Genomic DNA, 106687 nt, shown 5'->3' on the forward strand with positions numbered 1-106687 from the left:
CTTAAAAAAAATATTTTATAATAGTGTTGCGGAATTAAGGAGGACCTAATCCAAGAGAGAAATGATGGCGGTTTAATTTACCAAGAGGAATGTTCAGACTGAAAAGTAAAGGTACTTCAAGGGTAAATGGAATCTTTTTGTCCACCTTAAAATCATCACCCAAAAAAACAGTTATGTCCAATCCGGTTCTAAAGGTAAACCATCGTTTGATAAAACGTTCATAGTCTAATCCTACTCGAACGGGATTTCCACGAAGATTCTTGTCGCTCATTTCGATTTCTTTGTTGAAGTCATAAGCAAAACCTCCTCCGGCAAAAATAGTTGTACGTGAGCGCAACTTATTACTTACATCGTTGGCTTTCTCCATGGTCACCGATACAACGGAAGATTCTTCAGAGACATTGATTTCCTGAGTCCAGTCATCATATTGCTCGGAGATCAATCGCAAAGTATTCTTTCCGTAGGGTAGTTGTATTTCCTCTCCATTTTCAATAATACCATAAGAATCGTTGTTGGCAATAACCTCGAATTCTTGTACATTACAATTGAAAATGACAGTTCCCATTTTATGGTCCAGAGATATATTAATAGGATCGAGTGCACTTTCTTCAGCTTCAAACATAAAAGCATCCTCTACAGAGATATAGTCCGGAGCATCAACTTTATAGTTATACATGGTTTCCGGATCACAGATTACCTTTCCTATACCGTCTTCATTTAATGGGATTACCTGATCGTTTACGGTTAAAGTCGCATTGACCGGAAGAATATGGAAAACCATCTCGCGAATCTGTTCTACATTGAGAATTACCTGATAGGTATGCTTGGACTGTATTTCCAGATTGGCCTTCGTAAAATCAATCATACAGATTGGTTCCTCTTCTTTGAGAATACATAATGAAGTGGTTCCAGGTGATATATATACCACATATTCACCGGCCTTGTTGCTGACTTCGCCAACATGATTGCTGAAAGTGACTCCTTCAACAGAAGGTAATGCAATTTTTACAACCGCACAACTTTTGCCATTGTTGTCCTTTCTCTCAAATTTACTGGCAGTAAAGTCGGTACCTAATTCTTTTATTTCCTTAACCGTGATATTCTGTCCGAATATATTTAAACCAAATGCACAGAAAAGAAAAAATGTTAAAATGAATCTCATATTAATATGCCGTAATTTTTATTTGTTCAGATCATCAAAATCAAAAGCCATCATAATGTTGTCGTAACGGTCTTTCTGCCATACGCGTACATGAATCTTAGGATGCTCTTCATCGGTGAAATCCCAAAGCAGGAACAGATGTCCATCATCGTTGTATGAGCCAGAAGAATATTTCTGGTGCAAGGTAACACCGTACATTTTGTTATAATCGGGATTTGGATGACGCATTACTTTGATCTCGTCAAAAACAACCCGGATTAGGTTTTTCTTGTCATTGTTGAATACTTTCTTCAGAGCGGCAAGATATTGTGCCTTGCTTTGAGAGGTATATACAGTCTCGCTATAATGAATTCCTTCTGCTGTCTTGCGCTGCATCACACGTCCGGTAATAATCAGTGCATCGTCGCTAAATACAGCATCCAGGAAGTTGATGTTGTGCTCGTTGTATGCTGTACGGAACTGTTCGGTCCAGTCCAAAATCAATTCTCTATATCTACGATCCGTCAAATCCAGGCCTTGTTTGAGTACATCCATGTAAAGCTGACGACTGATTGTCAGGTTAAAGCTTAACATGTTGCCTTGCGCATCGAATGTAACTACAGCCTCCTGATAGTCTTCTCCTTCTGCAATACCGTTGTTCTCTGTTGAATGAAGCATCAAAGGTATATTTCTGATTTGAAGTTTTCCGCCGCTCGTGTTCAGACATTTCTCAACTATCTGATCGTCAATACAGAAAAATGGAGAATTATCCCATAAGGCACTGATGGTAGTTTCTACGTCGGTAGGCAGTTGAAGCATTCCGTAATTGGGATTTCTTTTCTGTTCGTGAGCTGCATTTATTTCTGTTAAGAGTTTAGATAAAGATTGTTCTATTTTTGTTTTGACAGCAATGTTACTCAATCCGTCAGAGATGGTAACTTCTACAGCCTGGCAGGGTACTGTCATAAACAGGGATATGAATCCGGCAATGAATAAAGTGAATATGCTTTTTGCATTCATAATAATGATGATTATTTAAATGTAAACCAAATAGAGTATTTTGTAGAGTATTCTTTTGATATGTTTGTTATATCAACAGAGGAACCGTTTTTCAGGTTTATGGCCTTACCGTCTGTGACACGAATATATTGTCTGACAATTCCGTGATAATCAGAAAGGAGCATGTAAATAGTGCCTTGTTTGGGGTAATCTGTTATTTCGCCATAACGGTCCAGACGTTTTGCCTGATTCTGACGACTCAGATATTTCTTTACTGCATTGGCACTAAGTAGTCCTGCTATGTTTATTTCCTCATCACGGCTTACAGCTACTGATGTGTTTGAAACTTTGGGTTGAACCTGAACCGGTAAGATATTCTTGGGTTGAGATACCTCCTTGATTTCTGAAGGACTTGGATTATTCTCAACGACGTTAACAGTTTCGGACTCTTTTTTCTTTGTTACATTTGCATCAGTTGTGGTTGATATTGGGGTAGGAGAAACTACTTTTTTTGTTGTGTCCGTTTGGGCAACTGTTTCTGGTGCTTTTGCGGGTGTCTTTTTTCTTAAAATTTTATCGATTATCTTTTTCTGACTAGTGGTATCTGCCTTTAACTTATTATTAATGCCATTTTTAGACCCTGATAAGATCTCTGTTTTTTTTATATAAGTAAAGGTGCGGAATAGCGGTCCGATTTTGGTCTTGATGATTCCTGCATTTTGTTTTGCTTTGGCTATATATTCTTTAGTGTCTCCTTTTACTTCCTTTTTAAGCCATTCTTCAATTTCTGCAGCCAGCATAATTTGAGCGTTATTATACGATTCTTCTTCGCTCTTCATAGAAGTACCTGTTACATACAGATAATTTGTATCTTTCTTAATTTGGTTGATTTGTTCTGTTTGTGACTTTTGTGCCCATACAGATATTCCCAGTGTCATGGCTATGCATAACAAAAAAAGTCTATGTATCATATTTTTATTTTTTATTTGAAATTGGTTGTAATCTTTCCTGATAAATACTCATAATATTATGAGTGGGGATGTAGGCATTAAGCTTTGCTTTTAGAACAGCGTCAGGCTTTTCTACTAATTTCCAAGGAAGAACAATGGACAGCATGTGGTGAAAACCTAAATCGTGACTGTGAACTAAAAGTAATACTTTGATTCCGTCTTCTCGTTCTTCTTCTACTCCTAAATAAACAGTCGCATGCATGGCTTTGCAATAATTGAGCCATTGGGAAAGAGTAATGGTATACTCTTCGTGCTGAAAATCATACAGATTCTGATATATGTTGAGCTTATATTTATTGCAGTTAGAGATAATTCCTTGCAATAGGTTTGCAGAGGAGTAAGCTAAATGCTTAGAGTCATATATCGGATATAATTTTGAGTCTTTGTTTTTTGAGAAATATGTATTTGTATTTAATTCTTTAATCTCAGAGTATGTGGTGTTTGTCGGAATGAAGATACCTGGTTGATATTCTTTTACTTCCAACTGAAAAACAGTATCAGCAACGAATGTTTTGGGCATTGCCAATAAATCTTGTTTCATCTTTCTTTCTACCTTATTTTTGGGCATTCCCAAAATCAATTCGAAACTTACTGGAAAGACCATATGAAGTATTTCCTTTTGAGTTGAATCACTCCAAACCGCTTCATAAAATTTATCATCGATAATACGAAGAGAAAATGGATGAGATGGAGTGATTTTACGAGCTGTTTTGGGACTTCCTTTTTTAAATATTACCTTGTCTTGTTTCAGATGATTCATTGCAAGGGGATTGGCTGTTTGTAAGCTGTCCAATTTATAAAGATAGTGCTCCAAAAAGTCATAGATAACAGAAGGGTAGGCTGTTTTCATCTCATCTGAAAATAGCCTAAAATGTTTTTCTTCAGCCTTTCCATAAAGAAAAGACTGAAGAAAAAACAATAGAAGGAAAATTCTCATTTTGTATATCATAAGGATTTTCTTTTTGAAGTGTAGTGAAGGTTAGTTCGCTACACCAAAGTTTAGACTTTGAATAAGATTACCGTAGGCATCGTAGTGTTTACCAATTGTAAACGTACCGTTGACAAACTGTCCTTGAACATACTCGCCGGCTTGTGCAGTACGCTGTTTGGAGTCACTTCTGTTGATAACCGCAGTTCTGGTAAATACTAATTTTCCCAAACCATGTGGTTTGCCATTCTTGATTGGACCGGTGTACTTACCGTTGGATACACTCATGTTGGTTACATTACCGTTTTGAGAAGGCAGAGATTTTTTCTTATTTTCTTTTGGTTTTGAAGATATGGTATCTTCTACTTCAGTAACAATAGAGTCTTCTATAATGATATCCGCCTTTGTGACTGTATAAGAACAGAAAGCCTTAAGTTCCTTGTTTTCCTGTACCTGAACTCCAATTTTAGCATTACCCTCACCTACAGCAGTTACAATTCCGTTTTCTACTTTCAATACGGTGGTATCGCTTGAAGCCCATTTCAGTGTTGAGGTAACTCCGATTGGGCTCACGAATGCTTTCAATGTATCGTTATTGCCAACGACCAGAGAGTCCTGTGATTTAGACAGGCTAACATTTTTTATTGTTCCCCCGTCAGGAGTATCTTTTCCAGATAAACCGAATATTGCTGCAATTCCTCCACCGATAACAGCAAGACCTGCTATACCGGCAATCAAGAACTTCTTTTTGGGATTAGGAGCTGTAGTCTTTTTGTTTCCACCTTCACATTCTGACAGTGGTCTTCCGCATTCTTCACAAACAAAGTCTGCACTGTCTACTTCTTGTATTTTACGTTCATCTGCAAGATCACATTCACCATAGTTTTTGCAGACACCTTTTTTTATTGCCATAATTTATTTATTTTTTGATTAAAGATCTTGTAATTCTTCAGAAATGATTTCGATTGCCAGATTGCGGAACTTCGCATAGTTCGGATTGAACTGATTGTTTTCGCACAAAGAGCTTGGCAGAATCTTATTCTGGACAACTCCGCCCAGAGCTTTTCTGATGACGGCTTTTTGGTCGTTACTGCGAGCTTTTGATTGTAATTCCTTTTGTACTTGCTCTTTTAATAATTGAGCCAATTTGAAGTCACCGCTTATGGCATCCCATGATTCCACAAAACCTTTACCTAAAGGCTGCCATGTATCACCGAAAGTTTCATCCGGAATGCGGAGAGCATCAAAGCGTGCCTGAGTGGTTGGGTCTTGTTGTTCGGCAATAATGCCTAAAGCATAAGCCAACATCAAGGATTTTACAATCTTCTGCTTAATAGTTTCTGCTGATTCTTCATAAAGGTCAGGTAACTCATTCTTGAAGCTTTCTGTATGCAGTACCATGGTATTTAATGCACATTTTGCATTTTGTTTGGATACCAAGGCATCATATTTTTCCTTAGCGGTCTTTACGTTAGCCAGGAAGCGGAGTGGGAATCCTGAGTTGGCGGAGATAACTACAATCTGATTTTCTTTGTAGTTTTCTGCAACATCCTGACTCGGATCAAATCCAGGAATCTCTTTCATGAAGGCATCAATGAGGCGCTGACGGAAATCATTGGTCCGTTCGTCAGATTTTGGAAGAGCAACCTGAACCATTTGCATCATGGCACCTACGTTACCGGCAATGACCATATTTCTTTCTGTCTGGTCAAACTGAACATAAGACTTGGATGTTTGAGCTACCATCTTCACGAATTGCTCAATCTTTTCATCGGTATTCAACTCGGTCTTGAGTTTTTCCATAATGTTTACACCGACCATTTTGCTGAGTGGATCATTCTTGGCTGCATCTTGCATGTTTCTCACGGCAGTGTCCTGACATTCTTCCAATACGATATTGATGGCAGACTCATAATCCGTCTTGTCGAACAGATTGGCAAATGTACGTTCGCCGTCTTCTCCGATATTGGCCACCATTCTGGAACGTATGGCTGCTGCTGTGCTGGTCATCTGTCCGCGGTCACTGATGAAGGTGCGGCAAATGCTATAAACCATTTCCGGATCGTATTTCTTGATATCCGTATCCGATTGCAATTCATTGGAGATACATTTGCTGGCGGCTTCCTGCAAAGCTTCTTCATTAATGGCATTCAGTTCATCGCGGAAGGCGAGAATACCCTGAAGCATTCTTTCCAGTTCTTCAATGACATCCTGCAACAGTTCTTTGGCATATCCGTAAGCGATGGCACGTGTTGCTGTTGAGTAATAATTACATTTGGCAACTTTGAACTCAGAGAATGCTTTGATATGTTTGTTAACAAGTTTCTGAAGCGGGCCAATGCAGTCTTTCCAGATTTTATTGATTTCTGTAATTTCAGCACCATATCTTCCTTGTTCTTCTTCCATCAAAGCTTTTTGATTTTCAAATGCGCTGATGCGAGAGTTGCAGTCATCAATGAGTAATTTGGTATATTTTTCAATTTCCAAAATACTCTTGCTCTTTTCAGCTCCGCTAACCCACTCGTCAAACAACTTCTTTTCAATATGGCGGCGAATGATGCGGGCATAACCTTTTCTTTCCTGTTGTTGGATTTTGTAGAATCCTACAACACCATGCTGACGGAACTGATTGCTGAAGAACTCTTCGCAACGCTTAGAGAAATCTGTCAGCCACAGCTTGGTTTCGACAGTACTCATGACATCATCTGCATCGGCTTGGGTGCGGTTTTCCCAAGTTTCTTCAAAAAGTCTCCATTTTTTTGTTGCAGGGCTCTCAACGATTGGTTTGGCTAAGGTCAGATAATTATTGCTCAGCATCAACGATTCCCGGTTCTTCTTATCTTTGATTTCATCGGCAAATCCTATTCCAACTTCTTCCATAGAACGTTCTCCAAATCCGATACCGTCTTGCCACATGTTGTAAGTCATCTGACGTGCAGCCTGAAGAGCATAGTTGTAAGTCATATACTCTCGGATCTCAGTTTCAGGGAATTCTACTCGGGTAATACCGAATGAAAGGAATTTGCGACTGTGTGCATTTTTACCTGACTGATCTTTTTCTGGAGCAGAACCCTCGTTTTCGCAGCCAACCAAGCGGTTTAACTGTCCGTTTGTTCCACCCATTTCGCTGGCAATAGTAGTCTGGAAGATGAAATCAGCTACGGCTGCTGGCAATCCTTTGTTCAAATCCAATACTTTTCCCTGTTCGTTGACATTCGTGTAGATATAGGCAGCCTCAAATGCTTCCTGATTCTCGAGCAGTCGACGGATTTCTCCAGTAAATATATCCTGTTCTCCTCTTACGTCTGTTGGGTGATATTGTCCGATGCTCAGTGCATTCAGTTCTAGCAGGGCAGCATAACCATTTGCCTGATAGAACCCGGCATCATGACGTGCGCTAACCAGCGTGCGTTCCGGAGTATAAAGGAACAGACGCATCTTGAAAGCTCTGGTATCTGCCTGATAAGGGAACCAGGTGCGAATCTGACTAATGGCATCTATGATAGAGCCTGAACCGGTACCTCCAGCCAATCCGGCGCAGATGTGGAAGGTTACATCCTGATTACCGCTGGCATTCTGCAGTCTGCCTACAGCTCCACGTACAATCTGCTCAAAATTTGAAGGATTGTTCCGATCGCTGATATTGTTTGCTATTAAGGTACGTCCCAGTCGGCGGCGCTGTCCACCGATTCCGGCACTGATTAAAGAGCCCATTTCCTCCTGCATGATCTGCAGGTCATTAGGGTTCAGGAAACCTTTTAAGCCAGGATACATATTGATGTTACTCAGTACACTAGTACTGATACCGTTGATGTTTACTTTTTGTGCGGCGCCAAGATGAACACTTTTGCCCAATACGTTCCATCCCGAACGGTCTTCCAGATCAGAAGGGGATGAATCAACATATACGTAATCGATAAAAACTCCGTTGCCCGGTTCGTTGCTACGGAATTCCTCGTAAATTCTTTTTCTTAACTCACGCAGCACTTTACCTCCAGTACCGCCAAGTCCGATTATAAGATGATTCGCCATAATATTTTATTTTAAATATGTTTTCATTAAAAGTCGTCTATATTTTTATATCTGGAAGTTGCGGCTTTCCGAACTCTTCTGTTTCCTTTACCTACATCCTCTTTTGTGAAATATAAAGCCACGAGGACTGCTGCAATAATGAAGCCGACAGACCATAGGGATTTATTCAGAATAATCTTATTCGCTTCTGAGTTTATAGTTTCGTAGAATGCTTGTGGTAAATCCTCCATTGTATTTCCACTCATATCGTACAAGTTGAAAAAGCACTCCAGCAAAGGGAAGTTTTCATTCAGTTCTTCGCCGACCAACTGGCTGCTTTGCAAATCTGCAAATCCCTCAACTCCATCCATCTGCTGTGTGAGCCATAAACGCATACTTTCTGTTTGGTTTTTTACGGATACAGCTCCAATGATTATCGTCATGTTCACTGTAAGCAGGATAGCCAGAATCACTCCTGTTATATAAAAGGATATAGAACGATATACTCCATTACTTAAATTCTTAAGTAAAAAGAATAGGGTTGCCATAATAAATGCTGTGCAGACAGCTCCATAGAAAAAACAGGAAAGACTTTCGAAGAATAATGAAAAAAATAGTCCCATATTTTCTCAATTTTATAGTTAGCGTTGAAAAATTGACTTTTTAGTCATTTTTATTATGGTAGAATAAATATTTTTGGCAAAGATATATATTTTTTTTAAATCCATCTATATAGTTCTGATAATTATATATGTCTTATATTTTGAAAGATAAGTTTTCTGATAGGTTTCTTGTTTTTAGCAGTAAAAAACTTGTTTCTATGTATTAAACAGTATTTTATGCCTAAATGATACTCTTTTATTATAAAATTCATGTTGTTTTTTTATCATTAAAAGTGCTATAAATTACTTGTTAACTAGTTAATAATCTTTTACTTTGTGTGCGATGGTTTGTTTTGTTATATTTAGAAAATAAGCATAAAAATAAAAAAGTGCTTATTTAACAGATAGTAATCATGAATAGAAATCTTGTGCAAGATTCTTGCTTTTTTATACTGTGGTTTTGATTCTGAACAATAATTACTTTTTTGTTTCGAGAGATAAAATGTTTCTCTCGGATTAAATGCGGATATTTTGAGTACAGGATTATGAAATAAAAGACAATATTTAATATATTATAAAAGGTTGTTGTGATTCTAATTTGAAAATTGTACCTTTGTCACGTTATTCTGTGTGATCAAGTTTTTTGAAATGCTTGTTTTTAGTCAGAATGAAAAATGATGATTGCTGATATATCTGATTCTAAAGCTTAAAATATTATTGCAAAAACATATAACCAATAAATAAAATGAAGAAACTCCCTCTGATTCTTGGCGCTACACTTTTCTGCGGCGCCCTGCATGCTCAGGAGGCACTCACTCAGGATGTCCTGAAGGAGTTGTCCGGAAGCTTTGAGAACAATACCGCCGACAAGGCTCTCAAGAATGCCATAAGCGGAAATCCGATTAAGAAACTGGTGGTCAATCAGGAAAATTTGAATACCCCTGATACCTATTTCAGCATTTCAGTAAACAGTAAGGGCATTACCGACCAGCAGAACAGCGGTCGCTGTTGGATGTTCACCGGCCTGAACGTGCTGCGTTCCAAGATGATCAGCAAATACAATCTGGACGAGATGCAGTTCTCACACGTTTATCTGTTCTTCTACGATCAGTTGGAGAAGAGCAATCTTTTCCTGCAGGGTGTTATCGACACACGCGACCGTGCGATGGATGACAAGACTGTGGAGTGGCTGTTCCGCAATCCGCTCAGTGACGGAGGACAGTTTACCGGTGTTTCTGACCTGATTGGCAAATATGGTGTGGTACCCAAAGAGGCAATGGCCGAGACCTATCACAGCAACAATACCAATGAGATTGCTTCTCTGATGAAGCGTAAACTCCGCGAGTATGGTTTGCAGTTGCGCGATATGGCAGTTCAGGGCAAGAGCAAAGAAGACTTGGAGAAGGAAAAGGTGCAGCAGATGAAGACCATCTACCGCATGCTCGTACTGGCGTACGGTGAGCCGGTTCAGTCTTTCACTTGGGCACCGAAGAAGAACGGCAAGTACACCGAAACTCCGAAGACCTATACTCCGCAGAGCTTCTATAAGGAAGTATGCGGCGGTGAGGACCTGAACAAGAATTATGTGATGTTGATGAACGATCCTTCCCGTCCGTTCAATAAAGTCTATGAAATTGAGTTCGACCGTCACGCGTACGACGGACACAACTGGCTGTATATCAATCTGCCTATTGAAGATATCAAGGAGATGGCTATTGCCAGTTTGAAGGACAGTACCATGCTTTACTTCAGCTGCGACGTGGGCAAGTATCTCGATGGTCGCGGACTGCTCGACCTGAAGAACTACGATTACGGTAGTCTGTTCAACACCACTTTCGGTATGGACAAGAAACAGCGCGTGCAGAGCTTTGATAGCGGCAGTAGCCATGCCATGACTCTGATGGCCGTAGATTTGGATAAGGACGGCAAGTCAACCAAATGGAAAGTGGAGAACAGCTGGGGTGCAGAGCACGGCTTTGCCGGTCATCTGATCATGACCGACGAATGGTTCAACGAATACATGTTCCGTCTTGTGGTGAACAAGAAATATTGTCCGAAGCGCATTCTGGACCTGCTCAAGCAGCAGCCTACCAAGTTGCCGGCTTGGGACCCGATGTTCAGCAATGAAATCTAATTCCCGAATGTGACCGGGGCCGAAAGGTTTTTAAATGAAGCGCAGAAGGAGAGGATTCTTTCCCGGTGCTTCATTTAAAAACCTTCTTTTTTGCACAGACGGATTATAATCCCTACTTTTGTCTGTTATAACCATTAAAAAGAAATCCGCAAGTTTATGATACAGTTACAAGAGATATTATGGAACCTGCGCATTGACGCTCTCAATGCCATGCAGGAGGAAACATGTGCCGCCTATCGTAAGGGCAAGGATCTGGTTTTGCTTTCACCTACCGGTTCGGGCAAGACACTGGCCTTTCTTATTCCATTGGTGCAGAGCCTCAAGGAAACCGAGGGTGGAGTGCAGACTGTCATCCTGGTACCTTCGCGCGAGCTGGCCTTGCAGATTGAGCAGGTATTCAAGGCCATGAAGACCCCGTTCCGCATTGTGAGCTGCTACGGTGGTCGTCCGGCTATGGAGGAACACCGCACGCTTAAGCAGGTCAATCCGCATGTGGTGGTGGCTACTCCGGGACGTATGAACGATCATCTCGGCAAGGAGAATATTGTGACCGACACGGTTCATACCCTTGTTATCGATGAGTTTGACAAGTGTCTGGAACTGGGATTCCAAGATGAGATGGCTCAGGTGCTGTCACGCTTGCAGCCTTTGCAGCGTCGCTTCCTGCTCTCGGCCACGGATGCCGAGCAGATTCCGGCTTTTGTGTCAGACCGTGACTTTACGAAACTCGATTTTCTGGATCGTACGGAATCGGTTTCCGACCGTGTGCAGGTGCGCCTCGTAAAATCTCCTCAGAAGGACAAGCTCGATACGTTGGCCAATCTGTTGGGCAGTTTGCGTGGCGGTTCGGCTATGGTGTTCGTAAACTACCGCGAGAGTGTGGAGCGCACGGCGGCTTACCTCAAGAGCAAAGGCTTCTTCTATTCGTCGTTCCACGGCGGTATGGAGCAGAAAGATCGTGAGCGTGCGTTGTATAAGTTCAGTAACGGTTCGTGCAATGTGCTGGTCACTACCGATCTGGCTGCGCGCGGACTCGATATTGCCGATGTGGACCACATCATCCACTATCACCTGCCGTTGAACGAAGAGGCGTATATCCACCGTAACGGACGTACGGCCCGCTGGGATGCCGAAGGCAATGCCTATGTCATTCTGGGGCCTGAGGAGCATCTGCCTGAATATATGCCGTCCGATATGCCGGTGATGAAGCTACGCGAGAATGCCGGTCGTCCACGTCCCCCGAAATGGATCACCTTATATATTGGCAAAGGCAAGAAGGACAAGATCAATAAGGTGGATATCGTAGGTTTTCTGTCCAAGGTGGGCGGCTTGCAGAAAGAGGAGATCGGCCGTATTGATGTGAAGGAGCATTATGCCTTTGTGGCCATAGCCCGTGCCTGTGAGCGCGAGGTGCTGGCACGCGTCAAGGGGCAGAAGATAAAAGGAATCAAGTGTATTATTGAGAAAGCCCTCTAAAGGAAGGGTTTCTGAAATGGAAAATGAGTGAACCGCTTTATAATTTCAATGCCGGCCCCTCTATGCTTCCGCGTGAGGTGGTGGAGGAAACGGCCCGTGCCTGTCTAGATTTCAATGGATCGGGGCTGTCTCTGATGGAGATACCGCACCGTTCGGCTGAGTTTAAGGCCGTGTTGCAGGAGGTGCGCGATTTGGTGCGCACACTGCTGGATGTACCGCAGGATTATGATATTCTGTTCCTGTCGGGAGGAGCCCGTATGGAGTTCTGCCGGGTGCCTTATAATTTTCTGCACCGCAAGGCAGCCTATCTGGACACCGGAACATGGGCGTATCAAGCCATGCAGGAGGCGTCACATTTTGGTGAGGTAGTTACGGTGGCTTCGTCGCGCGGAGACCATTATACCTATATTCCGCAGGATTATTCCGTACCGGAAGACGCGGATTATTTTCATTTCACCTCCAACAACACCATTTATGGCACCGAGTTACGCCGTGAGCCTGAGGTATCGGTGCCGCTCATATCAGACATGTCGTCCGACATTCTTTCCCGTCCGGTTGAGGTAAGCCGCTATGCCTGCATCTATGCCGGAGCGCAGAAAAATCTCTCCATGGCCGGTGTGAATCTGGTCATTGTGCGTCGTGATGCCTTACAGTCTACAGACCGTTACATTCCCATGATGCTCAATTATCAGGCACATGTAGAGGCGGATTCCATGCTCAATACACCGCCGGTGTTACCTATCTACGCCGCTTTGCTTAATTTGCGCTGGCTGCATCGTCAGGGTGGAGTAGAGGAAATGAACCGTCGGGCCCAAGCGCGTGCTGCCGTGCTCTATGAGGAGATCGGACGCAACCGCCTGTTCCATGCCGTGGCGCAGGAGGACAGCCGCTCGCTGATGAATATCTGTTTTGTGATGGAGGAAGAGTTTGCTGCCCGTGAACAGGATTTCCTGGATTTTGTAGAGCAGCGCGGCATCCGGAACATACGCGGTCACCGCAGTGTGGGCGGTTTCCGGGCTTCGTGTTATAATGCCATGCCGTTGGAGGGAGCGTTGGCCCTGCAGCAGAGTATGTGCGATTTCGAACAACAGGTGTTGGCCGGAAAATGATGAGGCGCACCGAAAGGTTTTACTCAAGAAAGAATTGTTTTTATGGAAGATAGATCGGATGTATATCGCACGGTAGACATTCCTGCCGAAGGAGAATATTACGAAAAGCGAAGCAAGTTTCTGGCCTTTCTCGAACCGGTGCATTCGCTCGAAGAGGTCAAGGAGCGGGTGGAATTTTATCAGAAGAAGTATTATGACGCGCGCCATTGCTGTTATGCCTATATGCTCGGTCCCGAACGGAAGGAATTCCGGGCCAATGATAATGGAGAACCGTCGGGCACAGCAGGTAAACCTATTCTCGGACAGATTAATTCCAATGAACTGACGGATGTGCTGATTGTGGTCATTCGTTATTTCGGGGGAATCAAGTTGGGTACCAGCGGACTGATTGTGGCTTATAAGATGGCTGCTGCCGATGCCATTGAGCATGCCGAGATTGTGGAGAAAACGGTGGACGAAGAGGTGACTTTCTATTTTGAATATCCGTTTATGAACTCTGTGATGCGCATTGTGAAGGAAGAGAATCCTGCCATCGTGTCTCAGGGATACGATAATGATTGCAGCATGACGCTCCGCATCCGCAAGAATATGATGCCCCGCCTAAAAGCGCGTCTGGATAAAGTGGATACTCTTCGGTTTGAAGAATAAGTAATCTGTGTCAGAATTACATTCTGAGGGCAGAGGAATATAGGGAAGCAAGTTTTTGAAAACAAGAATTTTATGTGTTTTCAAAAACTTGTTTCTCTTTTTGCATCTGTTTTCTTTTTTTATTTTTGCACTCTGTTAAAATGCTTTTATTTTTATATGATTATGTTGAAAAAGAATTATCAGAGTCCTAAACTCGAACTCGTTGAATTCGAGGAGAATCAGGTTTTTATGGTTGGTAGCGGTTCAGAAGATAGCGATGCTACCGGATCTGGAGAAGATTTTCCCTGGGAAAAATTTGAGAATGTGAATGTTTGGGAATAATAGTAATTCGTAAAAAGTATTCTTATGCAAAACAAAAAGAAAATGATGATCCTTTTAGGTTCCTTGCCGTTATTTTGCGGATGCAGCACCGAAATGGATCTTTGGGATTTGAATGAGGCGGAGCAGATCACCTTCACCGCCAGCGATTTTGAGTACTCTAAAACTCGTACTAATCTGGATATTACTGAGGCGGGTGCCGTTTTTACTTGGGGAGAAAAAGATACAGTGGGTATTTTCCCGGATGAAGGGGCACAAGCATATTTCCCGATGGTTTCCGGTGCAGGCACTAAAAAGGCAGCTTTTACCGGTGGGGGATGGGCTCTGAAACCTTCTTCAACCTATGCGGCATATTATCCTTTTAAGTCTGGGCCAACGCTAACACCGGATGCTGTTCCAGTTTCTTATTTGGGACAAAAGCAGACCGGCAATGCTTCTACGACTCATTTGGGAGCGTATGACTATATGGCTGCTGTGGCTACAACACCTACCGACGGTAAGGTGAATTTTGAGTTCAAGCATCTGGGTGCTTTGGTTCAGCTTAAAGTTAAGATGCCGGCGGCTGGTATGTTGCGCAAGTTGACCTTCGTCTGTGAAGATTCTGTGTTCGTATCCAAAGGCCTTTTGGATTTGAAGGCGGAAAATCCTGCTATTATTCCTACAGAAAAATCAGATATTTTTGAGGTAAGCCTGGATCAAGTAACAACAACAGAAAATGACCTGACGGCTACCATATACTTTATGTTGCCACCAACCAACCTTTCCGGAAAGACCGTAACTCTAAAGGCACTGGATACCTATGGAACTACGCATGTGCTGTCTTTGGAAGGGATGAATTTCCAAGCAGGAAAAGCCTATCAGTGGGGTGGTGAACTGGAGAAATATCCGGACCTGACTCGTATATATCATGTAGAAACTCCTGGCACATTACCTCAGTTGGTGGGCGAAGATAATAAATATACTATCACAGAAATGAAGGTTACTGGAAACCTGAATGGAACCGACCTGCGCCTGATTCGTGAGATGGCTGGTCGTAGTTTGAAAGGATCGGCTACCAATGGTATGCTGATGAAACTGGATCTTCAGGATGCCCGTATTGTGGAAGGTGGAGAGGCTTATTATAGTTATAATGGATACATATACCATTCAAAAAATGATGAAATAGGAAATCGTTTGTTTTATGAGAGTATTCTGACAGAAATCAAACTTCCTAGGAGTACAGTAGCTATTGGAGACTTTGCTTTTTGGAATAGCAAAGGTTTGAAGAGCATCGCTATGCCTAATGGAGTAAATTCGATTGGAGAATCAGCTTTTAGAGATTGTATTTATAACCATAGAACAACCAAAACTAATCAGAAATATCCGAGTGTAAATCTTTAATTACCAGCATATTCTAAAATTTAACACTTTTCGGTTGCCATTTGTCGCTTCCCAAATTTCCACATATTTTTGAGACGTATTTCTGACGTGGAGAATTTGCGGGGCTTGTTTTTTGTCACACCGTGCAGACTGTTGACAAGGGTTTACAACCGTTTACGACAAGCGACAATAACCGCCCCGATATGCGGAAACAGTCACACTGTGTAGAAAAGCGACAATGGTTGACTTCCGTTCACATCCGTTTACCATTTCAGAGATATAGGATTGAAGAAATGAACCATTAAACGATAAAACGGTATGAAAGCAACCAGAAAATGCAGTTTTTGCGGCAAGTCCTTTGTAACCCGAAGCGGTATGCAAAGATATTGCAGTGAGGCTTGTCAGGCAGAAGCCAAACGAGCCAGAGTGATGCAGAAGAACAACCTCTTCAAAGTCGCCCAACCCTTGATGGAGATACAGCATCAGGAGTATCTCACCTTTTCCAAAGCAGCCATCCTCATGGGCTGTTCCCGACAGTACATTTACAAACTTGTAGCCATCGGCAAGCTGAAAGCCTCACGCATCAGCAACCGCATGGCATTCATCCGCAGAGCCGACATCGAGCAGATGTTGGAGGGCAATCCCTATCACCGCATCCTGCCCGGCAACACCTCCACACCAAGGAAATCATCTTCATCTTCCTTACCTGCCAAAAGAGAAAAAAGGGAAAAGGAAAGCGAAGAAGTGTTGGACTTCTATTCGGGCGAGGAGGTGATGTCCCTTTTTAAGGTAAAGCAGTCATGGCTTTACACTTCCGCCAAGCGTAACCATATCCCCATCTGCCGTATCGCAGGAAAGAACTATTACAGCAAGAAGCATATTGACGAGTTTTTCGGTGTGGCAGTTGATATTAGCGAAATTACCGACTGGCTACTGACCGAGGAGGTGGAGGAACTGTTCGGCATGAAGCCGACCGCACTCCGTGCCTACACCTATCGCCATAAGATACCCACTAAAAGAGAGTACGGGCGTACCTATTACTCCAAATCACATTTGAACGAACTCCGCAGAACTGACCTTGTGAACGATGAACGCTACTATACCGTTGAGCAGGTGCAGCAAATCTATGGTCTTTCGTCAGCCAACATCTGCCATATCGTCAAGGTGAAGCACATCGAAAAGATAAAGGTGGGTGTGAAAAACCTGCTTTTGCGCTCAGATGTGGAGCGTGTCATGGCTGAAAGGAACAAATAACCGTGAAAAATCGGGATTATCGAAAATTATTTCAAAATGATGTATCGTGGAGGTATTCACGGATATTTCACGTTGTTCCTTTGCCATCGGAAACATGGATACAACTCCAAAATGTATACAACCAATTAAAACATAATTATTATGAGTAAATGCAAAACAGTTACCTTGCGTAAGCGCAAGATTAAGAACGGGACACAGTATTCACTATGCCTTGACTACTATCCCGGCTACCGTGACAATGTCACCATGAGAGTGATTACACGTGAAGCCTTAGGAATTTACATCTTCGCCAAACCTGCAAACCAGCAGGAACGGGACTTCAACGCACGCATGATGAAGAAAGCGGTCATCCTGCGCAACCAGCGCTACGAAGCCATTTTCAATGAAAACAACGGCTTTTTTGACAAGACCAAGATGAAGGGCGATTTCCTTGCCTATTTCAAAGGACTGGCTGACCGCAAGAATATCAAGTGGCAGCACGTATACAAGCATTTCCAGCGGTTCGTGAACGGCAAATGCACCTTTGAGGAGGTGGATGTGGATTTGTGCCGCAAGTTCATGGAATACCTGCTTGATGCACCCCAATCCATCCACACCAACCAAAAGCTGCACATCAACTCCGCAGCAGGCTATTGGTCAACTTTCCGTGCCGTGCTGCACACCGCTTACCGTGACAGGAAGATAAAGGAGAACCCAAACGGCTTCTTAGACCGCATCGAGTGCATTCCCACCATCAGGGAGCATTTGAGCCAAGAGGAACTGATACGGCTTGCCGAAACACCCTGTGAGGAGGAGGTCTTGAAAAAAGCTTTTCTTTTCGCCTGTCTTACGGGACTGAGAAAGAGCGACATCAGACAGCTCACGTGGCAGCAGATACAACCATACACCAACGGCAGGATGTTCGTTACCACCCGTATGCAGAAAACCAAAGAAATAGTGCATAACCCCATCAGTGATGAAGCCTATGGACTGCTGGGAGAACGGGGCGAGGGACTTATCTTTGAGGATTTCAAGGACAAGATGCTGCAAGGACCACTCCAACGGTGGCTCACGGCAGCAGGGATAACCAAGAAAATCACCTTTCACTGTACCCGCCACAGCTTCGGAAGCCTGCACGTGGAAATGGGAACGGACATGGCTGTCATCCAAGCCTATCTCGGACATAAGAACATTACCACCACACAAATCTATTCCAAGATAGCAGCGCAGCAGATGTGTCAGGTGGTGGACAAGATAACCTTGAAGCGCAAGGAGGCATAAATGTCTCACATTGACAGGTATTCAGAGGGGCGGTTATGGCTACAAGGCTATAATCGCCCCTCTATGTTTTTGGCTTGATGCCACCATTTATAAGCCCCTCAGAGTATGAAACAGAGTATGATATGATGACATTTCGTGAAATACATTGAAAAAGACCGTTCTAACCGCAAATAACGGGCAGTAATTGGGAAAAATAGCATTAACTTTGCACAAAATAATACAGGAACATTCAATCTCTCAACGAAATATGGAATCATCAATCAAGGACAAATACATCATCTTGGGCTTTGTCGGCTTCGCCATCGTCCTAATATCTTCCATTGCCACGCTGGTAATAGCGGACAGCTTCAACCAAGACAACTTTGTCAGGTGGATAGTATTCGTATGCTGTAACCTGTTGGGATGGTTGCTCTATCTCTCCTTTCAGACACTTATCTTTGATACATACGAAATCTACAAAATCAAGTTCGGCAAGAAAGAAACGATTGCCGAAGCCATAGAGGTGCAGGAAGAACTGTCACAAAATACACTTGAAGAAGCCACATCTGTGCCTGGACCTACATCAGTCCCTGAGCCTGTACCCGAATCATCCCCGACAAAAGAAGAGACACTTATCCAAACACAACCGATAGAGCTTACTATCGCCCCGGATCTTCACGAAAAGAACCGTGCCAATTACGCAAGCAGAGAGCAACGGGAAAAGGAAGAGCGCATCCGCATGGTCATGGAGTATTGCCATTATTACCTGCCTCGCATTGCCGACCAAGAAACCGTGAACCACATCTGTACTGAGGTGGACAAATGGATGAATCTTAACACTTATACCCCGAAGCCCATACAAAGACCGTTTACCAAAGACATCAACAACATTCCACTCCGTCACTTCGTATGGAATATCTCTGAGCGTTTCCTGTACAAGAGATACTACAATGGGGATAACCGTGCCAAGTTCATCAAAGCCCTTTTCCCGAAATCGTTTGCTGATACAGACTTATCAACCATCAAGAATTTCAAGGTAGAGCCGTTAAAGACGGAAATTCCCATTGATGAACCCGAAAACGGCAAACTTGATTTCCACTATCCCGAGGATTATGTGCGGAATTAGGATAATCACGACACCAACGACAACCATCCGGTAACTCATAACCGCCTGTTTTACATCGTTTCCCGAGTAATTTTACCCGTCATTTATGGCTGGGCTTAATTATTCGGGAATTATTTTGCAATGACGTGTCGTGGAGATATTCACGGATATATCATTTCAGTCCTTTGCGCCAAGTCTTACAAAAGAGACGAGTACGCGAATGGAAAAATCAATTCTTACCTTCAACGACCTCCCCGAGGTTGTCGCTCAGCTTCGAGACGAAGTGATGAGCCTGAAAAGCCTGCTCGCCGAGCAGCGCAGTGTGAACAATGCCAAAACGGTGGACACCCACGTGCCCATGTCTGTGGACGAGGCAGCAGAGTATTTAGGTATCCCTAAGGGTACGCTCTACATGAAACTGTCAGAAGGGACAATCCCTGCCACCAAGCCCGGCAAACGCTATTGCCTTTACCGTGACGAACTGGACAAGTGGCTGGAAACCGCCCGAAAGAATCCCATACCGTTGTCAGACGAGGAACTGAACAAGTCCTTATCCTCTTCCCACCGTCGCAAGCCCAACCCACGTAACTGGTGAATGATATGGAAGAGGATAAGAACTATATCAACCTGATACGTGGCGACCTCACAAAAGCATCCCAAGCGCATAACGGTATGCCCGACAGTGTAGGCATGATGAATATCAAGACGGCAAACCAAACCATTCTTGAAGCATCGTTATTGCCTACGCCCCGTGCGCTGTGGGACAGCTTTTGGTACGAGGGGGAACTCTCCTGCTTGTTTGCCGATTCCAACGTGGGCAAGTCCATCCTTGCCGTGCAGATAGCCGACCGCATCGCCCGAACCGACAATGTGCTGTATCTGGACTTTGAACTGTCCGAAAAGCAGTTCCAGCTCCGCTATACCAACGAGCATGGAGAGCTCTACACCTTTCCCGACAAACTCTATCGGGTGTCTATTGACTGCAACCAGCTTTTGGATGCCAACTTTGAGGAAGCTATCATAGGCGGCATTGAACAGATGGCTGTGCAGACCGACTGCAAGATTTTCATCATTGACAATCTTACCTACCTGTGTTGCGCCATGGAGAAAGGCGATGCCGCAGGACGGCTGATGATTCAGCTGAACAATCTCAAAAAGAGATATGCGCTCTCTATCCTTGTCCTAGCACATACGCCCAAACGCTCTTTGGATTGTCCCATCACATCCAACGACCTTGCCGGAAGCAAACGGCTCTACAATTTCTTTGACAGCGTGTTCACCATTGGAAAAAGTGCCCAAGACGGAGGGCTTCGCTATGTGAAGCAGCTTAAAGTGCGCTATGGCACGTTCTCTCATGATGCGGATAATGTAATCGTTTACGAGATTGACAAGGTGGATGCTTTCTTGCAGTTCGTGTTCAGGGGCTATTCCACGGAAAAGGAACACTTGAAAAAATTGGGCGACAATGAATCAAGCCAAAGGGATTGCCAAATTCTGCAACTCTCCCAATCGGGCAAGTCCGTCAGGGAGATAGCCTCACAGGTGAATTGTGGCAAGTCCACCGTAAACCGTATCATCCAGCGCAGCAAAGAGAGTAAAAACGCAGGTGTCCCAAGTGTCCCACTGTCCCAACCCTTAGAGTGTGGGACAATGGGACAGGATGGGACAGCCGACAATCAACCATCAAAAACGGACTAAGCTATGGGCAATTATTCATTACAGAAGTATAAAGGAACGGCAACACGGCATACCTGCCCCAAATGCGGAGACAGGCATTCTTTCGTCTATTACGTGGACGAAAATAATGTGCCGTTGCATCCATCGGTCGGCAGATGTAACCACGAAAGCGGTTGTGGGTATCACTACACTCCGAAAGAGTATTTTCAAGAGCATCCTGAACACAGAACTACCAATGATTTCTCTTTTGACAGGCAAAGAGCAGAGCAGAAGAAAGTGAAGCAGCAAAGTAAGCCGACAGCCATCGGCTATATTCCCCCTCACTATGTGGAGAAGTCGCAAAGCGAGCGTAGCAATTTCTTCCGTTTCCTCTTCACACTCCTTACTTCCTACTATGGCGACAAGGCGAAAGAGGTGTTGAAGCGGTTGTTGGAGGAATACCGTTTGGGGGCTACCCGTGACGGCTCTGTTATCTTTTGGCAGATAGACAGGACGGGCAAGGTACGCACGGGAAAGGTGATGCAGTACAATCCCGAAGACGGACACCGTATCAAGGGAGGACAGACATCGGCAGTGAACTGGATACACAGCATATTGAAAAAGCAGCGTGTGTTGGCAGAGGATTGGCAACTATCCCAATGCCTTTTCGGGGAACACTTGTTGAAAACGCATCCCGACAAGGTGGTGGTCTTGGTGGAATCCGAGAAGAGTGCCGTTATCGGTTCTGCTATCTTCCCCGATTATGTATGGCTGGCTACGGGTGGTAAGAGTCAGATGAGAGAAGAGAAACTCCGTGTACTGTCAGGGCGAACCGTGCTTCTCTTTCCCGATGCCGATGCTTATGCCGAGTGGAAACAGCGAGCCGAGAGCATGTACTTTTGTAAGGTGGTGGTTTCGGACATCATCGAAAGGAATGCCACCCCGAAACAAAAAGAAGCCCATATCGACATAGCCGATTGGATTATCTTTCAGATACGGGAGGGCAAGGTGATGAGTACAGCCAACCACTTGGTCGAGGCTGAGAGAATCCTCCAGCGGATGATAGAGAAGAATCCCGTCCTGCAAAAACTGATAGACGATTTAGACCTTGTGCTGGTCGGTGCATCTCCAATCGGCAACGATGATGAAAAACCTCCCTGACGGAGGAGAGCGGAAGCCGTAGGCTGGAGTTTGCAGACAATGGCTTGCCATTGATATAGCCCACTATAACTACACGCTCCGCTTACGTAGTTGTGGGCTCTCCCGAGGGGATTAGGGTTTTACCCTAATGACCCACTCAGGGCGTTTCTCCCCTGAGAACCCAGAGCAAAGAGTGACCCTCTCTTTGCAATCTCCGCTTATGGGTTGCACCCCTAAGAACCCCATGCGTTTACGGACAGCGGAAAAGCAAACAATAAAGTACAAACCAAAAAACAAGTATCTATGGCAACAAAATCAAGCATACATATCAAGCCCTGCAACATCGCATCGAGCGAGGCTCACAACAGGAGGACTGCCGAATACATGCGCCACATCGGAGAGTCCAGAATCTATGTCGTTCCTGAACTATCCACCGATAACGAACAGTGGATAAATCCCGACTTCGGCAGTCCGGATTTGCGGATGCATTATGACAATATCAGACAGATGGTAAAGGAAAAGACCGGACGTGCCATGCAGGAAAAGGAGCGTGAACGCAAAGGCAAGAACGGTAAAATAGTCAAGATTGCGGGATGCTCCCCCATACGTGAAGGAGTGCTGCTTGTCAGGTCGGACACCACACTGGCAGACGTGCGTAAATTCGGTGAGGAGTGTCAAAGACGCTGGGGAATCACACCGCTGCAAATCTTCCTGCACAAGGATGAAGGGCATTGGCTGAACGGTCAACCGGAAGCGGAAGACAGGGAAAGCTTCAAGGTCGGGAACAGATGGTTCAAGCCGAACTATCATGCCCATATCGTTTTCGACTGGATGAACCACGAAACAGGAAAGAGCCGAAAGCTCAATGACGATGACATGATGCAGATGCAGACCCTTGCATCCGACATCCTGCTGATGGAACGCGGGCAGTCAAAGGCTGTCACTGGTAAGGAGCATCTGGAACGGAACGACTTTATCATTGAGAAGCAGAAAGCTGAACTGCAACGCATGGATGCAGCCAAACGGCACAAAGAAGAACAGATAAATCTTGCCGAGCAGGAACTGAAACAGGTGAAATCAGAAATACGCACTGACAAGTTAAAGAAGACAGCCACCACGGCAGCGACAGCCATAACTAGTGGAGTTGCTTCTCTTTTCGGGAGTGGAAAACTGAAAGAACTGGAACGTGCCAACGAAAAACTGCAAGACGAGGTTTCAAAACGGAACACCAATATTGAAAAATTGCAGAGCCAAGTACAGCAGATGCAGAAACAGCATGATACGCAAATCCACAATCTCAGAGAAATGCACAGGCAGGAACTTGACATGAAAGAAAAAGAACTGTCACGGCTCGCCAGAATCATAGACAAGGCTTTCAGGTGGTTTCCGATGTTCAGGGAAATGCTGCGCATGGAAAAGTTTTGTGCCATGCTGGGATTCTCTAAAGAAATGACTGAAAGTCTTATAGTCAAAAAAGAAGCCCTGAAATGTAGCGGTAAAATCTATTCCGAGCAACACAGGCGGAACTTTGATATAAAGGATGATATTTTAAGGGTGGAAAATGACCCTGACGATGAAAGCAGGCTGAACCTGACAATAAACAGGAAGCCGATTGCCGACTGGTTCAGGGAGCAATGGCACAGGCTTAGATATGGAGCAAGAGTGCCGCAACAGGAAGAAAGAAAAAGTAGAGGATTCAAATTATAATAGAAGCAATTTGATTAGTAATCTAAAAGCACTCCGATAACGATTAGAGTGCTTTTAGATTGTTTATCATTAATTATCAAAGCAAGTGCAGTTTAAGATTTTACTGAAGTTTGCATTAATAAAGAATATACTACAGCTGATATATGCGCAACATATTGTGACGCTTGTGATTCATTTCCCTTGAAATCCTTAACAAATACCGCTAAGGTATAACTGATATTATTAGGCAGACATATATAGGCAACATCATTGTGAGCTGCAAGAACACCATTTTCATTAACATCACCTGAACCTGTCTTATGCGCTATAACAACCCCTTCTTTATCAAGAAGTGGAGCTGCTATCCTATCTACACCTGTTTTGCATTCTTTTAACGTATTCTTAATGAAACTTTGTTTCTCATCATCGATAAGACCTTCAGTAAACAAACGATTCATCAACATTGCAGCACCAAGAGGAGATGTATAGTTAGAGTAAGCCTTGTTATGGTCAGCCGACATTTCCTCTTCCGTATAAGCTATCTGAAAACTTGAACGAGGAATGAGTGTGGCTATAAAACTATCTGTTTGAGCGACATTAACCATATCCTTAAACATAAGGTTGCTTGCATTGTTGTCACTCTGAGTAAGAGTATAACGCAGCAAATCTCTCACTGTCAATGATATGACTGGCCCTGAATAATCTTTCAGCATAGGACTCCAAGTCTTTGGGTCAAGTTTATCCCTATTTATATTTACTAAGGTATCAAGTGAAATTCCTTTATTGTCAAAGTCATTACAAAGAGCTAATGCCTGATGAACCTTAAACACACTCATCATAGGATAAACACTCTTATTATTGACCTTAACCGTATCTCTGTTATTAACAATAACCGCCACACCAATTTCGCCAGGACAAGCTGAGACAATTTGAGAAATGCTATCAGTCAAAACATTTGTTAAAGGAGGATTTGCGCTATCTTTTGTCGCTGATTTATGGAACAATGAAAATACCAAGATGAAAATGCAAACTAAAGCTATACTCAAAACTACGATTTGTTTTTTTCTGTTTTTTTCCATGTTTATATTATTTATATTTGTTTGACGAGAATATCTGCTGAATTCAACTTGCAAATGCAACAGAATTCTGATTAATAATTTGTTTAAATTTTTCGTTTGGCGTGAGGTATCCAAGTCTTTTACGAGGTCGATTATTGAGTTTATTTTCAATCCACTTAATCTGTTTGTTGGTTACTTCACTAAAGTCCTTACCCTTTGGGATATACTGCCTGATAAGCCCGTTGGTGTTTTCATTGGCACCACGTTCCCATGAGTGGTATGGTTTGCAAAAATAGAATTTTATTTCCAATTTTTGCGCAATTTCCTCGTGCTTTGCAAACTCCTTTCCATTGTCAGCCGTAATTGTGTGTATTAAGTTTTTCACTTTCCGCAGTGCCCATACTGCAATCTTAGCTACCGGGATGGCTTCTTTTCCCGACAACTTGCGTATCCAGACCCTGCTTGTTGCTCTGTCGTTAATGGTAAGAATGGCACCTTTGTGGTTCTTACCAATAATTGTATCTATCTCTAAATCACCAAATCTCTCCTTCAGTTCCACTATCTCGGGACGCTCATCAATATCCACCCTGCCTGGGATAAATCCTCGCCCTGCATTTTTAGAACCACGTTTGGCATACCTGCGACCTTGTCTGCGAAGATATTTGTGCAGTTTGCCACCCCGCCGCTTATCCTCCCAAATCCAGCGATATATCGTTTCGTGAGATACCATCGCAATTCCCTCCAAGCGGCTCCTGCCGACAATCTGCTCCGGGCTGAATCCTTTCTTCAACAGCTTTATTATCCGTTTTCTCATTGCCGGTGTAAGCACTTCCTTGCGATGTTTTTGCTGCTTGCGCCTGTCTGCTTTTCGCTGGGCAAGCTCCATGCTATAGCTACCACTTCGGGCGTCGCAATTGCGCTTTATCTCCCTGTAAACAGTGCTTTTATCTACTCCGATAGCTTCCGCTATTGCTTTTTTGCTCATCGGTATTTGCAACATCATAGAAATTGCATACCTTTGTTCCTCGGTTATATGTTTGCTCATCTGCAACTTTTTTTTCTTTGGACGGACAATTAAAGCAAAGATAGCAAACTTTATCCATTCAGAGTGAGAGAAAGGGGGACATTGTCTCTCTTTCCTCTCTGAAAAATAAATGTTTTTATTGCTTATTATCCGCACCCAAAAAGTTGCATTTATAAGTTGAACTCAAGTCTTTATTTGCCGACAAAGGTACATAACTTTACGGAAAAATATGTTTCTAAAATATATAAATAGACAGCTGTGGGGAAAATGTGGGGAAAAATTAGATAATTAAAAAGGCTAAATGACTGGAAATAATCACTTAGCCTTTTAATCCGTACCCAGACCCGTACTTCGTAATTGCTGCGCCCATCATTCAAGACTGTCAAATCGGGTCTTTCCTGTCAAGCCAATGATGCCTATGCGTATGCCAAACACATGGATTACGGATTTCTCGTTCCGTGAACAAACACTTTATCCGCAACTCTGCTATGTGGTGTATTGGCTTAACTCCATTTCTATGGGCAACACTTTTGTTGCAGATTTCAAGCAGCTTTTATCGAAATACCCATCAGTAAGAACTCGTTTATTAGGCTTTCCTCATAATTGGGAACAAGAGCCTTTGTGGAGATAAAATAATTGCCCTGTTTCTTAAAAAGCACTGGGGCAAACCAGCTCCGTCTTTAATTGTTTCCAATAAATGGATTGTTTCAAGCCCCTATAGAAAGAGAACAAAAATTCCTGTGTGAAAATTAATCTACGACAAGGAGCAAGCAAGGAGCAATATCAAACAAAAATCAATACCTTTGCAGTACATATGAGATAGACCAAAACAAAAGTGGAATATCGGAAACGAATAGCAAGGAAAAGAGAAGAAACGACCCAAGTTGATGTCCTTTTTGAGTTAATAATCAATAAAAGCGTTAAATCTTCACCTTTTAGAATGTGCAATTAAAAATAACAACCATATTTCTGACTTATTATCTATAAAATATTGAGTAATAATCGGTTGTAAATACTGGCATTGTATTCTTTTAGAGAATATTCAATTATCTGAAAGCTTGGAGGTTATGGGTAATCATGCTTTTGACCAATGTTTGGCACTACGGGAGATTGTTTTGCCAGAAAAATTGGAAGTATTGAAATATAGTACATTTAGACGTTGTCTTTCGTTAGAGAGAGTCTTTTTCTCTGAAGGGTTAAAAACAATTGAATCGAATGCCTTTGTGAGTTGTACTTCTTTAAAAGAAGCAATTTTACCTGAAAGCCTCCAGAGTATAGAATCTGGTGCATTTGATGATTGTGAAGGTTTGAACAGATTACGTTTTCCTTCACAAATAGAAATAATCACAAAACAGTGTTTTAGAAATTGTAAAAGTTTGACGGAAGTGAAAATCCCTGAAACAGTTCGCTCTATGGAATCAGAGGCTTTTACAGGGTGTTCTGGTTTGAAAATGATAAACATTCCGAATAGCCTTACTAGTATTTCTTATAGTTGTTTTAGTGGTTGTTCCAGTTTAAGTGAAATAGAAATCCCCGAAAGTGTAACTTCTATCGAAGAGTCTGCTTTTAGATCCTGTAAAAGTTTGGTGCGTGTGGTAGTTCCTTTTGGGGTTAAAAAAATAGGAAAGTCAGCTTTTTATTCTTGTAGTCAATTACGGTATCTGACGATTCCTGGTAATTTAGTGGTTCCTACGGGGTTATATACGAATGTATTTAATTCACCAATTTCTCATACAACCATTTGGGAGGGAACAGCAGTTATTCAGCAAGCGGTATTGTCCTCACTTATAGGAGGGACACTGGTATTTCCAAAGACATTACAAGTCATTCGAGAGGACAATCTTCATAAATATTTCGACGTTATCTATTGCTATGCAACCACACCGCCTACAGTATTGTCAGATAATGCGCTTTCTCCTGAATGCAAGGTGTATGTTCCCGATGTTTCGGTGAATGCCTATAAGGCGGCTAATGTATGGAGTCAGGGACAGATTCTTCCATTGTCAGAAGCCAAGTAAAAGAGAATGATATAATGACTCTTTTAGAGTGTTAAAATGAAAACACCGCCTGTTTTTATGATGTTTTGTACCATAAAGCAGGCGGTGTTCTTATATCTGCATCCTTGGAAGTATTTTTGTCTTTGAGTGAATTATTGCAGCGAAGCGCACTCTTCCAGCCAGGATGCCGAAGATGCGTCGCTTGGCATGCGCCAGTCGCCGCGCGGACTCAATGAGCAACTGCCCACTTTCGGACCGTCAGGCAGGCAAGAGCGTTTGAATTGCTGGGCAAAGAAGCGGCGGAAGAAAGTGGTGAGCCATTTTTTGATGACCTCGTCCGTATAACTGCCTTTGAAGGCCTTCTGAGCAATCATATAGATTTTTGCCGGACGGAAGCCGAAGCGTAAGGTATAGTACAGGAAGAAATCATGCAACTCATACGGACCGACCAGATCTTCGGTCTTCTGTTGGATCTCACCGTTTTCGTCAGCCGGAATCAGCTCCGGACTGATAGGAGTGTCAATGATGTCGAGCAGTGTCTCGCGGCAGGCATCATCCATTTCCTGCAAGGCAACCCAGTGCACCAGATGACGTACCAGAGTTTTCGGAATAGAAGCGTTGACGCCGTACATGCTCATGTGGTCGCCGTTGTAAGTGGCCCAACCCAATGCCAGTTCCGAAAGGTCGCCGGTACCGATTACCAGACCGTTGGCCTGATTGGCCGCATCCATCAGAATCTGGGTGCGTTCGCGTGCCTGACTGTTTTCATAAGTCACGTCATGTACGTTTGGATCAATGTCCAGATCGCGGAAGTGTTGCAGACAGGCATCTTTGATGCTGATCTCGCGGATGGTGATTCCCAGTTCCTTCATCAGGTTCAGGGCATTGTTATAGGTACGTCCGGTAGTACCGAATCCAGGCATGGTGATACCGATGATGTTTTTGCGCGACAATCCGAGCAGGTCGAAGGTCTTCACGCAGACCAGAAGGGCCAGAGTGGAATCCAGACCGCCTGATATGCCGACTACCACATTCTGGGCATGTGTGTGTACGATGCGTTTGGCCAGTCCCTGAGTCTGTATGGCAAATATTTCTTCGCAACGTTCGTTCAGGGCTTCTCCCTTCGGAACAAATGGAGAAGGATCGAAATTTCTGCTCAGCTTGAACTCTTTCGGAACAATCAGCTCCGTGTCGATATAGCGTGCCTGTTTCCAGTCCTGCTGTGCCATGTTTGCCGCAAAAGTAGTGTTCACCTGACGCTCCATGCGCAGGCGCTCCACATCAATTTCTGTGCTGATAAGCTGTTCCTTCAGAGAGAAACGCTCACTTTCGGCGAGCAGGGTGCCGTTTTCGTAGATAAAGCCTTTGCCGGCAAAGACAAGATCCTGTGTGCTTTCTCCGAAACCGCAGCCGGAGAATACATAACCGGCCAGACAGCGGGCACTCTGTTGTGCCAGCAGCGATTTCAGATACTGGTGCTTTCCAATGCCCTCATTGTCGGCACTCAGGTTGAAAATGATTTCCGCTCCGCGCAGGGCAGCCATACTGCTTGGAGGAATCGGTGCCCAAACATCTTCGCAGATTTCTACCGCAAAGCTGAAGTGAGGCAGTTGGAATATAAGGTTGTTTCCCAAAGGAACCTGCTGACCGCAGATTTTTACAGAGGTTTCCGGGAAAGTGGTGCCACTGGTGAACCAGCGCTGCTCATAAAATTCTTTATAGTTAGGCAGATAGGTTTTGGGAACCAGACCCAAAATCTTGCCTTTCTGGATTACGGCGGCACAGTTCAGCAGAGTGCCGCGGTAGGGTAGAGGAAATCCTACAATGGAAATCACGTTCAGCGAACGGGTAAAATCCAACAGAGAAATCAGAGCCATTTCTGCTTCATCGAGCAACAGTTGCTGTGAAAACAGATCGCCGCAAGTGTAGGCGGTGATGCTCAATTCTGGAAAACAGATCACCTCGATGCCCTTGCCTTCCGCCTGGGCGATGAGGCTTTCTATTTGCAGGATGTTGTACCTGCAGTCGGCCACTTTGACACTGGGTATGGCCGAAGCTACTTTTACAAAACCGTAATTCATTTGAGTTGTAGATTATTATGATGACACAAAGATAAGCAATTTTGGTGAAATATATATATATTAATAAAGGATAGTTGTTTTGCCTTCTTTTTCTTACTTATATAATATGAGCAGGAGTCGTTTCCGATTTCCGGATTTACTCCATTCTCCTGATTCCCGGAAACCGTATGATAATCAAAAAACGTAAAGATTGACGGAAAATACACAACAAATCTAAAAAATGGAAGATTCTTAAAAAAAACTCCCATAATTATTTGTGGAGAAGCTAGTTTTATTCTACATTTGCACTTGTAATAATTACATGTTTATAATAAATTAATGACGATATGATGGATAATGCATTAAATACATTATTAGAGTACGGAATTCATCCGTCTGTTCAACGAATCGCCATCATGGATTATCTTCAGAAGCACCACACGCATCCCACTGTGGACGAAGTGTATGTGGCTTTGCATAAGGAGATTCCCACCTTGTCAAAGACAACGGTATACAACACCTTGAAGTTGTTTGCAGAGCAAGGTGCTGCACAGATGCTGACTATCGATGAGCGCAAGGTTTGTTTTGACGGAGTGGTTACGCCTCATGTTCATTTCTTGTGCAAGACTTGTGGCAAGGTATTTGACTTCCCGCTTACCGAAGAGCAGATGTATGTGGGATGTCCGGAAAAGGAGACCGGTTTTGAAATCACCGAGGCTCATGTATATTATAAAGGTTACTGCTCAGAATGTAAAAAGAAAAATTCTTGATCTGTTGAGGGGTCAGAATAAACATATAGTACTAAACTAAAAACTAAAAGAAAATGGCTAAGAAATTTGTATGTACCGTTTGCGGTTATGTTCACGAAGGAAATGAAGCTCCAGCACAGTGCCCACAGTGTAAAGCTCCAGCTGATAAGTTCAAGGAATTGGTTGATACTGAATTGACATTCGTTACCGAGCACGTTATCGGTATCGCAAAGGATGTTGATCCTGAAATCAAGAAGGGTTTGATCGCTAACTTCGAGGGTGAGTGCACTGAGGTTGGTATGTATCTGGCTATGAGCCGTCAGGCTGACCGTGAGGGCTATCCTGAAATTGCTGAGGCTTTCAAGCGCTATGCTTTTGAGGAGGCTGACCACGCTGCTCGTTTCTGCGAGTTGTTGGGTGACATGGTTTGGGATACCAAGACTAACCTGAAGAAGAGAATGGAAGCTGAGAGCGGTGCTTGCTCTGGTAAGATGGAGATCGCTAAGATGGCTAAGGCTCAGAACCTGGACGCTATCCACGATACAGTTCACGAAATGGCTAAGGACGAGGCTCGTCACGGTCGTGGCTTCCTGGGCTTGTACAACCGTTACTTCGGTGATAAATAATTCATGCTTTAAATAATTCTTTATGAAGAAGAGGGATATCCTATGCTGGATGTTCCTCTTTTTTTGTCCCTGTGTGAGCCGATTCCGGCCTTTTTTGTATTTCGGAAATTGTAATATATTTGTTACATCCTGCTTTAAAGTATATTAATTTTTGAAATATTGTTTCGTTTGTGTTTCATGATGTCATGTTTATTCTTTATCTTGAAAAAAATATTTTTGTTTCTAACATTTTATTAAACATAAAACAATCAGATGAAAACAAAACAGACCTATCAAGGCCTGACTTCTCAGGAAGTCGAAGAAAACAGGAAAAAGTTTGGTGAGAACGTATTGACTCCTCCCGAAAAGGTTTCTTTGTGGAAACAGTTTCTGGAGAAATTTGAAGATCCGATAATCCGTATCCTTCTGGTAGCATGGGTATTGTCCATGATTATTTCCGGAGTTCATTGCTGGGGGCCGGAGCAGGCGGGATTTGCCGCTTTCTTGGAGCCGCTGGGTATTTTCTTTGCTATTTTGCTGGCCAGCATGACTGGTTTTATTTTTGAGGTGAAAGCCAACCGGGCATTTGATGTGCTCAATACCGTGAATGATGATGTGCCCGTAACCGTAATCCGCGACGGAAAGATTCAGGAAATCACCCGTAAGGAAGTGGTTGTGGGAGATATTGTGGTGCTGAATACCGGAGAGGAAATCCCGGCAGACGGTACTTTGCTTGAGGCGGTTTCGCTACAGGTGAACGAATCTACCCTCACCGGTGAGCCGATGATCGGAAAAACTACCGTAGAAGCCGACTTTGATCATGAAGCTACTTATCCTTCGAATGTGGTGATGCGTGGCACTACCGTGGTAGACGGTCATGGAGTGATGAAGGTGGATTTGGTAGGTGATGCTACCGGTTACGGTAAGGTGTATGAAGGTTCGCAGATTGACAACAATATAGACACTCCGTTGCAGATTCAGCTCAAAGGGCTGGCCGGAGTCATCAGTAAGGCCGGTTATGCCATTGCAGCCATAACTTTTATTGTCCTGACTCTGAAGACATTCCTTGGCGGAGATACACCAACAGGATGGATGAACATTGTGTCCGAGCTGTTGAATCACTTTATGATTGCCGTTACCCTGATTGTGGTTTCTGTGCCCGAAGGCTTGCCGATGAGTGTGACACTCAGTCTCGCGCTGAGCATGAACCGTATGCTCAAGACCAACAACCTGGTGCGTAAGATGCACGCTTGTGAGACTATGGGAGCTACAACCGTGATCTGTACGGACAAGACCGGAACGCTCACCCAGAACCAGATGCAGGTGTACGAAACCCGTTTCTTCGGGCTGAAAGACCAACGGTTGGCGGACGATGAGATGAGTAAGGCCATTGCCGAGGGTATTGCCGTGAACTCTACGGCCAACCTGAATAAAGAGGACGGAAAGGTCAAGACTCTGGGTAACCCTACTGAAGCGGCTCTGTTGCTGTGGCTGGATGCACAGGGACGTGATTATCTGGAACTGCGTGAAAATGCTGCGGTAGTCAGTCAGCTGACTTTCTCTACCGAGCGGAAATATATGGCTACGGTGGTCGACTCTCCTTTGCTCGGCACCAAGGTGCTTTATGTGAAGGGAGCTCCGGAAATTGTGTTGGGACTCTCCAAAAAGGTAGCCCGCGACGGTGGTCTGGTCGATCCGGCTGCCTGCAAGGCGGATATCGAGGCCCAGTTGCTCAGCTATCAGAATCAGGCGATGCGTACGTTGGGATTCGCTTACCAGATTCTGAAACCGGGCGATTCGGAAGCACCTTATGAGAACGGTCGCCTGATGGCCGGTCTGGATTTGACCTATGTGGGTATTGTAGCCATTTCTGATCCGGTGCGTCAGGATGTGCCGGCAGCCGTGCAGAGCTGTCTGAATGCCGGCATCTCGGTGAAGATCGTTACCGGTGACACTCCGGGAACCGCACGCGAAATCGGTCGTCAGATTGGAATCTGGACCGAGAAGGACACTGACCGCAATATCATTACCGGTCCGGAATTCGAGGCCCTTACCGATGAAGAAGCCCTGAATCGGGTGCTCGACCTGAAGATCATGTGCCGTGCCCGTCCTACCGACAAGCAGCGTCTGGTGCAACTGTTGCAGCAGAAGGATGCCGTGGTGGCTGTTACGGGTGATGGAACCAACGATGCTCCAGCGCTGAAAGCCGCTCAGGTGGGTCTGTCTATGGGCGACGGTACTTCGGTGGCCAAGGAAGCCAGCGACATTACCATTATCGACAATTCCTTCGGAAGTATTACCCGTGCCGTGATGTGGGGCCGTTCGCTCTATCGCAACATCCAGCGTTTCCTGCTGTTCCAGCTCACCATCAATGTGGCTGCCTGTCTCATTGTGCTGGCCGGTTCGCTGCTCGGTACCGAGTCACCGCTCACCATCACTCAGATGCTTTGGGTGAACCTTATTATGGATACTTTTGCAGCCGGTGCTCTGGCTTCTCTGCCTCCTACCGAGCAGGTGATGAAAGACAAGCCGCGCCGCAGTGGTGCCAACGGTGATTTTATCATTTCGCGCTCCATGACCTGGCGTATTTTCGGGGTCGGTCTGGCCTTCGTGGTGGTGCTCATGGGCCTTTTGCTGCACTTCCATGCTTCAGAGGGACTTACACCGCACGACCTGTCCTGGTTCTTCAGCTTCTTTGTGATGTTGCAGTTCTGGAACATGTTCAACGCAAAAGCCTACCTTACCGGAGGTTCTGCTTTTGCAGGCCTGAGCCGTTGCACCAGTTTTCTGTGGGTGGCCCTGCTGATTCTGGGGGGTCAGTATCTGATTGTCACCTTCGGTGGAGCCATGTTCAGCGTGGTGCCGCTGCCGTGGGAAGACTGGCTGCTGATTATCGCCTCTTCTTCTCTGGTGCTTTGGATTGGCGAACTGGCCCGTTTGGTTATGTCATTCAGAAATAAATAAGGGGAAGAAAGAAATATGAGCGAAATATTTATTATTGTCGGTCTGATTCTCCTGAACGGTATATTTGCCATGTCGGAGATCGCCCTGATTTCTGCCCGAAAATCAAATCTCACAACAGATGCCAAGAAAGGAAACAAGTCGGCACAGACGGCCCTGAAGCTGGCCAATGAGCCGGACCGTTTCCTCTCGACGGTACAGATTGGCATCACGCTGATCGGTATCCTCACCGGAATCTATTCCGGAAATACCATAGCCGTGATCTTCGGCGAGTGGATGGCACAGGCCGGTGTCCCGGCATCCTATGCCTTTACGATTGCCCAGGCGCTGATTGTGGTCATCGTGACCTACCTGACACTTATCTTCGGCGAGCTGGTACCGAAGCGTATCGGCTTGAGTGTGGCCGAAAAGGTTTCCAAGATTGTGGCCCGTCCTATGTATGTGCTTTCACTGATCGCCTCGCCGTTTGTTTGGCTGCTTTCCAAGAGTACGTCGGTGATGTTCAACATGCTGGGGGTCAAATCCTCTGAGAGCAAGGTGACCGAGGAAGAAATCAAGTCCATCATTCAGGAAGGAACTGAGGGCGGAGAGGTGCAGCCTGTGGAGCAGGACATCGTGGAGCGTGTGTTCCTGATGGGCGACCTGAAGATTGACTCCATCATGACGCATAAGAAGGATCTGGTCTGGCTGGATGTGAACAACACGGCCGATGAGGTGCGTCAGGTGCTGAAGCAGGATCTTTACGAAGTATATCCGGTGGCCGACGGAGGTTTGGACCATGTGCTGGGTATCATCACTCTGAAAGATCTGGTGCTCACTCTGGAGCGCAAGGATTTCTCTCTGCGTGCCCTCATACGCCGACCCATGTATTTCTATGAGAATATGAGCGTCTACAAGGCACTGGAACTGATGAAGACCCAGAGCCTAAGCCGCGGCTTGGTTTGTGACGAGTTTGGTGCCTGCATGGGTATCATCACCCTGAAAGACATTCTGGAGGGACTGGTGGGCAGCGTGAACGATGATGTGGCCGACGAGCCATACATTGTGAAGAGAAAAGACAATGCTGGCTGGCTGGTCGACGGACAGTGCCCGATGTATGACTTTCTGGAGTATTTCGATGCGGAAGAACTGCATGAGAATGCCGAATACACCACGGTAGCCGGACTGGTAATCAGTCAGCTGGAGCATATTCCGCAGAGTGGAGAGACCGCAACCTGGAAAGATTTCACTTTCGAAGTGGTCGATATGGACGGTGCGCGCATAGACAAGCTGCTCGTTCAGCGGATTCCGCAAGAGCAGGGTGCGTGAGCGTGGAAGCCACGCTCTCGCTTTGACGAAAGAAAAAATTCATCCCCATGATTTTTCCGGAACATCACAATCTTTTTGACATTTCATGCTGATGTTTTTCCGGACACATAAAAAAGGCGTTCCCCGGCAATGCTTTCGTGCTAGCGAAGCATGCCGGGGAACGCCTTTTTCTTATTGTTCTGTTCGCGGTTTGCGAGAAGACCGGAACTTATTTTCCGTTGAGTTTCTTTTCCAGTTCCGGACTGGTCTTGTAACGCTTGTTCAGTCCCTTCACCACGTCGTTGGTGATGTCATATTTCGGGTTGGCATAAAGCAGATTGTCGCCTGCCTTGCTGATGATGATATCAAACTTCTTGCTCTTGTTGTATTCCTTCAGGAAAGCCTGAATGGAATCTCTCAGCTGGTTGTTGTACTTGTTCTGTTCATTGGCAAACTCAGCCATCAGCTGGTCGTTCAGTGCCTGAAGATCCTGCTGCTGCTTGGCCAGTGACATCTGTGCACGCTCCAGCTGGTCGCGTGTGGTGAATGCGTTTGACTCATATTTCTTCTGCAACTCGGCAGCCTGATTGTGCAGGGCACGCTCTTTATTGGCCAGTGTGTTGCGGATGTTTTCACCCTTCTGGTTCATCAGCAAGGTATAATCCTTGCAGAAATTATATTGAGACATCAAAGTGTCGATTTCTACATAACCGATCTTTTGTGCGTTTTCAGTGGACTCGGCAGTTGTTTTCTCTGCTTCCTGTTTGGGGCTTTGGTTACAGCTGTTCAGCGACAGGGCCATCAAGCCACAAAGGATTCCGGCATAGATAAATTGTTTCTTTCTCATTATTTCTTCATGTTTGAGTGTATAATCATGATTTATGCTCCGCAATGCGGTGCGGGTTCTCTTTTCTTTCCATACGGTCCATGCTCTGCACACAGTTGATACCGCGCTTGCGCATGGCAGCGCTGTGTCCGATATGGGTATTTGGAAATCTTCCGTTTTTCTTAAATAATATTTTAATTGCCAACAAAGCCATGCAGGCCGCAACAATTATCAGAGTAAATAGTAAAGTCTTCAACATTTTGATTATATTTGCAGTTACAAAGGTAATGTAAAATCAGTGTACGCAAAAATCTGATAGCTTAATTTTTCTAATAAGAAGGTTTTTCTTTCTGTTTTAGAGGATAAGAGTGGTCGGGTGCTGCGGCACACAATAATTAATGATCAAAAACTATGAGTCAGATTGAGTTGAAACCGAAGTGTGTGTTTGACTGCTTTGCCCAGGTAAATCAGGTGCCCCGTCCTTCAAAGAAGGAAGAGAAAATGATGGCTTTCCTGCAGGATTTTGCAGCACAGCACCAGTTGGCCTGCAAGCTGGATGCCTGCGGTAATGTGCTGATATCAAAACCCGCCACTCCGGGTATGGAGAATCGCAAGACGGTTGTTTTGCAGAGTCACATGGATATGGTTTGTGAAAAGAACCGCGATGTGGAGTTTGATTTTGAGAAAGATGCGATACAGACTTATGTAGATGGCGAATGGATGCGTGCCAAGGGTACGACTCTGGGTGCCGACGACGGTATCGGTGTGGCCATGCAGATGGCTGTCCTGGCATCTGATGATATTCAGCACGGACCGATTGAGTGTCTGTTTACCCGTGATGAGGAGACCGGTCTTTCGGGAGCCTTTGCGCTGGAAGCCGGATTCATGAGCGGCGACATCCTGATCAACCTCGACTCTGAGGATGAGGGTCAGCTGTATGTAAGCTGTGCCGGTGGTGCCGGAACTACTGCTGTTTTCTCTTATGACACGACTCCGGTGCCGGCCGGATACTTTGCTTTCGAGCTGAAGGTGAAGGGACTGACCGGTGGCCATTCCGGTGATGATATCAATAAGATGCGTGCCAATGCCAATAAGGTTCTGGGCCGCTTCCTGTATCAGTCCATGAAGAAATACGACCTGTATCTGTGCGACATTCAGGCCGGTGGTTTGCACAATGCCATCCCGCGTGAGGCGGCTGCCGTTTGCGCCATCCCGATGAAGGACAAGGAAAGCATCCGTGTGGACTGGAATATCTTTGCTGCCGATGTGGAGGAGGAATACAGTGTAACGGAAAAGAATATGGAATTCCTGCTCGAGAGCATGGAAACCCCGGCCGAGGCGGTAGACCGCGGTGTGGCTACCCGTTTGATTACAGCCATTCAGGCCGTGCACAACGGCATCTTGTCCATGTGTCAGGATATTGATCTGGTGGAGACCAGCTCTAATCTGGCCAGCATCCGCATGAATGCCGAGGAGAAGAAGATTGTGGTCATCACCAGTCAGCGAAGCAGCATCCTGAGCGCACGCAAGAATATGAGTGCAACCATCAAGGCTACCTTCGAGTTGGCCGGTGCCGAGGTTACTGTAGGCGACGGCTATCCGGGCTGGAAGATGAATCCGGATTCTGAGATTCTGAAACTGTCGGTAGAGACTTACAAGCGTCTGTTCGGCAAGGAGCCTAAGGTATTGGGTATCCATGCCGGTCTGGAGTGTGGTTTGTTCAGCGAGAAATATCCGCATCTGGATATGGTTTCTTTCGGACCGACCCTGCGCGGTGTGCATTCACCGGATGAGCGTCTGTTGATTCCTACCGTAGAAAAGGTTTGGGATCATCTGCTGGAGATTCTGAAGAATATTCCGGCACGTGCATAATATTTCAGTGAAGAAACAACAAGAGTCATGCCGGCATTCCGCTTCGGGATGACTCTTGTTTCTTTTCTGTTCTGACCGAATAATAAAGTAACTTTATGAACAGTTTTTTCTCTTTCTGGCGGTGCCTGTGGTGCACCCTGTGTATAGCGGCCTGTTGTGTTGCCTGTGACGATTCCGAACGGTTTACCACCGATCAGGGAGCCGTCTTGTCCTTTTCTTCCGATTCCATACAGTTTGACACGGTGATTACGACTGTGGGCAGCAGCACCCGTATGCTGAAGGTGTACAATCGTAATGACCGCGGCGTGCGTATCGCACGTGCCTGGCTGGAACAGGGAGCGGCCAGTCCTTTTCGGGTAAACATCGACGGGGTGTATCTGTCGCCTTCATCCGAGGCGTCGGTGTCGGGGCTGGAGTTGCGCGGTACGGACAGCCTGATGGCTTTTGCCGAAGTGACCGTGCCGGAACGCAATCAGAATGAGCCGTTTGTTCTGACCGACCGCTTGCTCTTTCAGCTGGAGAGTGGGGTGGTGCAGTCGGTTGTGTTGGAGGCCACCGGGCAGGATGCCTATATGTGGCGGGGCAAAGTGATCCGTCGGGATACGACCTTGCAGGCCGGTCGTCCGTATGTGATTTACGACAGTCTGGCCGTGGAACCTGGAGTACGCCTGACGCTGGCAGCCGGAGTGCAGCTCTATTTTCACGACAAGGCCAATCTGTTGGTGCGTGGTAGCCTGACAGCCGAAGGAACCCTTGAGGCACCGGTGGTGCTGCGCGGCGACCGCACGGACAATCTCTTTGATTATCTGCCCTACGACAACACGCCTTCACGCTGGGGCGGGGTGCGTCTTTTTGCCGAGAGTTTCGGCAACACATTGCGCTATACCGACATACATAGTGCCAGCTATGGCATTCTGTGTGACAGTTCTTCGGTGCAGGATTCCAAACTTGTGTTGGAAAACTCCATTCTGCACAACATCGGAGGGGACGGACTGAAAGCCGTAAACTGCCGGATTGCTGTGGGCAATACCCAAATCAGCAACACACTGGGCAATTGCGTGTATCTGATTGGGGGTAGCAGTGAGTTCGTGCATTGCACGCTGGCGCAATTCTATCCGTGGGAGGCGGTGCGCGGTCAGGCTCTTTATTTGTCTGACAACTATTTCAGTGCCAGTGTGCCTTTTCAGAAAGCACACTTCTATAACTGTCTGATTACCGGTTATGCCGAGGATGTGATTCTGGGCAGTTTGAATGAGAAGGAGCAGAAGTATGACTATCTTTTCAAGAACTCTTTGCTCAATACTCCGGCTGTGAAAGACGATGCGCGCTATGCCGGTTGTGTGTTCGAGGGAGATATGGAGGAGAAATATTGCATCCGGGAAAAGGGTTTTGTGCTTTTCGATACCAAAAACTATCGGTATGACTTTGCGCCCGATTCCTGTTCAGCTGCCTTGCAACTGGCCGATACAGTTTATTCCCGGCGCTATCCTTTCGACCGCAAGGGCGTGAGCCGTTTCGAGGGAGTGCGGCCGGCAGCAGGATGTTATGAGTATGTGCCGCGCAAAAAGTAAGCCATGATAAAAGGAATCTGCATAGGGGTGCTGGTGTTTTGGTCCGGAGTGTTCTGGGCTGAGGCTCAGCGCCCTTTTCGTATCCTGGAATATAATGTAGAGAATCTTTTTGATTTGCAGCACGACGAGGGGCATACGGACGGGGAGTTTCTTCCGGAGGGCGAAAAAAGATGGAACGCCTATAAATATTGGAAGAAACAGAATGCTCTGGCCAAAGTGGTGGCCGCTGTGGGCGAACGGCGTATTCCCGACTTGATGGTGCTTTGTGAGGTGGAGAACGACACGGTGGTGCGTGACTTCTGCCGGCGGTCGGCCTTGCGGGCATTGGGTTACCGTTCCGTGCAGACCGCTTCGGACGATACCCGTGGAATTGACGTGGCGGTGCTCTATCAGCCCGGCAGTTTCCGTCTGTTGCGGAGCGACACAATCCGCGTTCCTTCCACGGAAAACGGTTTTGAATCTACCCGCGATCTGCTTTATCTGCAAGGAAAACTGATTTCGGGCGATACGCTGCATCTGATAGCCTGCCATCTGCCCAGCAAATATTCCGGTACGCGTGCGGCCGACCGTCACCGCAGGCTGGCTGCCCGGACGCTTGCCGCTGTCTGCAATTCCGTATTGCGGAAGCATCCCAACGGCTGTCTGGTGGTGACCGGTGACTTCAATGCCACAGCTTCGGAGGACATTTTTCGGGAAGAGTTGCAGACGGTGCCGGGCTTGCATCTGCTTCCGACTTTGGCAATGCACGGGGATCGTTCGGTGCGTGGCACCTATCGCTATCGGGGCTATTGGAGCTGTCTGGATCACTTTCTGGTGTCTGCCACCCTGTGGAATTCCGGCGGGCGGGTAGGACTGAAAGATTCTGTGACCCGCATTGCCGATTTCCCTTTTCTGTTGCAACGCGACGAGAAGTACGGCGGATGGAAACCGTTCCGCACTTATCTCGGACCGCGCTATTTAGGTGGATACAGCGACCATCTGCCGCTGGTCCTCGATTTGATTATTCGTGATGATAAGGCTCGTTGTTCAGAATCGTCATCGCCCGGTAAATCTGTTCCGTGAAAATCATGCGGATCATCTGATGCGAGTACGTCATTTTCGAGAGCGAAATCTTTTCATTGGCCTTCTGGTAAACGGCTTGTGAGAAACCATACGGACCGCCGACGATGAACACCAGCCGCTTGGGTACGGTGTTCATTTTCTTTTGCATCCACTGGGCAAACTCTACGGAGCGGAACTCCTTTCCGTGCTCATCGAGCAGCACCACATGGTCGCCCGGAGCCAGAGCACGCAGAATCAGTTCACCTTCTTTTTCCTTCTGCTGTTCCTGACTCAGATTCTTGGTGTTCTTCAGTTCCGGAATCACTTCCATGTCAAACGAAAGATAGAAACGTGTACGCTGGATATATTCGTCAATCAGTACGCCGAAGCGTGGGTCGGCCGTCTTGCCGACAACAAGTAATGTAGCTTTCATAGGTGCAAAGATACATCAGCATCGGCACACAGATTGGGCCTGTTTGTGATATTTAACTAATGCAGCGCACATTCAACGGCTATTTTGCGTATCTTTGTAATAAATTTTATGTTAATCCAAAAGAAAAGAGAAAAAGATGCTTACTGTAGACGAATTGAATGATCGTTTGATCGATCTGGCTTTTGCTGAAGATATTGGTGACGGCGACCACACCACTTTGTGTTGTATTCCTGAAGACGCGATGGGTAAATCCAAGCTGCTCATCAAGGAGGAAGGTATTCTGGCCGGTATTGAAATCGCCAAGAAGGTATTTCATCGTTTTGACCCGACCTTGCAGGTTGAGGTGTTCATTCAGGACGGTGCACATGTGAAACCGGGTGACGTGGCCATGATTGTTTCCGGAAAGGTCCAGAGTTTGTTGCAGACAGAGCGTCTGATGCTGAACATCATGCAGCGCATGAGCGGTATCGCCACCATGACCGGCAAGTATGTGGCCCGTCTGGAAGGTACCAAGACCCGCATCCTCGACACCCGCAAGACCACTCCGGGCATGCGTATGCTGGAGAAGGAGGCCGTGAAGATCGGTGGCGGTGTGAACCATCGTATCGGTCTGTTCGACATGATCCTGCTGAAGGACAATCATGTGGACTTTGCCGGAGGCATTGCGGCAGCCATCACCCGTTGTCACGAGTATCTCAAGGCAAAGGGCAAGGATCTGAAGATTGAGATCGAGGTACGCAACTTTGACGAGTTGCAGCAGGTGCTCGACTTGGGCGGTGTAGACCGTATCATGCTCGACAACTTCACTCCGGAGAATACCCGCAAGGCGGTGGAGATGGTGAACGGACGCTTTGAAATCGAGTCCAGCGGCGGTATTACTTTCGATACCATCCGCGACTATGCAGAGTGTGGTGTGGACTATATCTCGGTAGGTGCCCTCACTCATTCCGTAAAAGGATTGGATATGAGCTTCAAGGCATGCTGATCGCTGTCTGAATGCTATCCTTATAATTTTGATTTTATCCGAGGCATGTTTTCATGCGGACAGAAGAAATTCGGTTTGCCGGATGTTCTTTCCCGGCATGAAAACATGCCTTTAACTTTATGCTTATGCGTATATTCTGTGTTTTGACTTTTTGGATGGGGTGCCTGATGCTTCAGGCGCAAAGCCGTTATGTGTCGCCCATAGATTTTGCGGTGTCTCTGGCCGGAAACTTCGGGGAACCGCGGCCCAATCACTTTCATTGCGGACTGGACTTCCGTACGCAGGGAGCTATCGGCAAGAAAATCTATAGCGTGGCCGACGGATATATCTCCCGGGCCACGGTAGGACTGGACGGTTTCGGCAATGCCTTGTATGTGAGTCATCCCGACGGAAATACTTCCGTGTACTGTCATCTGGACCGTTTTCTGCCCGATGTGGCTCGCGAAGTCTTTGCCCGTCAGTGTGAAAAGGAGTCCGAAACGGTTGATGTGCGCTTTACTCCGGGACAGTTTCCGGTGAAGGCCGGCCAGCATATTGCTTTCAGTGGCAATACGGGAGCCTCTGCCGGTCCGCATCTGCATCTGGAGTTGCACCGCACGTCAGACGGAGCCTTGCTGAACCCCCTGCCGTATTTCAAACATCTGGTGCGCGATAACATCGCTCCGCGGGTGCATGGCATTCGTATTTATCCCAAACCCGGCGAGGGAGTGGTCAGCGGTTCGCTGAGTCCGGTCTCTTTTGCTCCCGATGCGGCTCCGCGTACGTTCCAGGCTTGGGGAAAGATTGGTTTTGCCTATTGGGCGGACGATTATATGAGCGGCACCAACAACAAATTCGGAGTCTACAAGGTTAGTCTTCGGGTGGATGGTAAGGAAGTTTATGCTTCGCAACTGGATTCTCTGATGCCCACCGATCATCGGAAAATAAATTCCTGGGGCGACTATGAATGGTATATGAATCGTCGGACCTGGTACCTGAAAGGGTTTGCCGATCCGGGAAATGACTTGGCTTTGCTTCGGGTAGGCGAGGACCGTGGCTGGGTGACTATCGACAGTGTGCGGACCTATGAGGTGGAGTATCAGCTGACCGATGAATTCGGGAATACAACCACGACCCGTTTCCGCATTCAGGGCACTCCCTACGAAAGTTTGCTGGCTGAGGCGGCCCAAAAAGAGGCCGCCAAACGGGCCGAACCTTATTTTCTGGAGTGGAACCGGCCGAATGTAGTGCAGATGCCGGGCATGGAGCTGCGTATCCCTTCGGGTCTGCTTTTTCACGATGTGGTGCTGACTCCTTCCGTAAAATCAACTCCCGACAAACTGTCCCATAAGTATCATTTGAATGACGGTCCTCTGCCGTTGCGGGCTAATGTGACTCTGATGCTGGCCCTTTCACAGCCGGTGGCACATCCGGAGAAGTGTTATATCGAGAGCAGCAAGGGCTATGTGGGAGGAACCTGTCAGGACGGTTGGGTATCGGCTTCGGTGCGCAATCTGGATGAAGACTATGCCATCGCGCAGGATACAACGCCTCCGGTGGTCCGTTCATTAGGGTTGGTAGGCGGCAAACAGAACCGTCGCTACCGTTTGTCTTGCCGGGACAGTCAGTCGGGCATCCGCTCGCTGAAAGGATATGTCGACGGCAAGTTCGTACTCTTTACCGGGAAGGAGGTACGCACGTGCGACTTGCCGAAAAACGGACTTCGTGTGGAAAACCGCCAGCGCACACTGGTTGTGGTGGCCGAGGACCGTTGCGGTAATGTGACACGCGACACGCTTCGTTTTACATATTAATGAAGAAAATGTTTAATAACCAAAAAGTCACGGATTTAGTTTCCTATCTGTTAGGAATTCCAACAGATAATGACTAATTTTGCTTATTGAAAGGAATAAAAAACAATTCAGTAATACAAAAAAAATAGAAAATGGACAACGAATTGATCAAGTCATGCGAGGCTAAGGCACAAACTTGGCTCGCTTCATCGGTTTATGACGCTGAAACACAGGCTGAAGTTCAGAAAATGCTCGACAACGAGGACAAAACAGAACTGATCGAAGGATTCTACAAGAATCTTGAATTCGGAACCGGTGGTTTGCGCGGTATTATGGGAGTTGGTACCAACCGCATGAACATCTATACCGTAGGTGCTGCCACTCAGGGTTTGTCAAACTACCTGAACAAGGCCTTCAAGGATAAAGAGCAGATTTCTGTGGTTGTCGGTCACGACTGCCGTAACAACAGCCGTTTGTTTGCAGAGGTTTCTGCCAATATTTTTGCGGCTAACGGTATCAAGGTATATCTTTTCGATGATATGCGTCCTACTCCGGAGATGTCATTTGCCATCCGTCATCTGGGCTGCCAGAGCGGTATCATCCTGACAGCTTCACACAATCCGAAGGAATACAACGGTTACAAGGCTTACTGGGATGACGGTGCTCAGGTGTTGGCTCCGCATGACAAGGGTATTATCGACGAGGTAAATCAGGTAAGTGCTGAGGACATCAAGGGCTTGAGCAAGACATTGGATGCCAGCAACCCGCTGATTGAGATTATCGGTAAGGAAATCGACGATATCTATTTGCAGAAGATTCATACCATCTGCATTGATCCGGAAGTGATTGCCCGTCAGAAGGATCTGAAGATTGTGTACACTCCGATTCACGGAACTGGTATGATGCTGATTCCTCAGTCATTGAAACTGTGGGGCTTTGAGAACGTGCACACTGTACCCGAACAGATGATTAAGGACGGTAACTTCCCGACTGTCGTTTCTCCAAATCCTGAGAATGCAGAGGCACTGACTATGGCGATTAATCTGGCCAAGAGCATCGACGCAGATATCGTGATGGCTTCTGACCCGGATGCAGACCGCGTGGGAATGGCTTGCAAGAACAGCGACGGAGAATGGGTTCTGATCAACGGAAACCAGACTTGTATGATTTTCTTGTACTACATCATCAAGAACCGTATCGCTACCGGCAAGATGAAGGGCAATGAGTTTGTCGTAAAGACCATTGTGACTACCGAGCTGATTAAGGCTATTGCCGATAAGAATCATGTTGAAATGCTGGATTGCTACACCGGATTCAAGTGGATTGCCCGTGAAATCCGTTTGCGCGAAGGCGAAAAACAGTATATTGGTGGTGGTGAGGAGTCTTACGGCTTCCTGGCACAGGATTTCGTTCGCGATAAAGATGCGGTTTCTGCATGTTCTCTGTTGGCTGAGATCTGCGCTTGGGCTAAAGACCAGGGTAAGACTCTGTTCGACGTGTTGATGGATATCTATCTGGAGTATGGTTATACTCTGAACCACACCATCAATGTGGTAAAACCGGGTAAGAGCGGTGCCGATGAAATTAAGGCTATGATGCAGAACTTCCGTGAGAACGGTCCGAAGGAACTGGCCGGTTCTAAGGTGATTCTGACAAAGGACTACCAGACTTTGAAGGCTACAGATGCAGACGGTAATGTAACCGACATTAACCAGCCGGAACCATCTAACGTATTGCAGTGGTACACTGAAGATGGCAGCAAGGTGAGCGTGCGTCCTTCAGGTACAGAGCCTAAGATCAAGTTCTATATGGAGATTGCCGAAAAGATGGGTTGCGCTAAGTGCTATGAGAAAGCAACTGCTGCTGCCATGGAGAAGGTTGAGGCGATCAAGAGCGATCTGAATCTGTAATTTTTGAACAAGTTTTTATATATCGGAATATAAAACATGTGTCGCTTCCTCTCTGGCTCTGGCTGGAGCAGGAAGCGATTTTTTAATATATAAATAAGGTATGGACAAATCCTATTGGTTTGTTTTTTTTCGGGACAACCTGTTGCTGCTTCCTTCAACAGAGGGACATTATACGGTTCCTTGTCAGGAAGAACCGCCCGTACCGCTGACCGAATGGAACACGGTGCGTACTTACACGGAAATGAAAGGCCTGCCTTGCAAGGTGGTACAGGTAGATCATCCGCTTCCTGCAGATTCAAAATATGAGTTTATCGGTTTGCGGGCATCATACGCCTTGCTCGATGAAGAAGTTTATCTGAAAGCCGGTAAGGGAGCCGAGATTCTCTATTGGGACCGCAATACCAAATTCTGTGGAGTCTGTGGTGCTCCGATGAAATCGCATACGGTAATCAGTAAGCGGTGTACGGCATGCGGCAAGGAAGTATGGCCTCAGTTGGCTACAGCGATTATCGTATTGGTGCGACGCGATGATCAGATTCTTCTGGTACATGCCCACAATTTCAAAGGTTCTTTTTACGGTCTTGTTGCCGGTTTTGTTGAGACGGGTGAAACGCTGGAAGAGTGTGTGGCGCGCGAAGTGTTGGAAGAAACCGGGCTGCATATCCGCAATATCCGTTATTTTGCCAGTCAGCCCTGGCCTTATCCCTGCGGGTTGATGATTGGTTTTTATGCCGATTATGCTTCGGGCGAGATTACCTTGCAGCGTTCGGAGTTGGCAACGGGAGGGTGGTTCAGTCGTGATCATTTGCCAGAGATACCACCTCGTCTGTCTATGGCACGCATGCTGATTGATGCGTGGCTGGAACATCGTATTTAAAGGAAATTATCTGTAAAGCAGATTTGAAGAACTTTCGGCGGAGCATTTTCACCAAAGAGAATGCCCCGCTGAAAGTTTTTTCTTTTAGGAAGGATTAGGTTGGGACTCTTTAAAGGAATATGTCTGTTTGGGAAAGTGTTGAGATTTCCATGAGGAATCCTGAATCTGCTTTCCCGGATTGTCTTGTTGGTCGTCCGTTTTCTCACGAATTATTTTTCTTAGGGGGGTAGTCGGAAGTTTCTGGAAATCCTTGTAGAAACGTTGTTGTTTCTATTTCCGGACACAAAAGCGGACAGTGTGTCCATTTTCGGACACTTTGTTATTTTGTTATTTGCTGTATAATCAATGAGTTAACGTTTTGGCATGGATTTTGTATCTGTAAGGTCAGATTAAATTTTTAAACAGAATATTCATGAACCAGTCTGTGAGTCCGTGTTGACAAATGGAGTCGCAGATTATAAAAAGAAACATTATGAAAACAGTCTTGCGTTTGTTAGTTTTGCTTTTTCTGTTTCCAACTTTGATGGTTGCCCAGAAGCAAGTTCAGGAATCTTCGTTGATTCAGGTTTTTGAGAAACTCCGGAAAACCCGGGGATGTGTCTATGTGGATGTGAAATATACCGGTAGTGATATGCAGAAGTCCGGCGGCTTTGTCTGGCAACGGGGCGCCGGAAGCGGATGGACAGTGGGGCAGCGCCTGATGCTTGAATCGGTAAAGCCGTCGGAAGTAAAGCGCATCCGTAAGGTTTTTGAATCCTTCGAACCTTTTCAGTTTGTTAATCTTCAGAAGGAGACGGGGGCTGCCACCTATATGGAGGATTCCAAGACCGTATATATCTACGAGTATGAAGAGGATGCGCAGAAACTGTATTTCCTGAAAGCTACTACGGATGGTGAAATCAGTGTGCCTATGAGTTGGAAAGAAGTCGCTTATCTGGATGCCACCAGAAAGGCAACCGTTTCCTCCAATCCTTTTGCGGCAGCGAAGAGCAGTGAGTTGCGTTTGTTGGGCCTGTCGCGTCTGTGGGCCGGAGTGAAGCAGAATTTTGTCTTCATGGAGCGTTTCCGGAAAAATTGGGACAGCATATATGTTGCCACTATTCCGCAGGTGCTGGCTGCATCTGATGATGAAGAGTGTACCCGTATCTTTCAGAGAATGATTGCGCAGCTGGGTGACGGACATACCTACGTATGGGGCGTGACACATTATACGGGCCGTATTCCGTTGCAGACTAAATATATTGACGGACATGTCTATATTGATGCCGTTCTCTCAAAAGAGCTGGAAGATGAAGGGATTCGTCGAGGAATGGAATTGGTTTCCATCAACGAAGAGCCCGTTTTGGAGTACGGTGAGCATTATATCCGTCCCTATGTGGCTTCTTCTACCCCGCAATGGACTTTGCATCAGGTATATGAAGGTGATGGACTATTTGTCTGTAAGAAAGAAGATACCTTACGCTTGGCATTGAGAGATGGTGACCGCCAGTTGCAGGTAAAAGCATGGCCGCACCGGTCTGTCGCGCCCCGTTCTCCGGTTCTGGAACTGAAAAGCTTGAAGGGAAAGGTGGGATATTTGAAAATCCGCAATTTTATGGATCAGAATTTCAAAAAGAAGTTCGACAATCTGTATCCGGAGATTCTGAAAACCAAGGCGCTGATTATTGATATTCGGGATAATGGAGGAGGTAATTCCGGCAATGCCGATTATATTCTCCGTCATCTCACGCAGGATACCATCCAAACCAATCCGTGGCGCACACCGATGTATATGCCAGCCTTTGCTTCCTGGGGATATCCGTTGCAGTGGTATGCCGCATCCCCCAATCAGCTTACGCCGTTTCACGACCGCAAGGTGTATGACAAGCCTGTGATTATTCTGGCAAATGCCGGCACCTTCTCGGCGGCAGAGGATTTCTGTTCTGTATTCAAGGGAATGAAGCGCGGACTTGTTTTCGGAACACCTACCGGCGGCAGTACCGGAAACGGAGTGCGCATGGAGTTGATTCCCGGAAAAAGTTATGCCAATATCTGCTCCAAACACGATACCTGTGTCGACGGAACCGATTTTGTTGGAGTAGGAATCCAACCGGACAAAGAGATTCGGGAATCCTATGCTTCCTATTTCCAGGATAAATACGATGCTGTTCTTACCCGTGCTCTGGAGGAGATTACTCGCCAATAACCGGTCCGTCTGGCAATCTCTTTTCTGCCGTCCGGTGTAAAGATGGAAGAGATTCGTATCTGGCTTTATATGAAAAATGCCCCTCGAAAGTATGACTTCACTTTCGAGAGGCATTTTTTTATGGGTAATTTCCCAATACCTTTATTCCGGTATTGTTTATCTTTTTGGACTTATCCCAGTAAGATGCGGGCTTTCTGTCCGATTAAACGATAAACGCCGGCCACAAACAGCCAGGATATTGCGAAGGCCAGGGTCGCAGCAATCGGAATCTGAATGCAGATGGGGATGTGTAAGGCGCGGGTGAGCAGCACCATCGGTCCCGTCAGGAAATAGTGCACCATGTAGACACCGAAGCCGCACTTGGTCAGGTTGGCCAGCAATTTGCACACGGTTGCATTCTTGATGCGCACCCGTTTGAGGAGCATAAATACGGCGATGGTCATCAGCGCTACGTTCGGAGAACAGTAATAGAAGAACAGCTCCAGCTCTTCAGGAGTGAAAGATGCTCTGGTCGTAATCTCCCGGAATCCCAGATAAGTTACGATAAATCCGGCTGCGAAGAACAGGATGCCCAGAAGTACGGATTTGCTTGTGCTCCAGGTGACGTGATGACGCAGATAGTGTCCCAACAGCAAATATCCGTTGAAGCCGGCAAAATAGAACAGCATGTGGAATTCATTCCAGGAGCAGGCTCCCCAGATATAGGGGTTGACAAAGGTGCGCAGATACGGTACAAACAAGGTAACGCCCCACAGCAACAGGAAGAAACGCTTTTCTTTCACACTGGCCTTTTCCACCCAAGCCGAGAAGACGGGCAGATAAAGATACAACCCGATGAGCAGATATACATACCACATGTGTACTGCTACGGTAGAGAAATTCAGAGGAATCTGTGTGATGTAGGTCAGCGACACTTCAAAGGACTGTTTCATGACCTCCTCTCCGGAGTATGGGAAGAAGTCCAGGATGGTTTGCGGGCCGAAGCCGATGACTCCCATAAACCAGGGGAAAAGGGCATAGATGACCGACCAGATCAGGAAAGGCCAGAACACACGCGAGATTCTTTTCTTGTAGAACACGCTGCTGGTTTCCCGGATGGGGAGCAGCAATGCGCCTGTGATCATCACAAAGAGCGGCACGCAGGGGCGAAGCAATGAGCCATAGATGGCTCCCCAGTTCTTGATTTCCGCAACCATGCTCTGGTCGCTACCGGTGTAGAAGTTGAACGGGTCGGTTGCGTGGCAGCATACCACAGTGAACATGGCCACCAGGCGCACGCAGTCCAACCACACGACATGTTTTTTTTCGTTTGCAATCGTTGGATTCATGATTTTTTTGTTTTGTAGATTCTGTTTCAAAGGTAACCATAATCTTTGAAAGGCTCAAATCATGTTCCATTTAACCTGCCGCCTTCGGTCTTTTTTTAAAATAATAAAAAAACCTCTTCGGATAAAACCGAAGAGGCCGTTTTAAAATAAATACTTATGAAAAAGATTAAATCAGGCCAATATCGCATCAGCCATATTTTCAAGTGCTGGAATATCAGCTTGTTTCATCTTGCTCTTGATAGTGACTACCGGAGACACGATTTCCATGTTCTTCATGCCTTCGAGCATGCTCAGCATCACCTTACCGGCAGTAGGAGCCCATGAACCGTTTTCGATGACAGCCACCTTGCGTTTCTGGAATCCCTTGATCTGCAAGTGGTGCAGGAAGTCGTACATCGGTGGGAATACACCTGCATCATAAGATGGGGCAGCCAGAACCAGTTTGCTCAACTTGAACGCATTCTCCACAGCGGTAGCCATGTCGTCGCGCGACAAGTCTGTAATCATCACCTTTGCGGCACCTTTGTCCAGCAGAATCTGAGCCATCTTTTCGGCAGCCTCCGCTGTGCCTCCGTGGATGGATGCATAAGCTACCAGCACACCGTCTTCTTCCGGCTCGTATTTGCTCCATGTGTCATACAGTCCGATGTAATAGCCCAGATTGTCCTTCAGAACGGGACCGTGCAGCGGGCAGATCATCTGGATGTCCAGTGTAGCAGCCTTCTTCAGGAGAGTCTGTACCTGCATGCCGTATTTACCGCAGATGTTGAAGTAGTAGCGGCGTGCCTCGTCGGCCCAAGGCTCTTCGTGACAGAGGGCACCGAATTTTCCGAAACCGTCGGCCGAGAAAAGAACCTTTTCCTTCTGGTCATAGGTTACCATCACTTCAGGCCAGTGTACCATGGGAGCCATGAAGAACTGCAATACATGAGAACCCAATGAAAGGGTTTCGCCTTCCTTCACGATAATCAGACGGTCGGCAAAGTCCACACCTTCGAAGAATTGTGGCAGCATCTGTGCTGCTTTGGTGCTGAGCACAATCTTGATTTCCGGATATTTTGTAGCAATATTACCGATATTTGCTGCGTGGTCCGGTTCCATGTGCTGCACGATCAGATAGTCCGGAGTTCTGCCCTGAAGAGCTTCTTCCAGATTTTCCAGCCACTCATTGGTCTTACGGTTGTCCACCGTATCCATGATTGCGATTTTCTCATCTGTGATGACATAAGAGTTATATGAAATTCCGTTAGGAACCACATATTGACTTTCAAAAAGGTCAATGTCTGTGTCGTCTGCCCCGATGTATTTGATTTCGGGTGTAATCTCTGTAATCATATCTTTAATTTTGTTTTGAATGCGTTTTTACAAAGGTCGTACTTTTTATTGATTTATGCAAGCCGAGGCCCAAAAAATGCGCTCGTTTGTCATTCTGTTTACGAGCGGCGCATTTCTTCGAGAAGTTCTTTCTGTCGGGGAGTCAGATGCTGGGGCAGGTCCACCTGGTAGGTGAGGATCAGGTTACCCCGTTGTCCGTTCGGATACAGGTCACCTTTGCCCTTGATACGCACCTTGGTTCCCGGCTGTGTGCCCGGTTTCACTTTCAGCTTGATTTTTTCTACCGGAGTGGACACGATGATTTCTCCTCCCAGAATGGCAGTGTACATGTCAATATGTACCTGACACTGCTTGTCCTGTACCATCGGTTCCTCCTGCTGGAATCCGTTGAAGCCGCCGAATCCGCCGAAGTTCTGGAACCCGCTGCTCTGGGCGCTCTGCCGGTGGCGTGCTCCGCCAAACAGCTGCTCAAAGAAATCGGAGAAGCTGCCTCCGCCGCCGAACTGGCTGAAGTCGAAGCCTTCGAATCCGCCTTCACCTCCGCCTCCGCCCTGGAATCCGCCCATGCTCTTCCAGTGTTCGCCGTACTGATCGTATTTGGCCCGTTTTTCCGGGTCGCTCAGCACGTCGTACGCTTCGTTCAGTGCCTGGAACTTGGCTTTGGCTTTCGGATCATTCGGATGCAGGTCCGGATGAAACTGTTTGGCTCTTTTCCGGTATGCACTCTTGATGTCTTTTTGAGGGGTATCCTTTGGAATACCCATGATCTTATAATAATCTATAAATGCCATAATGTTCCTCCTTTTTTTGCTAAAATATTCAACAAATAAGATGCCAGTCAGTTGGTGACAGTCCGTTTTATTGTTATTTTTGCAGAAATTATGGCAGATTTTTTTAAGATGGCAGAAAAAGACCGCATAGAAAAGAAAATAAGAATCATGCACACCACAGACGTGCATGGTGCTTTGTTTTCGCATGACTTCATCGAAAACGGTCCGGCCCGTGGCGCCTTGTCACGGGTTTATGCGTTTGTCTGCCGGGAGCGGGAGCGTTATCCCGACGCTCTGGTGCTGCTTGACGGAGGAGACGTCCTTCAGGGCCAGCCCACTGCCTATTATTATAATTTTGTCGAAACCCAGAGTCCGCATCTGGTGGCCGATGTGATGAACCACATGCGTTATGACGCACTCTGTATCGGCAACCATGATCTGGAGATGGGGCATGCCGTGTACGACCGCTTCGTGTCGCAGTGCCGCTTTCCGGTGCTGGCGGCCAATCTGGTGGACGAACACACCGGCAAGCCCTATTTCAAGCCCTATACCGTGCTGGAGCGTCAGGGAGTGCGCATTGCGGTGCTCGGACTGATTACCAGCGCCATTCCGCACTGGGTGCCGAAAGACCAGTGGCGCGGCATGGCCGTGCAGGATATGGTGGATGCGGCGTCCCGCTGGGTGGCCTACATTCAGGAACACGAAAGGCCCGATGTGCTGGTGGGACTGTTTCATTCCGGTTGGGACGGAGGTATCGTTACCGAAGCGTTCAGCGAAAACGTGTCGTGCCGGATTGCGCACGAGGTGGACGGGCTGGATGTGATCTGCTATGGACACGACCATCAGAAGCATGTCGAGGTAGTGACCAATAAGGTCGGTCGCAAGGTCTATTGTGTGGGGCTGTGGAGCCTGGCCACCAGTGTCAGTGTGATTGATGTCACGCTGCATTATGCCGAAGGCCGGCTGACGGGCAAGAAAATCCGGGCCCGCATTCAGAATGTGATGTATGAAACCGACCCGGCCGTGTATGAGTTTGAGCGGAAATATGCCGATGCCTCCGCACTGATTGCCTCTTATGTGAACCAGCGCATCGGCTGTTTCGAACGGGCCATCCACAGCCAGGATGCCTATTTCGGCTCCTCGGCCTTCATTGATCTGATTCATGACATGCAGCTGAAAATCAGCGGGGCCGATGTGTCTTTTGCCGCTCCGCTCACCTTCGATACGGTGATTCACAAAGGCGATATCTACATCCGCGACATGTTTCACCTGTATAAGTACGAGAACATGATTTGTGTGCTGGCACTGCGCGGCAGTGAGATCAAGGGTATTCTGGAGATGAGCTACGGCTTGTGGACCGACCGGATGCAGACCCCCGAGGATCACATCATGAAGATGGCTCCTTTGCTCGACCACGGCCGCAGGCTGGGATTTGTCAATCTGGCATTTAATTTTGATTCGGCGGCCGGAATCCGTTATACGGTAGATGTGACGCGCCCCGAAGGAGAACGGATTCAGATCGAATCCATGAGCGACGGACGCCCGTTCCATCCCGACACGGTTTACCAGGTGGTGACCAATTCCTATCGTGCATACGGTGGGGGAGAGCTGTTCACCCGTGGGGCCGGGCTCGACCATGACGAACTGCAACGGCGCATCCTGCGCATTTCGGAGAAAGACATCCGTTATCACTTTATAGAATATATACGAAGAAGAGAGCATGTCCGTGCTGAGGCTATGGGCCACTGGCGTTTTGTGCCCGAAGAGTGGGCCGATGAGGCCTGCCGGCGCGACCGTGCCATCTTGTTCGGAAATTACGAAAGCAATGATGATGAAACGCACTGTGGAAAAGACTGCTGACGGCAGTTGCACGCTTTTTGTGCCCGAAATGGAGGAACATTACCATTCGGTGAACGGCGCCCTGCAAGAGTCGCGCCATGTGTTTTTTCAGGCCGGCTGGGAGCATCTGAACCGGAAGAGCTACCGCATTCTGGAGTTCGGCTTCGGTACCGGGCTGAATGCCTTGTTGGCACTGGCCCGTGCTGTGCGCGATGAGGTTGCGGTGACTTATTACAGTATCGAAAAGTTTCCGCTCCCGGAAGACCTTTGGCAGCAGCTTCATTATGAGAATCTGGAAATCGAAGGCGCGGCCCGCTGGTTTCCCCTGTTGCACCGGAGTCCCTGGAATGAAGACGTGCGTCTGGCACCATGCTTTCGGTTGCATAAGATGGAAGGCGACTTTAACGAAGTGGATTTCCCGGAGCAGATTGATCTGGTGTTTTTTGACGCCTTTGCTCCCGACAAGCAGCCCGAAGTGTGGCATCAGGCCCTGTTCGACCGCATATTTCGGGTGATGGCTCCCGGAGGGGTGCTGGTGACCTACTGTGCCAAAGGTGCGGTGCGCCGCATGCTGCAGCAGGCCGGCTTTCAGGTGGAGCGCATCCCCGGTCCTCCCGGAAAACGGGAGATGCTTCGTGCCTCGGTACCGCAATCCTGATAAGAAACAGAAAAGAGCATCGCCTCACATCAGCGGAAAGTTACCGTATGATGTGAGGCGATGCTCTTTTTGCGGGTGCTGCCTGTCGGAATGTCGGGTCTGCACCTTTTGATTTTTTCATCCTGATGACGGAAACATTTTATCGAAATGAAATGCTTCAGTCATCAGGATGATTTTTTTTATTTGCTTGAGCGCTCCTGGATATATCCCTGCTGATAGGCATACAGCAGCGCTTCGAGTTCTTCGATCTGTCCTTGCAGTTCTTCGCCCTTATCCGTGTCGCGCACCATCATGCGCTGGCTGCTCATTTCCACAATCTGGGTGGTGCTCACGATATCCGTGCCGTTCTTGATGGCTTCTTCGGCCGAGGTGAACGGTTCGTGCTGTACCAGTTGGAATCCGCGGCTGTGATATACCAGCGTATATCCTGCAATACCGGTCGTGTTGTGATAAGCCTTGGCAAAGCCGCCGTCAATCACCATCAGCTTGCCGTTGGCCTTGATCGGGTTCTCGCCTTTGGCAGCCCGTACCGGCACATGGCCGTTTATGATGTGGCGGTGTGGTCCGGTCACTTCGAAAGCATCCAGAATGCGGTCGCACACCTCTTCGTTGTCTCTCAGTTTATAATAGTAACCCTTTTCTTCGGTATGGGTAGACTTGTCTTTCAGGAAATAGCGTTCAAAAGTAGCCATTTTCGATTTGTCAAACAGCGGTGAATCCGGTCCGCACCAGATGTACCAGTAGTAATCCACGGCAAAGTCCTTGTCCTTCACCGTCTTGCTGTTGCTCAGCGCGGCCCGCATCATCTGTCCCAGTTTGTCCAGCAAGGCGCGTCCCTGATATTTCTTTCCCTGAATCTCCACATCCTTGAGGGTGCCGTCGGCATTGAGCGGAATAGAAGCATGGAAGAGCAGGTTTGAGTTAAAGATGCCGTAAAGACAACCGTGTGACAGCAGGCACTGGATGTGATGCTTCAGGCGGTCGCAGATGCGGAACGAGCGGTGCAGTTTCTCCACCAGTTCGGCCTCTTCGTGAGTCAGCTTGTACGGGTCTTTCGGATCTACGGTCGGGAACGAGCACTCGGTCATTTCGTAGGTCTTGCCTTCCCACACAAAGACTTTGTTTTCCATGTCGATGAACTCCAGTTGCTTGCGGTCCTGCATCTTCCATTCCGGATGCTTGTCGATGAGCGCTGCCTCCAGCTTGAACTGGATGACCGAAATGGCTTTGTGCATCTGGGCGATGAGGCGCAGGGTCTTGCCGTTATAGTCCGTTTCCTCTTCGCTGATTTTTGGTACGAACTCCTTGCACGGGTCGTTGGCGTATGTCTCCATGGCGAAGGTAGCCAGCGGTACCAGGTTGATGCCGTATCCGTCCTCCAGAGTGTTCAGGTTGGCATAGCGGAGCGAGATGCGCAGCACGTTGGCAATACAGCAGTCGTTACCCGCGGCGGCACCCATCCACAGAGCGTCGTGATTACCCCACTGGATGTCGAAGTGATGGTAGTTGCACAACTTGTCCATGATGATGTGGGCACCCGGTCCGCGGTCGTAGATGTCGCCCAGCACATGCAGCTGGTCGATGCTCAGACGCTGGATGAGGTTACAGATCTGGATGATGAAGTCGTCGGCTCTTCCGGTAGAGATGATGGTCTCGATAATCCGGTTGAAATATCCCTGCTTGTTGTTCTCCTGAGGAGATTCATGGAGCAGTTCCTCGATGATGTAGGAGAACTCCTTGGGGAGTGCCTTGCGGACTTTGGAGCGTGTATATTTGGAAGAAACCGTCTGGCAGATTTTAACCAGCTGATGAAGCGTGATGTTGTAGAAGTCATTCAGGTCCTCTTCGGTGGCCTTGATGTATTCCAGCTTCTTTTCTGGGTAATAGATCAGGGAGCACAGGTTGCGGATTTCGCTTTCGCGCATGGTGGTGCCATACAGTTCGGCCACCTTCCGCCGGATATTGCCCGAAGCATTTTTCAGAATGTGCAGGAAAGCCTCGTACTCACCGTGAATGTCGGCCACAAAGTGTTCCGTGCCTTTCGGCAGATTCATGATGGCTTCCAGATTGATGATCTCGGTACTGGCTGCCGCTATATTAGGAAAATTCTGAGAGAGCAGTTCCAGAACACGCTGGTTGCTGTCGCCATACAGATTGGCTATTCTTGTTCGTTTACTGTTCATAAGATCTTTTTCTGATTAATGGTTTTCAGCAAATGTATAAAATATAATTATATATTCGGGCCTTTTTGGAAAGATTTTAGTCTTGTAATCCGAAAAAATACCCGTTGTTCCCAAACGGAAGAAAAGTGGGCGATACGGTAGCTTTTCCGGTACGGAGCCGATAAATACCTCGGCGATGCACCATTATCTCATGATAATGTACTATCTTTGCAGGGTTAAAAACAGAAACAGATGATATTAAATAAAACAGGACTGTTCTTGTCTGCATGGTGTCTGGCGTTCGGTCTGTCTGTCCTGCCGGTCCGTGCTCAGGAAACTGCCGGAGTACGGTCAGCCGCAGACGAAGCCGCCATTCAGGATACCGTGGTGCTCAAGAAGGAACGGAAGAATCCTTTCAAGTGGATCGGCAATTATCTGAAGAACGCCAACAAGGAAAAAGACAAGCCGTTTGACTTCAGCCTGCTGTTGGGCCCCAGTTATACAGCCAGTACTTCCCTGGGGTTGGGAGTAGCTGCTTCGGGCCTTTATTCGCTCGACCGCAGCGATTCTACGCTTCAAAAGTCTAATGTATCCCTTTATGGCAATGCCTCCATTGCCGGTATGCTGTCGGTGGGAGTGCGCGGAAACAATTTCTTCCGCGGCGACCGTTTCCGCATCAATTACCAGACTTACGTATTTACTTTTCCCAGCTATATCTGGGGTATCGGATATGATGCGGGCTGTCAGGATGAAAACAAAAGCAAGTATAGCCGTGTGAAATTCCAGTTCAAGCCCGATTTCCAGTTCAAGATTTTCAAGCACACCTATCTGGGGGCTGTGTTCGATATCAGCTGGGTCAATGCCTACGGTTTTGAGCGTCCGGATCTGATTCAGGGGCAGGATCCCCATGTGCGGAATTACGGTCTGGGACTGAATCTGATATACGACAGCCGTGATTTCGTGTTGAATGCCTATCGCGGAAACTATTTCCGTCTGGAGCAGATGTCTTATCCCTCCTGGATGGGCAACAGCTATTCCTTCTCTTATACCGACGTGACCTATTCCGCTTACCGTCAGGTGTGGAAAGGAGGCGTGATGGCCATGGAGCTGCACGGGTTGCTGAACTATGGCGATGTGCCTTGGACCATGCTGGCCCAGGTGGGTACGATGAACCGTATGCGCGGATATTATGAAGGCCGTTACCGCGACCGCAATATTCTGGAGGGACAGGTGGAACTGCGCCAGCACATCAAGGGGCGCAACGGTATGGTGGCCTGGGTGGGCTTTGCCAACGTGTTCCATAACTTCAATAATATCTGGCTTCGCGAAACATTGCCCAATTACGGAGTGGGATACCGCTGGGAGTTCAAGAAACGCGTCAATGTGCGTCTGGATTTGGGATTCACCAAAGACAGTCCGAATGTGTCGTTCAACATTAACGAGGCATTTTAGCAGAAATTTTTTTAAAACAATAATATGAAAGGAAAAAGAGTATTGTTGACAGGAGCCATAGGTTTGCTTCCTGCCCTTTTCTTTGGTCAGGGAGAACTGATCAAGTATGGTAATTTTGACCAATGGATTGTGCGCAACATCAAGGAAAGCGCCATTATCGGCGGTAACACAAAGACTTTGTATGAAGTAGGTCCGAATGCGGTGTGGAACAATGCCAAGGCCTACACCAACCAGGGAGGCTCTCCGTGGGCCACTTCGAATGTGATGGCCAAGGTGGCCGGTATCACCAAGACCAACACCTCGGTATATCGTGAGAAGCGCGGCAACGGTTACTGTGCCTGTCTGAAAACCCATATTGAAAAATGTGTGGTGCTGGGTATGGTGAACATCAAAGTGCTGGCTGCCGGTTCTCTGTGGCTGGGTAGCGCTCTGGAGCCTGTGACCAGTACCTCAAACCCGATGAGCAAGTTATCGGCCGGTATGCCTTTGAACCGTCGTCCGAAAGCTGTTTGCTTCGACTATAAGGTACAGCTGTCCGGACAGCCGAACCGTATCCGCGAGACCGGTTTCAGCCGTGTGACCAAGGTGGCCGGTATGGATATGCCCGATGTGATCTGCATCTTGCAGAAGCGTTGGGAAGATTCAAATGGAAATATCTACGCCAAGCGCGTGGGAACGATGGTACACCGCTTCTCAAAAAACACCGGTTGGGTGAACAATGCCCAGTTCCCGATTGAATACGGTGACATCACCAAGAAGAGCGGTTATCACAGCTATATGGGACTGATTGATGGCGACGATACCAAATATTGCATCAACAGTAAGGGCAAGAATGTGCCGATCCACGAAGTGGGATGGGCCGATGCCGATGAGACTCCGACTCATATCATTCTGCAGTTCGACTCCAGCTACGGCGGTGCCTACGTAGGTTCTGTAGGTACTACATTGTGGGTCGACAATGTGAGACTGGTATATTAAGTATAATAAATAGGTATAAGGAATAGGAGAAAATGAAAATTGATCCGCAAACATTCGACGGTGTCAAGACCCCCTGCTATGTAATGGAGGAGCGTCTGTTGCGCCGTAATCTGAGCCTGATCCGTGATGTGGCCACCCGCAGCGGTGCCGAAATCATTCTGGCCTTTAAATCATTTGCCCTTTGGAAATCATTCCCGATTTTCAGGGAGTACATCACCCATACCACAGCCAGCTCGCTTTATGAGGCCCGTCTGGCTGCCGAGGAGTTCGGCAGTAAGGCCCATACTTATTCGCCGGCTTATACCGATGAAGATTTCGGGCAGTTGTTGGAGTGCAGCAGTCACATCACCTTCAATTCGCTGAGCCAGTATGCCCGTTTCTGGCCCCAGGTGAAGGCCTACAATCATCTGCACCCAGCCGAAGCCGTGTCTTGCGGACTGCGCGTCAATCCCGAATATTCGGAAATAGAGGTCGAGCTGTACGACCCCTGTGCGCCGGGTTCCCGTTTCGGTATTCTGTCGGATGCTCTTTCCGACGAGTTGCCCGAGGGCATAGAGGGCTTCCATTGCCATTGCCACTGCGAGAGTGATTCCTTTGCACTGGAACATACTCTGGAGCATCTGGAGGAGAAATTCGGCAAATGGCTGCCTCAGCTGAAATGGCTGAATCTGGGAGGAGGTCATCTGATGACCCGTAAGGGATATGATACGGAACATCTGATTGGGCTGTTGCGCGGATTGCAGGAGCGCTATCCGAATCTGAAGGTGATTCTGGAACCCGGTTCGGCTTTTGCCTGGCAGACCGGTCCGCTGGTATCGAAGGTTGTGGATGTGGTCGAGAATAAAGGTATCCGTACCGCTATTCTGAATGTGAGCTTCACTTGTCACATGCCCGACTGTCTGGAGATGCCTTACCAGCCGGCTGTGCGACATGCTGAGACTCTTCCGGCCGACTATATCAAGACCGCTTCTCCTGAGGAGCATGTCTACCGGTTGGGGGGCAACAGCTGCCTGAGCGGTGATTTTATGTCCTGCTGGAAGTTCGATCACGAACTGCAGGTGGGGGAGACTGTGATCTTTGAAGACATGATTCACTACACCACCGTAAAGACAAATATGTTTAACGGAATACACCATCCGTCGATTGCCCTGCTGCATGAAGATGGAAATCTGGAGTATTATCGTGAGTTCGGTTACGAGGACTATCGCGACCGAATGTGCTGATAAAATGAGGCAGAAAATCCTTTTTTCAAGGCTTTGAAATAAAAAAAGAAGGATTTTCTGCCTTTTTTTGAAGAAAATTGCCCGAAAAATTTGCAGATTCAAAAAAAAGGCGTACCTTTGCAACGCATTCGGGAAGGATGACATGATAAACGCGGGAATAGCTCAGTTGGTAGAGCACGACCTTGCCAAGGTCGGGGTCGCGAGTTCGAGCCTCGTTTTCTGCTCTTCTTCTGAAAGAATGCCCAGGTGGCGGAATGGTAGGCGCGCTCGTTTCTGGTGCGAGTGTTGAGAGACGTGCAGGTTCGAGTCCTGTTCTGGGCACACTTCAGATAATCTCGGAGAGATGGCGGAATTGGTAGACGCGCTACTTTGAGGGGGTAGTGACAGTTGTGTCGTGGGAGTTCGAGTCTCCTTCTCTTCACAAAAAATAAATGCGGAAATAGCTCAGTTGGTAGAGCACGACCTTGCCAAGGTCGGGGTCGCGAGTTCGAGCCTCGTTTTCCGCTCTTCTTCCGAAAGGAATGCCCAGGTGGCGGAATGGTAGACGCGCTCGTTTCAGGTGCGAGTGTTGAGAGACGTGCAGGTTCGAGTCCTGTTCTGGGCACCACCATTCACACAATGCAAGGCTGTATCTCATAAAAGATACAGCCTTATTTGTTTTCATACGGATGTCGTTTATGCGGCAGAAAATAATTACGCCCCAAAAGTCGCTTGTGGAACTTTTGGGGCGTAATTCCGTTTTTTAGCCTTCATGATCCGGCGAACCGGAAGATTATGATTCTTTTCTTTGTTTCTGCTGGATTTGCCATGTGTTGAACAGATTGTGCCAGACACTGTAGCAGCCTCCGGCGATGGCCGTAGCAGGATTCATGAAACTGCTGCCCAGCCAGATGGCGAATACCGTGTTCTTCTGGCCGAACGACTGTCCGGCAGAGATGCTGTCTCCAAATCGTTTTCCAATGGCTTTTCCGGCCCAGAACTGAAAGGCGCAGCAGACAAGAGAAACCAGGGCGATTCCCAGCAGAGTGCCCAAACCGACGGAAGTATGTGTCACGCTCTGCGCCGTGATGCCCATGGCGATGGATAAGGCTACTCCCCAAAGATAAAAGGCCAGATTGCGTACCTGATTGATTCTGTCGGTGATTTTTCGGAAGAAAGTCCGGAATATCCAGGCTGCTGCCATCGGGGCGATAAGCAGCGGGAAAGTGCGCGCCATAATGATGGTGGCCAGACTGCCGAAAGAATAATGCTGTGCGTCGCTGAGCAATGGGAGCAACACCGGTATGGTGCAGGCCGTGACTATGTTGATCAGGATGGTATAGGAGATGGTTCCCGAAATGTTTCCACCCAGTTTCTCGGTGACTACGGCTGCCGCTGTGGCTGTGGGGCAGATAAAACAGAGAATTGCCGCCTCGATCCAGATTTGCAGGTCCGGATTGACCCACGGAGTGACCAGTGCCAGCAGGAAGCTGATGCCCACCTGAAGCAGTGTGATGAGGATTTGCCACCGTGAAGGACGCAGTTTTTGCAGGTCGATCTTGCAGAAGGTGAGAAATAACATGGAAAAAATCAGGCAGGGCTGAATGATTCCCAGACTGCGGTTGATGAAAGGGCTGATGCGGTCGATATGCGGGATATACGAACCGATGACATACAGCAACACTCCCGTGACAATGGCTACCGGAAGTGTCCATTTTTTTAGAAAACTGATTATCTTCATTTTTTTAGTTGTATAAACGGGTGCAAAGGTAGCTTTTTCAAGGAATATCTGTTATAATTTGTTTTCTATGTTTGTGCAATTCGTGTATTTTTCCTAATTTTGCCCTTGGATTACCTATTGATATGGGAAATAGGTAGCCCTTACTTTTTTAGGTATTAAATTGTTTATTTTATATTAGGCAGATGAATTTATATATCCGCTATTTTGATGAAGAATGTGTTGTAAGCAGTGTGCAGGAAGCATTTGATTTCCTGGCTTCAATTCCGGGCATTGTTGTGGATGATTATTTTATGAACGATCTGAAGCAGTATATGGAAAGTCCGATGCCTTATCCGAAAAGATATAAGGTGCGCCCCAGAGTTTATTTCATTGTAATCAAGACAATGGCGCAGACTTTGGCCGAATTCAAGGAGAACGGTGCCCGTCAGACTATGGCCGTAGAAAACCCGAAAGATGCTGTGATTAACCGTCTTACCGAAGAGCAGATCGGATGGTATGAAGGCGAAGTGCTGTTTAAACGGGTGATTGCCATTCCCGGAACCAATAAGTTCCAGTATAAGGACACCACGTTCAAGGCCAGAGTCAAGGCACATTCACCCATGGAATGTTATACCCGGATTATCGATCATTTGCGTGCACGCCGGGATGTAGATCCCCGCAGTCAGTTTCCTTCTTCTAAGGGACGTAACTTCCGTTATCAGTTTTTGGGGATGTTGCCGGAGAGCGCTGAACAGCAGGCATAACCCCGATGTTTCTATGTGGCAAATACTAACTATTAAAAACTTAATGACAGAAACTTATGCATAATAAAAATTACGCGGTTGAGTCTGTGCTGGATCTGAATTCCAGCAATATTTGGGGGTTGGATGCTATGGAGTTGGCAGAATTGTGGAACAATGAAAAGAAGGATGAGGATTCTCCTGCTTCTGAAGACAAGATTCTGAATATTCTGCGACTGGCTTTTGAAGTGACCCAGTTTGATTCGGACAATGAACGCGAGGCAGCCAAATATAAAACCGGATCTTATGTAGTTCTTTCTCATTTCGATGAGAAGAAAAAGGGTGCAATCGCAATCCGCAAAAAGGAAATCAAGCGGATTACCGACCTCTCTTATGAGAATGTAAAATACATTTCTGCCGCAACTTTGCTTGAGTTGATTGAACGGAACTTCGGTGGCGGTTGGGATTCTATCTCACTGGCCATTAAGGACATTATCGAGTCTGCCTTCGATATCAGTACCACAACCTTGCCGGCATCACGCATTCATGCCAAGGGAGGTACTCTGGAGCGTAAGGTGGCCGACGGATACGAATATCTGGAAGTGCCGAAAGGAACCTGGGTGGAGGCAATCTTTGCCAAGAAGAAAGACTTGCAGGAGAAACTGCGCTTCATTCCGGAACCTGAGTATGATGAAGACGGAAACCGTCGTCACGTAGCCGATGAGAATGATGACGACAATAGCGATGACGAAAGCTTCTACGAGAGCTACACTCCCGAAGCTGATGTAAAAGATGTAGATGATATGTCGGATGATCTGTAAGGATTGCTGATATAAACAGGATATAACGAGTATTCTGCCGGAAGGGGTGCAGAATACTCGTTTTTGTGAAACTGGCCCTTCCCCGATAACGAATTTGATTGTTTTCTGCTGATGCCCGTATGTCGTCTGCTTGTTCTGCTCTTTATTCTTTCTGTTTTCGGACAGAAGGAAGCATTTGCCGTATCCGGGCAGTCCTTGTCCGACTCCACGGAAGTGGTACTCCCGTTGGACAGCATGGCTTTTCAAGAACTGGTAATCTCGGGTAAGAAAACACCGATGATGCTGAAAGGAGACACGTTGGTATTTGACGTGTCGTGTTTCTTTGTGCCCGAAGGGTCGAAACTCCGTACCCTGCTGGAGCGTATTCCCGGCATTGAAGTCACAACCGACGGCAGGATTATGGCGCAGGGAAAGGAAGTGGTTCGCATCAAGCTCAACGGACGGGATTTCTTTGAAGAAGGAAAGGAGATGGCCCTGAATACTCTTCCGGCAGATATCTTGTGCGAGGTCCGCTTGTATCAGGAATATTCCGATGAGGAGGAATATACCGGTGTGCATCGCAATGAAGGAGAGCAGGTGCTCGATGTATATACCTATGCCGACCGTTCGAGAGGCTGGTTTATTGATGCGGTAGCTGCCGGTGGAAGCAGAAAACGGTATCAGGCAAATGCTACCGTGAGTGGTTTTTCGTCCCGCATGCAGGGCATCCTGTCTTGTTCGGCCGACAATCAGCCTGCCGCCTTCGGTATCGGCGAGTCTTATCTGGACAAGTTGTCTGCCGAAACCAATGTGAATGAAGTGGTCCGGCAGAATTACAACGGAATTCTGAATTTTTTCAAAGGTCCCTGGGAAGTGAATGCCACAGCTTTTTTGAATCAGGGAGAAACCAGGTCGAAGGCGGAGAGCACCACAGAGTATTACTGGAAGCCTTCGCAGGTGTACGCTCAGGCGCAGGATGAAAAGGAAACAGACACGGAGACGGCTAATTTCTCGCTCGACTGGACCTATACCGGAAACGAGTTTGCCTGGCGTACCAAAACCTATCTGAACCGTTCGAAATACCGTTATAAGCAGTATTCCCTGTCGGAGACCCGTGAACGCTATCTGGAGACAGTGAATGGCGTGCCGATGGACCGTGAGCGCGCGCTGAACAGCAATATGTATATGAACGACGGGAATCTGGATGGAACAGGCGGAGGCATTACCACCTCGCTGAACAAGTCCTGGGGAGAGAAAGGAAGTAACTGGGATTTGTCGGCCGGCGCCTATTATACCCGTCATAATGAAGACAGCTATTCCCATGCAGATATTTATTACTCTCATGCTGACGCGATGAGCCGGCAGGTGCTTGAATCACACATGGTCAAGAAAAACCTGCGTGGCTTTGTCAAGGGAATCCTGACGTGGGTGCCGTGTGATCCGCTTAAACTGCAGCTGGCATACGGAGCGGACGGGCAGTATGACGATGTGGACAAGCAAGTGTCCGACCTGAGTTATGTTTTCCTGGATCTGATGATTCCGGACGGAAACTTGCCGGTCGACAGTCTGGACAAGCAGGCGCATCTGCTTACCTGGATTCATAATGTAAGAGCCTTGGTGCAGTATTCGGTGGGTAACTGGGTGCTGACCGGAGGGGTGACGCTTGAGCCGCAGCGGCTGCTGCTTCATTACGTGAAAGGAAATAAGGGAATAGACAGTGTGCAGGCCTCGTGTGCTGTTCTGCCGGAGCTGACTCTGGCATATAAGAAACAGGAGTCATGGGGCGTGAATCTTCGTTATCTGGGTCGCCGCAAACAGCCGGATCTTACGGGAATGCTGCCCATCTGGGACTGTACGGACCCTCTGCACCGCTATGTGGGAAATGCTTCTTTGCGTCCCGAAACGAATCATGTCCTGTCTGCTACGTTCTTCTGCTTCAACCCCGATGTGCAACGGCAGCTCAATGTGGCTGCCAATGTGGTCGCCAATCAGCAGACCATCAGCCAGCAGACCAGCTTTGATGCAGAGAAAGGAGCTTATACCGTGATGCCGGTCAATGTGGACGGAAACTGGAACGCCTCCTGTTTCCTGGATTTTACAACCTCGTTCCGCAATGCACGGCGATGGAATCTGGACTGGAAAAGTACGGTCAGCAGTGCCTCGGAACGTGCCTTGCAGGAGGCTTATGCCGGACAACGGGAATCGCTCGGTTAGGGTGAACTCACTGACAACGACCCATTATGGGGCTGTGCAGTACAAATACCGCTCGCTGTTGTTTAAACCTTATGGATATATGACGCTGGCCCGTTACCGGAATGATTACCAGGATGAACTGAATTCTGACTTATGGGTGTATGGCTGGGGAGGTCTGATGCGTCTGGACTTTGATTTCGGTCTGAGTTTCGGCATAGACTGCTATCGTAACTGTCGCTCGGGTTACTGGGAGAAGAGCATGAATGGCAAGGAGTGGATCTGTAATTTCGAGGTTTCGTATTCATTCCTGAAGAACCGTTCTATGGAAATCAAACTGCAGGGCTTCGATGTGTTGCAGGAACTTCATGCGGTGAATCAGGTCAATACGGTGGCCTATCGTCAGGAAACCATTAACCATAAAGGCGTGAACAGCTACTTCATGCTGAACCTGCGCTACCATTTTGACCGCTTTCCGGGAGGAGCATAGGCTGTATTAATATTCGTTATGAAGGTGTTTTTATTTCCATCTTGTGGGGGCTTCTCGTTTTTTTCTGCTACCTTTGTAAAATAAAGCATATCATTATGGGAAAAAAATCAAGAAGAAAATGGTTCGTTCCCGCAGGTGTGGAACCTACTGAATTGGAAAAGAAGGTGATGTCCTTTGAACAGCAGGGATGTCTGGTTCCCGACAGAAAGCTGATCAAGACACAAGAACAGATAGAAGGAATTCGCCGCAGTGGTGTGATCAATACCGGTGTCCTGGACTTGGTGGCTCAGGAAATCCGTCCGGGAATGACCACTCTGGAGATTGACAAACTGGTGTATGATTACACCGTGGGACATGGTGCGATACCGGCACCGCTGAATTACGAAGGATTTCCGAAGAGTGTGTGCACCTCAATCAATGAGGTGGTGTGCCACGGTATTCCAAGCGAGTTTGATGTACTGGAGGAAGGCGATATCGTGAATGTGGACGTCTCTACCATTCTGGACGGTTATTACAGCGATGCTTCGCGTATGTTCGTTGTGGGAGGTAAGACCACTCCCCAGAAGCAGAAGCTGGTGGATGTGGCCCGTGAATGTCTGGAAATCGGTATGCAGGCAGCCCAGCCTTATGGATTTGTGGGCGACATCGGTCATGCCATTGCCCAGCATGCTCATAAGAACGGTTTCTCGGTAGTGCGCGACTTGTGCGGTCATGGTGTGGGACTGGAGTTTCACGAAGAGCCCGAAGTGCTGCATTACGGAAAGAAACGTACCGGTATGCTGCTCGTGCCCGGTATGGTGTTTACCATTGAGCCGATGATTAATATGGGCGACTGGAGAGTGTTTGTAGACGAGGAAGATGGTTGGACGGTGGTGACCGAAGACGAACTGCCCAGTGCCCAGTGGGAACACACCTTTGTGATGACCGAACACGGACTGGAAATATTGACACACTAAGCTTTTGTATTTTATGGAAGAGAAAAAGGATATATATATATTAGGTATAGAGTCCAGCTGTGATGATACATCGGCGGCTGTGCTGCGAAACGGAGTGCTGCTGAGTAATGTTACAGCCAGTCAGGCCGTGCACGAGGCTTATGGCGGTGTGGTGCCGGAGCTGGCTTCACGTGCGCATCAGCAGAATATCGTTCCGGTGGTGGATCAGGCCATTAAGCGGGCCGGCATTACTAAGGAACAGCTTTCGGCAGTGGCATTCACCCGTGGGCCGGGTCTGATGGGCTCGTTGCTGGTGGGCGTGTCTTTTGCCAAGGGATTTGCCCGTGCTCTGGGTATTCCTCTGATTGATGTGAACCATCTTCAGGGACATGTGCTGGCCCATTTCATCAAGGAGAATGATGAGGACAATAACCAGCCGGAATATCCGTTCCTGTGCTTGCTTGTCAGTGGCGGTAACTCTCAGATCATTCTGGTAAAGGCCTATAACGACATGGAAGTGCTGGGCCAGACAATTGATGATGCAGCCGGTGAGGCTATTGACAAGTGTTCCAAGGTGATGGGACTGGGCTATCCCGGTGGTCCGATCATCGACAAGCTGGCGCGTCAGGGAAATCCTCAGGCGTATCATTTTGCCCGTCCGCAGATTGAGGGATATAATTACAGTTTCAGCGGTCTGAAGACCTCTTTCCTTTATTCGCTGAGAGACTGGTTGAAGGAAGACCCTGATTTCATTGAGCATCATAAGGAAGATCTGGCCGCTTCGCTGGAGTTTACCATTGTGGATATCCTCATGAAGAAACTTCGCAAGGCGGCAAAGGATACGGGCATCCGTCAGGTGGCCGTGGCCGGAGGTGTATCGGCAAACAACGGATTGCGCAATGCCTTCCAGGAGCATGCCCGTAAGTACGGATGGAAAATATTTATACCAAAATTCGGATATACAACGGATAATGCTGCCATGATTGGTATCACAGGATACTTTAAGTATCTGGACAAGGATTTCTGCGATATCGACCTTCCGGCATATTCGCGGGTCACTTTAAAATAATGAACGGATATGAACGTAGAATCAAAAATCTTAAGTAGAGAAATAAGTCCGATACTCTGGAAAGCCGGAGCAACGGTGTCTACCGCCGAGAGTTGCACCGCCGGACAGATTTCGGCCGCTCTGACTTGTGTGCCGGGTAGTTCTGCCTACTTCCAGGGTGGAGTGGTGTGCTACTCTAATGATGTGAAAGTGAAAGTTCTAGGTGTTCCTCAGGATATGATCAATGACTTCGGTGCCGTGAGTGAACCGGTGGTGCGCGCCATGCTCGAAGGAGCGCTCAAGGCTTTCGAAACAACCTATGCTGTAGCCGTGACCGGATTTGCCGGACCAGGTGCCGGACCGGAAGCTCCGGTGGGTACAATCTGGATTGCCGTGGGTAGCGAAAAAGAGGTCAATGTGATCAAATTGGAAGGAGACGACGGGCGCGATGTCAATTTGGCGCGGGCTACTCATGTGGCCTTGCAAATGCTGCTGGATTTGTTGAAAAAGGATTTTCCGGCAGAGGCAGAATGATTTTTTTCTCAAAATACTTGTATATTTGGAAATTAACCATTAATTTTGCAACCTGTTTGAAGGAAGCTATTAGAAAGTTAACAAAAAAGGAAGATAGAAATGTCGAAGATTTGTCAAATTACCGGAAAGAAGGCCATGATTGGCAACAATGTTTCTCACTCAAAGCGTCATACTAAGAGAAGCTTTGATGTAAACTTGTTTACTAAGAAGTTCTACTATGTAGAGCAGGATTGCTGGATCAGCTTGAACATCAGCGCTGCCGGCCTGCGTTACATTAATAAAGTAGGTCTTGATGCTGCGTTGAACAATGCGGTTTCAAAGGGATATTGTGATTGGAAAAGCATTAAAGTAATTGCTTAATTTTAAGGAGGTAGAAACTTATGGCAAAGAAGGCTAAAGGTAATAGAGTGCAGGTAATTTTAGAGTGCACTGAAATGAAGGAGAGTGGTCTTCCTGGAACATCACGCTATGTTACCATGAAGAATAGAAAGAACACTCCAGAGAGATTGGAATTGAAGAAGTACAATCCAATCCTGAAGAGAATGACTGTACATAAAGAAATTAAATAATAATTAGTAACTATGGCAAAGAAAACCGTTGCAACCCTCCAGACTGGTAAAACAGATGGACGTTCTTATACAAAGGTAATCAAGATGGTAAAGAGCCCGAAGACTGGTGCTTACATCTTTGATGAGCAGATGGTTCCAAACGAGCAAGTCAAGGACTTCTTCAAGAACTAAAATAATGACAAACCGCCCCTTCTAGTTATGCTAGAAGGGGCTTTTTGTTTATAAAAGGAAGATTTTCAACACTTCTTGTCGAAGGATTGAAAATCTTATATTATCTTTGTACTAATACTAAATTATATTATTATGGGATTATTCAGCTTTTTCTCTAAAGAAAAGAAAGAATCGCTTGACAAAGGACTTGAAAAAACCAAAGAAAGTTTCTTCGGGAAGATAACACGTGCCGTTGCCGGCAAGTCTAAAGTGGACGACGAAGTGCTTGATAATTTGGAGGAGGTGCTTGTGACTTCCGACGTGGGTGTGGACACTACCTTGAACATTATCAAACGCATCGAAGAGCGTGTGGCCCGCGACAAATATGTTACCACAAGCGAACTGAATGGTATTCTGAGAGACGAGATTGCTTCGTTGCTTACCGAAAATAATACAAACGATACCGATGGCTTTGATTTGCCGGCGGGTAAAACTCCGTATGTGATTATGGTGGTGGGCGTGAACGGTGTGGGCAAGACTACCACAATCGGTAAACTGGCCTATCAGTTCAAGAAAGCCGGCAAGAAAGTCTATTTGGGTGCCGCAGATACATTCCGTGCCGCAGCCGTAGAGCAGCTGGTTATCTGGAGTGAAAGAGTGGGAGTGCCCATTGTAAAGCAGCAGATGGGAAGTGATCCGGCATCCGTGGCTTTTGATACACTGAGCTCTGCCGTTGCCAATCAGGCGGATGTGGTGCTGATTGATACAGCCGGACGTCTGCACAATAAGAAGGGACTGATGGATGAGCTTTCCAAAATCAAGCGTGTGATGCAGAAGGTGGTACCGGATGCTCCTCATGATGTTATGCTGGTGCTCGACGGAAGTACCGGACAGAATGCCTTTGAACAGGCCAAGCAGTTTACTGCGGCTACAGAGGTGACTTCCATGGCAATTACCAAATTGGACGGTACGGCCAAGGGAGGCGTCGTGATTGGAATCTCCGACCAGTTCAAGATTCCGGTGCGCTATATCGGTCTGGGAGAAGGCATGGAAGACTTGCAGCCCTTTAACCGTAAGGAGTTTGTAAATTCCCTCTTTGGAGGAAATAAATAGCTGTTTATTGAATGAGTACATTGAAAAAGAATACAATTGATATTGTGACGTTGGGATGCTCCAAGAATCTGGTGGATTCGGAGCAGTTGATCACCCAGCTCCGCGCCAATGGTTATGAGGTGACTCATGATGCGGAAAAACTGGAAGGCGACATTGTGGTGATTAATACTTGCGGCTTCATTGGTGATGCCAAGGAAGAGAGTATTAATATGATTCTGGAATGCTGCCAGGCCAAGGAAGAAGGACAACTCAGCAAAGTGTTTGTGATGGGATGTCTTTCGGAAAGATATTTAAAGGAACTCGGTGAGGAAATACCGCAGGTGGACAAGTTCTACGGAAAGTTCAACTGGAAAGAACTGATTTCGGATCTGGGTAAGGTATATCATGAGGAACTGAAGCACGACCGGCAGATTACAACTCCGTCGCACTATGCTTACCTGAAGATTTCGGAGGGATGTAACCGTCATTGCTCTTATTGCGCTATTCCGATTATTACCGGAAAGCATCAGTCCCGCCCGATGGAAGATATTCTGGAGGAGGTGCGCACGCTGGTGGCCAAGGGAGTGAAAGAGTTTCAGGTGATAGCTCAGGAACTGACTTATTACGGTGTTGACCTGTATCAGAAGCAGATGCTTCCGGAGCTCATCGAGAAGATTTCGGATATTCCGGGTGTGGAATGGATTCGTCTGCACTATGCTTATCCGGCTCATTTCCCTGAAGATCTGTTGCGGGTGATGCGCGAGCGTGATAACGTCTGCAAATATTTGGATATTGCCTTGCAGCATATCAGTGACCCGGTTCTGGAAAAAATGCGCCGTCATGTGACCGCGGAACAGACTTACCGCCTGATCGAGAAAATGCGTGCAGAGGTTCCGGGTATTCACTTGCGGACAACGCTGATGGTCGGTCATCCGGGAGAAGGAGAAAAAGAATTTGCAGAATTGCTGGACTTTGTGCGTTGGGCCAAGTTTGACCGCATGGGAGCTTTTGCCTATTCGGAGGAAGAAGGTACCTATTCGGCCGAACACTACGAGGATGATATCCCGCAGGAAGTGAAAGAACGCCGATTGGATGAGCTGATGGCCTTGCAGCAGGAGATTTCCGAGGAACTGTCTCAAAAGAAAGTGGGACAGGAACTGAAAGTGATTCTGGACCGCATAGAGGGAGATTATTATATAGGTAGAACTGAGTTTGATTCTCCGGAAGTGGATCCGGAGGTGCTGATTCCATTGAGCGAAGGAGACCTTCAGATCGGAAACTTCTATCAGGTGAAGATTACAGACTCAGATGCCTTTGATTTATACGCAACCATCGTTTAAAAGAATATTATTTTGAATAACAAGGAATTTGTCGCAGAATTATCTCGCAGATTGGGCTATAGTCAGAAGGACAGCTCCGCTTTGCTGAGTGCGCTTGTCTCGGAAGTTTCCGGTCAGCTGGAAGAGGACCGTATTGTCTCTATTCAGGATTTCGGAAATTTTGAGGTGAGAAAGAAGCTGGAGCGCGTTGTGATCAGTCCTGCAACCCAACAGAGGATGCTGGTGCCTCCACGTCTGGTTGTTGCCTTCAAACCCAGCACACAATTGAAAGACAAGTTTAATGTAGAAGCTTAAAATTATGGGTGGTCGGGTTTTATTGCAAGATTTAATTCAGGGTGTAGCCAAAAGGGCGAATATTTCGGAACAAGAGGCCGAAACCTTTGTTCGTACGGTTTTTACCGTGATATCCGATACACTGGCTGATGAGAAAATCATCAAGATCAGGAATCTGGGTACCTTTAAACTCGTGGAGGTGAATGATCGTGAAACAGTAGACACGAATACAGGCGCCGTGACACGGATTAAAGGGTACCGGAAAGTTGTGTTTACACCCGACAATGCCTTGAAGGATTTGATCAACAAACCCTTTGCTCAGTTTGAACCTGTAGTTTTAAACGAGGCGACAGCTTTGTCGGATATGGAACGCGGGGTTGAAACCTTGGCTTCGGACGATGAGGAGGCTGAAGATGAAGAACCGGATATGACCGATGCGGAAGGACTTGGTGAAGGTGCTGAAGCTGACGGTGAGGATTCTGACTCTGTTGAGGCTTCCGAAGGTGAAACTGTAATTCCTGAGGAAGTTCCCGTTGCAGATGAAGAGGCTGAGGCTTTTCAGCCTGAAGTATCGGCAAATGACCCGGAAGCAACAGAAGCTAATGATGCAGCGGAAACAGTAACTGATGCTGCGGCTGCAGAGAATCAGGAGCAGGAGGCAGACGCTTCGGAGCAGACGAAGGAAACGGGGGATGCTGCGGCAGAGCCTGTGGAAGAGGCTGTAGATGGTGAACCGTTGGCTGATGATGCTGAACTTTATGAAGAAATGGCGGCAGCCAATATTGAATATCAGCATGCTGATTACCAGAAGGTGCAGGATCAGAAAGTTGAGGAACTCAATGTGACGACTCAGACCGTGGAGCATCAGACCATAGAGCACCAGAGTATTGTGCATCAGGGACAGGACGGAAATCAGCGTCAGGGGAGTTGCCTGCGTCTGTCGCAAGGCGGTATGATTGCCTTGTTCGTGTTTATTCTGGCCTTGATGGTAGGAAGCTATATGGCCGGATACTATCGGGTGCTTTGTCCTTGTACCTTTATACCGGAAGCGGACAACGATTCCGAGTATTTGCAGTTGCCTGCAAAAAAGGATTCTTTGGCTACAGTCCGCCAGTTTAAAGAGACGGTAAAACATTCTGTAGCCGATACTGCGGCAAAAGCGGATGCCGGAAAGGCAACTGGACAGACGGCGGCAAAAGATGTGAAGGATGAAAAGACAACTCCACAGCAGTCCGAGAAGAATCAGGCCGATTCACTGAAGCAGTTGCGTGAAAAGGCTGCGCAATATCCGCAAGTCAAGAATGGCACATACCTTATTGTAGGCGTGAAAGCCGTGCATAAGCTGAAAAGCGGTGAGAGTTTGTTGCGCTTGGCTCTAAACAACTATGGCTCAAAGGATTTTGCAAAATACATCATTGCGATGAATCATATAAAGAACCCGAATCTGGTACAGGTCGGTCAGGATATCAAACTGCCTGAACTGGTGAAAAAGTAGCGATAAATTATAATTGTAAACCGTGTAAAAAGTTTCTTAAATACAGAATTGGGCAACTTTTTTTAATAGAATAATATTGGGGGTACGTACTAAATGTACTAATTTTGAACCAAAATAAGAAACGTATAATTAAAAACAGAAACAAATGGCAGAAGCATTAGATATTCGTGAATTGAACGAACGTATTGAGCGTCAGAGTGCATTTGTAACGAACCTGATGACCGGATTGGATCAGGTTATTGTTGGCCAGAAACATTTGGCAGAATCTTTGTTGATCGGTTTGCTGAGCGACGGACACGTATTGTTGGAAGGTGTTCCGGGTTTGGCAAAGACTTTGGCTGTTAAAACTTTGTCATCATTGATTGATGCACAGTTCAGCCGTATTCAGTTTACACCGGACCTGTTGCCGGCCGACGTAATCGGTACCATGGTTTACAGTCAGAAGGATGAGGCTTTCGAAGTCAAGAAAGGACCTATCTTCGCGAACTTTATCCTGGCCGATGAAATCAACCGTGCCCCGGCTAAAGTGCAGAGTGCTTTGCTGGAGGCCATGCAGGAAAGACAGGTTACCATCAGCAAGAATACCTATAAACTCCCGGAACCGTTCCTGGTACTGGCTACCCAGAACCCGATTGAACAGGAAGGTACTTATCCGCTTCCCGAAGCTCAGGTGGACCGTTTCATGCTGAAGGTTATTATCGACTACCCTAAGTTGGAAGAGGAAAAGAAGATTATCCGCATGAACATTACGGGCGAGAAGAAGGTGGTGAAACCGATTCTGAGTACGCAGGACATTATCAACGCCCGTGAGGTGGTGAAGCAGGTTTATCTGGACGAAAAGATCGAACAGTATATCGTGGATATTGTTTTTGCGACCCGTTATCCGGAGAAGTATGGCTTGAAGGAACTGGAAAGTTACATTGAGTTCGGTGGCTCTCCACGTGCCTCTATCAATCTGGCGCTGGCAGCCCGTGCCTATGCCTTTATCAAGAGAAGAGGCTATGTGATTCCTGAAGATGTGCGTGCCGTGGCTTATGATGTCTTGCGTCACCGTATCGGCCTGTCATACGAAGCCGAAGCCAACAATATTCACAGCGAGGATATTATCAACAAAATATTGAATAGAGTAGAAGTGCCTTAATTGAGTAAATAATAAGGATATGGAGACGAACGAAATCTTAAAGCGTGTTCGCAAGATAGAAATCAAGACACGCGGATTGTCGAACAATATCTTTGCCGGAGAGTATCATTCAGCCTATAAAGGCCGTGGTATGGCTTTTGCAGAGGTGCGTGAATACCAGTATGGCGACGACATCCGTGATATTGATTGGAATGTGACAGCCCGCTTTAATAAACCATTTGTCAAGGTCTTTGAAGAAGAACGCGAACTGACAGTCATGTTGATGGTCGACGTCTCATCCAGTTTGAATTTCGGTACTTCTGTTCAGCAGAAAAAAGATATGGTTGCTGAGATTGCAGCAACCTTAGCTTTTTCTGCAATATTGAACAACGATAAGATCGGAGTGATTTTCTTCTCAGATCGCATAGAAAAGTTCATACCTCCCAAGAAAGGGCGGAAACATATATTGTATATTATTCGAGAACTGATTGATTTCAAGCCGCAGAGCAATCGTACGGATATCGGTCAGGCTGTGGCCTATCTGACCCGTGTGTTGAAGCGCCGCTGCACTGCTTTCATCTTGAGCGATTTCATCGATCCGAAAGATTATAGCGTGCCTTTGACTGTGGCTAACCAGAAGCATGATATTGCGGCCATTCAGGTTTACGACCGCCGAATGACCGATCTGCCGAATATCGGTTTGATGAAAGTGGTCGATGCCGAGACCGGCTTTGAACAATATATTGACACTTCAAGCCGGAAACTCCGTGCCATGCACCGTGAGTGGTGGCAGTCTCGTCAGAAAGCCATGCAATATCTTTTCTCGAAAAGCAATGTGGATTATGTATCAGTATGTACTGATGAGGATTATGTGATTGCTTTGAAAGCGTTGTTTGCCAAACGAAATTAGGATGATGAAAATGTTTCATAGTTTAAGAATGACCGCATGGCTTTTTCTGGTCTGTGTGGCGGGGCTGTGTGGCAAATTGCGGGCACAGGCAACCGTTGACATTAAGGTCGATTCGCTGGAACTGCTGGTCGGACAGCAGACCCAACTGACTTTGGATGTAAGTGCGGATGCAAAGGCAAAGGTTGTTTTTCCGGAGATTAAGAAAGGTAGTGAGCTGACACCGGGTGTAGAGGTTGTGGATGTGGCCAGAGCAGATACACAATTGCTGAATGATGGTGCCCGGATGTTGATATCTCAGAAATATATCATTACATCTTTTGATTCTTCTCTGTATTATCTCCCTCCAATGGAGGTGCAGGTGGATGGTAAGGTGTATAAATCCAAGAATCTGGCTCTGAATGTTCTGGCTATACCGGTGGATACGGTAAATATCAATAATTACGACGGTCCGCGTGATGTTATGAATTTGCCTTTCTCCTGGAAGGAGGATTGGGCTCCGATCTTCTGGTATTCCCTTTTATTGGTTGTTTTGGTCTTGTTGACTTTGTATCTGTTCATGCGATACAAGGATAACAAGCCGATTATTCGTATCATAAAGGTTGCTCCGAAATTGCCGCCTCATAAAGTGGCCATGCAGCAGATTGACCAGATTAAGGCCGAGAGAGGATGGGAAAAGGAAGATTCCAAAGAATATTACACCCGCCTTACAGCAACTCTTCGTACTTATATACAGGAACGCTATGGTTTCAATGCCATGGAGATGACATCCAGTGAAATTATTGACCGCCTTCTTTTGGTGCAGGATCAGGCAGCTCTGAATGAGTTGATTACGCTCTTTAGAACTGCGGACCTGGTTAAGTTTGCCAAATATAATACGCAGGTCAATGAAAATGATATGAACTTGGTCAATGCAATCGAGTTCATCAATCATACCAAACTGGAGCAGGACCCGAACCAGAAACCGGAGCCTCAGGTCATTTCTTCCGAAGAACGCCGAAGTATGCGCCGTGTGTGGGTATTGCGTATTGCTATTGGTTGCGCTTCTCTCTTGTCTGTAGGTCTTTTGGGCTGGATAGGTTATATGATCTTTAAAGTGTTGTACTAAAAAGAGGAACGATGACATTTGCAAATATAGAATATCTTTTTCTGTTGTTTCTGCTCATACCTTATATCGTATGGTATGTGTTGAAATACAAGAAGAATGAGCCGACGCTCCGAGTGCCGAGTACTCAGGCTTATATGTATGTGCCCAAGAGTTACAAGGTGTATCTCATTCATTTGCCTTTCTTGTTGCGTCTGTTTGCTCTGGTTATGATCGTTTTGGTTTTGGCTCGTCCTCAAACCAGCAACGACTGGAAGAAAACAAACGTAGAAGGTATTGATATTATGCTGGTGATGGACGTTTCTTCCAGTATGTTGGCCGAGGATTTGAAGCCTAACCGTCTGGAAGCTGCCAAGCAGGTGGCCTCAGAGTTTATCGCCGGGCGTCCGAACGATAACATTGGTTTGACTCTGTTTGCTGCAGAGGCTTATACCCAATGTCCGATGACAACCGATCATGCTGTGCTGATGAATCTTTTCCAAAGCATCAAGAGCGATATAACCTTGAGCGGAATGCTGGAAGACGGTACTGCTGTCGGTATGGGTATTGCGAATGCTGTTTCCCGTTTGAAGGACAGTAAGGCTAAAAGCAAGGTTATTATCCTGCTGACAGACGGAACCAATAACCGGGGTGATATTTCTCCGTTGACAGCTGCTGAGATTGCACAAAGTTTCGGCATTCGTGTCTATACCATTGGAGTAGGAACCAATGGCATGGCTCCGTATCCGGTTCCTGTTGCCGGTGGTATTGAATATCTTCAGGTGCCGGTTGAGATTGATGCGAAGACGCTGCAGGCTATTGCTGATAAGACGGAGGGAGCTTTCTATCGTGCCACAAACAATGAAAAGCTTCACGAAGTATATCAGGAGATTGACCAACTGGAAAAGACAAAACTGAATGTCAAGAAGTTCAGTAAGAAATATGAAGCTTATGGTATTTTTGCCCTTTTGGCTGCAATAGCTTTATTGCTGGAGATTCTGTTGCGTACTACAGTTTTGAAAAAGATTCCATAAAAAGAAAAGTTATGTTTCGATTTGAAGAACCGCTTTATTTGTATGCATTGTTTTTGGTGCCTTTATTGGCCGCTTTGCATCTTTATACCAATTATATACGCAGAAAGCGACTGCGCAAGTTCGGCGATCCGGCACTGTTGGCCGATCTGATGCCCGATGTTTCCAAATATCGGCCGGATGTGAAGTTCTGGTTGTTGCTGACTGCCTTTGCTCTGATGATTTTTGTTCTGGCTCGTCCTCAGTTCGGTACGAAAGTGGAAACAGAAAAGCGCAAGGGTATAGAAGCAATCATTGCCATGGACGTTTCCAATTCCATGTTGGCTCAGGATGTAAAACCCAGTCGTCTGGATAAGTCGAAAATGTTGGTCAGCAATATGGTTAACCATATGCAGGACGATAAAGTCGGACTGATTGTCTATGCCGGCGAAGCGTTTACCCAGTTGCCGATTACCAGTGATTATGTGTCTGCCCAGATGTTCCTTGAGACCATCTCGCCGGATATGATCCATACACAGGGTACTGACATTAAGCGTGCCATTGAATTGGCTATGAAAAGCTTTACTCCGGCCAAAGGTGTGGGAAAGGCCATTTTCCTGATCACGGACGGTGAAGACAATGAAGGTGGTGCGGTTGAGGCTGCACAGGCTGCTGCCGACAAGGGCATGAATGTTTATGTGTTGGGAGTAGGTTCTCCCAATGGCTCTCCAATTCCGACAGCTGATGGCGGTTATATCACTGACAATACTGGCGAAACGGTTATCTCTCATTTGAACGAGGATATGTGCCGTGAAATAGCCAAAGCCGGAAAAGGGAGCTATATTTATGTGGACAACAGTTCATCTGCCCAGGAAGCATTGTCGCAACAATTGGATAAATTGGAGAAGGCAGATCTGGAATCAAAGATTTACTCTGAATATGACGAACAGTTTCAGGCCGTTGCTGTTCTGGCTTTGCTTTGTCTGATTCTGGAAATCTGTATCTTGGGACGAAAAAATCCATTGTTGAAAGGAATTAGATTATTTGGAAACAAAGAGAAATGATTATGTGGAGTTTACGTCATAGATTTATTCTGGTATTGTTTGCTTTGATGCAGATATCTTATGTGTCTGCACAGTCTTATCGGGATTATATGCGGAGTGGAAACCGCTTGTTTCGTGACAGTATGTATACCAAATCAGAGGTGGATTACCGAAAGGTGATCGAGTTGTCTCCCCGTTTTGCCCAGGGATATTTCAATCTGGGTAATGCTCTTTTATGGCAGCAGAAGCCCAAAGATGCCATGAAAGAATATGAGAAAGCGGCAAAAATCGAGACCAACAAATCCCGATTGGCCACCATCTATCATAATATGGGAGTTATTCTTCAGAGTCAAAAGCAATACGGACCGGCTATAGAGTGTTATAAGAATGCTCTGAGAAACCGTCCTGAAGATGACGGAACGCGTTATAATCTGGTTCTGTGCCAGTATCTCCTGAAGAAGAATCCTCAGGAAAATCAGGATAAGAACAACAACCAGGAAAATAAGGACGGAAGCGGGCAGAACAATAAAGAAGACAAGAAGAGCGACAAGAAAGATCAGCAACAGCAGAACAAGCAGGATCAGCAGGAACAGAACAAGGGAAAGCAAAACCAGGAGCAGAACCAGAATAAGATGTCCAAGGAGAATGCCGAGCAGTTGTTGAATGCCGCAATGCAGGATGAAAAAGCTACGCAGGATAAAATTAAGAAAGCCATGTCCCAGCCTCAGAAGAGACGTTTGGAGAAGCAATGGTAAGAATCTTTAATCCGTCAAAATAAAAAGTAAGAATGATCAGAAAGCAAATTTTATTTTTTATATTGCTGTTCTCCGTAATCGGTCTGAATGCTCAGGTTCGTTTTACGACATCAGCTCCCGAAGCTGTGGTTGAGGGAGAACAGTTCCGTTTGTCTTTTAAGGTAAATACTCAGGATGTGTCCGATTTTAAGGCACCGGCATTCAATGGTTTTGATGTGTTGATGGGACCAAGCCGTTCTGTTGAGTCAAGTTTCAGCATGGTAAACGGAAAGACGACACAAAGCAGTTCCATAACCTTCACTTATATTCTGAGTGCAACAAAGCCTGGTAATTATACGATTCCCGGTGCCACACTGCGTTCTGACGGTCAGGTGTATAAGTCAAACAGTGTGCGTTTACGTGTCTTGAAGGCGGATGCATCCGCTTCTCGGTCGCAGTCATCGGGAGGTGCTACCCGCATGCACACGCAGCAGTCGGGTTCCCAGATTACTGGAAAGGATTTGTTTATTACCGTTACGGCCAATAAGAAAAGAGTTTTTGAGCAGGAAGCTATTTTGCTGACTTACAAAGTATATTCTTTAGTCAATCTGACTCAGTTGGCCGGAAATATGCCTGATCTGGACGGATTCCATACTCAGGAAATACCTTTGCCCCAGCAGAAGAGCATGACGATGGAGCATTTCAACGGACGTAATTATGGAACCGTTGTCTGGCGTCAGTATCTCTTGTTCCCGCAGCGTGCCGGAAAACTTAAGGTTCCAGCTGTAGAGTTCGAAGGACTCGTTGTGCAGCAAAACAATGCCATTGACCCGATTGATGCTTTCTTCAATGGTGCAGATCTGACCACTGAGGTGAAGAAGAAGATTGTGGCTCCCGGTATGGAGATTCAGGTAGATCCTCTGCCAACTCGTCCGGCCAACTTCTCGGGAGCGGTAGGTAAGTTCAATATTGAGAGTGCCCTGATACCGGAGCAGGATTTGAAATCCAACGATGCACTCACCCTCAAGCTTACTGTGAGTGGAACCGGTAACATGAAATTACTGACGGCACCTAAAGTCAATTTCCCGAAGGACTTTGAAACTTACGACCCGAAAGTAACCGATAATACCCGTCTGGAGCGGGGCGGTGCTACAGGAAACAAGGTATTTGAGTATATTGCCGTGCCTCGATACAAGGGAGATTATGAGATCCCGGCAGTAGAATTCTGTTATTTTGATCCGGATGCCAAGAGTTACAAGACCATCAAGACACAGCCTTATAAGATAAAGGTGGCTCAGGGTATCAGTCGCCCGGCTTCGGATGCAGCCGCACAAAAAGAACTCGAACTGCTTAATTCCGATATCCGATATATCAAGTCGGGAGCAGCAGACTTACAGCCGGTAGACGACCTGTTCTTCGGTTCCGCTTCATATTGGACCTGTCTGGCTGTCTTGTTTGTACTTTTGGTAGCTGTTTCCCTTTATTTACGAGTACGCGGGCAGAATCGTCAGAATGTGGCCCGCATGAAAGGCAAACGGGCTAATTCTGTGGCCGTCAAGCGTTTGAAAGCAGCACACAAGTTGCTGGAGAAACAGCAGGCAGATTCTTTCTATGAGGAAGTACTCAAGGCACTTTGGGGTTATGTCAGTGACAAACTGACGATTCCGGTAGCCGAATTGAACAAGGAAAATATCCAGCAGCGTCTTGTGGAGCACAACGTAGACACTGTTTTGGCAGGACGTTTCAATGACGTACTCAATGATTGTGAGTTTGCACGTTTTGCACCGGGCGATCCGCAGGCAACCATGGATAAGATCTATCAGGATGCCGAGACTGTGATTTCAGAGTTGGAGAATGTAATAAAGAAATAAGAAAGGATGAAATATATGAAGAAACTGCTTTTTATAGCAGCACTGTTATTGTCGTTCGTCTCTGCCTCCGCGCAGACCAAGGCCGAAGCTGACAGTGCTTATGTGCAAGAGCGTTACGAGCAGGCTATCAGTCTCTATAATAAATTGCTGGAGCCTGGAGCCTCTGCTTCCGTATATTACAATCTGGGCAATGCCTATTACCGCACCGGTGATATGGCGCATGCCATTTTGGCTTATGAACGTGCCTATCTGATGGAGCCGGGTGATGCCGATATCCGTTTTAATTTGCAGTTGGCTCGTACCAAGACCATCGACAAGATTGTGCCGGAGAGTGAGATGTTTTTCATAACCTGGTTTCGTCAGATGATAGACTGGTACAGTGCCGACCAATGGGGTAGAGCTGTAGTTGTTTGTTTTGCCCTCTTTGTTGTTTCCCTGTTGTTGTATTTCTTTGCCGGTTGCATGTTGTGGCGTAAGGTAGGTTTTGGAGTGGGGGTGTGTACCTTGATTCTGGCCGTGTTGTTTCATATCTTCGCCTATCAGCAACAACAGAAACTGCTGGTGCGTACCCATGCCATTGTGATGTCCTCGTCTCTGACCGTGAAAAGTACGCCGAGCACTTCCGGAACAGATTTGTTTGTGCTCCATGAAGGCACTAAGGTGGAGATTACAGACGACACCATGAAAGATTGGAAAGAAATACGATTGGCCGATGGAAAGGTAGGATGGGTGCCGGTCAAAACCATTGAACGAATTTAATTATGGACTGGCAGCGACTCATACAATACGATCAGCAGCTTCTGTTGCAGCTTAATGGCAGCGACTCTCTGTTTTGGGACGGTTTTATGATGACCGTTACCAAGACTGGTACGTGGATTCCATTGGCGGTAGTGCTGTTTTATGTGTTGATTAAAAACAACAACATGCGGAATGTCCTTTTCATTCTGCTGATGATAGCCTTGTCCATCACCATTGCCGATCAGTTTGCTTCTACTTTCTGCAAACCCTATTTCAAGCGTTTCCTCCCAACGAATGACCCGATTCTGATGTATCAGGTAGACGTGGTGAACAACTATCGGGGCGGCTTGTACGGCTTTATTTCCAGCCATGCGGCCAATACGTTTGCGGTGTTTGTCTATGTAGCTTTACTGATTCGCAACCGGGCCCTGACATTTACCCTGTTCTTTTGGGCGGCGTTGTGTTCCTATTCCCGGATTTATCTGGGGGTGCATTATCCCGGTGATATTCTGGCCGGTGCTTTGGCCGGTAGTGCCATCGGTGCTTTGCTCGGTTATTGCACCCATTTGTTCCAGCGTAAAAACGGCGATGTCCGTCCTTATATCTCCTCACAATACACTTCGACCGGTTATTTGCAGGAAGATGTTCACCTGCTCCTGCTGGTGTTCTTTCTCACCCTTTGCTATGCCGCGATTCAAGGTGCGGTCCGTTTTGTATAGGGAAGGTATTTTGCCAAGAAATCTTTTGGTTCATATACAAACAATAAAAGCCAGCATGACGCTGGCTTTTATTGTTTATTGCAGATTATGTAGTTTTTTCTACTTGTTACCGGATTAAGATATCAATCATACTGTATCCGTCCATAAACTTGCTTCTGTCCACCGGTCCCTTGATGCCCGAGATGCGGCCTTCCGAAGTGAACTGCCACATGACAAACTGTATATTGTCGGCCAGAACTGGTTCTTCATCATGATAGCGGGCTATCATATATTTGTATTCTGTGAACTTACCCCTCAGATATTTGTTGTAGAAGTGGCTGGAGGTATAGATAATCGGTTTCACCTTATAATGATTCTCCACATCAATCAGGAACTTTCTCAAGCGGTTACAGAACTCGTCCAACGAGCCTCTTCCGCGGTTTTCTACGTCAATAATGGGAATCAGATCCTGTGTAGACAGATCAACAGTTGATGTGAGATTCTTGAACTGGTCTTCAACAGAAGCCGTCGGGCTGAAGAAATGATAGCATCCCACCTTGATGCCGACTCTTCGTGCCTCGCTCAGGTTATAGGCATAAGTCCGATCCACCAGTCCGGCTCCTTCAGTTGCCTTCAGGTAAGCATATTTCGCATTCGGATCTTTGGCTACGGCCTCCCAGTCAATCTGATTCTGGTAGCGTGATACATCAATACCATATTTGTGGTTGCTCCATTTCAGGTCCTGTCTTCTTACTTCCTCAATGGGAGCCACCAGTTCTTCTCCTGCTGTTTTGGGAGCCAACTGATCCGGTTCCGGAATGCGTACGGTAACTGTTTCACTGTGTCTTTTGTCCTTGTCTTTTTTATGAAAACCGTATGCCGGACTGATTTGCATCAGCGCGGTGGCACATAAAAGACAAAAGAAGTATTTTTTCATAAACGGGTTTTTATTTGTTGCAGAAATAGGAATACGCAAAAATAAGGAATTAACCCGTTGTTTCAAAATCCTTGGCACTACTTCTTCGGGAACTTAACTATCTTTCGCAAAGAAATCTTTCAGACAATCCCATCTGTTTAGAATTTTACAAACAGATAATCTCCCAGTGCTTCCACCTTCGGCTTTGTGGCAACCAGACTGTCCACCACATTTTCTTGCAGTTTGTTCTTGTTGAGAATCAGCAGTCTGTTCTGTTGTTTGGTTATCAGGCTGTCTGCTTCGTGAACCACAGTCAGGCGTTCCGGGAAGAATACATCCATGTTTTCTGCGCGCCATACTCCGTAGGTAACCACTCCGGTGGTTTGCCATACCTTCTCCTGCTGTTGAGCTTTCTCGGCGAGTTCCGTATAACCGATTAATGAATTGAATTTCGGCAGAGAGAACCCTCCGGCAAATGCCGTGAGCAGGAAGCCGCAACAGAACAGGATGGACGCCGTAAGCAGGCGTTTTCTTTTCCAGGCATAAACCAGCGACCAGGCACTGCCTGCTGTCAGGATTGCGGTGGCGATGTATAATGCCGGATGTCTGTATTGAGGCAGGATGAGAGCGATATAAATATAGGCCGGGAAGGCCAATACGGTTGCAATGGCCGGAAGGCTTACTCCGAACGCCATCATTTTGCTCCAGTGGCTTTGTTCCAATACGATGAGCGACAGGCACACCATAAAGGGAAATATCGGCACCAGATAAATGGCCAGTTTGCTGCCAAAGCAAGAGAGCATGACAAAGGTAGAGACGATTTCGATGAGAAACAGCTGCTCTGCCGAGGTGCGGAACATCTTTTCTTTTACTCCCTTGATCAGGGCAAACAGATAGAACAGAGTCCAGGGCGCCACACCGTAGCTCAGGAAAATCAGATAATAATAGAACGGACGCTTGTGCACAGACACTTTTACCGAGCGGCTCACCGTCTGCCCTACGGTCAGATTATACAGATATTCGCCACCGGCTTCCACGTAAACCATGCCGAACCAGAACAGAAAAGATGCCACGATGATGCTCCACACTTTCCAGTTCCAGTATTTGCCGAAGCTGCGCAGTTCCTTTTTGAACGCTAGGAACAGTGCGCTGCTGACCAGCGGTATCAGAATACCCATAAAGGCCTTGGCATAAAAGCCCAGAACGATGTAGACCGCCATGAGAATCTGGTGTTTCCGGAAGCTGCCTTTCCCTTCATACATCTGATGAAAGTGATACAGAGCCAAAATGATGAACCACACCATGAGCATATCCATTCTCAGCACCATGGCGGTACCGGCAAAATAACCCGTGGTAATCAGAAACAGAGGCAGGGTAGACCGGCTGCTGCTACTCATCAGGCCCTGTGTCCATTTGTTCATGGTGTAGGCAATGCCCAGAGCCGGAAGCAGAGAATACAGAATCAGAATCCCCATGTGATATTCTCCGGTAATCAGTTTGCAGAGCATGATCAGCCAGAAGTAAAACGGCGGTTTGTCGCTGTACGGCTCCCCGTGGTTGGTCAGGCTGAACCAGGTATTGTTCCGCAATGCTTCGTCGGCAATGCTGATGTAGCGCAGTTCATTGGCAGGGGTATAGTCGCGCCATACGGCCAGCGGAATCAGGCAGATCAGGATGAACATCACCCAAAAGGTCATGTTTCTGTTTTCCAGAAAAGAGGTTATTTTGTAAGAATTCATGGTGCGGTTTGTTTTCTTTGGTTGATACTCAATATGATGTTTCGGGTATAAGCCACAAATCCTACAGACTGTCCGAGAATCAGCACCGGATCCAGTCGGAACAATCCGTAGCTCACGATGATGAGGCTGCCGGTGAAGCTGATAATCCAGAATCCGATAGGCAGGGTCGATTCATGCTTCTTGTAGGAATAAATCCACTGGTAGATAAAGCGCAGGGTGAAGATCACCTGACCGGCAGAACCGAATATCAGCAGCCAGAGCGGGATATCCTCGTTGCGGAAGAACTGCTCCACAAACGAACCCGTATGCGTCATCAGCCAGGTGCAGGCCACAATAGGAGTGGCAAACAGAATGATGCGCATCCATGCCGGAATCCGTTTCCAAACCCCTTGTGCGTTCAGATTCCAGATATAGATATAGTAAGAGATGATTTGTCCCAGAATGATGGAAAAATCATCGCGGCACCAACCGTAGATAAACAGAAGATAGGAGCCCATGATGCTCAGGGCCCAGAAGATAGGAGGAGAGACCACCTTTTTGGCTTTCTCGGACAGCAACCATTGTACCAGGATTCTTGCCGAGAAGAAAATCTGTGCCAGGAAACCGATGATATAGATTGAGGCCATGCGCTTACAGGTTGTTTTCTTTAATCTGGTAATTGATGTAGCGATGTTTCATCCACCGGTAGGCGAAGCAGTCCTTGAACGGAGAAATCAGGCGGTTCCACAGATTATATTTTGACACGCCGGCCGTACGCGGGAAATGTCTTACGGGCACTTCCTTATAGCTGCCGCCGTCCTGCAACAGGATCAGGGCCGGCAGAAAGCGGTGCATTCCGGTAAAGAAAGGCATGCGCTTGGCATATTCCGTGTGGATGATCTTCAGCGGGCAACCGGTGTCGGTAGCGCCGTCGTGCGTCATCATGCGGCGGAATGAGTTGGCAATCTTCGACTGGATCAGCTTGAAGGCAGAGTCCTTTCTCTGGGCACGGATACCCATCACCATCTTATAGTCACCGATATACTGATACAGGATGTTGAAATCTTCCGGGCTGGTTTGCAGGTCGGCATCGATGTAGCCCACATATTTTGACTGAGCCACGTCGAATCCCGCTTTGATAGCGGCACTCAGACCGGCATTCTTGGCAAAACTGATGTAGTAGAAATGCTTGTTGCGGGCACATAAAGTCTGGATGCCGGACAAACTGCTGTCTTTCGAACCATCATTGACAAAAAGAATGCAAGAAGCATAAGGAGTAGAGTTCACAAATTCAGACAATGCTTTTTCCAGAGCAGTCATATTGTCTTCTTCATTGTATACCGGTACGATGACCGTCAGGTCATAGGATGAGGTGCTGTTCGAAGCCAGCATTTTTTCTGCAAATTCCTTCATAATAGATTTTTCTGTAAACACGGCTACAAAGATAGCATATTTTTTGCGGCTTTTCCTTTTGATTTAATATATCTTTAAAGAATTATTAATTTTTGGTGGCCTGGAAAAACATGGGTTTGCAAATTCCTGATTTTTTCGCTATATTGCATAGAATCTTAACTTTAACAGAAAAAATATGACGTTTACTTCAGAAAACATTCTTTTGATTGGTTCGGTATTGGTGTTTGTCAGCATCCTGTTCACGCGGAGCAGTTTCCGTTTCGGTATTCCGGTGCTGCTTTTGTTTTTGGGCGTCGGCATGCTTTTCGGCAGCGACGGTCTGGGTGTTCAGTTCAACAGTGCCTCCGATGCTCAGTTTATCGGCATGATTGCCTTGTGTCTGATTCTTTTTTCCGGAGGTATGGATACCCGCTTTCGGGAGATCAGGCCGGTTCTGTTGCCCGGCATTTCCCTTTCTACGGTGGGAGTGTTGCTGACCACCTTGTTTACAGGACTGTTCATCTATTTCATTTCAGACTATACCCGGGCAGATATCCATCTGTCTCTATGGGTTTCTTTTCTGCTGGCGGCAACGATGTCTTCCACCGATTCCGCTTCGGTGTTCAACCTGTTGCGTTCCAAGAATATGAACCTGAAGGAAAACCTGCGCCCGATGCTGGAACTGGAGAGCGGCAGTAATGACCCGATGGCCTATATGCTGACCATTGTCTTGATTCAGGTGGTCACCCTTTCCGGAGCGTCGGCAATGGATATTCTGAAAGATTTCTTCTTGCAGTTCTTTTTGGGAGCGCTGGCCGGCTATTCCATTGGTCGTTTTGGAGTCTGGCTGCTTAATAAGATCAGTCTGGTCAATTCAGCCCTCTATTCCATACTGATTCTGAGTCTGGTCTTTTTTCTTTTCACGGTAACCGACCTGATTCGCGGAAATGCCTATCTGGCAGTGTATGTGGCCGGAATTGTGCTGGGCAATGCCAAGATACCTTATCGTAAGGAAGTCAGCAACTTTCTGGACGGGCTCACCTGGTTCGGTCAGATTGTCCTGTTCCTCACCCTGGGTCTGCTGGTCAACCCTCACGAACTGTGGCAGGTGGCCGATGTGGCTCTGCTCATCGCCCTGTTTATGATGCTGTTGGGCCGTCCGCTCAGTGTGTTCATCAGTCTGCTGCCGTTCCGGAACTATTCGTTCAAATCGCGCGTATTCATTTCGTGGGTCGGTTTGCGTGGGGCGGTGCCCATCATCTTTGCTACCTATCCGGTCATAGCCGGTGTGGAAGGCGCTGGACAGATATTCAACATTGTGTTTTTCATCACGTTGCTTTCCCTGCTGTTGCAGGGCACCACGCTTTCGCCTCTGGCCAACCGTCTGGGACTGTCAGAACCAATGGAGCAGCCGCGCGACTATTATGGCATTGAGATTCCTGAGGAGACCAAGACTTATCTGACCGATGTGCAGCTCACGGCCGAGATGCTGGCCGGTGGCAACCGTCTGGCCGACCTGAATCTGCCGCAGGGCCATCTGGTGATGCTGGTCAAGCGCAACGAGGAATATATTGTGCCCAACGGGCATCTGCAACTGCAGGAAAAAGATCATCTGCTGGTGATTTCCGAGCGGAAGGAACAGGAGGCATAACAATAATATTTATGATATTATAAAAGTTGCTTCTTTCTAATACAGATAAAAAAATAAATTATTGTTTCTTTAATATATGGTTAATTCAATATCTTTGTATAGTATTTGACAAATAAACCTAATCAAGATTTTATGGCTAAGAAAAAAGCAGTAATAGATGAACCTTTGGAAAAACAGCTCTGGAAGGCTGCAGACAAACTTCGTAAGAATATTGATGCAGCAGAATATAAGCATGTGGTTTTGGGGCTTATCTTTTTACGATATATATCTGTTTCATTTGAAGATTTATATAATAAACTCAAGCAAGAAATAGATCTCGGAGCTGATCCGGAAGATCGCGAGGAATATAAGGCAGAGAATGTTTTTTATGTTCCAGCAGAAGCACGTTGGAGTACGCTGGTTGCTAATGCCAAAGATCCTAAAATCGGGAAATTGATAGATGGCGCAATGGATGAGATAGAGAGAGAGAATCCATCGTTGAAAGGAGTATTGCCGAAAGTATTTGCCCGTCCTAATCTGGATCCGACTTGTTTAGGAGAACTTATTGACCTGATAGGAAACAGTACGTTAAGCTCTTCAACCAACAGTGCAGATCTTTTAGGACATGTCTTTGAATATTTTTTAGGTGAATTTGCGCTGGCCGAAGGAAAAAAAGGCGGTCAGTTCTATACTCCTCGTTGTGTTGTTGAATTGTTGGTTAATATGTTAGAGCCTTACAAAGGACGTGTACTTGACCCTTGTTGTGGATCGGGTGGTATGTTCGTGCAGAGCGAGAAGTTTGTAGAACAGCATCAAGGACGTGTAAACGATATTTCTATTTTTGGACAAGAAAGTAATCAGACTACTTGGCGGCTTTGTAAAATGAATTTGGCCATTCGTGGAATAGATGCTTCTCAGGTAAAGTGGAACACCGAGGGATCTTTTTTGAATGATGCACATCGTGATGTAAAAGTAGATTATGTGATAGCTAATCCTCCTTTTAATGATAGTGACTGGAGTGGCGATCTTTTACGCAATGATGGCCGATGGAAATATGGGGTACCTCCTACAGGAAATGCAAATTTTGCCTGGATACAGCATTTCATTCACCATTTGACTCCGACCGGACAAGCTGGATTTGTTTTGGCAAAAGGTGCCTTAACTTCAAAGAATAGTGGAGAAGGAGAGATAAGAAAGAGTCTTGTTGATGCCGGACTGATTGACTGTATTGTGAATCTTCCTGCAAAGTTATTCTTAAATACACAGATTCCTGCTTCCCTTTGGTTTTTGAGAAGAAGTTGTTGTGCTGACAGAAGTTTTCGTGAGCGTAGTCAGGAAATATTATTTATAGATGCGCGTAATATGGGGCATCTTATAAACCGTCGTACCCGTGAATTTTCAGCAGAAGACATCAAACAGATTTCTGACACTTATCATCAATGGCGAAACGAAGGCGGTATATATCAGGATGTTCCCGGATTTTGTGCGTCGGTTCCTGTATCACGTGTTGCTGAATTGGACTATGTGCTGACTCCAGGCCGTTATGTTGGTTTACCGGAAGAAGAAGACAAATTCAATTTTGAGGAACGTTTTACAGCATTAAAGGCTGAGTTCGAGGCTCAACTGAAAGAAGAAGAACGGTTGAATAAACTTATATTGGAGAATCTGGCTAAAATAAAATAATTATTATGAGCATGGACGATATTAAAAAACAAGATCACCTAGAAGTAGAAGTAGAAGTAGAAGATCTCAATGGAGGAGGGTCAACAGAATCGATAACCAAGCCATTTAATCCAAATGAGATAGATGTGGATATTTCTACGGTGAATTTAGGTTCATTAATAGAACAACTGGAAAATGATGAGATAGACTTGCAACCTGATTTTCAGCGTGCGGCTGATGTGTGGGATAATGTTAAAAAAAGCCGCTTGATAGAGTCTATTTTGTTAGGTCTTCCATTACCTTCTTTTTATTTCAGCGAAGATCCAAGAAGCCAGAAACTTTCCATTATAGATGGTCTGCAACGAATTTGTGCAATAAGGGATTTTATATTGAAAAAAAATGGGCCTTTAAAATTGGAAGGACTACAGTTTCTGAAAAATTTTGAAGGTATGACATATTCGCAATTGGCACGTCCTGAAGTGAAGCGTATCAAATCGCTTAAAATCACGATGAATACATTGCGTAAAGGAACTCCATTAGATGTAAAATACATTATTTTCCAACGCGTCAATACTGCTGGAGAGCCTTTAACTCCACAAGAAATGCGCCATGCATTGAATCAGGGTCCAGCAGCTGAATTTATAAAAGAACTTGCAAACATGGAGTCTTTTAAAAAAGCTACCAATTATTCTGTGAAGAGTAAACGAATGCAAGATCGGGATTTTGTAAATAGATTTATAGCGTTCTTTATTGGCTATCAAGACTACATGGGAGACTTAGATATGTTCCTAAATGATAAAATGGGGGAATTGAATAAAATGACTCCCACACAGAGGAATGACATACGTGTCTCGTTTGATAAAGCAATGAAGTGCTGTTATCAGATATTCAAAAATGATACATTCCGGAAAAGATATAGTGTTACTGATAAGAGGAAGCCAATATCCAAATCGGTATATGATACATTGAGTGTAAACATAGCCTGGTTGAGCGACGAAGAACAGCTTATGCTGTTGAAAAATGCAGAAGCATTTAAAACTGGTATGATTCGTTTATTTAATGATGAAAGATTCAACTTCTCTATATCGACTGGAACGGGGCAAAAATATAATGTAGACTTACGTTTTACGATGGTAAAATCACTAATAAAAGAAATAATAAGACTATGATAACTCATTTGAGCATAAATAATTTAAAGCTTCATGACCATACAGATCTGGAACTGAATGGACTAACAATTCTTACAGGTATGAACGGTATGGGAAAATCCACGGTAATACAGTCGTTAATTTTGTTGCGCCAGTCTTTTATGATGAATGACCTGGATTCAGGCTTGAACCTGAAAGGTGATTTGTGCGATGCTGGAATATCTGGAGAACTTGCTTGTCAGGCTTCTACTGAACATACTTTACAGATAAACATGAAGTTTGCAGAGCAAGACGATTTGAACTTCTCATTTGAATATCCTGACAATATCATGGATACGATGTTACCAGGAGTAGAAGGGAATGAAACATCTAAAGCCGTATTGTCAAAATATTCACTGTTTAATGAGAAATTCCAATACTTAAGTGCTTTCCGTTCCGGTCCTCAAAAGATATACAATCGGGATACGTCATTGGTGGTAACCAAGAAGCAGATTTCTAAAATCATGGGGCAGTGCGAATACGCAGTGCATTTCCTTGAGCAATACAAGAATGTCAATATACCTGTAAAAGAACTTGCTATCATAGATGAAGAAGATGTCACTCCAGATTATCGGCTTGCAGTGCAGGTAGAACGTTGGTTGCGTTTGGTTTCACCCAATATCAAAATCAATATTGAGCCTGCGGGGGAAGATTTTAAATTGAAATATAAATTTAACCGTGACGAAAATACCATTACGGAAGATATAACAGCTCTGAATACTGGTTTTGGTATTACGTATGTATTACCTATCCTGATAGCCGTGTTAAGTGCGGATAAAGATGCCATTATCTTGATTGAAAATCCGGAAGCACATTTGCATCCCAAAGGACAGGCGGTGTTGATGGAACTTGTTTCAAAGGCTGTGGCTCATGGAGTACAAATTATTATTGAGTCACATAGCGACCACATAATAAACGGCAGTTTAGTAGCCGTAAATAAGAAATGGATTACTCCTAACCTGCTTTCAATATACTATTTCGAAAGGGAAGAGCATAGACATACAGCTTTGTCACATCATTTGCAGATTTCGGAAACCGGGCATATTACTCGTCCTCCTAAAGGATTTTTTGACCAAATAGATATTGACCTTAGAACATTAACCGGATTTTGATATGGAACACAGTGAATTGTTTTTATTATTACCAAAATACGAGGACGTTGAGGAACAACCGGAATATATCAAGTCTACTAATATTATGACAGAAAATGAATTTTTAAAAGTCATAAACAAAATAGACGAGATATGTATGTTAATATCAAATGAAAACTACAAAGGTTATTATGATGCTGAAAATGTGTCAGCTTTTCTTTATCCTGCAAAGACTTTAAAAAAATCATATCCTAATACAATAACACGTATGAGGATGGTAATGAATAAATGGGGAGAGAACTGGCGGACTCAGAAAGTTCAAAAGGATACTGTGAAATATATGTATTATTGTATTCCGATAAAGGATGATACATTGTGTGAGATGACAGAACGAAAATTTGTTTCTAAAGATGAGAGTACGTTTCTTTTGATTAATTATGATGCATTTTCGTGCGCTTCTGAAACAATAATTATAAAGCGTAATCAGGACGAAGTGAAATTGAATGTGAGAAATGCTGATATAAAAAATATTTCGAAATGGTATGAAACAAACCGCAAACCACAACGAATTTTTAATCTGAATCCAAAGCACGGGGAAAATGGTAAAGGAGCACATCCGGGAAATAAGGGGGAAAAAGTATCTGTTCTGATGTGTAATAAAGAAGAAGCGAAGAATATGCTTCTGAAGGCTATTGGTACTGATTTGAGAGTTCTTTACTTTTTCGATCAGGTACACAATCAATTTATAGAGTTCAAGCGCGAAAGTGAGAATACTTATCATGGGTTTCATCTTGATGCAATAGATGAAAAGAGGGTACCAGAGGACATTAAGGCAATGATAAATAAACTGATATAATGGTATTCAATCGTTCAGAAAAAGAATTTATAAATGCTATCATAGCGTATAATGGCAAAGCAAAATCCATAGCAGATGTGCTTAATAGAAGCGGACTGTTGGAAAAAAGGGGTATTGGTATTGTACAACATGGTGGTATGAATATTATTTTCTTGAAAAAGGATATGTATGATGATTGGTTTCATAGTGATGGCTTGGGATATGTGGTTGAGTTACTTTCTTTGATTGATACTTTAGTTAAGAAGAAACACATTATCATGATACCTTTTTGTACAGATAATATTTTAATGGTAGGTGCTGATGCTAGTTGGCTTAGATCAGAAGTTATGTCTGTAAATGGAAATCAGTTTATAACTCTTACATATAGAAATGAGAATTGGTTAGATTCTTCTGGAAATCAGTTATATTGGCCTTGTAAATATACGGAGCAGGAATTTCCAATGGGAAATTCATTGCATGTTGCTTTTTCTGTAAGTGAAGAACTGAAAGAATTGGTGAAGAATAATTTTAAGTCAGAAGATGAAATTCGTTTTAGAAAACAACAATATTTGACTTGGATCTCTATCATTGTGGCTACATTGATTGGAATCCTTGGAATAATACTTTAATAGTTTTAGTATGGGTGAGTGGAAAGAATATAAATTGGGAGAAGTCTTAACCTTTCAACGTGGATATGATTTGCCTAAATCTGAAATGAATGGTGGAGATATTCCTGTTGCAGGTTCTAATGGTGTAATTGGGTACCATGATCAATACACAACAAAAGGACCTGGTATTACAATAGGTCGTAGTGGTAATATTGGTGTTCCTAAATTTTATAAAGATAATTTTTGGGCTCATAATACAACTTTATATGTAAAAGACTTTCACGGAAATGATGAGAAGTTTATGTATTATTTTTTACAGTTGGTTGATTTTACCCAGTTTAATAGTGGTAGTGCCGTTCCATCTTTAAATAGAAATCATATTCATGAATTAAATATATTTATACCTTCATTAAAAGAACAAAAACGTATAGCTTCTATTTTGAATTCTTTAGATGATAAAATAGATTTGCTTCTTCAGGAAAATAAGACTCTTGAAGCAATGGCAGAAACATTGTTTCGCAAATGGTTTATTGAAGAAATTCAAGAATATTGGAAAGAAGGTACGTTGGACGATATTTTGTCTGTAAAAGGTGGCACCACTCCTAGTACCAAAGAACCTAAATATTGGGATGGTAGTATACCTTGGACTTCTCCTAAAGATGTCACCACATTAAATGGAATTTATCTGTTTGATACTGAACGAAAAATAACACAAGAAGGGTTGAAGCAGATCAGTTCAGGACTTCTACCAGCAGGTACATTGTTAATGTCATCAAGAGCACCGGTTGGAGTATTAGCTTATGCGGAGGTTCCTTTAGCTATCAATCAAGGCTATATTGCAATAATTGATGATAAAGGTTACGCAAAAGAATTTATATATCTGTGGCTCAAGGCTAATATGGATATAGTGCATAGTTATGCTAATGGTTCAACTTTTATGGAGATTAGTAAGTCTGCGTTTAAATCTTTAAGTTTACTGATTCCACCAAAACAAATTGTTGCTGAGTTTTGTAAAATCGTAAAACCAATTTTTAATAAAATAAAAATAAATGAATTACAAATAAGAACTATAAATAAAACAAAGGATAGAATATTGCCTAAATTGATGTCTAATGAAATAAAGATAGATGAATTATGATAATGGATAAATTAATAAATTCAGGGATACTTACACTCTCGGTGGTATTGTTGGCTATAATTGCTATCATTTTCCTTTTTTTGAAATATCGTCAAAACGATGGAAAGTGTAAGGTGCACATGTACTACATTTCAGGTTTATTGATTTTTATAATTATAGAACTGATAACTTATGTTTGTGTAAATAACAATAATACAGATCAGATTGTGGACTATATATCCTTTGCCTCTACTATATCTTCATTGTTCCTTTCTGTAGTCGCTATTATTTATGCGATTGTTTCTAATAATCAAGGAGAGGCCCAGTATCAGAAAATAGACAGAGCTTCAGATAAGATATCAGTATCAGTAGATAGATTTTCTTTGATTTCAGAGAGTTTATCAGGAAGTATAGACTCTATTTTGTTAAAATTGGATGAGATAAAAGTGATATCAAGTGAAACAAAAAATGCAGTAAGCCAGAATAATCAGAAACGTTCTATTGATTCTGTTTCAGCTTCAGTTGGAATGGATGAGACTGATAATAAATTGATGCAAAAGATTGTCGAAAGATATGTGAAAGCTGGTTCTTTTTATGGAAATATTGTCTTATTAGCTTGTATACTTTCAAATGAAAAAAAATTACGTTTTAAAACATCGGACATTGTTCCTGATTCTTCAACTTATTTATATGGTTATATTATAGCCTCCGCGGCCTTAGGAATCATAGCGATGCATATAGATGATGATTATATAACAGTTGACTCTATCTCTTCTTTTTTGTCGAAAGAAATTTTGCTTGAGGAGATAAATAATTTCATAGAAAAGTCAAAACCTGAAGTGAAAGAGTTTAATAGAAATGTTTTTGAGAAGGTTAATAAGTTTTTTGAATAGATTAAAAACAGCATGCTTGTTCTTTCAGAATCCCAAATAGAATCTTTCGCCATTCAGCTTTTTGAGCATCTTGGCTACAAATCGCTTTACGGTCCGGATATTGCTCCCGACGGACCGAATCCTTTGCGTGCGTCTTTTGAGGAGGTCGTGTTAAAAGAATCTTTGCGTAAAGCGGTGCGACGTATCAATCACGAACTGTCAGCTGCGGTTTGTGAAGAGGCGGTCAATGAGGTGCTACGTATCGCTTCGCCTGATCTGCTGGCTAATAATGAGTTATTTCATCGCATGCTGACGGAAGGGATTTCGGTCTCAGTACATCACGAGGGAGCTGAGCGGGGAGAATTGGTTTGGCTGGTTGATTTTGAAAACCCGCTGAATAATGAGTTTACAGTGGTTAATCAATATACCATCATAGAAAACGGACGAAACAAACGACCCGATTTGATTTTGTTTGTCAACGGTTTGCCTCTGGTGGTAATAGAATTGAAGAATGCGGCAGACGAAAATGCTACGGTTCAAAGTGCATACCGACAGATAGAAACTTACAAGACGGCAATTCCTGCTCTGTTCACTTATAATGCTTTAATTGTAGTTTCCGATGGATTGGAAGCGCGTGCCGGATCTTTATCGGCAGGGTTTAGCCGTATGATGGCATGGAAAAGTGCTGACGGTAAAGCAGAGGCATCCCATTTGGTCAGTCAGTTGGAAGTCTTGGTTCGGGGCATGCTGAATAAAGAAACTTTGTTGGATTTGATACGTTCTTTTACTGTTTTTGAGAAATCAAAGACGGAAGATATAAAGACACATATTACCACAATAAAGACTATAAAGAAGATTGCGGCCTATCATCAATATTATGCGGTAAATAAGGCTATAGAATCAACGGTGCGTGCCACGGGCATTAATAAGAAAAATGATGCTTCTTTGCATGAGTCTCCTATAAACTATGGACTTGTAGATGCAAGAACTCAGCCTGTAGGAGATCATAAAGCAGGAGTTATATGGCATACTCAAGGATCGGGAAAATCGCTTTCTATGGTTTTTTATGTCGGTAAAGTGGTGCGTATGCTGAATAATCCGACTATTGTAGTCATTACGGACCGTAATGATCTGGATGATCAGTTATTTGGAACATTTGCCGATTGTAAACAGCTTCTGCGCCAAACTCCTGTACAGGCCGATGATAGGGAGACATTAAAGAAACTTCTACGAGTTAATTCCGGAGGAGTGGTATTTACTACCATTCAAAAGTTCCAGCCGGAAACAGGCAACGTTTATGAAACCTTAACTAACCGAAAAAATGTTATTGTTATTGCTGATGAGGCCCATCGGTCTCAGTACGGATTCAAGGCCAAAACCGTAGAGGTCAGAAACGAAGCTGATGAAGTGATTGGTTCGGAAATCAAATATGGATTTGCCAAATACTTGCGTGATGCTTTGCCTAATGCTACTTTTCTGGGCTTTACTGGTACTCCCATTGAGACTGCTGATGTAAATACACCGGCAGTGTTCGGGCATTATGTAGATGTTTATGATATAGCTCAGGCTGTAGAAGACGGTGCTACAGTGCGTATCTTCTATGAGAGTCGTTTGGCCAAAATCGAATTGAGCGAAGAAGGGCGTAAACTGATAGAATCACTCGACCGGGAGTTGCAAACTGAGGAGATGAACGATGTTCAGCTGGCTAAGGCCAGATGGACACAGCTGGAAGCATTAATAGGAAGTCCGGCACGTATTAAAAATGTAGCCCGGGACATTGTAACACACTTTGAACAGCGTCAGGAAGTGTTTGAGGGAAAGGGGATGATTGTGGCTATGAGCCGTCGGATTGCTGTCGCTTTATATGATGCCATCATCGCTTTACGTCCGCAATGGCATTCTGATAATCTGGATCAGGGAGTAATAAAGGTTATTATGACTTCAGCATCGTCCGATGGTCCGGAGATTTCGCGGCATCATACCACAAAAGAGCAACGTCGCTTATTGGCAGAACGGATGAAAGATCCGGAAGACGGACTGAAACTGGTGATTGTGCGCGATATGTGGCTTACCGGGTTTGATGCGCCATGCCTGCATACATTGTATATTGACAAACCGATGCAAGGACACAATCTGATGCAGGCAATTGCCCGTGTGAACCGTGTGTACAAAGATAAACCGGGAGGCTTGGTGGTGGATTATCTGGGTATTGCTTCAGATTTGAAGAAAGCGTTATCGTTTTATTCGGATTCAGGGGGAAAAGGCAATCCTACAGAACAGCAGGAACAGGCTGTTGCTCTGATGGAAGAGAAACTGGAGGTGGTACAGCAACTTTTGTATGGTTTTGATTATCTTTCCTATTTCAAAGCAGATATATCCCAGAAATTATCCGTCATCTTACAGGCTGAAGATTTTATTCTTGGTCTTGATGAGGGAAAGAAACGCTTTGTGAACGAGGTCAATGCTTTGTCAAAAGCATTTGCCATTGCTATTCCTCATGAGCGGGCGATGGAAATAAAGGAGGAAGTAGCCTTCTTTCAGGCTGTAAAGGCCAGACTCTGTAAGTTTGATGCATCTTCTTCTCAGAAAACAGGTGAGGAAATAGAAACAACAATTCGTCAGGTTGTAGATAAGGCGCTGGTTTCGGAAAAAGTAGTGGATATTTTTGATGCGGCAGGTATCAGAAAGCCGGATATATCTATCCTTTCCGAGGAGTTTCTTATGGAGCTGAAGGGTATGGAGCATAAGAATATAGCTTTGGAAGTGCTACGAAAATTACTGAATGATGAGATAAAGGCGCGTATGCAGCGAAATCTGGTTCAAGGGAAAAGTTTGATGGAAATGCTGGAGGCTTCTATCAATAAATATCACAATAAGGTTATTACTGCTGTAGAAGTGATTGATGAACTGATAGGATTGAGCAAACATATCGTAAAGCAGGATAGTGCAGCAAAGAAACTAGGTCTTTCGGAATATGAATTTGCTTTTTATTCTGCTGTAGCTGCCAATAATAGCGCAATGGAACTGATGGGAAAGGATAAATTGAGAGAACTAGCCGTTGTCCTGACAGAAACGATACGTAATAATGCCTCTATTGATTGGGAAATGAAGGAAAATGTGCGGGCAAAAATGCGTGTTGCTATTAAACGATTGTTGCGTCGGTATGGATATCCGCCAGATATGCAGATGCTGGCAACAGAGACGGTCATCAAACAGGCTGAAATAATATCGGGCGAATTGATAAAAGGGCAGAACAAGGAAGAATAGAAAAAGGGGCTCTGAAAGCCCCTTTTTTTATTTGCTGTCTACTTCTTCTTTCATATCGATTTCCTGTCCGTTACCGTCATAGAATTCATATTGCAGGAAGGCAAGTTTCTGGCTCGGGATGATCTTTACCCCGAATCCGTATTTCATCTGCCATTTCCGCTTCAGCGACAGAAAACCCTGATTGATGTAGGCTGCCACGTAAGGATGTACGTGCAGTGCGAACTGCTTCATTCCGATTTTGTTTACCAAAGTGTTTATTTTGCCTTCAAGAATATCGGTAAACAAATAGCTGGATTTGATGGTGCCCTTTCCAAAACAAGTGGGGCATGTTTCCTCAACGTTTACGTCCATAACCGGGCGTACGCGCTGTCGTGTGATCTGCATGAGTCCGAATTTACTCAGCGGAAGGATGTTATGGCGCGCGCGGTCCTTTTTCATGTTTTCGCACATGCGCTCATAGAGTTTTTGTCGGTCTTCCGCCAGATTCATGTCAATGAAGTCCACTACGATAATTCCTCCCATATCTCTTAATCTCAGTTGGCGTGCCAGCTCATCTGCTGCACCCAGATTCACGTCCAGGGCGTTGGCCTCTTGTCCGTCTTTCGATTTGGCACGGTTTCCACTGTTTACGTCAACCACATGAAGCGCCTCCGTATGTTCGATAATCAAATAGGCTCCATGCTTGTAGGAAACGGTTTTTCCGAACGAAGATTTAATTTGTTTGGTGATGTCGAAGTTGTCAAAGATAGGTAACTTGCCGGTATACTTCTTTACAATTTTTGCACTTTCCGGGGCGATAAGCGTTACATAATCCTTAACTTCGTTGAATACACTTTCGTCATTGATGTAGATATTCTCGTAGGATGGGTTGAACAGGTCGCGCAACATGGCTACAGTGCGGCTGGTTTCTTCGTAAACCAGTTCCGGCAGTTTGGTTGCCTTCTGAACCTTGGTCATGGTTTCTTCCCATCGTTTCAGCAATATCTTTAATTCGGTGTCGAGTTCAGCCACTCTTTTTCCTTCGGCTACGGTTCTGACAATTACTCCGAAATTCTTCGGTTTAATGCTCTGGAGCAATTGCTTGAGTCGTGCTCTTTCCTCGGAAGACTTGATTTTTGAGGAAACGGAAACTTTATCGCTGAAAGGAATCAGAACCAGGTATCTTCCCGGAAAAGAGATTTCGCAGGTAAGACGGGGTCCTTTGGTGGAGATTGGTTCTTTTACGACCTGTACCAGCACTTCCTGTCCCGGCTGAAGGATATTCTGCACACTTCCTTCCTTGTCCAGTTCCGGCTGCATGGTCGCTTTGGCCATGGGATAAAGTTTTTTTCGGTCGCTGACTACTTGTTTGAGATATTTTTGGTAGGAGTTGAATTGAGGTCCTAAATCCAGATAATGCAGAAAAGCGTCGCGTTCGTAGCCCACATTGACAAAACATGCATTGAGTCCCGGCATCATCTTTTTGACTTTTGCCAGATAGACATTGCCCACGGCAAACGACACGGACAAGCCTTCTTTCTGAAATTCCACCAGTCTTTTATCTTCCAGAAGAGCGATGGATATTTCTTTGGGTTGGACGTCTACTACTACTTCGCTGGTCATTTCTTCTTCATTTCGATTGGTTTATGATCTCTTATTTATACAAAGAACAAACTTGCGTAGCTCTTCAGAGAAAAGCACGGCAAGTTTGTTCTTTGTGTTTGTCCACAGACAAGCTACAACAGACTATTTGCTCTTATGTCTGTTCTTTCTCAGTCTTTTTTTACGCTTGTGAGTAGCCATCTTGTGTCTTTTTTTCTTCTTTCCGCTTGGCATAGCTTTTAAATTTTATAAGTTAATACTCTTGTTAATATTTCTCGGATTTTTATTTTTTTACAGCATCCACAAAAACTTTTGCAGGCTTGAAGGCCGGAATGTTATGCTCTTCGATAATGATTGTAGTATTCTTGGAGATGTTTCGAGCTGTTTTCTGAGCGCGTTTCTTCAAGATAAAGCTACCGAAGCCGCGAAGATAAACATTCTCCTCATTAGTTGTCAAAGATTCCTTTACGGTGTCCATAAATGCTTCTACCGTGGTTAAAACCGTCGATTTGTCAATTCCGGTTTTTCTGGAAATCTCATTTACTATATCTGCTTTTGTCATTTTGTGTAAATAATTATTATTTGTAATTCTCTAATTCCTAATTTTTTGGAGTGCAAATATATAGCTTTTTGACGAGGAAATGAAATATATTCAAAGATTTTTCTTTAAAAAAGCTGATTATTACTGATTTGGATTGTATTTTTGTGCCTCCAAAGCTGAAAAAATTACATGAAACGAACAGATTTCTCAAAAATACTCCTGACCTGGTATCGGGAAAATGGTCGGATTTTACCCTGGCGCGAGGACTCCGATCCTTATAAGATATGGATTTCGGAGATCATTTTGCAACAGACGCGTGTGGCGCAGGGCCTGTCGTATTATCTGCGCTTTATGGAGCGTTTTCCGGATGTGCAGACACTGGCGGCTGCCGACGAGGCCGAGGTGCTGAAATATTGGGAGGGTCTGGGCTATTACTCCCGGGCACGGAACCTGCATCAGGCTGCGCGCCAGATTGCGGAGCTCGGTGCCTTTCCCGACAGCTATGAGGAAATCCGCAAGCTGAAGGGAGTGGGCGACTATACGGCGGCAGCCATAGCCTCGTTTGCCTTCGGACTGCCGCATGCGGTGGTCGACGGTAATGTCTACCGCGTGCTGTCCCGTTTTCTGGGACTGGACGTGCCGATTGACACCACGGCCGGAAAGAAACTGTTTGCGCAGAAGGCCCATGAACTCTTTGATGCCGCCCGGGCGTCCGACTACAATCAGGCCATTATGGATTTTGGGGCCTTGCAGTGCGTACCCAAGAATCCCGACTGTGCCGGATGCCCGTTAGCGGCAGCCTGCATGGCCTATAAAACGGGATGCGTGGAAGACCTGCCCGTGAAACAGGGACGGCAGACCGTGCGGCCGCGCTTCTTTACCTTTATTTATATAGAGCATCAGGGGCGGCTGGCTTTCTGGCGCCGTCCGTCGGGCGACATCTGGGAAGGACTCTGTCAGCCGCTTCTGTTGGAGTGGGAGGGCGCCTTGCCCGATACCGAGGCGTTGCAGGCCCGTCTGTCCGGTTTGCTGCATGTCCCGTCGGCCCTGTTGCAGCCTTTGTCCCGTCCGGTGCGCCAGCGTCTCAGTCACCAGCTGCTGCATGCCTCGTTCTATGGGTTGCCGTTGCCCGATGCGCCCGATCCGGCCTGTTTGCCTGCCGGTGTCTTCTGGGTAGAGCGTGACGAAATAGGGCAGCTGGCTTTTCCGAAGATGCTGGCGGCCCTGAAGCTGTAAGCCTGTATTCCAAACGTAATATTTGCGGGTTTCGTACGGTTTTCAGGCCGTCCGCCCTCTGTCGTTTCGGGCATTTGGAATAAAAAAATTCTGCATTTTTTGGGTGGTATCGTGAAATGATGCTATCTTTGAAGCGGATTATCTGATATTAAGGAGGAATTTTATGTCACTGAACAAGGTTATGCTGATCGGGAATGTGGGAAAAGACCCCGATGTACGCTATCTGGACAACGGAGTTGCCGTTGCCTCTTTTCCTTTGGCTACAACCGAACGTGGCTACCGTCTGCAGAACGGAACCGAAGTGCCCGACCGTACGGACTGGCACAACATCGTGCTGTGGCGCGGACTGGCCGAGGTGGCAGAAAAGTACGTCCACAAAGGAGATAAACTATATATTGAAGGTAAGATAAAGAGCCGTTCGTATGATGACCAGAACGGTGTGAAACGCTATATTACGGAGATCTTTGCAGACAACATGGAGATGCTTACTCCGCGTGCTGCAGCCGCTCCGGCACAGCCTGCTCCCGCTGCCGCCGAGGCAGCGCGCAACCTGTCCTCTGTGGCCGGGACTGATGCTACGAACGATGATTTGCCGTTTTGATTGTATAACTTAATTTTTTTATTTTGGACACGGAAACGTTTTTAGAACCTTTACAGAATCTTTTTCAGGGTGTAACCATCGTTGCACCGAGTTTCGGAGCCTGGGTAGCTTTGGCCTGTGCCATGTTGTTGCTTCTCTGTTCCGGTTTTGCTTCAGCTTCGGAGATTGCCTTCTTTTCTTTGTCGCCCACCGACATCAATGAAATAGAAGAAGAAAAACATGAATCTGACCGAAAAATCATGGCTTTGAAAGCCGACTCCGAGCGATTGCTGGCCACCATTCTTATTGCCAACAATTTTGTGAATGTGGGAGTCATTATGCTGCTGAACTTCTTTTTTGCCCAGGTGGTGGATTTTGGAGCAAATGATTTGCTGGAGTTCCTGTTTATGACTGTATTACTTACTTTTCTTTTGCTTCTTTTCGGCGAAATTATGCCTAAGATTTACTCTGCGCAGCACACGCTGAGCTTCTGCCGTCTGGTAGCCCCTTCGTTCCATCTGATCGAGCGCCTTTTCTGGCCTTTCTCGTCCGCACTGATGCGTTCCAAGAAAATTGCCGCCAAGGTGGTGCAGAAAGAAAGTCACGCACTTTCTGTCGACGAGCTGGAGCAGGCTCTGGAGCTGACCGACAAGAAGGAAATCGCCGAGGAACAGAACATGCTCAAGGGAATCATCCGTTTTGGCGATGAGATGGCCCGCGAGGTGATGACACCGCGTATCGACATGGTGGACCTCGATGTGAAGACCCCTTTCCCCGATGTCATGAAATGTATTTTGGAACACAATTACTCCCGAATCCCTGTATATGCCGACTCCAAGGATAATATCAAGGGAGTGCTTTATATCAAGGATTTGTTGCCCCATCTCAACAAGCCGGCCAATTTCCGCTGGCAGTCTCTGATCCGTCCGCCGTATTTTGTGCCCGAAACCAAGATGATCGACGATCTGTTGCGCGACTTCCAGACCAACAAGGTGCACATTGCCATTGTGGTGGATGAGTTTGGAGGAACTTCGGGACTTGTTACGATGGAAGATATCATCGAAGAAATCGTGGGTGACATCAACGACGAGTACGACGAGGATGAACAGATGTATACCAAACTGTCTTCACAGGCCTATATCTTTGAAGCCAAGATTCTGCTTACCGACTTCCTGCGCATCATGAATCTTGCCGATGATTTCTTTGAAGAGGTAGAAGGCGATGCCGATACTCTGGCCGGTCTGTTGCTCGAAATCAAGGGAGAATTCCCGCAGATTCACGAAACCATCGAATATAAGAACATCAAGTTCGAGGTGATGGAAATGGATGAGCGCCGCATTCTCAAGGTGAAAGTGGTGACCGACGAACCGATTACTTACCCCGAGGACCATTAATCCATGCCTGTTATCCGAGACATCAACGAAGGGAACTTCCGTTGCTGCGTGTGGCAGACCGTGGAGACAATGGAACAGCTGCTCAGCCTGTTGCCCGACGGGGGCTGCCGTTGCCACGAAGAGGCGCAACAGCGTTTTACATCCCCCAAGCGCCGGTATGAATTTGTGGCCGTGCGTGTCTTGCTCCAGCAGATGCTGCCCGGAGCAGTCATTGCCTATCACGAAAGCGGAAAACCCTATCTGCAATCTTCGCCGTGGCGGATTTCCATTTCGCATACCGACGGCTTTGTTGCCGTAATCCTCTCTTTGCATGGAGAGGTGGGAGTAGACATCGAGCAATACGGGGAACGTGTTTGCCGCGTGGCTTCCCGTTTCATAAGTTCCGAAGAGTCTGCCTCCGGAGTGTGGGAACAGCTTCTGCTGTGGTCGGCCAAGGAAACGGTCTATAAGATGATGAATTGCCGCGAGGTGGATTTCCGGGAGCATCTGGTTTCTTCCTGCCGGCAGCCCGACAGCATCCGCGAAGCGGGATGTCGGGGCAGTTTGCAGATGCAGACCCGGCATCCGGAGCACTGCCGGACCTATCATGTATTTTTTGAAACCGCGGAACGCTTTGTGCTGACCTACTCTTTTTCTTCGGATTCGGCACAAGGCTGATAACCATAAAAAACGATCCCAATGATTTCGCCAAGTCATTGAGATCGTTTTTCTTATTCATCCTGATGTTTTTTCCAAAAGGACTTTTAAAGGGAACGCACCAGAATTCTTATTGTGTTTTTATAGTAAACTGTTTTTCAGGATGCGCTCCCGATATTCTTTGGGAGACACACCGAGACATCGCTTGACATACTTCCCAAAAAAGGAGAGATTGGGAAAATTCTGCTCGTTGGCAATCTGTTTGATTGATTTTTCCGGACAGCGCAACAAGTATTCAATATCCTGTATGACATATTGCGTGATGATGGCGAGCGCTGTTTTCCCCGAAAGATTCTTGCATACGGCTGTGAGATATTTCGAGGTGACGAACAGTTTCTCGGCATAGAAAGCCACGCTGCGTTCCTTGGGATAAGTAGACACGATGAGTTGTAAGAATGAGTTGAACAGGTTTGTGGATGAGTTGAAATTGTTCGGTTCCTTCTTGATTCTATCCGACACATCGTGCATTTCGTAGATAAAGGCCTGAAGCAGGGCATTGATCAGTTCTTTCTGGTGAGGATGAGGCTCGGCCATGAGTTTGGATTTCAGCAATTCATAATATTGCTGGAATATATTCTTCCCTTCTTCGCCGGTCTTTATGATGGGGTTGTTTTCAAAGAAAAGGCGGCCTTTCCAGTTGTTGGAAGACACCAGAAAGAGCTGTTTGGCAAATTCGGGCGACAGGCAGAATCCGTAGCATTCAAAATCTGCCGAGGCGTGATCCTTCTGGAATATGGTCTGCGGCTGGCAAATAATCAGATCGTTGGTTGTGGCCGTGTAGAATTTGTTGTTCAGAAAGAAGGTCACGTCACCCTTCTCACATAGGATAATCAGAACGGCATCTGCTTTTATGGAGGAAACAGGCATGGTGTCCTTCTTTTTCAGATGGTCGATTATGGCTATGCGTTCATCGTGATATACCGTGAACTTTTTGGCTATGTTTATAAATGTTGTGTCTGTTTTGAATTTGTTGTTTATCATATTCTCCTTTACCCGTTGGCGGAATTAATTTAGCGCATACTTAACCCTGC

The 106687-nt window shown here is 46.0% G+C and carries 92 protein-coding genes and 5 tRNA genes; 72 read left to right on the plus strand and 25 right to left on the minus strand.

Annotated elements, in window-relative coordinates; translation table 11 throughout:
• Positions 1-34: 34 nt before the first annotated feature.
• From DXA74_RS06025 to DXA74_RS06055, 7 genes are all read right to left on the minus strand, one after another.
• Positions 35-1162 carry a hypothetical protein gene (locus DXA74_RS06025; RefSeq protein WP_118525884.1) on the minus strand — a complete coding sequence of 376 codons (1128 nt, stop codon included), beginning with the start codon at positions 1160-1162 and terminating at the stop codon, positions 35-37.
• 18 nt (positions 1163-1180) lie between these two features.
• Positions 1181-1960, minus strand: coding sequence for a nuclear transport factor 2 family protein (locus tag DXA74_RS06030; RefSeq protein ID WP_118525885.1), 780 nt, complete (start codon positions 1958-1960; stop codon positions 1181-1183).
• A gap of 212 nt (positions 1961-2172) precedes the next feature.
• Entirely contained in the window at positions 2173-3111 is a 939-nt protein-coding gene (locus tag DXA74_RS06035) for a hypothetical protein (RefSeq protein WP_118525886.1), read from the minus strand.
• 4 nt (positions 3112-3115) lie between these two features.
• On the minus strand, positions 3116-4099 hold the full coding sequence (locus DXA74_RS06040) for a hypothetical protein (RefSeq protein ID WP_118525887.1): 984 nt from the start codon (positions 4097-4099) through the stop codon (positions 3116-3118).
• A 30-nt stretch (positions 4100-4129) separates the two neighbouring features.
• The gene (locus tag DXA74_RS06045; protein WP_118525888.1) at positions 4130-4990 is read right to left on the minus strand and encodes an Ig-like domain-containing protein; all 861 of its coding nucleotides are present in this window, start codon (positions 4988-4990) and stop codon (positions 4130-4132) included.
• A gap of 18 nt (positions 4991-5008) precedes the next feature.
• Entirely contained in the window at positions 5009-8110 is a 3102-nt protein-coding gene (locus DXA74_RS06050) for a tubulin-like doman-containing protein (protein WP_118525889.1), read from the minus strand.
• A gap of 26 nt (positions 8111-8136) precedes the next feature.
• Positions 8137-8712: a hypothetical protein gene (locus DXA74_RS06055; protein ID WP_118525890.1), complete on the minus strand. Its 576-nt coding sequence runs from the start codon at positions 8710-8712 to the stop codon at positions 8137-8139.
• A gap of 724 nt (positions 8713-9436) precedes the next feature.
• Between DXA74_RS06055 and DXA74_RS06060 the strand changes: the two genes are divergently transcribed.
• The 13 genes from DXA74_RS06060 (at position 9437) to DXA74_RS06120 (ending at position 23836) form a co-directional block, all read left to right on the plus strand.
• Positions 9437-10825, plus strand: a complete 1389-nt coding sequence (locus tag DXA74_RS06060; RefSeq protein ID WP_118525891.1) for a C1 family peptidase — start codon at positions 9437-9439, stop codon at positions 10823-10825.
• Positions 10826-10984: 159 nt separating this feature from the next.
• Complete coding sequence (locus DXA74_RS06065) at positions 10985-12301, plus strand: DEAD/DEAH box helicase (RefSeq protein WP_199666102.1); 1317 nt, start codon at positions 10985-10987, stop codon at positions 12299-12301.
• Between the two features lie 23 nt (positions 12302-12324).
• Positions 12325-13410 carry a 3-phosphoserine/phosphohydroxythreonine transaminase gene (gene serC / locus DXA74_RS06070; protein WP_118525893.1) on the plus strand — a complete coding sequence of 362 codons (1086 nt, stop codon included), beginning with the start codon at positions 12325-12327 and terminating at the stop codon, positions 13408-13410.
• 42 nt (positions 13411-13452) lie between these two features.
• Positions 13453-14058 (plus strand): YigZ family protein, encoded by a 606-nt coding sequence (locus DXA74_RS06075; protein WP_118525894.1) that lies wholly within the window; start codon positions 13453-13455, stop codon positions 14056-14058.
• 162 nt (positions 14059-14220) lie between these two features.
• On the plus strand, positions 14221-14379 hold the full coding sequence (locus DXA74_RS16300; protein WP_158576024.1) for a hypothetical protein: 159 nt from the start codon (positions 14221-14223) through the stop codon (positions 14377-14379).
• 24 nt (positions 14380-14403) lie between these two features.
• Positions 14404-15756: a leucine-rich repeat protein gene (locus tag DXA74_RS16560; protein WP_118525896.1), complete on the plus strand. Its 1353-nt coding sequence runs from the start codon at positions 14404-14406 to the stop codon at positions 15754-15756.
• A 297-nt stretch (positions 15757-16053) separates the two neighbouring features.
• The gene (gene tnpA / locus DXA74_RS06090) at positions 16054-16989 is read left to right on the plus strand and encodes a transposon Tn4555 protein TnpA (protein ID WP_004292844.1); all 936 of its coding nucleotides are present in this window, start codon (positions 16054-16056) and stop codon (positions 16987-16989) included.
• Between the two features lie 141 nt (positions 16990-17130).
• Positions 17131-18249, plus strand: coding sequence for a site-specific integrase (locus DXA74_RS06095; protein ID WP_004338318.1), 1119 nt, complete (start codon positions 17131-17133; stop codon positions 18247-18249).
• 247 nt (positions 18250-18496) lie between these two features.
• Positions 18497-19354 carry a transposon Tn4555 protein TnpC gene (gene tnpC / locus DXA74_RS06100; RefSeq protein ID WP_004339687.1) on the plus strand — a complete coding sequence of 286 codons (858 nt, stop codon included), beginning with the start codon at positions 18497-18499 and terminating at the stop codon, positions 19352-19354.
• Between the two features lie 199 nt (positions 19355-19553).
• The gene (locus DXA74_RS06105; protein WP_004338328.1) at positions 19554-19928 is read left to right on the plus strand and encodes an excisionase family DNA-binding protein; all 375 of its coding nucleotides are present in this window, start codon (positions 19554-19556) and stop codon (positions 19926-19928) included.
• Between the two features lie 5 nt (positions 19929-19933).
• Positions 19934-21031: an AAA family ATPase gene (locus DXA74_RS06110; protein WP_004348225.1), complete on the plus strand. Its 1098-nt coding sequence runs from the start codon at positions 19934-19936 to the stop codon at positions 21029-21031.
• A 3-nt stretch (positions 21032-21034) separates the two neighbouring features.
• Complete coding sequence (locus DXA74_RS06115; protein ID WP_004292742.1) at positions 21035-22150, plus strand: DUF6371 domain-containing protein; 1116 nt, start codon at positions 21035-21037, stop codon at positions 22148-22150.
• Positions 22151-22432: 282 nt separating this feature from the next.
• Positions 22433-23836: a mobilization protein gene (locus DXA74_RS06120; protein ID WP_118525897.1), complete on the plus strand. Its 1404-nt coding sequence runs from the start codon at positions 22433-22435 to the stop codon at positions 23834-23836.
• 92 nt (positions 23837-23928) lie between these two features.
• On the opposite strand, the gene DXA74_RS06125 is transcribed toward DXA74_RS06120, so the two are convergent.
• Complete coding sequence (locus DXA74_RS06125) at positions 23929-24894, minus strand: extended-spectrum class A beta-lactamase CfxA3 (protein WP_004348227.1); 966 nt, start codon at positions 24892-24894, stop codon at positions 23929-23931.
• 43 nt (positions 24895-24937) lie between these two features.
• On the minus strand, positions 24938-25918 hold the full coding sequence (locus tag DXA74_RS06130; RefSeq protein WP_005794072.1) for an IS30-like element IS4351 family transposase: 981 nt from the start codon (positions 25916-25918) through the stop codon (positions 24938-24940).
• Positions 25919-26922: 1004 nt separating this feature from the next.
• Between DXA74_RS06130 and DXA74_RS06140 the strand changes: the two genes are divergently transcribed.
• On the plus strand, positions 26923-27915 hold the full coding sequence (locus tag DXA74_RS06140) for a leucine-rich repeat domain-containing protein (protein WP_255420794.1): 993 nt from the start codon (positions 26923-26925) through the stop codon (positions 27913-27915).
• Positions 27916-28046: 131 nt separating this feature from the next.
• Here DXA74_RS06140 and DXA74_RS06145 read toward each other — a convergent pair whose 3' ends face one another.
• A complete protein-coding gene (locus DXA74_RS06145; RefSeq protein ID WP_118525899.1) occupies positions 28047-29975 on the minus strand; it encodes an NAD(+) synthase in 1929 nt (642 codons plus the stop codon).
• Between the two features lie 329 nt (positions 29976-30304).
• Between DXA74_RS06145 and DXA74_RS06150 the strand changes: the two genes are divergently transcribed.
• From DXA74_RS06150 to DXA74_RS06165, 4 genes are all read left to right on the plus strand, one after another.
• Positions 30305-30724: a Fur family transcriptional regulator gene (locus DXA74_RS06150; RefSeq protein WP_199666106.1), complete on the plus strand. Its 420-nt coding sequence runs from the start codon at positions 30305-30307 to the stop codon at positions 30722-30724.
• A 53-nt stretch (positions 30725-30777) separates the two neighbouring features.
• Positions 30778-31329 carry an NADH peroxidase gene (locus tag DXA74_RS06155; protein WP_118525901.1) on the plus strand — a complete coding sequence of 184 codons (552 nt, stop codon included), beginning with the start codon at positions 30778-30780 and terminating at the stop codon, positions 31327-31329.
• A 252-nt stretch (positions 31330-31581) separates the two neighbouring features.
• Entirely contained in the window at positions 31582-34272 is a 2691-nt protein-coding gene (locus DXA74_RS06160) for a calcium-translocating P-type ATPase, PMCA-type (RefSeq protein WP_118525902.1), read from the plus strand.
• A gap of 15 nt (positions 34273-34287) precedes the next feature.
• Positions 34288-35577 (plus strand): hemolysin family protein, encoded by a 1290-nt coding sequence (locus DXA74_RS06165; protein ID WP_118525903.1) that lies wholly within the window; start codon positions 34288-34290, stop codon positions 35575-35577.
• Positions 35578-35785: 208 nt separating this feature from the next.
• Here the strand turns inward: DXA74_RS06165 and DXA74_RS06170 are convergent, their stop codons facing one another.
• On the minus strand, positions 35786-36403 hold the full coding sequence (locus tag DXA74_RS06170) for an OmpH family outer membrane protein (RefSeq protein WP_118525904.1): 618 nt from the start codon (positions 36401-36403) through the stop codon (positions 35786-35788).
• A 25-nt stretch (positions 36404-36428) separates the two neighbouring features.
• The gene (locus DXA74_RS16305; RefSeq protein WP_158576025.1) at positions 36429-36641 is read right to left on the minus strand and encodes a hypothetical protein; all 213 of its coding nucleotides are present in this window, start codon (positions 36639-36641) and stop codon (positions 36429-36431) included.
• A 152-nt stretch (positions 36642-36793) separates the two neighbouring features.
• Here DXA74_RS16305 and DXA74_RS06180 point away from each other — a divergent pair, with 152 nt between their 5' ends.
• The 3 genes from DXA74_RS06180 to DXA74_RS06190 all read left to right on the plus strand — a co-directional run bounded on the left by DXA74_RS06180 (position 36794) and on the right by DXA74_RS06190 (position 40887).
• The gene (locus tag DXA74_RS06180; protein WP_118525905.1) at positions 36794-38254 is read left to right on the plus strand and encodes an aminoacyl-histidine dipeptidase; all 1461 of its coding nucleotides are present in this window, start codon (positions 36794-36796) and stop codon (positions 38252-38254) included.
• Positions 38255-38349: 95 nt separating this feature from the next.
• Entirely contained in the window at positions 38350-39825 is a 1476-nt protein-coding gene (locus tag DXA74_RS06185; RefSeq protein ID WP_118525906.1) for a hypothetical protein, read from the plus strand.
• A 3-nt stretch (positions 39826-39828) separates the two neighbouring features.
• Complete coding sequence (locus tag DXA74_RS06190) at positions 39829-40887, plus strand: endonuclease/exonuclease/phosphatase family protein (RefSeq protein WP_158576026.1); 1059 nt, start codon at positions 39829-39831, stop codon at positions 40885-40887.
• On the opposite strand, the gene rlmH is transcribed toward DXA74_RS06190, so the two are convergent.
• Positions 40826-41299 (minus strand): 23S rRNA (pseudouridine(1915)-N(3))-methyltransferase RlmH, encoded by a 474-nt coding sequence (rlmH, locus tag DXA74_RS06195; protein ID WP_118525907.1) that lies wholly within the window; start codon positions 41297-41299, stop codon positions 40826-40828. The genes DXA74_RS06190 and rlmH overlap by 62 nt on opposite strands.
• Before the next feature lie 136 nt (positions 41300-41435).
• On the opposite strand from rlmH, the gene nadC reads away from it, so the two are divergent.
• The 5 genes from nadC to DXA74_RS06220 all read left to right on the plus strand — a co-directional run bounded on the left by nadC (position 41436) and on the right by DXA74_RS06220 (position 49028).
• Positions 41436-42284, plus strand: a complete 849-nt coding sequence (gene nadC, locus DXA74_RS06200) for a carboxylating nicotinate-nucleotide diphosphorylase (protein WP_118525908.1) — start codon at positions 41436-41438, stop codon at positions 42282-42284.
• Positions 42285-42409: 125 nt separating this feature from the next.
• Positions 42410-44077, plus strand: a complete 1668-nt coding sequence (locus DXA74_RS06205) for a M23 family metallopeptidase (RefSeq protein ID WP_158576027.1) — start codon at positions 42410-42412, stop codon at positions 44075-44077.
• Between the two features lie 131 nt (positions 44078-44208).
• Positions 44209-45966, plus strand: coding sequence for a phospho-sugar mutase (locus tag DXA74_RS06210; protein WP_118525910.1), 1758 nt, complete (start codon positions 44209-44211; stop codon positions 45964-45966).
• A gap of 100 nt (positions 45967-46066) precedes the next feature.
• Positions 46067-46843 (plus strand): NAD(+) diphosphatase, encoded by a 777-nt coding sequence (nudC, locus tag DXA74_RS06215; RefSeq protein WP_118525911.1) that lies wholly within the window; start codon positions 46067-46069, stop codon positions 46841-46843.
• Positions 46844-47315: 472 nt separating this feature from the next.
• Complete coding sequence (locus DXA74_RS06220; RefSeq protein ID WP_158576028.1) at positions 47316-49028, plus strand: S41 family peptidase; 1713 nt, start codon at positions 47316-47318, stop codon at positions 49026-49028.
• Between the two features lie 170 nt (positions 49029-49198).
• Here the strand turns inward: DXA74_RS06220 and DXA74_RS06225 are convergent, their stop codons facing one another.
• From DXA74_RS06225 to DXA74_RS06235, 3 genes are all read right to left on the minus strand, one after another.
• Complete coding sequence (locus tag DXA74_RS06225; protein ID WP_118525913.1) at positions 49199-50356, minus strand: acyltransferase; 1158 nt, start codon at positions 50354-50356, stop codon at positions 49199-49201.
• Between the two features lie 171 nt (positions 50357-50527).
• Complete coding sequence (locus tag DXA74_RS06230; protein WP_118525914.1) at positions 50528-51691, minus strand: FprA family A-type flavoprotein; 1164 nt, start codon at positions 51689-51691, stop codon at positions 50528-50530.
• A 98-nt stretch (positions 51692-51789) separates the two neighbouring features.
• Positions 51790-52482 carry a DnaJ domain-containing protein gene (locus DXA74_RS06235; protein ID WP_118525915.1) on the minus strand — a complete coding sequence of 231 codons (693 nt, stop codon included), beginning with the start codon at positions 52480-52482 and terminating at the stop codon, positions 51790-51792.
• A 90-nt stretch (positions 52483-52572) separates the two neighbouring features.
• On the opposite strand from DXA74_RS06235, the gene DXA74_RS06240 reads away from it, so the two are divergent.
• Positions 52573-54321: a bifunctional UDP-sugar hydrolase/5'-nucleotidase gene (locus tag DXA74_RS06240; protein WP_233550471.1), complete on the plus strand. Its 1749-nt coding sequence runs from the start codon at positions 52573-52575 to the stop codon at positions 54319-54321.
• The gene (mnmD, locus tag DXA74_RS06245) at positions 54287-54958 is read left to right on the plus strand and encodes a tRNA (5-methylaminomethyl-2-thiouridine)(34)-methyltransferase MnmD (protein WP_118525916.1); all 672 of its coding nucleotides are present in this window, start codon (positions 54287-54289) and stop codon (positions 54956-54958) included. Before DXA74_RS06240 ends, mnmD begins: the two co-directional genes overlap by 35 nt.
• A 179-nt stretch (positions 54959-55137) precedes the next feature.
• On the opposite strand, the gene DXA74_RS06250 is transcribed toward mnmD, so the two are convergent.
• Positions 55138-57141: a fructose-1,6-bisphosphatase gene (locus DXA74_RS06250; RefSeq protein ID WP_118525917.1), complete on the minus strand. Its 2004-nt coding sequence runs from the start codon at positions 57139-57141 to the stop codon at positions 55138-55140.
• A gap of 231 nt (positions 57142-57372) precedes the next feature.
• Here DXA74_RS06250 and DXA74_RS06255 point away from each other — a divergent pair, with 231 nt between their 5' ends.
• From DXA74_RS06255 to DXA74_RS06290, 8 genes are all read left to right on the plus strand, one after another.
• Positions 57373-58572: a BamA/TamA family outer membrane protein gene (locus DXA74_RS06255; protein ID WP_118525918.1), complete on the plus strand. Its 1200-nt coding sequence runs from the start codon at positions 57373-57375 to the stop codon at positions 58570-58572.
• Between the two features lie 24 nt (positions 58573-58596).
• A complete protein-coding gene (locus tag DXA74_RS06260) occupies positions 58597-59550 on the plus strand; it encodes a PCMD domain-containing protein (RefSeq protein ID WP_118525919.1) in 954 nt (317 codons plus the stop codon).
• A 32-nt stretch (positions 59551-59582) separates the two neighbouring features.
• Positions 59583-60773, plus strand: coding sequence for a carboxynorspermidine decarboxylase (nspC, locus tag DXA74_RS06265; RefSeq protein WP_118525920.1), 1191 nt, complete (start codon positions 59583-59585; stop codon positions 60771-60773).
• 151 nt (positions 60774-60924) lie between these two features.
• A tRNA-Gly gene (locus DXA74_RS06270) sits at positions 60925-60997 on the plus strand.
• Positions 60998-61013: 16 nt separating this feature from the next.
• A tRNA-Gln gene (locus DXA74_RS06275) sits at positions 61014-61094 on the plus strand.
• 16 nt (positions 61095-61110) lie between these two features.
• A tRNA-Leu gene (locus DXA74_RS06280) sits at positions 61111-61194 on the plus strand.
• Positions 61195-61206: 12 nt separating this feature from the next.
• Positions 61207-61279 (plus strand) — tRNA-Gly (locus DXA74_RS06285).
• Positions 61280-61296: 17 nt separating this feature from the next.
• Positions 61297-61380 (plus strand) — tRNA-Leu (locus tag DXA74_RS06290).
• A 165-nt stretch (positions 61381-61545) separates the two neighbouring features.
• Here DXA74_RS06290 and DXA74_RS06295 read toward each other — a convergent pair.
• Complete coding sequence (locus DXA74_RS06295; RefSeq protein ID WP_118525921.1) at positions 61546-62493, minus strand: bile acid:sodium symporter family protein; 948 nt, start codon at positions 62491-62493, stop codon at positions 61546-61548.
• Between the two features lie 182 nt (positions 62494-62675).
• On the opposite strand from DXA74_RS06295, the gene DXA74_RS06300 reads away from it, so the two are divergent.
• The 23 genes from DXA74_RS06300 (at position 62676) to DXA74_RS06410 (ending at position 83354) form a co-directional block, all read left to right on the plus strand.
• Complete coding sequence (locus DXA74_RS06300; protein WP_118525922.1) at positions 62676-63236, plus strand: hypothetical protein; 561 nt, start codon at positions 62676-62678, stop codon at positions 63234-63236.
• 56 nt (positions 63237-63292) lie between these two features.
• On the plus strand, positions 63293-64033 hold the full coding sequence (locus DXA74_RS06305) for a hypothetical protein (RefSeq protein WP_118525923.1): 741 nt from the start codon (positions 63293-63295) through the stop codon (positions 64031-64033).
• Between the two features lie 111 nt (positions 64034-64144).
• Positions 64145-66226 carry a hypothetical protein gene (locus DXA74_RS06310; protein ID WP_118525924.1) on the plus strand — a complete coding sequence of 694 codons (2082 nt, stop codon included), beginning with the start codon at positions 64145-64147 and terminating at the stop codon, positions 66224-66226.
• Between the two features lies 1 nt (position 66227).
• Positions 66228-66692, plus strand: a complete 465-nt coding sequence (locus tag DXA74_RS06315) for a hypothetical protein (RefSeq protein WP_147401043.1) — start codon at positions 66228-66230, stop codon at positions 66690-66692.
• A 95-nt stretch (positions 66693-66787) separates the two neighbouring features.
• Complete coding sequence (map, locus tag DXA74_RS06320; RefSeq protein ID WP_118525926.1) at positions 66788-67648, plus strand: type I methionyl aminopeptidase; 861 nt, start codon at positions 66788-66790, stop codon at positions 67646-67648.
• A 13-nt stretch (positions 67649-67661) separates the two neighbouring features.
• Entirely contained in the window at positions 67662-68696 is a 1035-nt protein-coding gene (gene tsaD / locus DXA74_RS06325) for a tRNA (adenosine(37)-N6)-threonylcarbamoyltransferase complex transferase subunit TsaD (RefSeq protein WP_118525927.1), read from the plus strand.
• A gap of 9 nt (positions 68697-68705) precedes the next feature.
• Positions 68706-69209 (plus strand): CinA family protein, encoded by a 504-nt coding sequence (locus DXA74_RS06330; protein ID WP_118525928.1) that lies wholly within the window; start codon positions 68706-68708, stop codon positions 69207-69209.
• 99 nt (positions 69210-69308) lie between these two features.
• Complete coding sequence (rpmB, locus tag DXA74_RS06335) at positions 69309-69569, plus strand: 50S ribosomal protein L28 (protein WP_118525929.1); 261 nt, start codon at positions 69309-69311, stop codon at positions 69567-69569.
• Between the two features lie 20 nt (positions 69570-69589).
• Complete coding sequence (gene rpmG / locus DXA74_RS06340; protein ID WP_118525930.1) at positions 69590-69778, plus strand: 50S ribosomal protein L33; 189 nt, start codon at positions 69590-69592, stop codon at positions 69776-69778.
• A 12-nt stretch (positions 69779-69790) separates the two neighbouring features.
• On the plus strand, positions 69791-69949 hold the full coding sequence (locus DXA74_RS06345; protein ID WP_118525931.1) for a DUF4295 domain-containing protein: 159 nt from the start codon (positions 69791-69793) through the stop codon (positions 69947-69949).
• A 132-nt stretch (positions 69950-70081) separates the two neighbouring features.
• Positions 70082-71041 carry a signal recognition particle-docking protein FtsY gene (ftsY, locus tag DXA74_RS06350; protein WP_118525932.1) on the plus strand — a complete coding sequence of 320 codons (960 nt, stop codon included), beginning with the start codon at positions 70082-70084 and terminating at the stop codon, positions 71039-71041.
• 20 nt (positions 71042-71061) lie between these two features.
• A complete protein-coding gene (gene rimO, locus DXA74_RS06355) occupies positions 71062-72360 on the plus strand; it encodes a 30S ribosomal protein S12 methylthiotransferase RimO (protein ID WP_118525961.1) in 1299 nt (432 codons plus the stop codon).
• 12 nt (positions 72361-72372) lie between these two features.
• A complete protein-coding gene (locus tag DXA74_RS06360; RefSeq protein ID WP_118525933.1) occupies positions 72373-72654 on the plus strand; it encodes an HU family DNA-binding protein in 282 nt (93 codons plus the stop codon).
• Positions 72655-72658: 4 nt separating this feature from the next.
• Positions 72659-74128: an HU family DNA-binding protein gene (locus tag DXA74_RS06365; RefSeq protein WP_118525934.1), complete on the plus strand. Its 1470-nt coding sequence runs from the start codon at positions 72659-72661 to the stop codon at positions 74126-74128.
• Positions 74129-74273: 145 nt separating this feature from the next.
• Positions 74274-75269, plus strand: coding sequence for a MoxR family ATPase (locus tag DXA74_RS06370; RefSeq protein WP_118525935.1), 996 nt, complete (start codon positions 74274-74276; stop codon positions 75267-75269).
• Between the two features lie 19 nt (positions 75270-75288).
• Entirely contained in the window at positions 75289-76158 is an 870-nt protein-coding gene (locus DXA74_RS06375) for a DUF58 domain-containing protein (protein WP_118525936.1), read from the plus strand.
• Between the two features lie 28 nt (positions 76159-76186).
• Positions 76187-77263, plus strand: a complete 1077-nt coding sequence (locus tag DXA74_RS06380) for a hypothetical protein (protein ID WP_118525937.1) — start codon at positions 76187-76189, stop codon at positions 77261-77263.
• 11 nt (positions 77264-77274) lie between these two features.
• Positions 77275-78273 (plus strand): VWA domain-containing protein, encoded by a 999-nt coding sequence (locus DXA74_RS06385; RefSeq protein WP_118525938.1) that lies wholly within the window; start codon positions 77275-77277, stop codon positions 78271-78273.
• 11 nt (positions 78274-78284) lie between these two features.
• The gene (locus DXA74_RS06390; protein ID WP_118525939.1) at positions 78285-79313 is read left to right on the plus strand and encodes a VWA domain-containing protein; all 1029 of its coding nucleotides are present in this window, start codon (positions 78285-78287) and stop codon (positions 79311-79313) included.
• Complete coding sequence (locus DXA74_RS06395; protein ID WP_370448489.1) at positions 79310-80047, plus strand: tetratricopeptide repeat protein; 738 nt, start codon at positions 79310-79312, stop codon at positions 80045-80047. Before DXA74_RS06390 ends, DXA74_RS06395 begins: the two co-directional genes overlap by 4 nt.
• Positions 80048-80082: 35 nt before the next feature.
• On the plus strand, positions 80083-81897 hold the full coding sequence (locus tag DXA74_RS06400; protein ID WP_199666110.1) for a BatD family protein: 1815 nt from the start codon (positions 80083-80085) through the stop codon (positions 81895-81897).
• Between the two features lie 15 nt (positions 81898-81912).
• A complete protein-coding gene (locus DXA74_RS06405; RefSeq protein WP_118525962.1) occupies positions 81913-82656 on the plus strand; it encodes a tetratricopeptide repeat protein in 744 nt (247 codons plus the stop codon).
• A 2-nt stretch (positions 82657-82658) separates the two neighbouring features.
• Positions 82659-83354, plus strand: coding sequence for a phosphatase PAP2 family protein (locus DXA74_RS06410; protein ID WP_118525942.1), 696 nt, complete (start codon positions 82659-82661; stop codon positions 83352-83354).
• A 106-nt stretch (positions 83355-83460) separates the two neighbouring features.
• Here DXA74_RS06410 and DXA74_RS06415 read toward each other — a convergent pair whose 3' ends face one another.
• From DXA74_RS06415 to DXA74_RS06430, 4 genes are all read right to left on the minus strand, one after another.
• Entirely contained in the window at positions 83461-84270 is an 810-nt protein-coding gene (locus DXA74_RS06415) for a glycoside hydrolase family 25 protein (protein ID WP_233550473.1), read from the minus strand.
• 137 nt (positions 84271-84407) lie between these two features.
• Positions 84408-85988: a glycosyltransferase family 39 protein gene (locus DXA74_RS06420; protein ID WP_118525944.1), complete on the minus strand. Its 1581-nt coding sequence runs from the start codon at positions 85986-85988 to the stop codon at positions 84408-84410.
• Positions 85985-86614, minus strand: a complete 630-nt coding sequence (locus tag DXA74_RS06425) for a lipid-A-disaccharide synthase N-terminal domain-containing protein (protein WP_118525945.1) — start codon at positions 86612-86614, stop codon at positions 85985-85987. The genes DXA74_RS06420 and DXA74_RS06425 overlap by 4 nt, the downstream gene beginning before the upstream one ends.
• 4 nt (positions 86615-86618) lie before the next feature.
• Positions 86619-87380, minus strand: coding sequence for a glycosyltransferase family 2 protein (locus tag DXA74_RS06430; RefSeq protein ID WP_233550474.1), 762 nt, complete (start codon positions 87378-87380; stop codon positions 86619-86621).
• A gap of 175 nt (positions 87381-87555) precedes the next feature.
• On the opposite strand from DXA74_RS06430, the gene DXA74_RS06435 reads away from it, so the two are divergent.
• The 9 genes from DXA74_RS06435 to DXA74_RS06475 all read left to right on the plus strand — a co-directional run bounded on the left by DXA74_RS06435 (position 87556) and on the right by DXA74_RS06475 (position 99628).
• Entirely contained in the window at positions 87556-89010 is a 1455-nt protein-coding gene (locus DXA74_RS06435; RefSeq protein ID WP_118525946.1) for a potassium/proton antiporter, read from the plus strand.
• A gap of 132 nt (positions 89011-89142) precedes the next feature.
• Positions 89143-90672 carry a class I SAM-dependent DNA methyltransferase gene (locus DXA74_RS06440; protein ID WP_118525947.1) on the plus strand — a complete coding sequence of 510 codons (1530 nt, stop codon included), beginning with the start codon at positions 89143-89145 and terminating at the stop codon, positions 90670-90672.
• 5 nt (positions 90673-90677) lie between these two features.
• Positions 90678-91820, plus strand: a complete 1143-nt coding sequence (locus DXA74_RS06445; protein WP_199666098.1) for a DUF262 domain-containing protein — start codon at positions 90678-90680, stop codon at positions 91818-91820.
• Positions 91817-92950, plus strand: a complete 1134-nt coding sequence (locus DXA74_RS06450) for a DUF3696 domain-containing protein (RefSeq protein ID WP_118525948.1) — start codon at positions 91817-91819, stop codon at positions 92948-92950. Before DXA74_RS06445 ends, DXA74_RS06450 begins: the two co-directional genes overlap by 4 nt.
• 1 nt (position 92951) lies before the next feature.
• Complete coding sequence (locus tag DXA74_RS06455; protein WP_118525949.1) at positions 92952-93785, plus strand: hypothetical protein; 834 nt, start codon at positions 92952-92954, stop codon at positions 93783-93785.
• Positions 93785-94393, plus strand: coding sequence for a hypothetical protein (locus DXA74_RS06460; protein WP_118525950.1), 609 nt, complete (start codon positions 93785-93787; stop codon positions 94391-94393). Before DXA74_RS06455 ends, DXA74_RS06460 begins: the two co-directional genes overlap by 1 nt.
• Before the next feature lie 10 nt (positions 94394-94403).
• Positions 94404-95510, plus strand: coding sequence for a restriction endonuclease subunit S (locus tag DXA74_RS06465; RefSeq protein ID WP_118525951.1), 1107 nt, complete (start codon positions 94404-94406; stop codon positions 95508-95510).
• A complete protein-coding gene (locus DXA74_RS06470) occupies positions 95507-96382 on the plus strand; it encodes a hypothetical protein (RefSeq protein ID WP_118525952.1) in 876 nt (291 codons plus the stop codon). Before DXA74_RS06465 ends, DXA74_RS06470 begins: the two co-directional genes overlap by 4 nt.
• Positions 96383-96394: 12 nt before the next feature.
• Positions 96395-99628 (plus strand): type I restriction endonuclease subunit R, encoded by a 3234-nt coding sequence (locus DXA74_RS06475; RefSeq protein ID WP_118525953.1) that lies wholly within the window; start codon positions 96395-96397, stop codon positions 99626-99628.
• 27 nt (positions 99629-99655) lie between these two features.
• Here DXA74_RS06475 and DXA74_RS06480 read toward each other — a convergent pair whose 3' ends face one another.
• Positions 99656-101230, minus strand: coding sequence for an Rne/Rng family ribonuclease (locus DXA74_RS06480; RefSeq protein ID WP_118525954.1), 1575 nt, complete (start codon positions 101228-101230; stop codon positions 99656-99658).
• 262 nt (positions 101231-101492) lie between these two features.
• Positions 101493-101771, minus strand: a complete 279-nt coding sequence (locus DXA74_RS06485; protein WP_118525955.1) for an HU family DNA-binding protein — start codon at positions 101769-101771, stop codon at positions 101493-101495.
• A gap of 168 nt (positions 101772-101939) precedes the next feature.
• Between DXA74_RS06485 and mutY the strand changes: the two genes are divergently transcribed.
• From mutY to DXA74_RS06505, 4 genes are all read left to right on the plus strand, one after another.
• Positions 101940-102986 carry an A/G-specific adenine glycosylase gene (gene mutY, locus DXA74_RS06490; RefSeq protein ID WP_118525956.1) on the plus strand — a complete coding sequence of 349 codons (1047 nt, stop codon included), beginning with the start codon at positions 101940-101942 and terminating at the stop codon, positions 102984-102986.
• Positions 102987-103149: 163 nt separating this feature from the next.
• Positions 103150-103587 (plus strand): single-stranded DNA-binding protein, encoded by a 438-nt coding sequence (locus DXA74_RS06495; RefSeq protein WP_118525957.1) that lies wholly within the window; start codon positions 103150-103152, stop codon positions 103585-103587.
• 23 nt (positions 103588-103610) lie between these two features.
• Positions 103611-104960 (plus strand): gliding motility-associated protein GldE, encoded by a 1350-nt coding sequence (gene gldE, locus DXA74_RS06500; protein WP_199666100.1) that lies wholly within the window; start codon positions 103611-103613, stop codon positions 104958-104960.
• 3 nt (positions 104961-104963) lie between these two features.
• Positions 104964-105617 carry a 4'-phosphopantetheinyl transferase superfamily protein gene (locus tag DXA74_RS06505; protein ID WP_118525958.1) on the plus strand — a complete coding sequence of 218 codons (654 nt, stop codon included), beginning with the start codon at positions 104964-104966 and terminating at the stop codon, positions 105615-105617.
• A gap of 120 nt (positions 105618-105737) precedes the next feature.
• Here DXA74_RS06505 and DXA74_RS06510 read toward each other — a convergent pair whose 3' ends face one another.
• The gene (locus tag DXA74_RS06510; protein ID WP_118525959.1) at positions 105738-106637 is read right to left on the minus strand and encodes a helix-turn-helix domain-containing protein; all 900 of its coding nucleotides are present in this window, start codon (positions 106635-106637) and stop codon (positions 105738-105740) included.
• Between the last annotated feature and the right edge of the window lie 50 nt (positions 106638-106687).

The sequence above is a fragment of the Bacteroides sp. OF04-15BH genome (assembly GCF_003477995.1).
In the GTDB taxonomy this organism is placed as follows: domain Bacteria; phylum Bacteroidota; class Bacteroidia; order Bacteroidales; family Bacteroidaceae; genus Paraprevotella.

Bases quoted from the DNA above. Each gene is read 5' to 3' on its own strand.
- DXA74_RS06025 (WP_118525884.1), bottom strand. From the start codon at position 1,162: ATGAGATTCATTTTAACATTTTTTCTTTTCTGTGCATTTGGTTTAAAT.
- DXA74_RS06030 (WP_118525885.1), bottom strand. From the start codon at position 1,960: ATGCTTCAACTGCCTACCGACGTAGAAACTACCATCAGTGCCTTATGG.
- DXA74_RS06035 (WP_118525886.1), bottom strand. From the start codon at position 3,111: ATGATACATAGACTTTTTTTGTTATGCATAGCCATGACACTGGGAATA.
- DXA74_RS06040 (WP_118525887.1), bottom strand. From the start codon at position 4,099: ATGATATACAAAATGAGAATTTTCCTTCTATTGTTTTTTCTTCAGTCT.
- DXA74_RS06045 (WP_118525888.1), bottom strand. From the start codon at position 4,990: ATGGCAATAAAAAAAGGTGTCTGCAAAAACTATGGTGAATGTGATCTT.
- DXA74_RS06050 (WP_118525889.1), bottom strand. From the start codon at position 8,110: ATGGCGAATCATCTTATAATCGGACTTGGCGGTACTGGAGGTAAAGTG.
- DXA74_RS06055 (WP_118525890.1), bottom strand. From the start codon at position 8,712: ATGGGACTATTTTTTTCATTATTCTTCGAAAGTCTTTCCTGTTTTTTC.
- DXA74_RS06060 (WP_118525891.1), top strand. From the start codon at position 9,437: ATGAAGAAACTCCCTCTGATTCTTGGCGCTACACTTTTCTGCGGCGCC.
- serC (WP_118525893.1), top strand. From the start codon at position 12,325: ATGAGTGAACCGCTTTATAATTTCAATGCCGGCCCCTCTATGCTTCCG.
- DXA74_RS06075 (WP_118525894.1), top strand. From the start codon at position 13,453: ATGGAAGATAGATCGGATGTATATCGCACGGTAGACATTCCTGCCGAA.
- DXA74_RS16300 (WP_158576024.1), top strand. From the start codon at position 14,221: ATGTTGAAAAAGAATTATCAGAGTCCTAAACTCGAACTCGTTGAATTC.
- DXA74_RS16560 (WP_118525896.1), top strand. From the start codon at position 14,404: ATGCAAAACAAAAAGAAAATGATGATCCTTTTAGGTTCCTTGCCGTTA.
- tnpA (WP_004292844.1), top strand. From the start codon at position 16,054: ATGAAAGCAACCAGAAAATGCAGTTTTTGCGGCAAGTCCTTTGTAACC.
- DXA74_RS06095 (WP_004338318.1), top strand. From the start codon at position 17,131: ATGAGTAAATGCAAAACAGTTACCTTGCGTAAGCGCAAGATTAAGAAC.
- tnpC (WP_004339687.1), top strand. From the start codon at position 18,497: ATGGAATCATCAATCAAGGACAAATACATCATCTTGGGCTTTGTCGGC.
- DXA74_RS06105 (WP_004338328.1), top strand. From the start codon at position 19,554: ATGGAAAAATCAATTCTTACCTTCAACGACCTCCCCGAGGTTGTCGCT.
- DXA74_RS06110 (WP_004348225.1), top strand. From the start codon at position 19,934: ATGGAAGAGGATAAGAACTATATCAACCTGATACGTGGCGACCTCACA.
- DXA74_RS06115 (WP_004292742.1), top strand. From the start codon at position 21,035: ATGGGCAATTATTCATTACAGAAGTATAAAGGAACGGCAACACGGCAT.
- DXA74_RS06120 (WP_118525897.1), top strand. From the start codon at position 22,433: ATGGCAACAAAATCAAGCATACATATCAAGCCCTGCAACATCGCATCG.
- DXA74_RS06125 (WP_004348227.1), bottom strand. From the start codon at position 24,894: ATGGAAAAAAACAGAAAAAAACAAATCGTAGTTTTGAGTATAGCTTTA.
- DXA74_RS06130 (WP_005794072.1), bottom strand. From the start codon at position 25,918: ATGAGCAAACATATAACCGAGGAACAAAGGTATGCAATTTCTATGATG.
- DXA74_RS06145 (WP_118525899.1), bottom strand. From the start codon at position 29,975: ATGAATTACGGTTTTGTAAAAGTAGCTTCGGCCATACCCAGTGTCAAA.
- DXA74_RS06150 (WP_199666106.1), top strand. From the start codon at position 30,305: ATGGATAATGCATTAAATACATTATTAGAGTACGGAATTCATCCGTCT.
- DXA74_RS06155 (WP_118525901.1), top strand. From the start codon at position 30,778: ATGGCTAAGAAATTTGTATGTACCGTTTGCGGTTATGTTCACGAAGGA.
- DXA74_RS06160 (WP_118525902.1), top strand. From the start codon at position 31,582: ATGAAAACAAAACAGACCTATCAAGGCCTGACTTCTCAGGAAGTCGAA.
- DXA74_RS06165 (WP_118525903.1), top strand. From the start codon at position 34,288: ATGAGCGAAATATTTATTATTGTCGGTCTGATTCTCCTGAACGGTATA.
- DXA74_RS06170 (WP_118525904.1), bottom strand. From the start codon at position 36,403: ATGAGAAAGAAACAATTTATCTATGCCGGAATCCTTTGTGGCTTGATG.
- DXA74_RS16305 (WP_158576025.1), bottom strand. From the start codon at position 36,641: ATGTTGAAGACTTTACTATTTACTCTGATAATTGTTGCGGCCTGCATG.
- DXA74_RS06180 (WP_118525905.1), top strand. From the start codon at position 36,794: ATGAGTCAGATTGAGTTGAAACCGAAGTGTGTGTTTGACTGCTTTGCC.
- DXA74_RS06185 (WP_118525906.1), top strand. From the start codon at position 38,350: ATGAACAGTTTTTTCTCTTTCTGGCGGTGCCTGTGGTGCACCCTGTGT.
- DXA74_RS06190 (WP_158576026.1), top strand. From the start codon at position 39,829: ATGATAAAAGGAATCTGCATAGGGGTGCTGGTGTTTTGGTCCGGAGTG.
- rlmH (WP_118525907.1), bottom strand. From the start codon at position 41,299: ATGAAAGCTACATTACTTGTTGTCGGCAAGACGGCCGACCCACGCTTC.
- nadC (WP_118525908.1), top strand. From the start codon at position 41,436: ATGCTTACTGTAGACGAATTGAATGATCGTTTGATCGATCTGGCTTTT.
- DXA74_RS06205 (WP_158576027.1), top strand. From the start codon at position 42,410: ATGCGTATATTCTGTGTTTTGACTTTTTGGATGGGGTGCCTGATGCTT.
- DXA74_RS06210 (WP_118525910.1), top strand. From the start codon at position 44,209: ATGGACAACGAATTGATCAAGTCATGCGAGGCTAAGGCACAAACTTGG.
- nudC (WP_118525911.1), top strand. From the start codon at position 46,067: ATGGACAAATCCTATTGGTTTGTTTTTTTTCGGGACAACCTGTTGCTG.
- DXA74_RS06220 (WP_158576028.1), top strand. From the start codon at position 47,316: ATGAAAACAGTCTTGCGTTTGTTAGTTTTGCTTTTTCTGTTTCCAACT.
- DXA74_RS06225 (WP_118525913.1), bottom strand. From the start codon at position 50,356: ATGAATCCAACGATTGCAAACGAAAAAAAACATGTCGTGTGGTTGGAC.
- DXA74_RS06230 (WP_118525914.1), bottom strand. From the start codon at position 51,691: ATGATTACAGAGATTACACCCGAAATCAAATACATCGGGGCAGACGAC.
- DXA74_RS06235 (WP_118525915.1), bottom strand. From the start codon at position 52,482: ATGGCATTTATAGATTATTATAAGATCATGGGTATTCCAAAGGATACC.
- DXA74_RS06240 (WP_233550471.1), top strand. From the start codon at position 52,573: ATGGCAGATTTTTTTAAGATGGCAGAAAAAGACCGCATAGAAAAGAAA.
- mnmD (WP_118525916.1), top strand. From the start codon at position 54,287: ATGATGATGAAACGCACTGTGGAAAAGACTGCTGACGGCAGTTGCACG.
- DXA74_RS06250 (WP_118525917.1), bottom strand. From the start codon at position 57,141: ATGAACAGTAAACGAACAAGAATAGCCAATCTGTATGGCGACAGCAAC.
- DXA74_RS06255 (WP_118525918.1), top strand. From the start codon at position 57,373: ATGATATTAAATAAAACAGGACTGTTCTTGTCTGCATGGTGTCTGGCG.
- DXA74_RS06260 (WP_118525919.1), top strand. From the start codon at position 58,597: ATGAAAGGAAAAAGAGTATTGTTGACAGGAGCCATAGGTTTGCTTCCT.
- nspC (WP_118525920.1), top strand. From the start codon at position 59,583: ATGAAAATTGATCCGCAAACATTCGACGGTGTCAAGACCCCCTGCTAT.
- DXA74_RS06295 (WP_118525921.1), bottom strand. From the start codon at position 62,493: ATGAAGATAATCAGTTTTCTAAAAAAATGGACACTTCCGGTAGCCATT.
- DXA74_RS06300 (WP_118525922.1), top strand. From the start codon at position 62,676: ATGAATTTATATATCCGCTATTTTGATGAAGAATGTGTTGTAAGCAGT.
- DXA74_RS06305 (WP_118525923.1), top strand. From the start codon at position 63,293: ATGCATAATAAAAATTACGCGGTTGAGTCTGTGCTGGATCTGAATTCC.
- DXA74_RS06310 (WP_118525924.1), top strand. From the start codon at position 64,145: ATGCCCGTATGTCGTCTGCTTGTTCTGCTCTTTATTCTTTCTGTTTTC.
- map (WP_118525926.1), top strand. From the start codon at position 66,788: ATGGGAAAAAAATCAAGAAGAAAATGGTTCGTTCCCGCAGGTGTGGAA.
- tsaD (WP_118525927.1), top strand. From the start codon at position 67,662: ATGGAAGAGAAAAAGGATATATATATATTAGGTATAGAGTCCAGCTGT.
- DXA74_RS06330 (WP_118525928.1), top strand. From the start codon at position 68,706: ATGAACGTAGAATCAAAAATCTTAAGTAGAGAAATAAGTCCGATACTC.
- rpmB (WP_118525929.1), top strand. From the start codon at position 69,309: ATGTCGAAGATTTGTCAAATTACCGGAAAGAAGGCCATGATTGGCAAC.
- rpmG (WP_118525930.1), top strand. From the start codon at position 69,590: ATGGCAAAGAAGGCTAAAGGTAATAGAGTGCAGGTAATTTTAGAGTGC.
- DXA74_RS06345 (WP_118525931.1), top strand. From the start codon at position 69,791: ATGGCAAAGAAAACCGTTGCAACCCTCCAGACTGGTAAAACAGATGGA.
- ftsY (WP_118525932.1), top strand. From the start codon at position 70,082: ATGGGATTATTCAGCTTTTTCTCTAAAGAAAAGAAAGAATCGCTTGAC.
- DXA74_RS06365 (WP_118525934.1), top strand. From the start codon at position 72,659: ATGGGTGGTCGGGTTTTATTGCAAGATTTAATTCAGGGTGTAGCCAAA.
- DXA74_RS06370 (WP_118525935.1), top strand. From the start codon at position 74,274: ATGGCAGAAGCATTAGATATTCGTGAATTGAACGAACGTATTGAGCGT.
- DXA74_RS06375 (WP_118525936.1), top strand. From the start codon at position 75,289: ATGGAGACGAACGAAATCTTAAAGCGTGTTCGCAAGATAGAAATCAAG.
- DXA74_RS06380 (WP_118525937.1), top strand. From the start codon at position 76,187: ATGACCGCATGGCTTTTTCTGGTCTGTGTGGCGGGGCTGTGTGGCAAA.
- DXA74_RS06385 (WP_118525938.1), top strand. From the start codon at position 77,275: ATGACATTTGCAAATATAGAATATCTTTTTCTGTTGTTTCTGCTCATA.
- DXA74_RS06390 (WP_118525939.1), top strand. From the start codon at position 78,285: ATGTTTCGATTTGAAGAACCGCTTTATTTGTATGCATTGTTTTTGGTG.
- DXA74_RS06395 (WP_370448489.1), top strand. From the start codon at position 79,310: ATGATTATGTGGAGTTTACGTCATAGATTTATTCTGGTATTGTTTGCT.
- DXA74_RS06405 (WP_118525962.1), top strand. From the start codon at position 81,913: ATGAAGAAACTGCTTTTTATAGCAGCACTGTTATTGTCGTTCGTCTCT.
- DXA74_RS06410 (WP_118525942.1), top strand. From the start codon at position 82,659: ATGGACTGGCAGCGACTCATACAATACGATCAGCAGCTTCTGTTGCAG.
- DXA74_RS06415 (WP_233550473.1), bottom strand. From the start codon at position 84,270: ATGAAAAAATACTTCTTTTGTCTTTTATGTGCCACCGCGCTGATGCAA.
- DXA74_RS06420 (WP_118525944.1), bottom strand. From the start codon at position 85,988: ATGAATTCTTACAAAATAACCTCTTTTCTGGAAAACAGAAACATGACC.
- DXA74_RS06425 (WP_118525945.1), bottom strand. From the start codon at position 86,614: ATGGCCTCAATCTATATCATCGGTTTCCTGGCACAGATTTTCTTCTCG.
- DXA74_RS06430 (WP_233550474.1), bottom strand. From the start codon at position 87,380: ATGAAGGAATTTGCAGAAAAAATGCTGGCTTCGAACAGCACCTCATCC.
- DXA74_RS06435 (WP_118525946.1), top strand. From the start codon at position 87,556: ATGACGTTTACTTCAGAAAACATTCTTTTGATTGGTTCGGTATTGGTG.
- DXA74_RS06440 (WP_118525947.1), top strand. From the start codon at position 89,143: ATGGCTAAGAAAAAAGCAGTAATAGATGAACCTTTGGAAAAACAGCTC.
- DXA74_RS06445 (WP_199666098.1), top strand. From the start codon at position 90,678: ATGAGCATGGACGATATTAAAAAACAAGATCACCTAGAAGTAGAAGTA.
- DXA74_RS06450 (WP_118525948.1), top strand. From the start codon at position 91,817: ATGATAACTCATTTGAGCATAAATAATTTAAAGCTTCATGACCATACA.
- DXA74_RS06455 (WP_118525949.1), top strand. From the start codon at position 92,952: ATGGAACACAGTGAATTGTTTTTATTATTACCAAAATACGAGGACGTT.
- DXA74_RS06460 (WP_118525950.1), top strand. From the start codon at position 93,785: ATGGTATTCAATCGTTCAGAAAAAGAATTTATAAATGCTATCATAGCG.
- DXA74_RS06465 (WP_118525951.1), top strand. From the start codon at position 94,404: ATGGGTGAGTGGAAAGAATATAAATTGGGAGAAGTCTTAACCTTTCAA.
- DXA74_RS06470 (WP_118525952.1), top strand. From the start codon at position 95,507: ATGATAATGGATAAATTAATAAATTCAGGGATACTTACACTCTCGGTG.
- DXA74_RS06475 (WP_118525953.1), top strand. From the start codon at position 96,395: ATGCTTGTTCTTTCAGAATCCCAAATAGAATCTTTCGCCATTCAGCTT.
- DXA74_RS06480 (WP_118525954.1), bottom strand. From the start codon at position 101,230: ATGACCAGCGAAGTAGTAGTAGACGTCCAACCCAAAGAAATATCCATC.
- DXA74_RS06485 (WP_118525955.1), bottom strand. From the start codon at position 101,771: ATGACAAAAGCAGATATAGTAAATGAGATTTCCAGAAAAACCGGAATT.
- mutY (WP_118525956.1), top strand. From the start codon at position 101,940: ATGAAACGAACAGATTTCTCAAAAATACTCCTGACCTGGTATCGGGAA.
- DXA74_RS06495 (WP_118525957.1), top strand. From the start codon at position 103,150: ATGTCACTGAACAAGGTTATGCTGATCGGGAATGTGGGAAAAGACCCC.
- DXA74_RS06505 (WP_118525958.1), top strand. From the start codon at position 104,964: ATGCCTGTTATCCGAGACATCAACGAAGGGAACTTCCGTTGCTGCGTG.
- DXA74_RS06510 (WP_118525959.1), bottom strand. From the start codon at position 106,637: ATGATAAACAACAAATTCAAAACAGACACAACATTTATAAACATAGCC.